We start from the raw sequence: 113808 nt of genomic DNA on the forward strand, positions 1-113808 counted from the left end.
CAGATGGTGGACAACCGCGACAGCGACATCGCCACGATCGCCCGCGACCTTGAAGACGAGCTTGCCCGTCTTGAAGGCGAAGGCGCCAAGGCTGCCGACAAGAAGAAGGCCCGCGACTCTGCTGACCGTCAGATGGCGAACGTCCGCAAGCGTGCCGACGCCGACATCGAGCGCCTTGAGCAGGTTTGGGACCGCTTCAAGAACCTCAAGGTCGCTGACCTTGAAGGCGACGAAGGCCTGTACCGCGAACTTCGCGACCGTTACGGACTGTACTTCGAGGGCTCCATGGGTGCCGAGGCCATCAAGAAGCGCCTCGAGACCTTTGACATGCAGGCTGAAGCTGAGTCATTGCGCGACACCATCCAGAACGGCAAGGGCCAGCGCAAGACGCGTGCCCTGAAGCGCCTGAAGGTTGTCAACGCGTTCCTGACCACCAACAACAGCCCGCTCGGCATGGTTCTCGACGCTGTCCCGGTGATCCCGCCGGAACTGCGCCCGATGGTCCAGCTGGACGGTGGCCGCTTCGCGACCTCCGACCTCAACGACCTCTACCGCCGCGTGATCAACCGCAACAACCGCCTCAAGCGCCTGCTTGACCTCGGTGCTCCGGAGATCATCGTCAACAACGAGAAGCGCATGCTTCAGGAAGCTGTTGACAGCCTCTTCGACAACGGTCGTCGTGGCCGCCCCGTTACGGGTCCGGGCAACCGTCCCCTGAAGTCCCTGAGCGACATGCTCAAGGGCAAGCAGGGTCGTTTCCGCCAGAACCTCCTCGGCAAGCGCGTTGACTACTCCGGTCGTTCGGTTATCGTCGTCGGCCCGCAGCTGAAGCTGCACCAGTGTGGTCTGCCCAAGCAGATGGCCTTGGAGCTCTTCAAGCCGTTCGTGATGAAGCGCCTGGTTGACCTCAACCACGCACAGAACATCAAGTCGGCCAAGCGCATGGTTGAGCGTTACCGTCCGCAGGTTTGGGACGTGCTGGAAGAGATCATCACCGAACACCCGGTGCTGCTCAACCGTGCACCTACCCTGCACCGCCTCGGTATCCAGGCCTTCGAACCCCAGCTTGTGGAAGGCAAGGCAATCCAGCTTCACCCGTTGGTTTGTGGCGCCTTCAACGCTGACTTCGACGGCGACCAGATGGCAGTCCACCTGCCGCTGAGCCCGGAAGCCCAGGCCGAAGCACGCATCCTGATGCTGTCCTCGAACAACATCCTGAAGCCGTCTGATGGCCGTCCGGTGACCCTTCCTTCGCAGGATATGATCATCGGCCTGTACCACCTGACCACCAAGCGCGTCGGCTCCGCCGGCGAAGGCCGTATCTTCTCCTCGGTTTCGGAAGCCATCATGGCGTACGACGCCCGTGATCTGCACCTGAACTCCCAGGTCAAGATCCGTTTGGACGACTTCGTGCCTTACACAGGATGGGAAGCTCCGGAAGGTTGGGAGCCCGGTCAGCCGGCTCTCGTTGAAACCTCCCTGGGCCAGGTCATCTTCAACCAGACGCTGCCTGAGGATTACCCGTGGGTTGAGGCTGTTGCGGACAAGGGCGAACTGTCCCGTATCGTCAACGACCTCGCAGAGCGCTACCCGAAGGTTGTTACCGCGGCAACGCTGGACAACCTGAAGGATGCCGGCTTCTACTGGGCCACCCGTTCGGGTGTCACGGTTGCCATCTCTGACATCGAGGTGCCTACTTCCAAGCCTGCCATCCTGGCCGGTTACGAGAACATGGCCGCCAAGATCCAGGGCCAGTACGACAAGGGCCTGATCGACGACGACGAGCGTCGCCAGGAACTGATCGAAATCTGGAACAAGGCAACCAACGAAATCGCCCAGGCGATGCGTGACAGCCTGTCCCCGATGAACACCATCAACCGCATGGTGTCCTCCGGTGCACGTGGTAACTGGATGCAGGTCCGCCAGATTGCGGGTATCCGTGGTCTTGTGGCCAACCCGAAGGGTGAGATCATTCCTCGCCCGATCAAGTCCTCCTACCGCGAGGGCCTGTCGGTTCTGGAATACTTCATCGCCACGCACGGTGCCCGTAAGGGTCTGGCCGATACCGCTCTCCGTACCGCCAACTCGGGTTACCTGACCCGTCGTCTGGTGGACGTTTCGCAGGATGTCATCGTCCGCGAAGAGGACTGTGGTACCGAACGCGGTCTGGTCACCCCGATCGCCGTGCCGGATTCCAACGGTGAGCTCGTCCTGGACGAGAACGTCGAGAACAGCGCCTACGCACGTACGCTGGCTGTCGACGTCGTCGATGCCCAGGGCAACGTCCTGGCTGCCGGCGGCACCGACTGCGGCGACGTCGTTATCGACCAGCTGCTGGCTGCAGGCATCACCGAGGTCAAGGTCCGCTCCGTACTCACCTGTGAGTCCAAGGTGGGTACCTGTGCACTCTGCTACGGCCGTTCGCTGGCCACTGGCAAGACCGTGGACATCGGCGAGGCCGTGGGCATCATCGCCGCACAGTCCATCGGTGAGCCCGGTACACAGCTGACCATGCGTACGTTCCACACCGGTGGTGCTGTTTCCGCTGGTGGTGGCGACGACATCACCCAGGGTCTGCCCCGTATCCAGGAGCTCTTCGAAGCCCGTACTCCGAAGGGTGTGGCACCGATTGCTGAAGCAGCCGGCCGCATCACCATTGAAGAGTCCGAGCGTCAGATGCGCTTGGTCATCACTCCCGACGATGGTTCCGAAGAGATTGCCTACCCGGTGCTGCGCCGTTCCCGTCTCCTCATCGAGGATGGCGAGCACGTCAGCGTCGGCCAGAAGCTGATCAACGGTCCGGTGGACCCGAAGCAGGTTCTGCGCATCATGGGTCCTCGTGCTGCACAGAAGTTCCTTGTGGACGAAGTACAGGGCGTTTACCGCAGCCAGGGTATTGGTATCCACGACAAGCACGTCGAGGTTATTGTCCGCCAGATGCTGCGTCGCGTTACCGTCATCGAGTCCGGCGACTCCGACTTGCTCCCCGGTGAGCTTGCAGAGCGCGCCCGCTTCGAGGACGAGAACCGCCGCGTCGTGTCCGAGGGCAAGGCACCGGCATCCGGTCGTCCGGAACTCATGGGTATCACCAAGGCTTCCTTGGCTACCGAGTCCTGGCTGTCGGCTGCTTCCTTCCAGGAAACCACCCGCGTCCTGACGCAGGCGGCCATGGAAGGCAAGAGCGATCCTCTGCTCGGCCTCAAGGAAAACGTCATCATCGGTAAGCTCATCCCGGCTGGTACGGGTCTGCCCCGCTACACAGAGGTCACTGTGGAGCCGACGGAAGAAGCAAAGGCAAGCCTGTTCACGGGCCCCAGCGCTTTCACCGACTTCTCCTATGACGCCCTGGGTGGCGACGGTGCTCCCGAGTTCCACGCCATCCCGCTGGATGACTACGATCTCGGCAATGACTTCCGCTAGAAGCGGCAGTTAGCGCTTTGACGGTCAGGCCCCGCACTCGTGAGTGCGGGGCCTGACCCGTTAACGCCGCTTTTCGTGCGGGAAGCCGGGGGAGTGGAGGACGACGGCGGCAGCCGGCTTTCGCCGTCGACCTCCATACACCCGATTAAGGCGCCAGATCAAGCCGTGCTAGACTTTTGGTAATTGTTCTGTGTGGCAGTGGATGAAGGCCGCCGCAGCATCATTTTGGTTTTGTTCTCATGGTGCTGGGTGGAGCCTGTTTCCGGGTTGCGGGCAACATGCGCAACGAATGCCGCACTTTTGCACGCCTACCGGAGTTTCGGCCGGCTGCACGAGCAACGCCAAAGTTCCCACGTTTACACTGGCTGGCGCCTGTGTGTGGGGGCAGAGATCAAACAACGGAGAACACGAAAGTGCCTACGATTAACCAGCTGGTCCGCAAGGGCCGCACGCCGAAGGTCTCCAAGACCAAGGCTCCCGCGCTGAAGGGCAGCCCGATGCGCCGCGGTGTTTGCACCCGCGTTTACACCACCACCCCCAAGAAGCCGAACTCGGCTCTTCGTAAGGTTGCACGTGTGCGCCTCAACGGTGGCGTAGAAGTTACCGCCTACATCCCCGGTGTTGGCCACAACCTCCAGGAGCACTCCATCGTGCTCGTCCGTGGTGGTCGTGTTAAGGACCTTCCGGGTGTCCGCTACAAGATCGTCCGCGGCGCACTCGACACCCAGGGTGTCAAGAACCGCAAGCAGGCTCGCAGCCGTTACGGCGCAAAGATGGAGAAGAAGTAATATGCCTCGCAAGGGTCCGGCCCCGAAGCGGCCGCTAGTTTCCGATCCCGTTTACGGCTCCCCGTTGGTCACGCAGCTGATCAACAAGGTTCTTGTCGACGGCAAGAAGTCCACCGCAGAGCGCATCGTTTACGGTGCACTCGAAGGTGCATGTGCCAAGTCCGGCGGCGACCCCGTTGCCGCTCTCAAGAAGGCCATGGACAACGTCAAGCCTTCCCTCGAGGTGCGTTCACGCCGTGTTGGTGGCGCTACCTACCAGGTTCCGGTTGAGGTCAAGCCGGGTCGCTCCACCGCTCTCGCTCTGCGTTGGCTCGTGGGCTACTCCAAGGCCCGCCGCGAGAAGACCATGACCGAGCGCCTCCAGAACGAAATCCTGGATGCCTCAAATGGTCTTGGTGCCGCTGTGAAGCGTCGCGAAGACACCCACAAGATGGCCGAGTCCAACAAGGCCTTCGCACACTACCGCTGGTAAAAACTTTCCGGACGCCGCCGGCTCACTGAGCCGGCGGCGAACGTGTAGTCCATCCGAAAGGGAGACCCCGTGGCACAGGACGTGCTTACCGACCTTAATAAGGTCCGCAACATCGGCATCATGGCCCACATCGATGCCGGCAAGACCACCACTACCGAGCGCATCCTGTTCTACACGGGTGTGAACCACAAGATCGGCGAGACGCACGACGGCGCTTCGACGACTGACTGGATGGAACAGGAAAAGGAACGCGGCATCACCATCACGTCTGCCGCCGTGACTTGCTTCTGGGACAAGAACCAGATCAACATCATTGACACCCCGGGCCACGTTGACTTCACGGTTGAGGTTGAGCGCTCCTTGCGCGTCCTCGACGGTGCAGTCGCAGTGTTCGACGGCAAGGAAGGCGTGGAGCCGCAGTCCGAGACTGTTTGGCGCCAGGCTGACAAGTACAACGTTCCGCGTATCTGCTTCGTCAACAAGATGGACAAGCTGGGTGCTGACTTCTACTTCACCGTAGATACCATCATCTCCCGCCTTGGTGCCAAGCCGCTGGTTATGCAGCTGCCCATTGGTGCTGAGAACGACTTCATCGGTGTTGTTGACCTCCTCGAAATGCGCGCCCTGGTTTGGCCTGGCGACGCTAAGGGTGACGTCACCATGGGCGCTTCCTACGAAGTGCAGGAAATCCCGGCGGACCTCCAGGCCAAGGCCGAAGAGTACCGTGCACAGCTCGTTGAGACTGTGGCCGAGGCTTCCGAAGAGCTCATGGAGAAGTACCTCGAAGGTGAAGAACTCACCCTCGAAGAGATCAAAGCCGGCATCCGCAAGATGACCATCAACTCTGAGCTCTACCCGGTGTTCTGTGGTTCTGCCTTCAAGAACCGCGGCGTCCAGCCGATGCTTGACGCTGTTGTTGACTTCCTGCCGAACCCGCTCGACGTCCCGCCGATGATCGGTCACGATCCCCGCGACGAAGAGAAGGAACTCACCCGCAAGCCGTCTGCCGACGAGCCGTTCTCGGCCCTCGCCTTCAAGATTGCTGCGCACCCGTTCTTCGGTCAGCTGACCTTCGTCCGCGTGTACTCCGGTCACGTCGAGGCTGGCGCCCAGGTGGTTAACTCCACCAAGGGCAAGAAGGAACGCATCGGCAAGCTGTTCCAGATGCACGCCAACAAGGAAATGCCCGTCGAGGGCGCTACCGCCGGCCACATCTATGCAGCCATCGGTCTGAAGGACACCACCACAGGCGACACCCTGTGCGATGCGAACAACCAGATCGTCCTCGAGTCCATGAGCTTCCCGGAGCCCGTGATCTCGGTTGCGATCGAACCCAACACCAAGGGTGACCAGGAGAAGCTCTCCACGGCCATCCAGAAGCTCTCCGCTGAGGACCCGACCTTCCAGGTCTCCCTCAACGAAGACACGGGCCAGACCATCATCGCCGGCATGGGCGAGCTCCACCTGGACATCCTGGTGGACCGCATGCGCCGCGAGTTCAAGGTCGAGGCAAACGTTGGCAAGCCGCAGGTTGCTTACCGCGAAACCATCAAGCGTGCCGTTGAGCGCCTTGACTACACGCACAAGAAGCAGACCGGTGGTTCGGGTCAGTTCGCAAAGATCCAGATTGCGATCGAGCCCATGGACACCGCTTCCGGCGAGCTGTACGCGTTTGAGAACAAGGTCACTGGTGGCCGCGTTCCGCGCGAATACATCCCGTCCGTTGACGCTGGTATCCAGGATGCACTGAACGACGGCGTCCTGGCCGGTTACCCGGTTGTCGGTATCAAGGCCACGCTGATTGATGGCGCGTCCCACGATGTTGACTCCTCGGAAATGGCGTTCAAGATCGCCGGACGTATGGCTTTCAAGGAAGCTGCACGTAAGGCGAACCCTGTTCTGCTTGAACCGCTGATGGATGTTGAGGTCCGCACACCTGAGGAATACATGGGTGATGTTATTGGTGACCTGAACGCCCGTCGTGGCCAGATGCAGTCCATGGAAGACGCTGCAGGTGTGAAGGTTATCCGTGCACACGTTCCGCTGTCCGGCATGTTCGGCTACATCGGTGACCTCCGGTCCAAGACCCAGGGTCGCGCTGTGTACTCCATGACGTTCAACAGCTACGCGGAGGTCCCCAAGGCAGTAGCCGACGAGATCATCCAGAAAACCCGCGGCGAGTAATCTCCCGGTAACGGATGCAATTCCGGTATCGGGAAGGCATCTGAGCGCTTGAGGCGGGGCTGCGGCGACAGCCGCGGCCCGGCCACTGCGCAAACAGGCTCGAGGAACTACCATTGGTTCCTGAATCTGCAATTTCACCAAAACCAAGCCCCCAAGTAGACTTGCTAAAGTTTCTGCCGCGAAAAGCGCGGCCGAGGAGCACTTCACTTGAAATCGTTCTAGGAGGAACCTGTGGCAAAGGCAAAGTTCGAGCGGACTAAGCCGCACGTCAACATCGGCACCATTGGTCACGTTGACCACGGTAAGACGACGCTGACTGCCGCCATTTCCAAGGTGCTGTACGACCAGTACCCGGATCTCAACGAGCAGCGCGACTTCGCGTCGATCGACTCTGCTCCGGAAGAGCGCCAGCGCGGTATTACCATCAACATCTCCCACGTGGAGTACCAGACCGAGAAGCGCCACTACGCACACGTAGACGCCCCGGGTCACGCTGACTACATCAAGAACATGATCACCGGTGCTGCCCAGATGGACGGCGCAATCCTCGTGGTTGCTGCAACCGATGGTCCGATGGCTCAGACCCGTGAGCACGTTCTGCTCGCCCGCCAGGTTGGTGTTCCCTACCTGCTGGTCGCACTGAACAAGTCCGACATGGTTGATGACGAAGAACTCCTCGACCTCGTCGAAATGGAAGTTCGTGAGCTCCTGAGCTCGCAGGGCTTCGATGGCGATGAGGCTCCGGTTGTTCGCGTTTCCGGCCTCAAGGCTCTGGAAGGCGACCCGGTTTGGGTCAAGTCCGTCCAGGACCTGATGGCAGCTGTCGACGAGTCCGTTCCGGACCCCGTACGTGACCGCGACAAGCCGTTCCTGATGCCGATCGAAGACGTCTTCACGATCACCGGTCGTGGCACCGTTGTTACGGGCCGCGCCGAGCGTGGAACCCTCGCCATCAACTCCGAGGTTGAGATCGTTGGCATCCGCCCGATCCAGAAGACCACGGTTACCGGTATCGAGATGTTCCACAAGCAGCTCGACGAAGCATGGGCCGGCGAGAACTGTGGCCTCCTGCTCCGCGGTCTGAAGCGCGACGATGTCGAGCGTGGCCAGGTTGTCGTCAAGCCGGGTTCCATCACCCCGCACACCGACTTCGAGGCTAACGTCTACATCCTTTCCAAGGACGAAGGCGGACGTCACAACCCGTTCTACTCCAACTACCGCCCGCAGTTCTACTTCCGTACCACGGACGTAACCGGCGTTATCACCCTGCCGGAAGGCACGGAAATGGTTATGCCTGGCGACAACACTGAGATGACCGTTGCGCTCATCCAGCCGATCGCTATGGAAGAGGGCCTCGGCTTCGCTATCCGCGAAGGCGGCCGCACCGTTGGTTCGGGACGTGTCACCAGCATCATCAAGTAGTCTCTACTTGTAGATCGGTGACGCTCCGGCCCAGCCGGTAGTTAGTTAGAAAGAACCCCACCGCTTCGGCGGTGGGGTTCTTTTTGCTATAGTTAATCTATCGAATGGATAAAGGCCGTGCACTTGCCGCGTCCGGCATAACCAAGGAGCTTCCATGACTGCATTCCTCTTACTGCTGCTCATCGTCATCGTGGGCGCGGTTGGCTATGCGCTGGGGGTGGCAATGGGGCGCCGGGGGACTTCAGACGATGCTTCCGTGGCGCCGGACAAGGCCGCCGCTTACCAAGCGGGCTACCTTGCCGGTCACGTGGCTGGCTGGCGGGACGCGGAAGCCAAGGGGCAGGACGTGAACAGGGCAGCCGCCCGGACGGCCCAGCAAGCCCCCATAAGCTCCCCGCCGGCCCCCGTAAGCTCGCCGCCGGCCCCGGTGTACCTCCAGCGGCCCGTACAAGCACCGGCTCCACCCGCGATGCCTCTGCCGGACGTCCGGTCGCCTTTCCGGCCGCCTTCCCCGCAGCCAGCGAGTCAGCAGGCCAGGCCCCCAATGCCTCCGCCGGCCGCCCGGCAGCCTGCGCCATATCAACAAGTTGCTTCCCCGGTTCCGCCCCCGCCGGTAGTACGGGAAACTCCTGAGGCTGCTGCTGCGCGCAAGGAGAAGCGTGACCAGCAAAACATCAACATCACGCTTTACGTTGCCAGCCTCCTCCTCGTCGCAGCGGGGGCGCTCTTCGTGGGCACGAGCCTTCCTGCTCTCTTCCGCTTCGTAGGCATCTGGTTCATCACTGCGCTGTTCTACGTGTCAGGTATGGTCATCCACGCGCGCGTAGCCCGCCTCAGGCCGGCTGCCGTTGCCTTCGTCGGAACAGGCTTGGCGCTCATACCCGTTACCGGGCTGGCCATGTACAACTTCGTGCTACACAACGGTCCTGCGGCTTGGCTGGTCACGTCGTTGTTGGGGACAGCGGTTTATGCCTACACAGCCGTGAGGCTGGACAACAAAGTCCTGGCCTTCTTGTCCCTCAGCTTTGTCGTCTCAACGGCGTGGTCCGGTGTTTCCGTTCTTGGGGGCGCCTTGGTCTGGTATTTCACGGCACTCATCGGAGTGGCCATTCTCCTGACTGTTGTTGCCTTGCTGAATCCCAGGTGGCTTCCTCCGTTGTACGTCCGTCCGCTGATGGTGCTGCACCCCTCGTTGGTTCCTCTGGTGGCCGTGGCCGTGACCCTCACACCGCATCTTTTGTCCAAAGGGGAGTACGCCTGGGTGATGTTGATGTGTGGTGTCTACTTTGCTGTGATGTTCTTCGTCCCGCAGGCACGGTACAGGGTGCAGCATCTTTATGCTGCACGGGCTGCGCTGACACTGGCTTTACTCGGAGTGGTATGGGACGTCACCGCTGATGTGAGTTCGGTGATGTTGGCTGCGGCAGTCTGCCTGGGAGTCCAATCCTTGGGAGTCGCCTACGGTGGTAAGAGGCTGCTGCCGCGCTCCTGGCGGTATGACGCCGTCTCATGCTTGGCGTTGCAGCTAGTCACCTCGGCAGTACTCACGGTGGTGCTGGAGTTTGGAGCGTTCGACCTCCCCAACTACGTTCCTCTGTCCTTGACGATGTTGACTGCCATGGTGGTTGTTTGGAAACTGGGCCAAGGCATGGAGTTCGCCCCCGTCGCAGTGCTGGGGGTGGCTGGTGCGCTGGGCGGCCTGCTGGGTGCATGGACCGTTTCGGCACTCTTGGCGTCCGCCGCACTTTATTGGTTCTTGCGGGCGTTGATCAGGCCGGCTTCTTATCGCCAGTACTTGATTCTTGCGGGGCGGATCGCCATCACCTTGGCTGTACCCGCCGGGGTGGCAGGCATCTTTACGGGAAATCCGGACCGGACTGCGTACTCTCTGATAGCGCTCGTCGCCGGAGCAGCTGTGCAGCAACTGCTCAATGCCGGGCTGGAACGCGGGGGAGTCCGGTTGTTGGCCCCCCAAGCCTCCGTGGCTGGCTTTGGCGGCGCCGCAGTGGCCGGGCTTCTTGCCTTGCCGGCGTTCGATGCCGCATCCGGTCGCCCGGCTGTTGCTGCAGCTGTTCTGGTTGTCTTGTTGGCAGGCTTGGCCTCAGGCCTCCTGGTGTTCCCGCAACCTCATCGGGATCCAGGCACCCGGGATGCGTGGCGCCCTTCGGTGGCTGAAGTAATCGCTCCGGCCACTGCGGCTATTGCCGGCAGCATGGCAGCAGCATTCGTGTCCTGGACGCAGGCAAATGTTGTCCTCCTGGCCCTGCTTGCCTACCTTGTCGTAACAGCCCTGCGCATTTCCCCGACCTTCCACAAACAGTGCTATTGGTGGCTGGCTCGGATAGTCGGCACCGTTTTGGTGGCATCGGCCTACGGGGACGCGATGCGCGATGGCTGGAGTATTCGCCTCGCCGGTGAAATTGCGTCCGTGGGACTTGTGGTTGTAGTGGCAGCTGCGCTCCAGCTGATCCTTCCCCTGCGCGCGGGCAGCCGCCGCCGCTACCCGCGTGCTTCCGTGTTCGACGCCGGTGCTGTGCTTGCCCTCATGGCCGCAGCCACTACTTTCCTTACTGTCACCACGGAGTTGGGAGGGTGGGGCGTCAGGGACAGCTGGCAACCGGGAGTTGCAGCGGTTACAACGGCCCTGGCTGCCGTCATTGTCAGTGCGATTCTGCGAGAGCACGCCGCCGCGTGGATCTTCGCCCCCGCCGCTTTGGTGCTCCTCCTGGCTCTTCGCTTGGGGGATATCCGGGACGTCCAAATTTTGCTTGGCATCTTTGCGGCCTACGGCGGTTTCATGGTGGGTGTGATCCGCCACCGACTGATCCGGGGTGGCTACTTGCTGGCGGTCCGGGTGCTTGGTGGCGCCTTCATTGCTGTGACAGTGGCCGATGTCACGGAGTCGCCGGCAGCGGTGTCCATCAGTCTGGCGCTGGTATTCGTGGCGCAGCATGTGCTGACTTTGGTCCTGCGCAGGCTTGGCGTCGATGTCGCCTTCCAACAGGCAACGGTCCGGGCCACCTTGGGTGCCCAACTCTTGCTGCCGTTCGTCTACTTGCTCGCAGGAGATTACGACGGCGGTGGCCGCTGGGTGGTCATGCTTCAGTTGGCCCTGGTCCCGGCTTCCGCTGCGGTCGTCTGGCGGATCCTCGGTACACGCGGATCCCGATACTTCGGTGTCGCGGCTATAGGGGCGGGCGTCATCGCAGCCGGGCCGGCACTCTTGTTCCCTGCATCAACGTGGCTGCACCAGCCACTGCTGGACAAGTCCCAAGTACCTGTTGTCCTGCTGGCCCTTGCAGTCGCCATGATTGCTGCCAGGGCCGTGTTCGGGCCCGAAAAGGCGGCTGCCGGAGTAGAGGTTGCTGTCACGGAGCGGTGGTTCTGGCTCAACTCAGCCATGGCGTTCACCGTTGCCGGCGGCCTGCTGACCTTGGGCGTTTCCTATTCCCTGGCTGGACTGTCTGTGTTGGTGCTGGCCGGTGTCTTGTTCGCGGTCTCGCACTTTGAACGATTGCCCGCTCTCTACGCGGCAGCTGCTCCGGCAGTGCTGGTAGGGGCGGTTCCCGCCGTCGACGGTTTGCTGCAGGGGCTGCCTACGGGCGTCTGGAGCGACTACGCCGCTTGGATCTTTGGCGGCGTGGGGACCGCGGTGATCCTCTATTCACTGAAGATGTTCGGCGGACCGGCCATCAGCGGGCAACACTGGCGACGGAACTCGCTGTCTGCCGCAGCGGCCTTGGCTGTTGCTTCATCTGCGGCGGTGGGGCTGGGGCATGACGAAACGTCCATGCTCGGCTTCGTCTTGGTGGTCGCAACCGGGGTATTGGCCGTGGTTGAGGTGCCGCACGGCAAGTGGCTGGCAGCTGAGCTGGCGGGGCTGATCTCTGTTGCAGCCCTCCAACGGGCAGTGCTGTTTGTGGACGGTTCCAGGCCTGATTGGTTCTGGGCCGCGCAATGGTATGTGGTAGCTGGAGCCGTTATAGCAGGGCTGCGCTATGTCAAGGGGCAACGGACGGACGGCCTGCCCCGGCTTTGCATTGCCGCCGGTGCGTTGTCCTTGACGTCTTTGGGAACCATCTTCGGCGGAACGTCGTCTCAGCAACTGTACGTACTTGTGGCACATGTTCTGCTTCTGGCCGCAGGCCTGCTTTTGGCAGAACGGTTGCTGGTGTGGTGGGGTGCCATCGCGGTGGCGCTGAGCGTCATGTGGGCGCTGCGTTCCTACGCCTTCGCCATGCTTGCCCTTGTAGCCTTGGCGCTGATCGTGCTGGCTGTATGGCGTTTGAACCGGAAGCCGCCAAGTAGTACCGGTGGCCCGGGCCAAGGCGGAGATCCGAGTGACGTCCCTCCTGCGCGTACCCATGACGGAATCCGATAATGTTGCAGTCTACGGAGAGGAGTGCATCATGGAATTCCTGATTTTCCTGGCAGTCATTGCGGCTATCGGCGGCGGCGTGTTGTGGGGTCGAAAGAACTTCAAGAGCGAGATCGAACGCGCAAAGCGGATTCGGCGCGCCAACAAGAACAAATAGGGCGACGTTCCGAACTGCAAGGGTCAAGTTAACTCAGGCGGGCTAAATATGCCGGTGGTGGTGGCGTGCACGACCCAGCGCCCGGTACCAGTAAAAGGAATCCTTCGGAGTCCTTTCCTGGGTCTCGAAGTCCACGTGGATGAGGCCAAATCGCTGCGAGTAGCCCGCCGCCCACTCAAAATTGTCCAGCAAGGTCCAGACGTAGTACCCGCGAAGATCCACATCCTCGGCGATGCCGCCAGGCCCGGTTGCTGTCAGTGCATGTCCTAAGTGTTCGGCCAGATACGTGATGCGGTTGGTGTCCTGGACAGGTCCATCGACGTGGCCTGGTTCAGGAAAGCTGGCTCCGCCTTCCGTGATGTAGACAGGGGGGAGAGCCTCCCCATACCGGTCTTTCATTTCGCGTAGCAGCAACGCCAGGTATTCCGGTGCAACAGGCCAGCCAAACCCTGTGGTCTCATATTCCTGGTAGGCGGCCAAATGGAAAGGGACCTTGGACATTTCGGGCGACCTTCCGGTGGGGATCTCAGCCGGACCGGGGCCTGCCGCCACCTTCACGGGGTAGTAGTAGTTGAGCCCGTAGAAGTCCAAGGGTTGGCTGATCAGTTCAAGATCACCGTCATGGACTGTACCCAATGAGCGGAACCACGGCTTCATGGGCAAAGGTGGTTTGGGGTATTGGCCAAGCAGTATCGCGTCGGCATAGATGCGGTTGAGGATCAGGTCCAGCGCCTGCGTCATCAGCCTGTCGGCAAGGCTGTTGCTGGCCGGCTCGACGGGGCTGTGCATATTGGACACCCCGATTTGCCCTTTGACTCCTGCGCTCCGGAGAGCCCGCACGGCCATCCCATGTCCCAGCAATTGATGATGCGCGGCAGGCAGTGAGTCGAACAGCAGTTCCCTGCCAGGGGCATGCACCCCCAACGCGTAGCCCTGCACGGTAACGGAAACGGGCTCGTTCATGGTGACCCAGTACTCAACGCGGTCACCGAAGCGCTCAGCGGCGGCTTCACAATAGACTGCGAAGCGTTCCGCGGTGTCCCGGTTCATCCACCCTCCGGCGTGCTCCAACTCCAGAGGGGTATCCCAGTGGTACAACGTGGCCATGGGGGAAATGCCTGCAGCCAGGAGTTTGTCGATCAGGCGATCGTAGAAGTCCAGGCCACGCTGGTTGATTGCACCCTTGCCTCCGGGCTGGATTCGCGGCCAAGAAAGCGAAAAGCGGTAGGAATCAACGCCCAGCTCTTGCATCAAGGCGATGTCTTCATCAGCACGGTTATAGTGATCGCACGCGACGGCGGGGGAGCCGCCGTCGACTATTGCTCCCGGCTTTTCGTAGAACGCATCCCAACCCGACGGGCCACGACCATCAGCGGTCAGGGAACCCTCAATCTGGAAGGCGGCAGCCGCAACACCCAGCGTGAACCCCGGGCGCAGGCGGGCGGCGAGATCTTCCACTGAACCTGAATCCCGGGCGTTCATGCCCCCATCATCCTCACAGGATGGGGGTCGGGCAATGGCTCCTCAGGGTCGATTGGCCTTTACACCATATTTCCGCCATACTGGATGAGTTGTTCAAGCGCTTCTTCGTGTCCCGATCCGGATAATGCCGGGTGTCAGGGTCCAGGCTGAAGCCCAAACATAACCCTGAACCCCATGATTGCGGTCGAGTTTGCGTGGAAATCGCGACACGCCCGACCGCGGGGGTCGGTGCGCCGGCAAGGTGAGGAACCCGGATTACTCCGGATTCAGCTTGTGCGGCGTGTGGTGGTAAATCCTCAAACGCTTCGGCGGCCACATCAACAGGTAAGTAAACAGAGCAGCCCTAACTAGAGCAGCACTAGCTGAAAGAGAGTCAGGCGACATGGCGGGACAAAAAATCCGCATCCGGCTGAAGTCATATGACCACGAGGTCATTGATGTTTCAGCGCGGAAGATCGTTGAGACGGTCACGCGCGCAGGCGCAACGGTAGTCGGCCCGGTGCCGCTGCCGACGGAGAAGAACGTTTACTGCGTTATTCGCTCTCCTCACAAGTACAAGGACAGCCGTGAGCACTTCGAAATGCGTACTCACAAGCGTCTGATCGACATCATCGACCCCACGCCGAAGGCTGTTGACTCGCTTATGCGTCTCGACCTGCCCGCTGACGTGAACATCGAAATCAAGCTCTAGGGAGGTGCTGAGAGACTATGACCGCAACCCGTAACGTTAAGGGCCTGCTGGGCACGAAGCTCGGCATGACCCAGGTCTGGGACGAGAACAACAAGCTCATCCCGGTAACTGTCGTCCAGGCTGACTCCAACGTCATCACCCAGCTGCGCAACGCAGAGGTAGATGGCTACGTCGCCGTCCAGATCGGCTACGGCCAGATCGACCCCCGCAAGGTCACCAAGCCGCTGGCTGGTCACTTTGAAAAGGCTGGCGTAACTCCTCGCCGCCACGTCGTCGAACTGCGTACCGCAGACGCCGCATCCTACGAGCTGGGCCAGGAGCTCTCTGTTGAGATCTTCGAAGCCGGCCAGAAGATCGACGTCGTCGGCACCTCCAAGGGTAAGGGCTTTGCCGGTGTTATGAAGCGTCACGGCTTCCACGGCGTTGGCGCTTCCCACGGTGCCCACAAGAACCACCGTAAGCCTGGCTCCATCGGTGGCGCATCCACCCCGAGCCGCGTCTTCAAGGGCCTGAAAATGGCCGGCCGCATGGGCGCCGAGCGTCACACCACGCTGAACCTCACGGTTCACGCCATTGACGCTGAGAAGTCGCTGCTCCTTATCAAGGGTGCCGTCCCCGGTGCCCGCGGCCAGGTCGTACTCGTACGCACCGCCGTGAAGGGAGCCTAGTTAAATGACTAGCACTGTCAAGGTAGACCTGCCTGCAGAGATCTTCGACGTCCAGACCAACGTGCCCCTGCTGCACCAGGTCGTCGTCGCACAGCTCGCTGCTGCACGCCAGGGTACCCACAAGACGAAGACCCGCGCCGAGGTTTCCGGTGCAGGTCGCAAGCCGTTCAAGCAGAAGGGCACCGGCCGCGCCCGTCAGGGTTCAATCCGTGCTCCTCACATGACCGGCGGTGGCGTTGTCCACGGTCCGACCCCTCGTGACTACAGCCAGCGCACCCCCAAGAAGATGAAGGCTGCTGCACTCCGCGGCGCCCTGTCTGACCGCGCCCGCAACGGCCGCATCCACGTCATCGCTGAACTGGTAGCCGGCACCAAGCCGTCCGCCAAGGAAGCACTGGCTTCGCTGCGTGCAGTCTCCGAGCGCAAGAACCTGCTCGTCGTAATCGAGCGCGCCAACGATGTTGCTGCACTCTCCGTGCGCAACCTCGCAGGTATTCACGTTCTGTACGCAGACCAGTTGAACACCTACGACGTACTCATCTCCGACGACGTGGTCTTCACCAAGGCTGCTTTCGAGGCGTTCGTCGCTGACAAGGCCAAGAACGAGGAGGCCTCCAAGTGAGCGTAACCACCATCAAGGACCCGCGCGACGTCGTGCTTGCACCCGTCGTTTCGGAAAAGAGCTACGGTCTGATCGACGAAGGCAAGTACACCTTCCTGGTGGACCCTCGCTCGAACAAGACCGAGATCAAATTGGCCGTCGAGAAGATCTTCTCGGTCAAGGTTGACTCGATCAACACCATCAACCGTGCCGGTAAGCGCAAGCGCACCAAATTCGGCTGGGGACAGCGCAAGAGCACCAAGCGTGCAATTGTCACCCTCAAAGAAGGCACAATCGACATCTTCGGCGGTCCGCTCGCGTAGCGGAGACCACTTTAACGAGGAAATAAATTATGGGAATCCGTAAATACAAGCCGACTACCCCGGGCCGTCGTGGCTCGAGCGTAGCCGACTTTGCTGAAATCACGCGATCGACTCCGGAAAAGTCGTTGCTGCGTCCGCTGCACAAGACCGGCGGCCGTAACAACTCCGGTAAGATCACCACCCGTCACAAGGGTGGTGGGCACAAGCGCCAGTACCGTCTGATCGACTTCCGTCGTCACGACAAGGACGGCATCAACGCCCGCGTTGCCGAAATCGAGTACGACCCGAACCGTACGGCTCGCATCGCACTCCTGCACTACGTTGATGGCACCAAGCGTTACATCATCGCTCCTAACAAGCTGTCCCAGGGTGACTTCGTCGAGGCTGGTCCTGACGCTGACATCAAGCCGGGCAACAACCTGCCGCTGCGCAACATCCCGGTTGGTACCGTAATCCACGCAGTTGAACTGCGTCCGGGTGGCGGCGCCAAGATGGCACGTTCCGCAGGTGCTTCGGTACAGCTCGTTGCCAAGGAAGGCCGCTTCGCCCAGCTGCGTCTGCCCTCCGGTGAAATCCGCAACGTTGACGTGCGCTGCCGCGCAACCGTCGGCGAGGTCGGCAACGCCGAGCAGTCGAACATCAACTGGGGCAAGGCCGGCCGTATGCGCTGGAAGGGCGTTCGCCCGACCGTCCGTGGTGTAGCCATGAACCCGGTCGACCACCCGCACGGTGGTGGTGAAGGTAAGACTTCCGGTGGACGTCACCCGGTTAACCCGAACGGCAAGCCCGAGGGCCGTACCCGCCGTCCGAACAAAGAGAGCGACAAGCTTATTGTTCGTCGCCGCCGTACTGGCAAGAACAAGCGATAGGAGCCTGGACACATGCCACGCAGCCTGAAAAAAGGTCCTTTCGTTGACCAGCACCTCTTTGTGAAGGTCGCACGGGAAAACGATAAGGGCACCAAGAACGTCATCAAGACCTGGTCCCGCCGTTCGATGATCATCCCCGACATGCTCGGGCACACGATCGCCGTACACGACGGACGCAAGCACATCCCGGTGTTTGTCACTGAGTCGATGGTCGGGCACAAGCTCGGCGAATTCGCTCCCACGCGGACATTCCGCGGCCATGTTAAGGACGACCGTAAGGGCAAGCGCCGCTAGGCGCCTGACCTTACGTCTTAGACGAGAGAAGGAAAGCAATGGAAGCCAAGGCTATTGCGCGTCACATCCGCGTAACGCCTATGAAGGCCCGGCGCGTCGTCAACCTTGTTCGTGGTAAGCAAGCGAATGAGGCTCTGGCAATTCTGAAGTTTGCCCCCCAGGCAGCTTCGGAGCCGGTATTCAAGGTACTTCAGTCGGCAATGGCCAACGCACGTGTCCTCGCGGACCGTGACGGCGTTGCATTCGACGACAGCGACCTCTTCATCACCGAAGCATTTGTTGATGAAGGCCCGACCATGAAGCGGTTCCAGCCGCGTGCCCAGGGCCGCGCCTACCGCATTAGGAAGCGGACCAGCCACATCACGCTGGTTGTCGCAACCCCGGAGAAAGAGGAGGCTCGCTAAGTGGGACAGAAAGTTAACCCGCACGGGTTCCGACTCGGCATCACCACCGACCACGTTTCGCACTGGTTCGCTGACAGCACCAAGCCCGGACAGCGCTACAAGGACTTCGTCCGCGAGGACATCAAGATCCGTCAGCTCATGTCCACCGGCATGGAGCGCGCCGGCATCGCCAAGGTCGAGATCGAGCGCACCCGTGACCGTGTCCGCGTGGATATCCACACGGCACGCCCGGGTATCGTTATCGGCCGCCGCGGCGCTGAAGCAGACCGCATCCGCGGCGAGCTCGAAAAGCTCACCGGCAAGCAGGTTCAGCTGAACATCCTCGAGGTCAAGAACCCCGAGATGGAAGCACAGCTTGTTGCCCAGGGCATCGCTGAGCAGCTCACTTCCCGCGTGGCTTTCCGCCGTGCGATGAAGAAGGCCATGCAGTCCGCACAGCGTGCGGGTGCCAAGGGTATCCGTGTTGCTTGCTCGGGTCGTCTGGGTGGCGCAGAAATGTCCCGCTCGGAGTTCTACCGCGAAGGCCGTGTGCCCCTGCACACCCTCCGCGCGAACATCGACTACGGCTTCTACGAAGCCAAGACCACCTTCGGCCGTATCGGTGTGAAGGTCTGGATCTACAAGGGTGACGTAACTGCCAAGGAACTGGCTCAGCAGGCAGCTGCTGCTCCGTCCCGTGGCCGTGCAGGAGACCGCCCGGGCCGCCCGGGTGGCGACCGCCGTCGTCGTAACGACCGTCCGGCAGCTGAGGCAGCACCCGCTGCCGTTGAAGCACCGGCCGCTGAAGCTGCTGCTCCGGCAGCAGAAGGAGGACAGGCTTAAATGCTTATCCCACGTCGAGTCAAGCACCGTAAGCAGCACCACCCGGGTCGTTCCGGCGCTGCAACGGGCGGCACCAAGGTCAGCTTCGGTGAGTACGGTATCCAGGCTCTCAGCCCGGCATACGTAACCAACCGTCAGATCGAGTCCGCTCGTATCGCGATGACCCGCCACATCAAGCGTGGCGGTAAGGTCTGGATCAACATCTACCCGGACCGTCCGCTGACGAAGAAGCCTGCCGAAACCCGCATGGGTTCCGGTAAGGGTTCTCCGGAATGGTGGGTCGCAAACGTCAAGCCGGGCCGGGTTCTCTTCGAACTCTCCGGTGTCAATGAAGAGGTAGCTCGCGAGGCCCTGCGCCTGGCAATCCACAAGCTCCCGTTGAAGGCACGCATTGTGCGTCGCGAAGGTGGTGAATAGAAATGGCAGTAGGGTCGAAGGATCTCGCACCCGCACAGCTGGACGGTTTCGACAACGAGCGTCTCGTTGAAGAACTCCGCAAGTCCAAGGAAGAGCTGTTCAACCTGCGTTTCCAGTCCGCCACCGGACAGCTGGAGAACCACGGTCGCCTGCGCGCGGTAAAGAAGGACATCGCACGCATCTACACCGTTCTCCGTGAGCGCGAGCTGGGCATTCGTGCCGAGGTTGCCGCACCGGTTGTGGAAGCCAAGGAAGAAAAGAAGTCCAAGAAGGCTGCCAAGGCTGAAAAGGCCGAGGTTGAAGCTGGAGAGGACGCCAAGTGAGCGAGAAGGAAACTGTGACGGAAGCAGCAGCCAGCGCTGAACAGCGCGGTTACCGTAAGACGCGTCGCGGCTACGTTGTCTCTGACAAGATGGAAAAGACCATCGTTGTTCAGGTTGAAGACCGCGTGAAGCACGCTCTGTACGGCAAGGTTATTCGCCGCACCTCGAAGATCAAGGCTCACGACGAAGAGAACACCGCCGGCATCGGCGACCTCGTTCTCATCTCTGAGACCCGCCCGCTCTCCGCTACCAAGCGGTGGCGTCTGGTGGAGATCCTCGAAAAGGCCAAGTAAATCCAACGCCGGGCTCGCCTGGCAGTGATTCACTGGAGAGGCCCGCATTCCCTTGGGAATGCGGGCCTTTCCGCTTCTCCCGCCGTTTCGGTTTTAGGCCGCTGACGTGCTAGGATATTGAGTTTGTATGGCGCCACTTGTGCGTCGTCCACTACCTCGTAAACAATCGTGCCGCTGCATACTGCCCCGCGCAGAGTTTTCTGCAAGGGAAGCTGATGCTTGTGGCACGGGCGTTTAGGCCTGTTCTGGCAAAATCCAGGCAGGTCAAGAGACACCCCGATCAACCGTTCCGCAAGGCTCATTCCGTATGCATGATTTCGGTCTGAGAACCGGCGCGACGCAAGGAGTAAAAATTGATTCAGCAGGAGTCGCGACTCAAGGTCGCCGACAACACGGGTGCTAAGGAAATCCTTACCATTCGCGTTCTCGGTGGATCCGGTCGTCGCTACGCAGGCATCGGCGACGTCATCGTCGCCACCGTCAAGGACGCTATCCCTGGCGGCAACGTAAAGAAGGGTGACGTCGTCAAGGCTGTCATCGTTCGTACCAAGAAGGAACGCCGCCGTGCGGATGGTTCCTACATCAAGTTTGACGAAAACGCAGCTGTGATCCTGAAGAACGACGGTGACCCCCGCGGTACCCGTATCTTCGGCCCGGTTGGTCGTGAACTTCGCGACAAGAAGTTCATGAAGATCGTTTCGCTGGCCCCGGAGGTGCTTTAGTCCATGGCTAAGATCAAGAAGGGTGACCTCGTTCAGGTCATCACTGGCGCCAAGCAGGAACGTGGCGGCGACCGCGGCAAGCAGGGCAAGGTCCTGCGCGTATTCCCGGACACCAACCGCGTGCTGGTAGAGGGAATCAACCGCGTCACCAAGCACTCCAAGGTCGGTCAGTCGCAGCGCGGCACCAAGACCGGTGGCATCGAGGTTGTTGAAGCCCCGATCCACGTTTCCAACGTTGCTTTGGTTGACCCGTCCACCAAGAAGCCGACCCGTGTTGGTTTCCGTCTCGACACCGTTGAGAAGGATGGCGCTACCAAGACCGTCCGTATCCGCGTGTCCAAGGCCACCGGGAAGGACATCTAATGACTGAGACTCTCGAGACTCCGGTAAAGATCGTTCCGCGTCTGAAGACGAAGTACGCAGAGACCATCAAAAAGTCACTGCAGGACGAATTCAGCTACGCGAACGTCAACCAGGTTCCCCGCCTGGTGAAGGTTGTAGTGAACATGGGTGTTGGAGATGCCGCTAAGGACTCCAAGCTGATCGACGGCGCTGTCCGCGACCTCACCCTGATCACCGGCCAGAAGCCGCAGGTAACCAAGGCCCGCAAGTCGATCGCACAGTTCAAGCTGCGCGAAGGCATGCCCATCGGTGCACACGCAACTCTGCGTGGAGACCGCATGTGGGAATTCGTGGACCGTCTTGTTTCGCTGGCACTGCCGCGTATCCGCGACTTCCGCGGCCTCAACGGCAAGCAGTTCGACGGTAACGGCAACTACACCTTCGGTCTGACCGAGCAGGTTATGTTCCACGAAATCGACCAGGACTCCATTGACCGCGTTCGCGGTATGGACATCACGGTTGTTACCACCGCCAAGACCGATGACGAAGGCCGCGCGCTGCTCAAGGCGCTTGGTTTCCCGTTCAAGACCGAAAACTAACTACGTGACAGGTCCGTCCGCGCAGGCTCTTAGGAGCAAGCGCAGCGGAAACCGGTACGAGGAAGGGCTATAGCCCAAATGACTATGACAGATCCTGTCGCAGACATGCTCACGCGTCTGCGCAATGCAAACTCGGCATACCACGACACCGTGTCCATGCCGTACAGCAAACTGAAGGCACGCGTTGCTGACATCCTGAAGGCAGAAGGCTACATTGCCGGCTGGAAGGAAGAAGACGCCGAGGTTGGCAAGAAGCTGACCATCGACCTGAAGTTCGGTCCGAACCGCGAGCGTTCCATCGCTGGCGTCCGCCGCATCTCCAAGCCGGGCCTCCGCGTTTACGCGAAGTCCACCAACCTGCCGCACGTGCTGGGTGGCCTGGGTATCGCAATCCTGTCCACCTCTTCCGGCCTCCTGACTGACAAGCAGGCCGGCAAGAAGGGCGTGGGCGGCGAAGTCCTCGCGTACGTCTGGTAACGGGAAAGGAAGAGAATAATGTCACGTATTGGACGTCTCCCCATCACCGTTCCTGCCGGAGTTGAGGTCAAGCTCGATGGCTCCGTCATCAGCGTCAAAGGTGCCAAAGGCGAGCTGAGCCACACTGTGGCCAGCCCGATCGAGGTTACCCAGGAAGAGAACACTCTCACGGTCACCCGCCCGAACGACGAGCGCAACTCGCGTTCGCTGCACGGCCTGACCCGCACCCTGATCGCCAACATGATCCAGGGCGTTACCGAGGGCTACGAGAAGAAGCTTGAAATCGTTGGTACTGGTTACCGCGTTCAGGCCAAGGGTTCTGACCTGGAGTTCGCTCTGGGCTACAGCCACCCGGTCAACGTCTCTGCACCCGAAGGCATCACCTTCGTAGTAGAGGGTCCGACCAAGCTCTCTGTTGCGGGTATCAACAAGCAGCAGGTCGGCGAGGTTGCTGCCAACATTCGCAAGCTGCGCAAGCCCGACCCCTACAAGGGCAAGGGTGTCCGTTACGCCGGCGAAGTCATCCGCCGCAAGGTCGGAAAGGCTGGTAAGTAAACCATGGCCATCGCAATTAACAAGAAGCGTTCGAACAAGAGCAAGTCTGCTGCACGCAGCCGTCGCCAGCTTCGTATCCGCAAGCGCATCACCGGTACGGCTGTACGTCCTCGTCTGGTCGTCAACCGTTCGGCACGTCACGTATTCGTCCAGGTTGTCGATGACAGCAAGGGTGTAACCGTGGCTTACGCTTCCACCCTGGAAGCTGACCTCCGCGCATTTGACGGAGACAAGACTGCCAAGGCCAAGCGCGTCGGCGAGCTCGTTGCCGAGCGTGCCAAGGCTGCAGGCGTCGAAGCTGTTGTCTTCGACCGTGGCGGTAACAAGTACCACGGCCGTATCGCCGCCGTCGCTGACGGTGCTCGCGAAGGTGGGCTGGCACTGTGACCGTTGAAAATAACGAAAAGGACACCCAGGTGACTGAAGCTGTAGCTGCTGAAGCAACTGAGACCGCACCCGCTACCGATGACCGCCGCGGCGGACGTCGTGGCGAGCGCGGCGACCGTGGCCAGGGCCGCGGCGACCGTGGTGGCCGTGGTGGCCGCGACGGCGGTCGTGAGGCTGAGAAGAGCCAGTTCGTAGAGCGCGTTGTCACCATCAACCGCGTTGCCAAGGTCGTCAAGGGTGGTCGTCGCTTCAGCTTCACCGCTCTCGTCGTCGTCGGTGACGGCAACGGTATGGTCGGCGTCGGCTACGGCAAGGCCAAGGAAGTTCCCGCGGCTATCGCAAAGGGCGTTGAAGAGGCCAAGAAGTCCTTCTTCCGCGTTCCCCGCGTTGGCAGCACCATCCCGCACCGTGTGCAGGGTGAGGCCGCTGCAGGTGTAGTCCTGCTGCGTCCGGCTTCCGCCGGTACCGGTGTTATCGCCGGTGGTCCGGTCCGCGCGGTATTGGAGTGCGTGGGTATCCACGACATCCTCTCCAAGTCGCTCGGTTCCTCAAACGCGATCAACATCGTTCACGCGACTGTTGCCGCTCTGAAGCAGCTCGAAGAGCCCGCTTCCGTGGCTGCCCGCCGTGGCCTGCCGCTGGACGAGGTTGCTCCTGCTGCTCTGGTGCGCGCGCTCCAGAACCAGAAGGCAGGTGTTTAGTCATGGCTAAGAACCTGACTCCCTCCGACGCCAAGTTGGAGATCACCCAGATCAAGGGCGTCATTGGCGCCAAGCAGAACCAGAAGGCCACCCTTCGGTCCCTCGGCCTGAAGCGCATCGGACACACTGTTGTCCGTAACGCTGACGCCGTGACCGTTGGAATGCTGAACACGGTTCCGCACCTCGTGAATGTAGAGGAGGCGAAGTAATGGCAGAGAACAAGACCGCCGAAGAGACTGCTGAGAAGCAGCACGCTCTGAAGGTCCACCACCTGCGCCCCGCCCCGGGTGCCAAGACCGCCAAGACCCGTGTTGGTCGTGGTGAAGGCTCCAAGGGTAAGACCGCTGGTCGCGGTACCAAGGGTACGAAGGCCCGTTACCAGGTAAAGGCTGGCTTTGCCGGCGGCCAGCTGCCGCTGCACATGCGCCTGCCGAAGCTGCGCGGCTTCAAGAACCCGTTCCGGGTTGAGTTCCAGGTTGTTAACCTGGAGAAGCTCAACGAGCTGTTCCCGGAAGGTGGCGTAGTCACCGTCGAGTCCTTGGTTGAGAAGGGTGCCGTTCGCAAGAACCAGCCCGTCAAGGTGCTGGGCACCGGCGACATCACCGTCAAGGTTGACGTCACCGCCCACGCATTCTCTTCCAGCGCTGCGGAAAAGATTGCTGCAGCAGGCGGAAGCACCACTGCTCTCTAAGAGTCAGTGGGGCAAATGCCCGTTGTAAAGGATCCCGGTATGCGGGGCTTCGGCCCTGTATACCGGGATTTTTTGCGTGATTGTGGACTCTCGATTATTCCGACGGCGTCACAAGCGGTTAGACTCGGTTGTTGGGTTTCATTGATCCCATCCACATCCTTGTACTTTCTACTCAGGAGGACGCTTGCTAAGCGCATTCGGCCGGGCGTTTCGGACGCCTGATTTGCGACGCAAGTTGTTGTTCACGCTGGGAATCATCACAATCTTCCGCTTGGGAGCTTTCATCCCCTCGCCTGGTGTGAACTACCAGAATGTCCAGCAATGCTTGAACACCGGTGACACCTCGCAGGGCATCTACCAGCTGGTGAACTTGTTCAGCGGCGGCGCGTTGCTGCAGGTCTCAGTGTTTGCCTTGGGCATCATGCCCTACATCACGGCGAGCATCATCGTGCAGCTGCTCCGGGTAGTCATTCCCCGGTTCCAGCAGCTCTACGAAGAGGGTTCCTCCGGTCAGTCAAAGTTGACGCAGTACACCCGGTACCTCACCATCGCCCTGGGCCTGCTGAACGCCACCACCTTGGTGTCCTTGGCCCGATCCGGCCAGTTGCTGCCGGGCTGTGCGCTGCCCATCATTCCTGATGAGAGCATCATGACCACCATCCTCATCATCATCACGTTGACGGCCGGCACCGGCCTCATCATGTGGATGGGCGAGCTGGTCACCGAAAAGGGTGTGGGCAACGGCATGTCGCTGCTGATCTTCACCTCCATCGCTGCAAGCTTCCCCGGCTCGCTGGGCTCCATCTGGGAGTCAAAGGGTCCGGGCACGTTCTTCACTGTCCTTGCCGTCGGCCTTCTTACGGTGGCCTTGGTGGTCTTCGTGGAGCAGTCACAGCGCCGCGTCCCGGTTCAGTACGCCAAGCGTATGATCGGCCGCCGCACAGTGGGTGGCACCAGCACTTACATCCCCATCAAGGTGAACATGGCCGGCGTCGTGCCTGTCATCTTCGCGTCCTCCATGCTCTACCTGCCCGGGCTGATCTCGCAGTTCAACCAGCCGGCTCCAGGGGAGCAGATGGCCCCGTGGGTTGAGTGGATCAACAACAACCTCACCCGTGGCGACCACCCCATCTACATGGCGCTCTATTTCGCCATGATCGTTTTCTTCACCTACTTCTATGTAGCCATCACCTTCAACCCTGAAGAAGTGTCGGACAACATGAAGAAGTACGGCGGGTTTATTCCGGGCATCCGGGCGGGTAAACCGACCGCGGACTACCTGCAGTACGTGCTTTCCAGGATCACCTTGCCTGGAGCCCTCTACCTGGGCTTCGTCGCGTTGATTCCTTTGGTTGCACTCGTCCTGATCAACGCCAACCAGAACTTCCCGTTCGGTGGCACGTCAATTCTGATCATGGTGGGTGTCGGCCTGGAGACCGTCAAGCAGATTGATGCGCAGCTACAACAACGTCACTACGAAGGGCTTTTGCGATGACGAGAATGCTGATCATTGGACCTCCCGGTTCGGGCAAGGGTACGCAGGCTGAGCGGATTTCCGAGCGCCTCGGCGTAGTCGCCATCTCCACAGGCGACATCTTCCGTGCCAACGTAAAGGGCGAAACCCCTTTGGGCATTGAAGCGAAGAAGTACATGGATGCCGGTGACTTTGTTCCGGACAGCGTCACGAACAACATGGTTCGCGATCGCCTGGGCCAGAGCGACGTCGAGAACGGCTTCCTCCTGGATGGCTACCCGCGCACCACCGCGCAGGTTGACTACCTTGACCAGATTCTCGCCGAGGGTGAGCAGGAGCTCGACGTCGTGCTCCAGCTGACCGCCGACGACGAAGAGCTGGTAACCCGCCTCCTTGGCCGTGCCAAGGAAACGGGCCGTTCGGATGACAACGAAGCCGTCATCCGTCACCGCCTGGATCTCTACCACGAGCAGACCGAGGCGGTTGTGGCCAAATACGCCGAGCGTGGCATCCTCACGCAGGTTGATGGCATCGGCGGTATCGACGAAGTTACCGACCGCGTGCTGACGGCGATCGAGTCGGCCAAGGCCGTTTAGTTCGTTCTCCACATAGCCGGGAGACCAGCTATGCGGAGCAAGGGGTGTGTCCCGTACCGTGAGTGCGGGACACACCCTTCTTCGTTTCCACGATGCATTCCAATTTCGGCCACGCTCCCCGGTGCGGGAAAATGGTCGGAGCAGGGGGCCCGATCGGCCTCTACAGCAAACCTTCCAGAGGAGATCATGGCGTTCGGTCAGCCCCGCATTGAATACAAAACCAACGAGCAGATGCGCACCATGCACCAGGCCGGCCTGGTCCTGAGCCGTGCACTCGACGCTGCCGTTGCGGCGGCCAAACCGGGCGTCACCACCAAGGACCTGGACGACGTCTTTGCTGCAGTCTTGAACGACGCCGGGGCGAAGTCGAACTTCCTCGGCTATCACGGCTTTCCTGCAACCATCTGCACCTCGGTCAATGAGGAAGTGGTCCACGGCATCCCGGGTGGCAGGGTCCTCAACGACGGCGACATCATCTCCATCGATGGCGGCTGCATCGTTGATGGCTGGCATTCCGACTCAGCCAGGACCGTGATCGTAGGCAACGCCGACCCGGAAGACCAGCGTCTTTCCGACGTCACCGAGGCAGCAATGTGGCGGGGCATAGCAGGCCTCGCTAAAGGCAAGTTTGTGGGGGACATCGGAAACGCGATCGATGACTACGTGTCATCCGTCCCCGGAAAGCCTTTGGGCATCCTGGAGGACTACGTGGGCCACGGGATTGGCTCGGAGATGCACATGGCGCCCGACGTCTTGAACTACCGGACCAGCCACCGCGGCCCCAAGATCCGGCCCGGCCTGTGCCTGGCCATTGAACCAATGTTGGTTCGTGGCGGCATCGAGACCGCCACCCTCGACGACGACTGGACCGTGGTCACCACCGACGGCAAGCGATCCTGCCAGTGGGAGCACTCGGTAGCTGTTTACGAAAAGGGCATCTGGGTCTTGTCAGCCCCGGATGGAGGAGCCGAGCAATTGGCGCCGCTCGGCGTCGTGCCTGTCCCTATCCCGTAAGAATTGCAAAAGAAGAGCTGGGCTACTGAAGTAGCCCAGCTCTTCTTATCCCCGGAAAGGCTGTTAGGCCGTCAGCTTGGGCTTTACATCCTTGGTGTAAATGCCCTCGAGGGTCTTCTTCAGCTCGTTCATGGTTGCTTGGACGTCTCCTTGTTGCGTCAGGATCTTGGCCGCTGACTTGGCCATCTCCTGGTCAGCTCCGGGCAGGAACACGCGGGCATTGTCTTGAACCTTGGTGGCGGCGAGCTGGTCCATGGCGGTCTTGATCTGCGGCGTGGCTGCAAGAACGGCCGACATGTCAGCGGAAAGCCTGGTGGGCATGTAGCCGGTGGCTGCCGAGAATGCCGCAGTGTTCTCAGGTTCGGTCATGAACTTGAGGAAGGTCGCCGCGGCCAGCTGCTCTTCCTTGCTGATGCCGCTGGGGATGCCCAGGCCCGCACCGCCTGTGGGGCAAACGCCGCTGGGTGCCTCCGGGCCGCCGGGCAGGAACCCGACGCCCACGTTGAACTTGGCTGCCTTCAGGACGCCAAGCAGTGAGCCAGTGGAGGAAATCGTGGACGAGGTGATCCCCGCGGCAAAGTCGTCCGCTGCCTCCTTGGACGAGACGCCGGCCCAACCATCCTTATAGATGGAGTCCTGCGCCCACTGCAGCGCGGCGACGGACTGAGGAGAATCGCACGTGATATCCCAGTCCTTTGACCAGCTTCCGCCCCAGCCCCACAGGTTGTTCTGCAAGGTCCAGCCCGCGTAGCCAGCCAGGGCCGGGTAGATGTAGGCGTACTGCGCACCCGACGTCGCCTTCAACTTGGGTGCCCACTCGGCAAATTCCTGCCACGTGGCCGGCGCCCGGTCCGGAAGGCCGGCGGCCTTGAAATGGTCCTTGTTGTAATAAAACAGCGGGGTGGAACGGCCGTAGGGGAGCGCCCACTGCTTGTCCTCGTACTTGTAGTCATCCACCAACGACTTCTGGAAGTCGTCGATCTTGATGTCCAGTTGCTTCACCAGGCCATCGATGGGGATGATGCTGCCGTTCGAGTAGTAGCGGAACCACCAGACATCCGAGAGCACCACCAATCCGGGGAGGCCCGTCTTGGCTGCCTGGGACGTCTGGAACTTCTGGGCGATCTCTTCGTAGTTGGCGCCGGCCGTCACCAGGTTCACCTTGATGTCAGGGAACTTGGCATGGAACTTCTCGATGATCGCCTTCTCCACATCCTGGGACTTACCAGGGTGGTTGGTCCAGAAGTCGATGGATGCGGCGGGCTTTACGCCGCTGAAGTCGATAGTTGCGGTGTCGACGGCGTCTGCCGTGCCCGCCGTCGACGGTCCGCCGCAAGCGGCGAGAGCCGCAGCTCCGGCGCCGAGGCCCGCCAGGCCCAGGAAATGTCGGCGGTCAAGGTTGGTGCGCATGGTGTTTCCTCTCAATAACTTACTTCGATGCGAATGGTGCGGTTGGAGAAAATCAGCCGGTGACACTGCCTTGGGTCAGCCCGGCAACGATGTATCGCTGGAGTGCTGCGAACACCAGCAGGATGGGAACGATCACCAGCACAGCGCCCGCCATGAGGATGCCCCACCCGGCGCCGTTCCCCTCAGAGTTCTGCAGCAACGTGAGGCCCACGGGAAGCGTCATGGTTTCAGGGCGGTCAGTGATGATGAGCGGCCAAATGTAGTCGTTCCATTCACTGACCACGGTCACCAGCGCCACCGTCGCGATGGAAGGAACAGACACCGGGACAATGATCTGCCACAGCCGGCGCCAGTGGCCGGCGCCGTCGATTTCAGCTGCTTCAAGAATCGACGGCGGTAACGTGAGGAAGTGCTGGCGCAGCAAGAACGTGCCAAACGCCGTCCCCAGGCCCGGAAGGATGATGCCCCACAGAGTGTTCTTGCCGCCCATGCCCGCGATGAGGATGTAGTTGGGCAGGATGGACACCTGCGCCGGAACCATGAGCGCCACCAGAATCAGCACGAAGATCACGTTCTTGAACGGGAAACGAACGAACACCAACGCGTAAGCCGTCAGGATCGCCAGGATGACCTTGATGGACGAACCCACCACCGTAACGATCAAGCTGTTGGCGAAGAACTGCGCGAACGGAACCGTGGTCATCGCCGTGGCGTAATTCTCCAGGTTCAGGGACTCCGGCAGGATCTTGAGATCCATCGTGACAATCTCGCCCGGTTGCTTGAAGGAACTCAACACCATCCAAAGCAACGGCAGGAACACCACAAGCGTGGCGATGATCAGGGGCACGTAACCGGTTGCCACGGTCCGGATGAGGTTGGCTTTGGATAATGGTCGCGGCGGCTCATGCGGCGCCATCTCCTGCATGGTCTCCTGTGGAGAACCAACGACGACGGCGGGTGGAGGCGTGCTCATGAATAGTGGACCTTTCGCTCAACGAACCGCAGTTGAAGAACAGTGATGATCAACAGGATGGCGAAGAGAATCACCGATATCGCGGCCGAATAGCCAGCCCTGTTGTAAGCCCCGAACGCCTGCAGATAAGCCTCGTAGATCAACGTGCTGGTGCCGTTGCCGAGCGGAGTCATGATGCGGATAAGGTCGAAAGCCTGCAAAGAGCTGAGCATGGTGGTGATCAGCAAGAAGAATGTGGTGGGGGAAAGCAACGGCAAGGAGATATTGAAGAACCTTCGTGCACTGTTGGCCCCATCCAGAGCCGCAGCTTCCATCACATCGCGGGGCAGGGACTGCAAGCCGGCCAGGTACACCACCGCGCAATAGCCCAAGTTCTTCCAGACGTACACGATGATCACCATCACCAAAGAGAGCTGAGGATCATTGATCCACTGCGGGCTCTGTTGGCCAAGGCCGCGCAGGACCCAAGCGAGTACTCCATAGCCGGGGTCAAAAATGAACAGCCACACCAGGCCAACACCCACGCCGGACAACACGTACGGCGCGAACACGGCCGACCGGGCGAACGTGGTGCCGCGGACTTTGGAGTTCAAGGCCAAGGCAACCAACAGGCCAAGGACCATCGAACCGCCAACCGTCACCAGCGTGAAAATCGCAGTAGTCCCAAGGACTTTGGACGCGTCCTCACCTGTGAAGAACGTGACATAGTTCTGCAAGCCCACCACCGTGGCCGAAGCCGAACCGAGCGTCCAATCCAGAGTGGAGTAGTAAATGTTGTTGATCAGCGGCCAATAGGTGAAGGTGCCGATCAACACCAAGTTCGGCAAGGCCATGGCAAGGAACACCAGGAATTCCCGGCGACTGCGGGCGGACCAGCGCTTTCGGTCCGGTCCGGCCTTTGCAGGCGCGGCGGGTGGGGCCGGAGGTTCGATGCCCGGCCTGTCTGCAGGCACGGTGTTGCTGCTGTGAATCTGTCGGGTAGTCATGAGTCACTATCGGTTTTGGGCGAATGTGGAGCGCCGCCTCCCGGAGCGGGGCAGCGAAGACAGGGCTAGCTCACCACACCCACAGAGGCCCTCCGGACCAAAACGGGGAGCTGTAGCGATAGTTGGCTTACACTTCCTAACCCGTTTACTCAGCGTTACTCGCCCGTTCGTATTTGAGGCTCGGCTCCCACTTCGTGGTCGGGTCCGTGCCCTGCTGGCGAACTGGACCCCTCTGCGCGCTCGGTCGTGCCTCCCTTGGATGCGCGCTGCCGGGGTCCAGCCCGCCAGCAGTCCTGTGGGGGCCGAAGGTGGAGAATGGAGCCATGAATTCGATCACCGATGTTGCTGGCATACGGGTTGGGCATGTGCAGAGGGTGGGGGAGGGGTGGTTGTCCGGGGTTACTGTGGTGCTTCCTCCGCCGGGGACCGTGGGGTCTGTCGACGTGCGCGGGGGTGGACCCGGGACGCATGAGACCGATGCGCTGGATCCGACCACATTGGTTTCCACTGTGGATGCCGTGGTGCTAACAGGTGGCAGCGCGTTCGGCTTGGCCTCGGCTACCGGGGCGCAGTTGTGGTGTGAGGAGCAGGGGAGGGGATTCGCTGTTCCCGGGACTGTGGTGCCGATTGTGCCGGCGGCCGCCATCTTCGACGTCGGACGGGGCGGCGACGTGAAGGCCCGACCCGGTGCGGACATGGGCTACCAGGCAGCCGCCGCAGCCTTCGCCTCAGGCGACCACGCCGCCGTCGAACGTGGAAACGTGGGTGCCGGTACGGGGGCCGTTGTTGCGCGTGGCCACTACAAGGGCGGGGTCGGTACGTCGTCCATCACTCTCGATGGCGGGGTGATCGTCGGAGCCATTGCCGTGGTGAACGCGATGGGGGCGCCGGTGTTTGGCCCTGCGGACCTGCAGCCCTCTGCGCGCTCGGTCGTGCCTCCCTTAGACGCGCGCCGCCGGGCCCCAGGCCCGCAGGATCAGCCGGGTGTGCCGTTCGCGACACCGCCGCAGGGGCTCAACACCACGTTGGTGGTGATTGCGACGAATGCCGTACTCGATGTGGCCGAGTGCAAGCGGACTGCATCTGCCGGGCATGCGGGGCTGGCCCGGGCCTTGGATCCGTCCCATACGTTGGCGGACGGAGATACCGTGTTCGCTTTGGCGACTGGCGCCGTCGGGCTTGACCGTAGCACTGAGCAGGCACGGCAGGTGTCGCTGATAACGCTCCAAAGCGCCGCGGCGGAAGCCGTCCGGCTGGCCATCCTGGATGGCATCCTGGCGGCCGAAAGCGTGTCGACGGAGGCCGGTGACTTCCCCGCCTATCGGCAAGCGGGGGAGTGACGGCTGGAGGTACGTGCGCTACCATAGACGGATTTAACTTTCCGGCCACATTGGCGTAGAGTTATTTGTTGGTTGTCTGTGCAGCCACGCCCTTTTTAGTGTCGTGGTTCCAAGAGGGCCAAGCAAACAAAAAACGTCCGCTGGATCTTCGGTGCCTAACTGGAGGACGGCGGCAAACAACAGTTAGCGGAGGATATGGCCAAGAAGGACGGGGTCATTGAGATCGAGGGCGTTGTGACTGAGGCGCTGCCCAATGCGATGTTTCGTGTTGAGCTCACCAATAAGCACGTCGTTCTCGCACACATCTCTGGGAAGATGCGACAGCACTACATTCGAATCCTCCCCGAGGACCGGGTAGTGGTTGAGCTGAGCCCATACGACCTCACACGTGGTCGTATCGTCTACCGCTACAAGTAAATTGCTGGGCGGCAAGGCAATAGTGCCTAAGCCGCTCCAGCAGATCAACTGCAAAACACGCAAAGGAACGCCATGAAGGTCAAGCCGAGCGTCAAGCAGATCTGCGACAAGTGCAAAGTGATCCGCCGTAACGGCCGGGTCATGGTGATCTGCGAGAACCCGCGCCACAAGCAGCGCCAGGGCTAATTCCCCTTCCGGGAATCTGCGTCCGCAAGGACAAACCTGGGCTGCTAGCCCACGCAAGTAAATAAAGGCAGCACAAGCTGTGCCAGGACTGCATTACAGAGCCTGGTCAGCGAACCCCCGGTCGGAGGCTGGGGCCACACTGAACGTGTGGGTGTACTGCCTACGACCTCCGGTTTATTCAAGGAGTACTGCCACTATGGCTCGTCTCGCTGGCGTAGACATTCCCCGCGAAAAGCGGTTGGAAATTGCGCTTACTTACATCTACGGCGTGGGCAAGACCCGTGCACACGAAACCCTGGCTGCCACCGGCATCAGCGCTGACGTTCGCGTCAAGGACCTGACTGACGCCGAGCTGGTCCAGCTGCGTGACTACATTGAAGGCAACTACAAGGTTGAGGGTGACCTTCGCCGCGAGGTAGCCGCTGACATCCGCCGCAAGGTAGAGATCGGCAGCTACGAAGGCCTGCGCCACCGCAAGGGCCTGCCCGTACGCGGACAGCGTACGAAGACCAACGCTCGTACCCGCAAGGGCCCGAAGCGCACCGTCGCCGGCAAGAAGAAGGCCGGACGTTAATCCCTCGGGATTGATCCGGTTTTCCCCCGATAACTTTCTGTAGGAGAAACAATGCCCCCGAAGACTCGTGGAGCGGTTCGTAAGCCGCGTCGCAAGGATAAGAAGAATATTGCGCTTGGCCAGGCGCACATCAAGAGCACCTTTAACAACACCATCGTGTCCATCACGGACCCGAACGGTGCTGTAATCTCATGGGCTTCCGCCGGTGAGGTTGGCTTCAAGGGCTCCCGTAAGTCCACCCCGTTCGCTGCCCAGATGGCTGCCGAAGCTGCTGCAAAGCGCGCTCAGGAGCACGGTCTGCGCAAGGTTGACGTATTCGTCAAGGGCCCGGGATCCGGACGCGAAACCGCAATCCGTTCGCTTCAGGCTGCTGGCCTCGAGGTTGGCTCCATTCAGGACGTCACCCCCAGCGCCCACAACGGTTGCCGCCCGCCGAAGCGCCGCCGCGTCTAATTAGGTCTTCCCCGCCTGACCGGCCGGGCCTGCTATGGATGGTTTCGATCATCCATCAGCATGGCCCGGCTGGTCAGGCTGGAAACCGAAGCCGATTTCCACCACCTGTGTTGCGTCATATAGCGGATGCTCGCCGAAAGGAAACCTAAGTGCTCATTGCACAGCGCCCCACCCTGTCTGAAGAAGTTGTATCCGAGAACCGCTCCCGTTTCATCATTGAACCGCTGGAACCGGGCTTCGGCTACACCCTCGGAAACTCCCTCCGCCGTACCCTGCTCTCCTCCATCCCCGGTGCCGCTGTAACCAGCATCCGGATCGATGGCGTGCTGCACGAGTTCACCACGGTTCCGGGTGTCAAGGAAGATGTCACCGAGATCATCCTGAACATCAAGAACCTTTCGGTTTCCTCAGAGCACGATGAGCCGGTTGTTGCTTACCTGCGCAAGCAGGGCCCCGGAGTCGTCACCGCCGCGGACATCGCTCCGCCGGCCGGCGTCGAATTCCACAACCCGGATCTGCACATTGCCACACTGAACTCGAAGGGCAAGTTCGAACTCGAACTGACCATCGAGCGCGGCCGTGGCTACGTTTCGGCAGCTCAGAACAAGTCCGGCGACTCCGAGATCGGCCGTATTCCGGTTGACTCGATCTACTCGCCGGTCATGAAGGTAACTTTCCGCGTGGAAGCTACCCGTGTTGAGCAGCGCACCGACTTCGACAAGCTCATTGTCGACGTCGAGACCAAGCAGGCCATCGCTCCGCGCGATGCTGTTGCTTCCGCAGGCACCACCTTGGTGGAACTGTTCGGTCTGGCTCGTGAGCTGAACACCGCAGCTGAAGGTATCGAGATTGGCCCGTCGCCGACGGACGCTGCCCTGGCAGCGGACATGGCTCTGCCGATCGAGGATCTGGACCTCACCGTCCGTTCCTACAACTGCCTCAAGCGTGAGGGCATCCACACCGTGGGTGAACTCGTTGCCCGCTCCGAGGCTGACCTGATGGACATTCGTAACTTCGGTGCGAAGTCCATTGACGAGGTCAAGGCAAAGCTCGTGGAACTGGGTCTGTCCCTCAAGGACTCCCCTCCCGGTTTCGATCTCGCAGCCCGCGCCGCAGCCATCGAAGAGGACGACGCCGCGTTCAGCGACGACGAGCTCTAAACAGCAGATCTTGGCCGCCGGGTCCAGTGATGGACCTGACCGGCTTACATAACAGGAGAAATAACTATGCCTACCCCCACTAAGGGTCCGCGCCTCGGAGGCGGCCCGGCTCACGAGCGCCTGATGCTCGCGAACCTGGCAGCTGCTCTCTTTGAGCACAAGCGCATCACCACCACGGTCACCAAGGCCAAGCGCCTGAAGCCGTACGCAGAGCGTCTGGTCACCTTCGCCAAGCGTGGCGACCTCGCTTCCCGCCGCCGCGTTCTCGGCCTGATCAGCGACAAGGGCGTTGTCCACGAGCTGTTCACCGACATCGCCGGCGCCGTTGCTAACCGCGATGGTGGCTACACCCGCATCACCAAGATCGGCAACCGCAAGGGCGATAACGCTCCCATGGCTGTCATCGAGCTCGTTCTCGAGCCGGTTTCCCCGAAGCAGGCCGTTGTTGCTGAAGCAACCGCTGCCGCTGCCAAGGCTGCTCCGGCTGCCGAGGAAGAGGTCGTTGAGACCGAAGAGGCTCCTGCCGTTGAGGCAGAGGCTGCTGAAACCGAAGAGGCTCCTGCCGCTGAGGCAGAAGCTGCTGAAGCTGAAGCTGCTGAAACCGAAGAGGCTCCGGCCGCTGAGGACAAGAAGTAATTCACTGAATTCTTCACAGTAGACTTAAGTCTATGAACGAACGAAAACCCGCTGCCCCCGTTATGGGGGGCGGCGGGTTTTTGCGTGTCCGGCTTGATCTTTCCTACGACGGCGGCCCTTTCAGCGGGTGGGCTCTGCAGCCAGGTCTCCGGACCGTGCAAGGATCCCTTGAGGAAGCTTTGGCGCTCCTCCTGCAGCGACCGGTTCGCGTGACAGTTGCAGGCCGGACGGACGCCGGCGTCCATGCACGCGGTCAAGTGGTTCACCTGGACCTGACGGAAGCCGAGTGGCTGTCACTGCCGCGCGGGCACGAGCTCGATCCCGCCGTCGCGCTTTTACGCCGACTCCGCGGCGCTTTGAGCCGCATTCTCGGCGATCTGACGGGGTCCATTGAAGTGCACGACGCCGGTCTGGCGCCGGAAGGTTTCGACGCCCGCTTCTCAGCGTTGTGGCGCAGGTACAGCTACCGGATTGCCGACGGTCCGGAACGTTGGGACCCTGTGCTGCGGGGAATCACTTTGTGGCATAAAGCGCCTTTGGATGTTGAGCTCATGAATCACGGTGCCCATTCCCTGCTGGGCCTCCAGGATTTCCGTTCTTACTGCAAACCCCGCGAGGGAGCCACCACCATCCGTGAGCTGCAGCAGTTCTCGTTTGCTCGTGGAAGCGACGACGTTATTGTTGCCACCGTGCAGGCCGATGCGTTCTGCCACAATATGGTGCGGTCCTTGGTTGGTTCTGCGCTCCGCGTGGGGGAGGGGTTGGAAACTCCGGGTTGGTTGCACTCACGTCTTCTCGAACGCAAACGCGATGCCAAATCTGTGCTTGCTGCTCCGCATCCCTTGGTGCTGGAGCAAGTCGCCTACCCGTCCGATAGCGAGTTGCTGGCGCGGGCCGAGCTGACGCGGGCCCGGCGAGAGTAGACCATACCGTCGAAGAACTACAGAGGCTGACCGTCCTCACGGCGCGGTCCGTTCTCAGGGCGCGGTCCATTCTCGGGGCGAGGCGGTTCTTGCACCCAAGGCATCTGTGGACCGGCAGGCATAGCGGCTGCGGCGGCCGGCTTGGGCCGTTGGCGCATCGCCCGGGTGAGGAAGATAGCCATGACGGCGAGGGCGAGCACGAGGCCTGCCAGTGTCACGATCATCCACAGCGGAATCTCAGTACCGGTCGACGTGACGGCGGTCGGGTTCTCAACGGCAGCCGCAGGGGCTGCGGACTGTGACGCCGGCTCAGCCAACTTGACTCTATTTGCTGTCAGGAATTCCCGGAGCGTTTCCGTGTCGGTGATGTAGTTAGCTTGTCCAGCCCCTTGGTACACGTAGGCGGAATTGATGCCAATGACTTGTCCCTCCTCGTTGACTGAAGGCCCTCCGGACATCCCCGGGGTGATGTCGGTGTCGATCTCCGTGCGGGGAACACCTTGCGTTGAATAACTGCGTGAGCTCACGGCTCCGGATCGGTACGACGGCTTTTGCCGTTCCACATCCGAGGTTGAGCCAACGAGATCAGGAAAGCCAATAGAGGTGACCTTCTCGCGGACTTTGGGTGCCTCCGGGCCTATCGACAAAGCGGGGGTGTCTTTCATATCGGCAATGCGCAAGAGGGCGTTGTCGCCCTTCTCAAAACCTTGTTTGGCGATCAGCTGCGCTGTAATGGCGGTTTTCCCGCTGAGAACTCCGCCATCGATGCCCGAGGGCTGATCAATCTTGATGGATGGCTCGCCCAGGCTCATGGGCCAGTCAACGTCCTCAGCCCTGACCCCCGTCAAGCCCTGCTCTTCAATGACGTTCGAGTAGACGCTTACACGAAGTCCGTCGTCAGCCTCGACGCAGTGGCCGGCAGTTGCCACGTGCCCTGTGTCGCTGACGAACCATCCCGTGCAGTACGCGTAGACGGTGGTCCGGTACGTTTCGGTGGTTCCGTCCTTGAAGGGCACCTGAACGGAAGCGCTCCACGCAGTGTCCACCCACACAATGGACTTGTCGATGGTGTCCGCGTTGATCTCGGCTGCTGCAGGCGACGCGGCCAGGATCGGTGCTGTTAGCAGTGCCGCCAAGCAAGCCGGTATAGCGAGTTTCTTCTCCGGCTTCTTGACCGTCTCTGACCTTTTCATGATCATTCCCTAGGCTTTGATATGGGCAGACGTTGGGCGGATCCCAGGCTGTACGTGGAGTGTAGAAGAGTGGTTCAGTGCTTGGCACGAGTAGGGCGTACTCGACTTCCGTGAGGAGTGCTACCTGAACCCTCCGGCAGGTACTCGTTTGACCAGAAGTGGCTACTGGCTGAATGGGTCTGTTGGAGGACCCCCTCCCGGCTCTGGGTACCGGAAGGGGGCCGATGTGGCCGCCCGTGGTCTGGGATCCGCGAACGGCCGGTATTTAGGGCAAGAACACCAGAACCCTAAAAAGTGCCGGCCAGATTAGTCATCACATTGAGGACGGCCGGACCCATGATGACGATGAACAGCACTGGCAGGATGCAGAACATCAAAGGGAACAGGACCTTCACAGGCAGCTTCATTGCCTGCTCCTCCGCCCTTTGGCGGCGTTTGATACGCATTTGCTTGGCCTGGGTCCGCAGGACGTTGGCTATGGCGATCCCATAGGTATCGGCCTGCACTATGGCCCCGACGAATGCCCTGAGGTCGTGGACATCCACACGTTCGGCCAAAGCCACGTATGCTTCCTTGCGGCTGCGTCCCGCCTGCATGTCCTGCAGTGTTCGGAGCATTTCCATGGCCAGCGGTCCCGAACCATTCTGCCCGGCCCGGGCCATGGCCCCTTCAAAACCAAGGCCGGCTTCAACGGAGATGAGCATCTGGTCCAGAGTGTTGGGTAGCTCAGTTTGGATTGCCTTTTGCCGTTCGGCAGCGCGGCCGTGGATGATCAGGTCCGGGATGAAGTACACCAGCAACACTGCGGCCAGGTACAGCAGGAAACCCTGGCCCGAAGGGGCTCTCAGGAAGAACAACAGACCCACGAGGCCTGCTGCCAAGGCCAACGCTGGTTTGAGGATCAGGAGGCGTCCCAGGGGCATTCCCGCTGGTCGGCCCAATTTGGCCAGCAACTTGTCCAGCCAGATGGTGTAGCCCTTTGGGGTGAGCTTTGCACCCAGACGATGCAGGTTGAATGCTGACGGCTGTGCCCCCAAGTCAGTGGCCATTCCTGCGCTTCGACTCAAGTTGGTACGGACGGTTGCGAGGCCAGTACGGTCTACTGAAATGAACGCCCATGCCATAAAGGCGATGGGAACTACGATCAAGGCGACGGACGCCCATGCAATAACGTTCATGGTCACTCCCTAGAACTTGATCTTGACGACGCGGCTGAGCCAGAAGGACCCCAACGCAAGAAGGACGACGGCTACCACGAGCATGATCCAACCCACGGGGTGCGTGAAGAGAGGCTGGATGTACGTCCCGTTGGCGAGGCTGAGGTACAGAAACATGCCGGTCGGCAGTGCTATGAGCACATACGCTGACAGTCGACCTTCAGCGCTGAGGGCCCGCACTTGGCCTTTGATTTGTGACCGCTCGCGGATCGTTTCAGCCACGTGGTCCAGTACTTCAGCCAAGTCGCCGCCCACTTCACGGTGAATTTCGATGGCCTGGGTGGCCCAGAGGAAATCCTCGCTGTGTAGACGGTTTGCTGCGTCCAGGAGTGCATCGCGGAGGTCACGTCCCAGACGGACTTCGCCTACGATCCTGGCGAATTCTTCCTTGGTAGGTGACTGTGCCTCCAGAGCCACAGCATCGACTGCCCGCAGCAAGCTATGACCGGCCCGCATGCTGCCGGACAGCATTTGCAGCGTGTCGCCCAGTTGAGCTTCGAACTGCGCCCGGCGTCGGGACGTCATGACGCTCAGAACCATGCGTGCGCCGATGGGCACTAAGATTCCGAAGAGTATTGCCACCAAGAGTCCGCCGAGGATGAAGCCTACGACGGCGCCAGTGAAGGTGGCGCAGATGACCAAGAGTACGTAGTCCGCCGGCCGCATCCTGGAGCCGGCCTGCTCAAGGAGAAGCCTGGTTCCGGAAGCCCTGCTGGCCGAAACTGACCCATCTACCAATGCGACAGCAGAATTTGTCATCCGGGTCAGCACTGAGTCCTGGGTGCCGGCGTTTGGACGCCGCCGGGACAATGCGATTGCCGAGTTTCTCGACCGAGGGATGAGAAAGAGACCGATTGCCAGGGCCGCGATTCCGAGGATTACCCCGCCGATGAGCAGCAGGGGACTGGTTGCGGTGATCATCGCTTTCCACCGCCAGCTGCCATCGTTCCAAAGACCGCTGGTGAAATATGGATGCCCAAGTCCGCAAAGTGGTCTACGAACCGTGGCCGCACACCGGTCGGAACCGGTTTCCCTAGGAATCGCCCGTTTGCGTCCATCCCTGCTGAGTAATCGAAGATGAAGGCATCCTGCAGGGTGACAACATCACCTTCCATGCCTTGGACTTCCGTCACATGAGTGATGCGGCGGGTGCCGTCGCGCAACCGCGAAATTTGGACAACCAGGTTCACGGCGGACGAAATCTGCTCTCGAATTGCGCGGAGAGGTAAGTCCATGCCGGCCATCAGTACCAACGTTTCGAGGCGTGCGATGGCGTCGCGCGGAGAATTCGCGTGGACAGTAGAAATGGAACCATCGTGGCCGGTGTTCATTGCCTGAAGCATGTCCAGTGCCTCACCGCCACGAACTTCGCCCACTACGATCCGGTCGGGGCGCATGCGCAGGGAATTCCGCACGAGATCCCGGATGGCGATCTCACCCTTTCCTTCGATGTTGCTTGGTCGGCTTTCCAACCGGACAACGTGCGATTGCTGGAGCTGCAGTTCCACGGCGTCTTCGATGGTGACGATGCGTTCATCTGAAGGAAGAAACGATGACAGGACGTTCAAGAGCGTTGTCTTTCCTGTTCCTGTACCGCCCGAGACGATGATGTTCAGCCGGGCCTGTACGCACGCGTGAAGCAGTTCGGTGATCTCGGGGCTCATGGTTCCCAATTGGATGAGATTCTGGGCCGTTAGCGGCACGCGGCCAAACTTTCGAATCGTGAGCGACGATCCATTGACAGCGAGCGGAGGAATAATCGCATTGACTCGGGATCCGTCCGAGAGCCTTGCGTCCACCAGTGGAGAGGACTCGTCAATGCGGCGGCCAACCTTGGAGACAATCCGCTCAATGATTCGGCGAAGATGCTCTTCGGAGCTGAAATGAACATTGGTTAAGTGAAGTCTTCCGGCAATCTCCACGTAGACCTTGTCGGCACCGTTCACCATGATCTCTGTGACGTCCTTGTCGTCAAGGAAGCGTTGAAGCGGCCCAAGACCAAGAACGTCGTCAGCGATCTCCTGGACCAGTCGTTGTCTCTCCTGGGATGTCAGCGGAATGTCGTCTTCGTCAATAACGGCACGGAGTTCCTCTTTGACGTAGCGGTGGAGTTCCGCCTCATCCAGTGTGGTGTCTGAAATTCGGGAACCCATACGATCAAACAACGCTGAACTGGTGCGTTCTTTGACTGCTGACAACGCTTGGCTTGAGTCCTCGGTAGTTCCTCCTGCTCCCGTTGAATCGGCGATGTAGTCAGGGGTGTGGGTTGCTGGCCCGGCCCATGGATCTCCCAATGTTGACGTGCCCGGGGTCTCAACTTCCAGCCCCCGAGCGGTCTGAAGGCGCTTTGCGAGGTTCACTTGACTACCGCCCTTCGGTGCAGCTGCTTGTGCGGCCGTTCTTCCCAGCCCGGCTTGAAGCGATCAACGAGCTGACGGAGACCGCGGAGCGTGACATCCTTCGTCCCGTCTTGAAGTACGGGGATGCCCCTATTGGTTGAGTAGGGGAGTGAACGGGACCGCGGCAAAGTGACATCCACCGGGCACCCTATGGTGGCTTCCACATCAATCAAGGTCAGCCCGCTGCGCTTGTCCGCGAAGTTCAGGACAACGTGGCGCTGTTCGGGGACCAGCCCGATCTCGTCAAGTATTTCGAGACCGTTCCGAAGTCCTCTGATGCTCGGGATATCCATTCCACATACCCACACGACGTCGGAGGCACGTTCTAGGGTCGCCAGGACGTGCTCACCAAGACCCGGTGCGGTATCCACAATCACGTAGTCGAATTCCCTGGCCAGTTGTTCAAGGAGATGCCCCACCTGTTCCGCGGAAATCTGCTCGATTTGGGAGGGGTTACGGGGCGCACAGAGGGCATAAATACCGGCGGGATGAACTGAGAGATATGACTTCAGCACCATGCTGTCCTGGACTGCCGCACCGGTAACCGCATCCGCGATTGTCCTATCCGGGTCTATGAGGAGCCCGGATGCGACGTCGCCGAACTGGAGATCCAAATCGGCGATGACAACCCTCATGGGAGAGATTCGCCCCAGCCCAATAGCGAGGTTGGTTGAGATAGTCGTCTTGCCCACGCCGCCCTTGGGCGACATGACGGCGATAATCCGCCCTCCCTGTGGCCCTGCGTCTACTTGTGCACCCAAGCCCCTGCGACGCCCGGCAGCCGCGAGGCTGGCACGCTCCAACAGCGCCCGAATGGTGCCCGGATCCGCGGAAGGCTCCAACAAGTCACGGATGCCTGCGCGCATTGCCGGGAGTGCGACTTCCGCTGCATCCGTCGAAGCGAGCACTACGCTGATCTCCGGATACTGAAGATCGAACAGGCTTGCCAATCGGATTGCGTCGTCAGCCTGTAGCCCGGGCCCCAGGACAAGGACTTCCAGCAGTTGTCCGGACAGCACCCGGAGGACGTCGTCCGGGCCCTGCGGCAAGTAGTCGGCAATGATGGACTGCACATCGCCATGCATGCCGGCCGCGGCTTGGCGGACGCGCTTTTCGAAATCTACATCAGCCGTGATGACTAGAAAGCGGCTCATTGGAGTACCTCTGCCTTCTTGATGGTGACGCGTGCGCTTTCCTGGGCCTCGGCGGGTTCTTTCGTCAGCCAGATATCCCCGTACTTTGCTCCGTAAACGATCTTGGTGGCGTCCACATCGCTGCGGGCGAGTGTCACGATGAATGAACCCTCCGGCAGCTGTGTGTTGGCCTGCTCCGAGCTTGCTTGCGCGGTGTTCGAGTTCCTGGCTGTGGCCCGCTGAACGCTGGTAACGAGCACTTTATGGAAGACGAGCTGGGCTGAAGCGTCAGTGTCGGATTGCCCGTTCTCGCCCACCAGCACCACGACGCCTACGGTGTCGCCGGCGGCCAGTCGCCCGCCTACAACGCGCTGCGCATCAAGTTGTACTGAAACTTCTTGAAGTCCGTCGGGGACAGGGACTGACCCGGGGGCCGCCAGGCTGTTGGGATCCACCAGGCGGTTTCCCAGCAGGGCTTCACCAGGCATGAGTTCTGCCCCCGCGACTTTGCCCTCCATTCCGGAGAGGCTCTTGAGGGCACCATTGGGTACCGAAGCCGCGGGTAGCGAAGCAAGCTTTACAGCAGACTTGATCTGCTGAAGATCGGCTCCCTCGGGAACCTGACTTTGGATAACAAGGACATCAACGGGCTGGAGGTCCTTTTGTGCCCGCGCGTCTGCTGCTTGAACGTATGTGACCAGTAGCAGCGTGCCGACTATTGCCAGCACGACTGCGACTATGCCTCCCAGTAGGCGAGTTTTCACTTTGATTCTCCTTAGTGCAATGGAGTTTTCTCCCAGATTGGTTACTACTCGGTGAGTTGGACGCCCAAGGCGCCGTACGTGGTTGGGCCGCCCAGAGTTGCGGCCTCCGTCAGACTTACTTTCTTGATGAAGGTGCCGTACAAACCTGTGTCGCTGTTCTTGAGACCCAGGGACTTCTGAAGCGCAGAGGCATCGGAGGTCATGTAGCTGGATCCGCCGCCCGTGAGATGCCACCCCCGGAGAGAGATCTGCGCGAAGGCCTCGATCTTGAAGGACTTCTTGTAGGGTGAGGAAGCGCAGGGGTTGGTTCCCTTACCCTTCTTCACTGGGCAGGCTGTTTCGAAAATCGGAATGAGAAGTTCCACAGGCTTGCCGGCTTTGAGCTTGGTCTCCCAGGACGCGAAGGCGGAGCTACACGTGGAATCGAAGTCGTTGCCCTCATTGGCCTCCAACCAGGGATCGTCAATGTCTATGTGCACCGTGCAGGTGGAGCCTGGGTGTTTGAGCCAGCCGAATCCACCGGGAAGCTCGAATCCCGATGAAGACTGGTGCTGGCATGCGTAGTCCGGGTCGTCGGAAAGCGTGGTGCCGTGAACCGGGAAGAACTGCAGGCCTTTGGTGAAGCTCGGGTCCGCCTCGCATTGGGAGAACGTCAGCGGGATGGCATCGGTAGCTGAGAATCCGCCGAATTTAGCTTGGGCCGAGGCCTGGATGTTGGCTGTCTCGACGCCCAAGGCTCGCGCGAACACCAGAGTGAAGTGATTGTCGCCGGAGGTGTTGCGGGATTGGGTCGTGACATCAACGGTCCCGGTGCCCAGATTTACCGAGGCTTGTGGCGCATTACTGACACCGTCGAGTGCATTCAGGCCCGCCAAGGAGGTTGCTGCTGATGTGGGTGCAGCACAGTCGGCTGAAGCGGCGTTCTGTGCACAAGCCTGGGCGATGCCTATTGCTGATGAGTCGGCACCGTTCTGCAACTGAGCGTGCTCGGAGTACATCATGGCAACATCTACGGCGAAAGCAGTCATGCCCAGGAGGGCCACCATCAGCATGGCGGTCATGGGAGCAACAGCGCCGCGCTCGCGATCATCGTGTTTCAGCCGCCGCATCGCATGACTCCTGTCCCGGAGATATCCAGCTCGGCCGGCATCCCAGGCACCAGTCCTGGAAATCCAGTCATCCACGGCGTGCTGTAGGAGATATTGACCTCCACGTTGCACGGGCTTGTGCCCGACGACGTGACGGTGATGTCGCCCGGAGCCAAGTCCACGGTGGGCGCGGCGGCCACACCAGCCGCCTGCGCGTCGCCGACGCTGTAGGTGGAATCTGATTGATGAATAGCTGCGTAGCGGGCTGCTTCGCGAGCGGCCTCCGACAAGGAAATCTGGATGTTGAATGCCCGGCCGAACTCAAAAATCCCCAGTACCAAGACGAGGAATATCGGCAGTACAAGTGCAAATTCAACTGCTACCGCACCAGACTGGCTTTTAGCGGTAGAGGGCTTTCTGTTAAAGAGCGTTTTACTCTTCCTACCTTTGGATCTCATAGCAACTCCCAGAAAACGATTCCGGGCCGGCTGCAGCCGATGAGTGTATCGGAGCAGCCGGCCCGGGTTTCGATATGAAGCCGGCCAGTTCCGAGCTACGGAAGGGTGTTGACGACCGTGGTGAAGCCCTTGAGTACCTCAGTGCCCAGTGTGAGCACGGTGCCAACGATGACAGCAGCGATCAGAGCCACGAGCAGTCCGTATTCAACAGCCGTCGCGCCCTTCTCCTCGTTGGTGAAGCGGTCCTTGACGCCGGCGATGAATGAAATGACGGAAACCATGAGAGATGACATTGGAAAATCCTTCCCAGAATAAAATTGGCAAATGATGAATGACGAACTCCGAATTGAAATTCGTCCGACTTTCGAACTGCCCCCATGTAGCCTTTAGCGGTTCGGAATTCGATGAGATAAGAATTCACCAGGGCAGGCAGAAGCCACAATGCGTAGTCGTACTCGATTTCATGGGCCACTCATTACTTGGTGGCGCACTGCGGAGGCCGTGAGTACTCAGTTTCGACGGCCATAACAGGCGGAAACTACTTGGTTTGCGAAGCAGTCTTATTAATTGCGGTGCACAGTGGTGCCTGAGTAAGGGCGTACTTACCTTTGGTTAGTTCATGAGCAGGGCCACGCCCAGGGCAGCGACTACCATTGCAGGGCCGTGAGCCGTCTCCACGGGTTTTTCGGCTGATCGCAGGCGCAACATCAGGACCGTGAGCACCCCGCCCACCACGAATCCCAGAAGCCCCCCGAAGAGTACTTGGCCCCAACCCAAGTACCCCAAGTACAGCCCTAGGGGCGCTGCGAGCTTCACATCGCCCATTCCGAGGCTTCCCGGCGAAATAAGTCCCAGAATTAAGTAGCCGGCGAACAGGATCGCTCCTCCGGCGAGAGCTCGAATCAAGTCCGCCCATCCTGGCGTGAGGGCAGCGGAGGCAAGGAGCAGGACCAATCCGCCCCCAAACAAAAGTAAAACCAGGGCGTTCGGCAGCAAGTGGACGGTGAAATCAATCCGCGAAAGCTGAACGCCAAGCAATGCCAATAAAAGAAATGCCGGCAACTCCGGAGAAAACCCAAAACGCCACGCCAGTAAGCCAAAAAGCAGCGCGGTGACCCCCGCCGTCGTGATCCGGACCTTGAGGGCAGGCGCGCCGCCGAGTCGCGGCAGCGTGCGGGCGATCACTAGCTCGGCAGTAGGGCTGAGCAGCAACCCGAGGAGCGCAATGAGGAGCGGGACGCCGGGGCCATCGTTCATGTTTCTCCCTTAGTAAAAGTGCGCTACCACTGGGGGCGGTTACCCCATTTTGACCCGGACGCCCTAGTGACGGTATTGTTTAGAGTCGTTGTGCGTGTCCTATCTCGATGACACATGCCTTCCGGGGGATCCAGTTGCAGGATCGCTAACTCCTGAGGCATTTCGAGATCTTGGGATAACTGGTACATAGAGCCCTCACCTCTGCTCCGGTAGCGCATACATAGTAGGTGCACGCCTTATTGCGTGCCGCCTAAAACATGAACGCCAGAACAAGAACGAGGCAAAACCGTGCGTACGTACACCCCGAAGCCCGGCGATATCAACCGCCAGTGGCACGTCATTGACGCCACCGACGTTGTCCTTGGTCGTCTTGCCAGCCAGACCGCAACACTGCTGCGCGGAAAGCACAAGCCGACCTTTGCGTCCCACATGGACATGGGCGACTTCGTCATCATCATCAACGCTGAAAAGGTTGCCCTCACCGGCGCCAAGCTGGAGCAGAAGCGCGCATACCGCCACTCCGGTTACCCGGGCGGCCTGACCTCCGTCAACTACGCCGAGCTGTTGGAATCCAACCCGGTTCGCGCTGTTGAGAAGGCCATCAAGGGCATGCTCCCCAAGAACTCCCTCGCCGCTCAGCAGCTGGGCAAGCTCAAGGTCTACGCAGGCCCGGAGCACCCCCACGCTGCACAGCAGCCGAAGACTTTCGAAATCACCCAGGTCGCCCAGTAGTCCTGGCCACCAACCAACTTTTCATTACAAGGAGAACCGTGGCTCAGAACGAAGAACTGACCGCCGAAGCCGTCGAGGCTGAGGAAACCCTCACCAGCTACACCTCTGAAAGCACATCTGCTGAAGATGCGCCCAAGAAGGAGCGCCCGGCACTGACCGTTGCCGGTGCAGCTGTTGGCCGCCGCAAGGAAGCCGTTGCACGCGTTCGCGTTGTGCCGGGTTCCGGCAAGTGGACCATCAACGGCCGCACGCTGGACAACTACTTCCCGAACAAGCTGCACCAGCAGGACGTCAACGAGCCCTTCAAGATCCTTGATCTCGAAGGCGCTTACGACGTCATCGCCCGTATCCACGGCGGTGGCATCTCCGGCCAGGCCGGTGCACTGCGTCTCGGTGTTGCTCGCTCGCTGAACGAGATCGACGTCGACAACAACCGCGCCACCCTCAAGAAGGCCGGTTACTTGAGCCGTGACGCCCGCGTCATCGAGCGCAAGAAGGCTGGTCTCAAGAAGGCACGTAAGGCTCAGCAGTACTCCAAGCGCTAAACACGCTTACAAGCGCTTTCAGCGCTTACTCGAAAGCCCGTTCCGCCGTTTCGGCGGGGCGGGCTTTCGTCGTTTAACAACCCAGGCAGGGAGTCAGGAAACGCACCGCAAGTGACCTGTTGAACCGGTGGTGTCCTGTCGTCGTCTAAACTTGACCCGATGTCTAGATTATTTGGAACAGATGGCGTCCGCGGTCTCGCGAACGGATTGCTCACCGCTGAACTGGCTATGCAGCTCGCGCAGGCGGCCGCCGTCGTACTCGGCCATGACCGCACAACTGATGGCAAGCGGCCGCGCGCCGTCGTCGCAAGGGATCCCAGAGCCAGCGGTGAGTTCCTTGCTGCGGCCGTGGAGGCTGGGCTTTCCAGCTCCGGCATCGACGTCTACGACGCCGGTGTGCTCCCCACCCCTGCCGCGGCTTACCTCGTGGCGGATCTCGACGCCGATTTCGGCGTCATGTTGTCGGCCTCCCACAACCCGGCGCCGGACAACGGTATTAAGTTCTTTGCACGGGGCGGTCAGAAGCTCCCGGACGATGTTGAGGACGCCATCGAGGCGCAGTTGGGTAAAGAGCCGCAGCGCCCGGTAGGCGCCGACGTCGGACGCATCCAACGGTTCTCAGACGCCGAGGACAGGTACATCGTGCACCTGCTCGGCACGCTGCCCAAGCGCTTGGAAGGCTTGAAGGTGGTCCTCGACTGCGCCCATGGTGCAGCGAGCGGCTGTTCACCCCAGGTGTTCAAGGACGCCGGGGCTGAGGTCGTAGTTATCGGAGCAGAGCCCGACGGCCTCAACATCAACGACGGTGTAGGTTCCACCCACTTGGGTCCGCTGAAAGAAGCTGTGGTTAAACACGGCGCGGACCTTGGCGTAGCCCATGACGGCGATGCCGACCGCTGCCTGGCAGTTGACCATGAAGGCAACGAAGTGGACGGCGACCAGATCATGGCGATCCTGGCGCTGGCACTGAAGGAAGCCGGAAAGCTCAAGGACAACATTCTCGTGGCCACGGTCATGAGTAACCTCGGCCTCAAGATCGCCCTTCGCGATGCCGGCATCACTATCCGGGAGACCGGTGTTGGTGACCGTTACGTCTTGGAGGAAATGCGTGACGGCGGGTACAACCTTGGCGGCGAACAGTCCGGCCATGTGATCTTCTCGGACTTCGCAACTACAGGTGATGGTGTCCTGACCGGGCTTCAGCTCGCCGCGCAGGTCGCCCTGACGGGCCGCAGCCTCAAGGACCTGTCCAGCGCCATGACAAAGCTTCCGCAGCTCATGATCAACGTCAAAGACGTTGACAAGGCCCGGGCCGCCACCGATGAAGGCGTTGCCGAGGCCGTTGCCGCAGCGGAGCTCGAACTCGGTGAGACGGGCCGTGTGCTGCTCCGCCCTTCAGGCACTGAGGCACTGGTACGTGTCATGGTGGAAGCCGCTGACATGGAGACGGCCGAGCGCATCTGCAAGGGCCTTGCTGCCGTGGTCAAGGAGCGTTTGGGCGCTCCCAGCGAATTGGCAGTCTAGGAAAGCTCACTTTTTTGGCCCGCTGTCCTGCTTGAGTAGAAGCAGGACAGCGGGCCTCAGTGTTTAAGGTTCTAGAGGTAGTCCGGCGCTGCTTCGAGCCCGAAGTACTCTTCCAGGGTCGCGATGCCCCGCGTGGCCATGTCGGTTGCCGCCTCCACGCCGATGTAGCGCAGGTGCCAGGACTCGTAGAAGTACCCGGTAGTGTCGTGGAACATCCACGGATAGCGGACCACAAAGCCGAACTTGTGGGCATTGGCTTTCGCCCACACTGCGGCGGGTTGTTCGGCGAAGCATGGTTGGAAGCTGCACGCTCCGCCACCATCGCCAATGTCGAAGGACCACCCCGTCTGATGCTCGGAGTGCCCTGGGCGGGCGGAGGCGCGGTCCGCTGCCGCCTGCCCGGTGCTCGCTACGTACCCGTTGTACGTGGCCACTTGGGTGGAATAGGAACGGTAGCCGGAGGCCAACGTCATGATGATGCCCTCCGAGGCTGCTGCCCCGAACATCTTCTCTGCCGCGGCCGCCGTCGTGCTGTTAAGCAAAGCCGCTTCGCCGCTGACGGCGAGCTGTATGTTCGGCTGGACCAAATCTGCCGGAACGAAGTCCTGGGGAGCCAAGGGCCGGTGCTTGTTGACCACAACCCAGGGACTCGTGGGGTCCGTCAGCGAGTGCTGCGGGGCAACGGAACTCGACGGGGCGGTGCTGGACGGTTCAGCGCTGGGCGCGGGTTCGACGGGTGCAGGCTCGGTGGCTGTGGCACCGGGGGTGGCGGCGGAAGGCGTTTCGGAGGCCGAGGGAACCCCGCTGGCGGCGTTGGCCGCAACAGGGGAGGGTGCAGTGTTGTCCGGTGCGCAGGCGGCGAGGGCCGCCATTCCTGCACCTGCGGTCAGCAGGCTCGCGAAAGCGCGACGGCTCGGCATCGGCTGAGGATTGTTGGCCACGCTAGACCTTCCTCAGGAGCATGCGGCGGATGGAGTGGTCTGCGTCCTTGGTGAGTACCAACTGCGCACGTCCGCGGGTCGGCAGAACATTCTCCTCAAGGTTCGGCTCGTTGATGCGCTTCCAAATGCCGCGTGCCGTGGACTCAGCGTCGTCGTCCGACAGTGTGGCGTAGCGGTGGAAGTAGGACTCGGGCTGGGCGAAGGCTGTGGTTCTCAGCTTCCGGAAGCGGTCCACGTACCATTCCTCAATGTAGGAGGTTTTGGCGTCGACGTAGATGGAGAAATCGAAGAAGTCGCTGACTGCGAGCCCCTGTTTGCCATCCATTCGCGGACGGGCGGGGGCCAGGACGTTGAGGCCTTCAACGATCAGCACATCGGGGCGCCGGACCACAACTTCCTTCCCGGGCACGATGTCGTACGTAACGTGGGAGTACCACGGGGCGCGGACTTCCTCGGCGCCGCCTTTGACTTCCGAGACGAAGCGGAGAAGGCCTCGGCGGTCGTAGGACTCCGGAAATCCCTTTCGCTCCAGCAGGTGCCGACGCTTAAGCTCCGCCAAGGGGTACAGAAAGCCATCAGTGGTGATGAGCTCCACGTTGGGAGTCCCTGGCCAGCGCCTGAGCATTTCCCGGAGCACACGGGCGATGGTGGACTTGCCAACAGCAACCGAACCGGCCACACCGATCACGAACGGCGTGCGCTGGGTTTGTTCGCCCAGGAACGTGGTGGTGGCTGCGTGGAGCTGATGCGACGCCTCGACGTACAGATGCAGGAGGCGTGACAGGGGGAGGTAGACCTCCCGGACTTCCTTCATGTCCAAAGGGTCGCCGAGGCCGCGGAGGCGGAAAATGTCCTCTTCGTTGAGGGGCTGCTCCATCTGCGCTGCAAGCCGGGACCACGTTTGACGGTCCAGCTCTACAAACGGGGAAGCGCCGTCGCCATTAGCTTCGGTGCGTTGCAAAGTCACGCTCATGATTCTGCCCTCCGCGGGGCTGATCAGGAAATGCGCGACGACCGGCAGGTGAATTGTGAGTGATGGAATGCGCTGGGGCGGTCAAGGAGCTGGGATGTCCCACATCAGTTGTTTGCACTAGCCGCTAGGCTTGTACCCATGTGTGGAATCGTAGGCTATGTTGGCAATTCGTCTCGCAAGGCAGCTGGATACAGCGCTCTTGACGTTGTGGTGGAAGGGCTGCGCCGTCTGGAATACCGCGGCTATGACTCCGCCGGCGTCGCAGTAGTGGCTGATGGGACCATCTCGTCCCGTAAAAAGTCCGGCAAGCTGAGCAACCTGATCGCAGAACTGGAAGCAAGTCCCGTTCCCGAGTCCATGACCGGCATTGGCCACACGCGGTGGGCTACCCACGGCGGACCCACCGACCGTAACGCGCACCCGCACCTCTCCGACGGTGGCAAGCTCGCGGTCATTCACAACGGCATCATTGAAAACTTCGCTGAGCTCAAGCAGGAACTGCTGGGCAAAGGCGTCACCTTCGAATCGGAAACCGACACCGAAGTTGCTGCCGCCCTCATCGGTGACATCTTCCGCAACCAGCTCAATGGCGACGGCGGCAACCTGACCGAGGCGATGCGCCTGGCCTGCCAGCGACTCGAAGGCGCTTTCACCCTTCTCGCAGTCCACGCAGACCAGCCCGACGTCGTCGTGGCTGCCCGCCGCAACTCCCCGCTCGTTGTGGGCCTTGGCGATGGCGAGAACTTCCTCGGCTCCGACGTTTCCGGCTTCATCGACTACACCCGCCGCGCAGTGGAACTGGGCCAGGACCAGATTGTCACCATCACCGCGGACTCCGTGGAGATCACCGACTTCTTCGGCGCTCCCGCCGAGGGCAAGGAATACCACGTTGACTGGGACCCTGCTTCTGCCGAAAAGGGTGGATTCAGCTCCTTCATGGAGAAGGAAATCCACGACCAGCCGGACGCCGTAGCGCAGACCCTCCTGGGCCGCTCGGACCTCAACGGCAAACTCACTCTTGACGAAGTCCGCATCGATCCGGAGCTCCTCAAGCAGGTGGACAAGATCATCGTGCTGGCTTGCGGTACCGCAGCCTACGCCGGCCTCGTGGCCAAGTACGCAATCGAGAATTGGTGCCGGATCCCCACCGAGGTGGAGCTCGCCCACGAGTTCCGCTACCGCGACCCCATCGTTGATTCCAACACGCTGGTGGTTTCCATCAGCCAGTCGGGCGAAACCATGGACACGCTGATGGCTGTCCGTTACGCCCGCGAGCAGGGCGCCAAGACCATCTCCATCTGCAACACCAACGGTTCGACCATCCCGCGCGAATCCGACGCCGTGCTTTACACACACGCAGGCCCGGAAATCGCCGTTGCGTCCACCAAGGCATTCCTGGCGCAGATCACTGCTGCCTACCTGCTGGGCCTCTATCTGGCCCAGTTGCGCGGCAACATCTTCTCCGGACAGATCAAGGATGTCCTGGCGGACCTCAACAAGATCCCGGCCAAGATCCAGAAAATCCTGGACAACGCAGGGCCCTTGCGCGAACTCGCGCGGAGCATGAAGGACGAGAAGTCCGTCCTGTTCCTGGGTCGCCACGTTGGCTACCCGGTTGCCCTAGAGGGTGCCTTGAAGCTCAAGGAAATCGCCTACATCCACGCTGAAGGTTTCGCTGCCGGCGAGCTCAAGCACGGTCCGATCGCCCTGATCGACGACGGCCAGCCGGTGTTCGTTGTGGTGCCGTCTCCGCGTGGCCGGGACTCCCTGCACTCCAAGGTAGTCAGCAACATCCAGGAAGTCCGCGCACGTGGTGCCCGTACCTTGGTCATCGCTGAAGAAGGTGACGAGTCCGTCAAGGATTACGCAGAGCACGTCTTCTACGTACCGGAGACTCCCACCCTGCTGATGCCGCTGCTCACCACCGTTCCGCTGCAGATCTTTGCTGCTGAATTGGCTGGCGCCAAGGGTTACGACGTCGATCAGCCGCGTAACCTCGCCAAGAGCGTGACCGTAGAATAACGCCATGATTGTTGGCATTGGCGTAGACGTCGTAGACATCGAGCGGTTCGGCCGGCAGTTGGAACGGACACCCGGACTCCGGGACCGTCTGTTTGTTCCTGCCGAGCGGGAACTCAACACCCGGTCCTTGGCAGCACGCTTTGCTGCCAAGGAAGCGGTGGCCAAGGTTCTGGGCGCTCCGGCGGGCATGAACTGGCAGGATTGCTGGATCGGCCTCGACGAGAACGGACCTACCGTCCAGGTCAAGGGAACGGTGCTCGCCGTGGCCGAGGCCAAGGGCGTCAAGCGCTGGCACCTGTCCATGAGCCACGACGGGGGAATCGCCACGGCGACTGTCCTCGCCGAGGGCTAAACGGACTTATAAGCAATGATCAGCGCCTTCACCGGACAACAGATCAGGGATGCGGAACAACCGCTCCTGGCCTCCGGTGAGGGCGCTGTTCTTATGCAGCGGGCGGCTTACGGGTTGGCCCATGCGGTGGCTCGTGAGGTCAAAAAGAGGCGAAAGCTTGCGGGTGCGAGCGTCACGGTGCTGGTCGGCAAGGGCAACAACGGCGGCGATGGCCTCTTCGCTGCGGCTTTGCTGGCCCGACGCGGAATGCGCACGACGGCGGTCCTCGCCGCGGCTGAAGTCCACGCGGAGGCGCTGGCTGCTTTTGTTGCGGCCGGAGGGCGTGGTGTGCGGCTGGAGGCCGCGAACGCGGAAGAGCTCGCAGTCCTGTGCGCCGGGGATGACGTCATTATTGATGCCCTGCTCGGGACCGGCGCGCGCGGTGGGCTGCGGGACGCCTCTGCCGAACTGGTGGCCTCGCTTCAAGAGCTGCGTCCTCGCTTGGTAGTGGCTTGCGACCTCCCCAGCGGACTGGACGCAAACACCGGCGAAGTGCATTGGCCGGTGCTGGATGCGGATGTCACCGTGACATTCGGCGGCATCAAGGCCGGGCTCATGGCAGATCCGGGTGAAGGCTGTGCCGGACGCGTGGAGCGGGTTCCGATCGGTATCGAGAAACAGCTGGAACACAACAGCCCCGAGCTTCGGAGGCTCACTGCCTCGGACATCGGCGCTTTGCTGCCCAACCCCGGCCGGCGCGCCCACAAATACTCCCGGGGCGTCCTTGGTGTAGTAGCGGGTTCGGCGCGTTTTGCCGGAGCGGCTGTCTTGAGCGTGCACGCGGCTGCCCTCGCCGGCTCGGGCATGGTGCGCTACCTCGGACCCCAAGCAGCAGCTCAACTGGTTCTGGCCCGAACCCCGGAAGCCCTCTGGGAAACGGATGATCCCGGCCGCGTCCAAGCATGGTTACTAGGTTCCGGTGTCGCCGGCGAGGAACAGCTGGAGCGGGCGAGGGATGCCGGATCGTCGGCCCTCGCCGACGGGTTGCCGGTGATTGTGGATGCGGGAGCTTTGAGCCTCCTGCCGGATCGTTGCCCGCCTCATTGGATTTTGACTCCCCACGCCGGTGAGCTGGCCACGTTGCTGGGTTCGCTTCCTTCTACGGGCGAGGTAAAAGTCACCCGCGACGACGTCGAATCCCGGCCCCTGCACTTTGTGCGTCAGGCCGCCGAACAAACCGGAGCCACCGTGCTCCTGAAGGGTGCCACCACTCTGGTGTCCTCGCCGTCGGGCGTTGTCTTCAGTCAATCGGATGGCACCGCTTGGATGGCGACAGCAGGCAGCGGCGATGTCCTGGCCGGCGTTCTGGGCGCGTTGCTGGCACAGGCGGCTGAATCGATCAATGATGACGACGGCGCGTATGCCCGCTTGGGCTTGAAGCTCGAGGACCGCTGGGCCGCCCTCGCCGCGGTGGCGGCGAGCGTCCACGGCCGGGCAGGAGCCCTGGCGTCCGCAAATTTTGACGGAGGACCCCTTACCGCGTCGGCGATCATGGCAGCTGTACCACGCGTCATTGGTTCGCTCAACGCGGAATACGACCGAACAAGACCGTAAGGTTGCTGTCGGTGTCTGGGGGCATGAGTAGGCTTGCAACAGTTGTTCGCATCATCAAGAGGAGAACGCATGGAAGTCTGGCCTGGATCGGCTTATCCGCTGGGTGCCACCTTTGACGGCACCGGAACCAACTTCGCGCTGTTTAGCGAGAAGGCCGAAAAAGTAGAGCTTTGCCTCTTCGACGACGACGGCGCGGAGGTTCGCGTCGCTGTTACCGAGGTAGACGGTTATGTGTGGCACTGTTACCTGCCGCAGGTTCAGCCCGGGCAGAAGTACGGCTACCGTGTGCACGGGCCTTACGACCCCGACGCGGGCCAGCGCTTCAACCCCAACAAGCTGCTGCTGGATCCTTACGCCAAGGCCATCCACCGGCAGATCGACTGGGACCCTTCCCTGTTCTCGTACAACATGGGGGACCCGGATTCCCGCAATGACGAGGACTCCGCGCCGCACATGATGCTGGGCGTGGTCATCAACCCGTTCTTCGACTGGGACGGCGACAAGCTCTTGCGGATTCCGTACCACAAGTCCGTGATCTACGAGGCACATGTCAAGGGCCTCACCCAGATGCATCCGGAAGTGCCCGAGGAGCAACGCGGCACGTATGCCGGCGTCGCCCACCCGGCTGTTATTTCCCATCTGCAGAAGCTGGGGATCACGGCCATCGAACTCATGCCGGTGCACCAGTTCGTCAACGACGGCATCCTGCAGGACAAGGGCCTGAACAACTACTGGGGCTACAACACCATCGGTTTCTTCGCGCCCCACAACAGTTACAGCTCCAAGGGTGATACCGGCCAGCAGGTCCAGGACTTCAAGGCCATGGTGCGGGCGCTGCACACCGCTGGTATCGAGGTCATCCTCGACGTCGTGTACAACCACACCGCCGAGGGAAACCACCTTGGACCCACCCTGTCTTTCAAGGGCATTGACAACTCCGCGTACTACCGCCTGGTGGAAGACGACCAGAAGTACTACATGGATTACACCGGCACGGGCAACTCGCTCAACGTCCGCAGCCCGCACTCGCTCCAGCTGCTCATGGATTCGCTGCGTTACTGGGTCACCGAGATGCACGTTGACGGATTCCGTTTCGACCTCGCCTCCACGCTGGCCCGTGAGTTCTACGATGTGGACAAGCTGTCCACCTTCTTCGAACTCATCCAGCAGGACCCGGTAGTGTCCCAAGTCAAGCTCATTGCTGAGCCGTGGGACGTTGGACCTGGTGGGTATCAGGTGGGTAACTTCCCTCCGCAATGGACGGAGTGGAACGGCCAATACCGCGACACCGTCCGCGACTTCTGGCGCGGGGAACCTTCCACCTTGGGCGAGTTCGCTTCCCGGCTCACCGGCTCGGCGGACCTCTACGAACATTCCGGGCGTCGCCCTGTGGCGTCGATTAACTTCGTCACCGCGCACGATGGCTTTACCCTGGCCGACCTCGTCTCCTACAACGAGAAGCACAACGAGGCCAACGGTGAAGACAACAATGACGGCGAATCCCACAACCGTTCCTGGAACTGCGGTGCGGAAGGGCCCACGGATGATCCCACGGTCCTTGGCCTGAGGGCACGTCAGCAGCGCAACTTCATAGCCTCGCTGTTCCTCTCCCAGGGCGTTCCCATGCTTCTGCACGGAGACGAACTCGGCAGGACCCAAAACGGCAACAACAACGGTTACTGCCAGGACTCAGAGTTGACGTGGATCAACTGGGACAACGTTGACCAACCCCTGATCGAGTTCACGGCGGCGGTTAGCGCACTCCGGGCCAAACACCCCAGCCTGCGTCGCAGCCGATTCTTCGATGGGCGCCCGGTGCTCCGTGGAGAAGGCGAGCGTCTGCCGGACATCGTATGGCTGGACGCTGACGCGAGCACTATGACGCCGTCCGATTGGGACGAAGCTTTGGGACGCTCCGTGGGCGTGTTCCTCAATGGAGACGGTATCCATGGCCGGGATACACAGGGTCGACGCATCACCGACGTCAATTTCCTGTTGTACTTCAACGCCGACCAGGACGAAGTAGGCTTCCGGATTCCTTCCGATGAGTATGCGCCTGCTTGGGATGTCATGATCGATACCGCTGGAGAAGGTGCTGAAGCCGGCGTCATCAAGCCCGATCAGATCCTCATGGTAGGCGGCAAGTCCTTGGTGGTACTTCGCGCCCACAGCACTCCTGAGATTGAACCCGATCACTCGGTGGCAGCCTCCCTTGCAGCTCTTACGCAGACAAGCACTCCGGAAACGGCATCGATCACCGCCCCTGCAGTGACGTCCTTGCCGTTCGACTACAAGGCGGACGCGCCGGCTGAGTCCAAGGACGCCGGCGACCCGAAGAAGGCGGACTCGTGAAAACCCCCGTTTCGACGTACCGGCTCCAAATTCGCCCGAGCTTCACGTTGCAGGATGCGGCTGAGCTCACCGGATACTTGCGCACCCTGGGAATCGATTGGGTCTACGTCTCACCGATCCTCACCGCGGAGAAGGGTTCGGATCACGGCTATGACGTCACCGATCCCTCCACTGTGGATCCCTCAAGGGGAGGGCCCGAGGGGCTTTCCGCACTGTCCGCGGCAGCGAAGGACAAGGGCCTGGGCATCCTCGCCGACATCGTGCCCAACCACATGGGTGTTGCTTCGCCCAAGCAGAATGCGTGGTGGTGGCAGCTGCTGAAGGAAGGCCGCGGTTCAAAATACGCCGAGGCTTTCGACATCGACTGGGACTTCGGCGGCGGGAAGATCCGCATCCCTGTCCTGGGCAGTGACGACGACCTTGACGAGCTGAAGGTGGTGGACGACGAACTGCGGTACTACGATCACAGTTTCCCGCTGGCCGAAGGAACGTACGCGTCCGGGGATAGCCCGCGCGAGGTCCATGAGCGGCAGCACTATGAGTTGGTCGGCTGGCGCCGGGCCGACGCTGACCTGAACTACCGCCGGTTCTTTGCTGTTAACACCTTGGCCGGAGTGCGCGTTGAGGTTCCCTGGGTCTTTGACGAGTCCCATAAAGAGATCGTTCGCTGGTTCCGTGAAGGCCTGGTGGACGGGCTGAGGATCGACCACCCGGATGGGCTTGCCGACCCCGAGGGATACCTCGCAAGGCTGCGCGAAGCGACGGCGGGCGCATACCTTTTGGTGGAAAAGATCCTGGAACCGGGGGAGCAGTTGCCGGAGACCTTCGACTGCGAAGGCACCACCGGGTATGACGCCTTGGCCGACGTTGACCGTCTTTTTGTGGACCCAGCGGCTGAAGAGTACCTGAACTCCCTTGATGCCCGTCTGCGGAACGCGGACGCCCCAGCGGATTACCACGCCATGATTCATGCGACCAAGCGTCGGATCGCGGATGGCATCTTGCGCTCGGAGATCCTGCGTCTTGCCCGCCTTGTGCCTGAATCCTTGGAACTGCCGTTCGCCAAGGTGGCCGACGCCCTGGCTGAAGTCATCTGCTGCTTCCCTATCTACAGGACGTATCTGCCCTATGGCGGGAAGACCCTCGTAGAGTCCGTGGAAAACGCTGCCAGGGAGCGCCCCGACCTGGCAACTGTCCTCAGCCAGCTTCAGCCTCTCCTGTTGGATGAATCCAGCCTGCTGGCCCAGCGTTTCCAGCAGACATCCGGCATGGTGATGGCCAAGGGCGTGGAGGACACCGCGTTCTTCCGCTACACGCGGCTTGGATCACTGACGGAAGTGGGCGCTGATCCCACGGAATTCTCCATCCCCAGCGGAGTCTTCCATGAGCGCATGGCCCGAAGGCAGCAGCTCTTGCCGCTCTCCATGACCACCCTGAGCACGCACGACACCAAGCGGAGCGAGGATGCACGCGCCAGGATCTCGGTCATCTCCGAGGCAGTACCGGAATGGGAGCTGTTCCTTGGCACCGTTCAGGAGCTCGCCCCCATCCCGGACGGACCCCTCTCCGCCTTGGTCTGGCAGTCAATCGTCGGCGCGTGGCCTGCAGATCGCCAACGACTGCAGTCCTACGCCTTGAAAGCGGCCCGCGAAGCCGGGAACTCCACCAACTGGACCGACCCCAACCAGGAGTTCGAGCGTAAGTTGGCTACCGCCGTCGACGCCGTTTTCGACGTCCCTGAGGTTGCCGCCGCGCTGACGAACTTCGTGGAAGAACTCGAACCCTACGGAACGTCCAACTCGCTGTCCGCCAAACTGATCCAGCTGACCATGCCCGGCGTCCCGGACGTCTACCAAGGGACGGAATTCAGGGACGGTTCGCTGACGGACCCCGACAACCGGCGGCCGGTGGACTTCCAAGCCCGCATCGCTGCCTTGGCGGAGCTGGATGATGGCGCCAAGCCCGCGTTCACGGATGAATCCGCCAAACTCCTGGTGGTTTCCCGCGCACTAAGGCTGCGCCGTGACAGGCCTGAGCTGTTCGCCGGTTACCTACCGGTCGCGGCCCAAGGCGCTGCAGCGGGACACGTGGTGGCTTTCGACCGCGGGGCGGACCGTCGCGGAGCCCTCACCGTTGCCACACGCCTGCCCAAGCGGCTCGCAAGCGAAGGCGGCTGGCGGGACACGACCATTGAATTGACTGTGAACTGCCGGGATGAACTCACGGGAGCTACATACGGGGCCGGTGCTGTTCCGGTGGCCACCTTGCTGGAGCATTACCCGGTGGCCCTGTTGGTGCCCACGGCCTGATCGCTGGACTGGCCTGATCGCTGGACTGGCCTGATCGCTGGACTGGCCTGATCGCTGGACTGGCAACATCGTCACTGCAAAGCACGCTTAAACACGTACAGGGGAGCTTGATGCTGGAGCACGCTGCTGGAAAAAACCGTTACGACGTCTGGGCACCGAACGCTGGTTCTGTTCGGCTGCTCGCCGACGACCGGGAATACGCCATGGAAAAGCATCACGACGGCGCCGCCTCCGGATGGTGGCGCGCGCCGGCTGATGTGGTGGCAGAGGAAACCGACGGGGTTCGGTACGGCTACGTACTGGACGGGGAGGGTCCGTTCCCCGATCCGCGCTCACGGAGGCAGCCGGACGGGGTTCATCAGCTGTCCGCGACCTTCGATCCCTCCGTCCATGAATGGAAGGACAGCGAGTGGAAAGGGCGGAACCTCAAGGGTTCCGTGATCTACGAACTACATCTGGGCACCTTCACTCCTGAAGGCACGCTGGATGCCGCCGCCGGGAAACTGGACTACCTGGTGGACCTCGGGGTCGATTTCATTGAACTGCTGCCGGTCAACGGGTTCAACGGGGTTCACAACTGGGGCTACGACGGCGTCCTTTGGTATGCCGTTCACGAGCCTTACGGCGGTCCGGCCGCGTACCAGCGCTTTGTGGACGCGGCACATGCAGCGGGCCTTGGTGTCATCCAGGACGTTGTTTACAACCACCTCGGGCCGAGCGGCAACTATCTGCCCAAGTTCGGCCCGTACCTGAAATCCGGAGAGGGCAACACCTGGGGTGATTCCGTAAACCTTGACGGCCCCGGCTCGGACGACGTTCGCCGCTACATTCTGGACAATGCAGCGATGTGGCTCCGGGACTACCATGTGGACGGACTCCGACTCGACGCTGTGCATGCTTTTCGGGACGAGCGCGCCGTGCACATCCTCGAAGAGTTCGGGGCGCTGGGAGACCAGATTGAGGCCGAAACAGGTATACCCAGGACCTTGATCGCTGAATCCGATCTGAACAACCCTCGGCTCATCTACCCGAGCCAGGACAACGGCTACGGTTTGGAAGGCCAATGGAGCGATGACTTCCACCACGCCGTCCACGTCAATCTCAGCGGGGAGACCACCGGCTACTACTCGGACTTCGACTCTCTGGCAGTGCTGGCAAAAGTCCTTGAACACGGATTCCTCCACGACGGAAGCTACTCCAGTTTCAGAGAACGACACCATGGAAGGCCCATTCGGCGTGACTTGGCCCACCCGTCAGCACTGGTGGTCTGCCTCCAGAACCACGACCAAATCGGCAACCGCGCCATCGGTGACAGGCTCACGGCTACGTTGTCCTACGGACAGTTGGCCATCGGCGCTGTGCTGACCATGACATCCCCCTTCACGCCCATGTTGTTCATGGGTGAGGAGTTTGGGGCCTCCACCCCGTGGCAGTTTTTCACGTCCCACCCGGAACCAGAGCTGGGTAAGGCAACAGCCGAGGGACGGATCAAGGAGTTTGAACGCATGGGATGGGATCCGGCAGTTGTTCCTGATCCGCAGGACCCGGAGACGTTCCAGCGTTCCAAGCTCAAGTGGGATGAAATCGGCGATGGGGACCACGCACGCTTGCTGCAGCTCTACAAGGATTTGGCACAGCTGCGCCGTAACACCCCGGAATTGGTGGAGGGCGGCTTCGGTGAGACTTCCGTTGAGTTCGACGACGACGAACACTGGCTGCAGTTCACCCGCGGCACCGTCCGGGTGGTATGCAACTTCGGGGACGACGCATTCGAAACGCCACTGAGCGGCTCCGTGCTGCTGGCCACCGACGGCGAAGCAGCCCTGGAAGCCGGGACGCTGACGCTTCCCGGCGCTAGCGCCGCCGTCGTGCGCGTCCAGTAAGTCCATGGATCGAGGGTGACGGCGCCCACAATGCGGACAGCGCCGTCACCCCGGTTTATGCAGTGGCAGGATGGTACGTATGACTTATTCGGCTGCGGAAAACCGCTACGAAACCATGCCCTACCGCCGCGTCGGACGCAGCGGACTCAAGCTACCCGCTATCTCGCTGGGCCTTTGGCACAACTTCGGCGACGACAAACGATTCGACGAACAGCGCGCCATCCTCCGCCGTGCATTCGACCTCGGCGTAAACCACTTCGACCTCGCCAACAACTACGGACCGCCGGACGGATCGGCCGAGACCAACTTCGGGCGTCACCTGAAAGACGACTTCAAGCCGTACCGTGACGAACTGGTCATCTCCACCAAAGCCGGTTACTACATGTGGCCCGGCCCTTACGGCGAGTGGGGATCCCGCAAATACCTGATCTCCAGCCTGGACCAGTCGCTGGAGCGCATGGGCCTGGACTATGTGGACATCTTCTACAGCCACCGTCCCGACCCCGAGACGCCGCTGGAAGAGACCATGGGCGCCTTGGACTACGCAGTCCGGTCCGGCAAAGCACTTTACGCGGGCATCTCCTCCTACACCCCGGAGCAGACCCTCGAAGCCGCACGGATCCTGAAGGAGCTTGGCACCCCGCTGCTGATCCACCAGCCCAGCTACTCCATGCTGAACCGGTGGACCGAGAACGGCTCACCCAACCTCTACGAGGCACTGGACCAGGTGGGCGCAGGATCCATCGCCTTCTCACCGCTCGCGCAAGGCATGCTCACCAACCGGTACCTCAACGGCGTTCCGGCGGACTCCCGCGCAGCTAAGGAACGCTTCCTGTCCGAGTCCGCGCTGACGGAAGACAAGCTGGACCGCGTGCGCGGCCTGAACGCCATTGCCGAGGGTCGGGGGCAGACCCTCGCGCAGATGGCCATTGCGTGGATCCTTCGCGATCAGCCCAAGGGTTCGCCGGTGACATCCGCGCTTGTTGGTGCCTCCAGCGTGGCCCAGCTTGAGGACACTCTCAGCGCGATCAACAACCTGAAGTTCACTACAGATGAGCTGACTGCGATTGACGAGTTCGCCGTCGAGTCGGACATCAATCTGTGGGCTCAGAAGTAACCTTCAAGAACTGACATAAACAGCGGAAGCCGGTAGGGAACAAAACCGGCTTCCGCTGTGTTGGTTACAATGCAAGTGTGCGCCGAATGGCGCCGTGCCAATTAGCCGTGCCCTGGACTCAGTCAGGGATGCGCCTGGCACCTGAGGTTATTTCTCAAAAGGAGTTCCGTGTCTTCACATCCGATTCGTGTTGCCATTGTCGGTGTAGGTAACTGCGCCGCATCGCTGGTCCAAGGTGTTCAGTACTATCGCGACGCTGACCCCAAGGCCACGATCCCGGGTCTGATGCACGTCGAGTTCGGCCAGTACCACGTCAACGACGTCCACTTCGTTGCTGCTTTCGACGTCGATAGCAAAAAGGTTGGGCTGGACCTCGCAGACGCCATCGGCGCCAGCGAAAACAACACCATCAAGATTGCCGACGTTCCCGCAACCGGTGTGACTGTTCAGCGCGGCCACACCCTTGACGGTCTCGGCAAGTACTACCGCGAAACGATCGTCGAGGCTCCGGATGAAGCCGTTGACATCGTCGCTGCGCTCCGCGAAGCCAAAGCCGACGTCATGGTCTGCTACCTGCCCGTCGGTTCGGACCAGGCAGCCAAGTTCTACGCCCAGTGCGCCATCGACGCCGGAGTTGCTTTCGTCAACGCCCTCCCGGTCTTCATCGCCGGCACCAAGGAGTGGGCTGACAAGTTCACCGAAGCCGGCGTCCCGATCGTTGGCGACGACATCAAGAGCCAGATCGGTGCCACCATCACGCACCGCGTCATGGCAAAGCTCTTCGAAGACCGCGGCGTCACGCTGGACCGCACATACCAGCTGAACGTCGGCGGCAACATGGACTTCAAGAACATGCTGGAGCGCGACCGCCTCGAGTCCAAGAAGATCTCCAAGACCCAGGCCGTGACCTCGAACGTAGAAGCCGAGCTGCACGCCGACGACGTCCACATCGGACCGTCCGACTACGTTGCCTGGCTCGATGACCGCAAGTGGGCCTTCGTCCGCCTTGAGGGCCGCAACTTCGGTGACGCTCCGGTTTCCCTCGAGTACAAACTCGAAGTGTGGGACTCCCCGAACTCTGCCGGCGTGATCATCGACGCCATCCGCGCTGCGAAGATCGGCTTGGATCGCGGCATCGGCGGTCCGCTGCTTTCCGCCTCGAGCTACTTCATGAAGTCGCCTCCGGAGCAGTTCAACGACGACCTCGCCCGCGACAAGGTTGAAGCCTTCATCCGCGGCGACATCGAGCGCTAAACCACCACGGTTTGAACAGACGCCCTTCCACTGATGTGGGAGGGCGTCTGTCGTTCCCGGACGCTCTCTCACATCCCTCGGGTTTGAGCCGAACGCTCTCTCACATCCCTCGGGTTTGAGCCGAACGCTCTCTCACATCCCTCGGGTTTGAGCGTGACACTCTATCACTTTCCTAGAAAGAGTGAGAGAGGGTTGGCCGGAAGGGGGTGGGATGTGAGAGAGGGTTGGCCGGAAGGGGGTGGGATGTGAGAGAGGGTTGGCCGGAAGGGGTGGGATGTGGGAGAGGGTTGGCCGGAAGGGGTGGGATGTGGGAGAGGGTTGGCCGGAAGGGGGTGGGATGTGAGAGAGGGTTAGAAAAGGCCCGTAGGGTTGCCGTCCGCGTCGACGTCCATGCGCATCGCGGCCGGTTCCTTGGGGAGGCCGGGCATGGTCATCACCGCGCCGGTCAACGCAACGATGAAGCCGGCACCCGTCTTGGGAATCAGTTCGCGGACGTGCACGCGGAATCCCTTGGGCGCGCCAAGCCTCGAGGCATCGTCAGTAAACGAGTACTGTGTCTTGGCCATGCACACCGGGAGTCCTGACCAGCCGTTCTTCTCGATCTCGGCGAGACGCTTGAGCGCGGGGACTGAAAACTCCACTCCGTCGGCTCCGTAGATCTCCTGCACAATCGTGCGGATCTTGTCCTCAACACCGAGTTCCAGCGGGTACAGGTGGTGGAAGTTGGACGGGGCTTCCAAAGCTGCTGCGACTTTGGCCGCCAGCTCGTCACCGCCATCGCCTCCGCCCCCTCGGCCCCAGACATCAGCGACGGCTGCTTCCACGCCTTCTGCAGCGCACCAAGCGAGGAGCCACTCAAGTTCCTCGGGAGTGTCTGATCCAAACTTGTTGATGGAAACAACGGGGGAGATACCGAACTTCGCCACGTTTCCCACGTGCCTTTTCAAATTTTCGACGCCGGCGGCGACAGCCTCGACGTTTGGTTCGTTGAGTTTCTCCTTGGGAACGCCGCCCTGCATCTTGAGGGCGCGGATTGTGGCAACCACCACGACGGCGGATGGTGCCACCTCGGCGATGCGCGCTTTGATGTCCATGTACTTCTCGGCACCGAGGTCTGCGCCGAAGCCGGCCTCAGTAACCACGATGTCGGCAAGCTGCATGGCGGTGCTGGTGGCGATCAACGAATTGCAGCCGTGCGCAATGTTCGCGAAGGGACCGCCGTGGACCAAGGCGGGGGTGCCTGCGATGGTTTGGACGAGATTCGGCTTGATGGCGTCCTTCAAAAGCATGGTCAAGGCCCCCTCCACGCCGAGGTCCGAAACGGTGACCGGGGTGCGATCGTAGGTGTACCCGAAGGTGATGCGTCCCAGCCGTTCCCGGAGGTCGTCGAGGTCTGTGGCGAGGCAGAAGACCGCCATGATTTCCGAAGCCACCGTGATATCGAAGCCGTCTTGCCGGGGCACTCCCTGCATGGGCCCGCCGAGACCGATGACGACTTCCCGCAATGCACGGTCGTTCATGTCCAGCACGCGCTTGAACGTCATGCGGCGTGGATCGATTCCGAGTTGGTTGCCCTGGAAGATGTGGTTATCCACGAGTGCCATGAGGGCGTTGTTTGCGGACGTGATGGCGTGGAAGTCGCCGGTGAAGTGCAGGTTGATGTCATCCATGGGCAACACCTGGGAATAGCCCCCGCCCGTAGCCCCGCCCTTCATGCCGAGGATGGGGCCCAGGGAGGGCTCGCGCAGGGCAATCATCACTTTGTGGCCAGCGCGGGCCAGGGAGTCCGCGAGTCCCACAGTGGTGGTGGACTTGCCCTCGCCTGCCGGGGTGGGGGACATGGCAGAGACCAGCACCACCTTGCCGGGCGCCTTTCCCCGGGGGAGCACCAGCTTGGCCGTATTGATCTTGGCCTTGTACGGCCCATACAGCTCAAGGGCATCCACATTGATGCCCGCGCGTTCGGCGATTGCTTCAACGGGAAGCATGGTGGCGTTGTGGGCAATTTCAAGATCGCTCAGGACCTTGTTTTCAGACATCGTTGTCCTTCGGCTCTGCCCGCAGCGGGGATGCTGCTGCTGGGGTTCTTACGCTGTGCGCGACAATCTATCAGCCCTGGAGCGGATCCTGGCGAAGACTCAGCGCCTGGGAACCAGCAGGCCGCTGACGGCCTCCCGGTAGCTTTCCAAGGTGATGGCGGCTGTGCGCTGCCACCCAAAGGACTCGGCGTGGGTGGCAGCGAGGCGGCCCATGTCCTCCCGGGTTTGGACGTCGTCGTAGAGGTCTTCCAGGGCGTCCGCCCAGTCGGAGGGGTGGTGCCCGTCCACCAGTATGCCCGTTCGTCCGTCTGAGATGGCGCGGGAAAGACCACCAACGTTGGTAGCCACAACGGGGGTACCGCACGCCTGTGCTTCCAACGCCACCAAACCGAAGGATTCGCTGAAGGACGGCATTACCACCACGTCTGCGGACCGGAACCAACTGGCCAGCTCCGGTGCCACAACAGGCGGCCGGTGAGTGACGACGTCGGCCAGTCCGGCGTCTTCAATAAAGTGTTGGAGGTTGAAGTCCTTGGCGCCGCTGAGCGAACCCAGGATTGTCATTTCCAGATCGATGTCCGGACGGCGTTTTCGAAGGATACCGGCTGCCTTCACAAAAACCTGCGGGCCTTTGAGCCGCTGGATCCTGCCGGCAAAGAGGATATGGAAGCTGTCCGGCCTGACACCTCGCAAGGAACGGGACTTCCGCCGAAACGACGGCGTGAACACCTTCAGGTCCACCCCGGGCGGGGCAACGTCAATCCGGTCAAGGTCTGCCCCGTAGTGGGAAACCAGTTCGTCGGCCTCCGCGGGGGTGTTGGCCACCAACCGGGCAGCGCCGTCCACAATCCGTTGTTCGCCTTCTTCCCGGCGCCGTGGCTCAGGCCTTTCCCCGGACTCCAGGACGAGGTTTTTGACCTTTGCCATGGTGTGCATGGTGTGGACCAGCGGAACGCCCCATAACTCTGACAGTTCAAGCCCTGCGACGCCGGAAACCCAGTAGTGGGAATGGATGGCGTCGTAACGGCCGTGGAGCTGTTGGAGGCGGATTCTGTCGATTTCCTCCACCATGTGGTGCAGGAGCTCCGGCAGTTCTTCCTTGGGCAGTTTGCGGCGCGGACCTGCCATGACGTTATGGACGCAAACGCCCGGTCCGGGGTGTTCGACGGCGAGCTGGCCGGCTTTGGTGGAACGGGTGAAGATCTCTACCTCCACGCCGGACTCGGCAAGCGCCATGGCCAGCGCCCGTACGTAGACGTTCATGCCCCCGGCATCACCCGCGCCGGGCTGCTCCATGGGGGAGGTGTGCAACGACAGGAACGCCACACGACGGATCAACGGCACCCGGTCCTCCTCACGATCACAACAAAAATCAGCTTTGCCCTGCAGAAAACACTACTCCTGCCCCCGAGTTCCCATCCCGGCAAACTCCGCTATGTGGACAAGGCTGCTAGCGTGGCGGCTGTGAGCCAAGAACAAACCTTCCACATCCGCAAAGCAACGCCTGACGACTGGGCAGGCATCTGGTCCATCCTGGAGCCCGTGATCCGTGAGGGCGAGACCTTTACCTGGGACCGCGATACCAGCGAAGCAACAGCCAGGACCAAATGGATCAAGGACGCTCCCGGCCAGACCTTCGTGGCGGTGCACCAGGCCACAGGCGAGATCCTGGGAACAGGGGAGTTCCACGCCAACCAAGCGGGCGGCGGAAGCCACGTTGCCAACGCCGGGTACATGGTGGGGGCCAACAACTCGGGCCAGGGAATTGCCAGGGCATTGTGTGCCTACTCGCTGAACGAAGCCAAGGCCGCAGGGTTCCATTCCATGCAGTACAACGCCGTGGTGGAGAGCAATGTAAGAGCGGTGTGGCTATGGCAATCCATGGGGTTCAAGATCCTGGCCACGGTTCCTGAAGCCTTCGACCACCCGGAGATCGGCTACGTGGGCCTGCACGTCATGTACAGAAAGCTCTAGGTCCACAACTGGCTTAACTCAGGAAAAGCGGCCTCGTACCCCTCCAGCAGTTGCCGTCCCAAGGGGACTGAACCCACCAGCGGGTGCGCGGCAAATGCTTGAACGGCAGCCTCGCGATCGCCGGCAACAACCGCACGGATGGTTAGCCGTTCCACCTCCTTGACGTGCTGCATCAGGGTGAGGAACGGCCCGTCCGGCCGTTCCTGCGGAAGCGGCAACGCGCCGTCGGGCGTTACCTGGCAAGGAACCTCGACGACGGCGTCCGCCGGCAATCCGGGAACGGCCACCTCCGCCGCTGGCCCAGGAGCAGACACCGGTGAGTTGGGCACGTTGAGAATCAGCTGGGCGGTCCCGCCGCCGGACAGCGCCCGCATGACGGACAGGGCAACGCGTTCGTAGCCGCCGCCTGCGAGATCAGACTCGTCGCGTTGCTCCCCGTGGGTCCGGGCTTCGGCCAGGTAGCCTTCCTCGCGGGAGCGTCGGGCGGCATCCCACAGCCGGTACGGATGCGGATCCTGAAGAAGGCTTGGGTATAGCGAATTTTGCTGTTGGTGGATAGACGTTCCACGGGTTTCGCTTTGCTGTCCGATGGCTTCGGTGGCCTGTGCCGTTTGGTAGTAGTAGTAAAGGTATTCGTTGGGCAGGCAGCCGAGTTTTTCCAGAGTGTGCTGCCCGAACAACCGCCCTTCCTCCATGGTCTCCAGGGCAACGCGGTCGGACAGCAGACCCGGCAACAGGTCACGTCCAGCAGGTGCCAACCGATAAAGCCACCCGAGGTGGTTCAGGCCGTAGTAGCCCACGCCGTCGAGGGTTCCTTCGTTGAGGGGCGCACCGGCAGCGCGGGCAGCGCGCTGGACCAAGCCACCGGCCGAGTCGCAGATGCCGATCACCCGGCGCCCCAGGATGGGAACCAGCGCTTCGGTGACCATGCCAGCCGGATTGGTGAAGTTGATGAGCCACGCATCGGGGCAGTGGCGACGCATCGCCGCAGCGAGTTCCAACATGTGGGGAATGGAGCGGAGAGCGTACGAGATGCCTCCTGCGCCTGTCGTCTCCTGACCCAGCAACCCCAATCCCAAGGGAATCTGTTCGTCAGTGATCCGCCCGGCGGTGCCGCCCGGACGGATCGCGGCGAACACCATGTCCGTCCCGGTGAGTGCCTGCCCGAGGTCCGTGGAAACCACGACGGCGGGAGCGGAACCTTCGTCGGCGGGCATGTCGCGGAGTACCGCCTCCATGGCAGCGAGCCGTGAGCCGTCCACGTCAAAGAGGACGAGTTCATCTACCAACCCGGCAAAGGGACCCGCACACAAGGCGCGGTACACAAGGGGAACCCGGAATCCGCCGCCGCCGGCGATCATGAGCCGCATGATCCGAGTCTATGCAGCCCAGCACGTGCAGCGTAGTCTGCCGTGCATGGACGCTATGCCCCAGCGACGATTCGACCCCTTGGCTGCCGTGCGGTCGGACGGGGACCACCAGTGCGATCTCCTCCTGACAGGAACGGTTTTCCAGGACATCATTTTTACCGGACTTCCGCACGCTCCCGAACCTGGCACGGAGGTGTGGAGCGAAGGCATGGGCAGTTGCCCCGGGGGTGTAGCCAACCAGGCCATTGCCGCTTCCCGGCTGGGCTTGCGGACCAACCTCGCGGCGACCTTCGGGGACGACGGCTACGGCGATTACAACTGGCAGATCCTGGAAAGCCAGGAACACGTTGACCTCTCGCTCTCGCAAAGAGTTCCCGGCTGGCACTCACCAGTGACGGTATCCATGTGCGTCAACCAGGACAGGTCCATGGTCACGCACGGCCACCCCGCCCCGATCAGTTCCTCGGAACTGATTGGGAAGCCACCCAAGGCGCTCGCCGCCGTCGCCGATTTAGGCGAGGAGATGGAACCGTGGATGCTCGCAGCGAAGGATGCAGGCACCAAACTCTTTGGCGTGGTGGGCTGGGACCCCACCGGGCAGTGGTCGGAGCGGCGGCTGGACCAGCTGGCCAACTTCCATGCCTTCCTGCCCAATGCTCCCGAAGCGATGGCGTTCACCGGAAAAGCTGACCCGTGGGCGGCGTTGTATTCGCTGGCTGACCGCGTCCCGGTGGCCGTGGTAACTCTTGGCCCTCAAGGCGCGGTGGCAGTGGACTCGGAAACCGGGGAAGAGGAATGGGTGCCGTCACTGCCCGTATCGGCTTCCGATCCCACCGGTGCGGGGGACTGTTTCGGGGCGGCCTTCATTGTGGGATGCCTGGCAGGGTGGAGATTGGGGGACAGGCTACGGTTCGCGAACCTTTGCGCCTCCTTGGCGGTCCAGGAAGTGGGTGGCTCACTGGCAGCACCGGGTTGGGGCGACATCGCCGACTGGTGGCAGCGGGCGAACGCACGAAAGGAACGTCAGTCGAGTCAATGGTTGCGGCGCTTCGCCTTTTTGGAACCGATCGTGAAGGACATCCCGGCGGAGGCCCAACGACGAGCCCGGGCCACCATCGCGCATTTGTCGGACGCACAGTAGGGGCGCGGGGTGCCCGCAGTTAACCCGAGTTCACTGACAGCACTAGAATCTCTAGGGTGACTTACGAAGCAGCTGCAGATATCGGTATCGGGTCGAAGGCCTCCATAGCAAAGTCAGCGGTGCTGGAACGCTCCGCCGTGATCGACCTCGACGCCGTGCGGCACAACGTTCGTCAGTTCGTCGGTATTGCCTCCCCGGCCGCTGTTATGGCCGTGGTGAAGGCAGACGCTTACGGCCACGGTGCTGTACAGGTTGCCCGGGCAGCCCTCGACGCCGGAGCTGCCTGGCTGGGCGTCGCCCACATTTCCGAAGCGCTCGCCTTGCGCGCCGCCGGTGTCGAAGCCCCGCTGCTCGCCTGGTTGCACACCCGCGAAAGCAACTTCCAAGCGGCAGTCGCCGCCGGCATCGACGTCGGAATTTCCGGCTGGGAGCTGGAAGCCGTGGTGGCTGCAGCCCGGGAACAGGAGCGCCCGGCGCGTGTGCACCTCAAAGTGGACACAGGTCTGGGCCGCAACGGGTGCACCATCGCCGATTGGGACCAGTTGTTGGGCCAGGCCATGGAATACCAGGACCAAGGCCTCCTGCGCGTGGTGGGCGTTTTCTCGCACCTCGCAGTTGCTGACGAGCCGGAACGCCCGGAAACCGATGAGCAACTGGCCGTTTTCCGCGAAGCCCTTGCCATGGCCGAGGACGCCGGCGTGGATACCGAGGTCCGGCACATTGCCAACACGCCCGCAGCACTGTCCCGCCCGGACTCCCACTTCGACCTGGTCCGCGTGGGCCTGGGCATTTACGGATTGTCGCCCTTTGACGGTGCAACGTCTGCTGAACTTGGCCTGCATCCCGCCATGACCGTCCGGACACTACTGTCCAACTGCAAGAAGGTGCCCGAAGGCCAGGGTGTTTCCTACGGACTCAACTACCGGACCAGGGAGGAAAGCACGCTGGGCCTGGTGCCGCTGGGCTATGCTGACGGCGTCCCCAGGATTGCCACCGGGGGCCCCGTGCGGGTGAACGGCATCAACTACCCGGTAGTCGGCAGGATTGCCATGGACCAGATGGTCATCGACTTGGGACCGCTGTCCCCTGAAGCGGCGGCAGGCCTCAAGGGCGCGGAGGCCGTGATGTTCGGCAACGGTGCCGACGGCGGCCCCACCGCGGATGATTGGGCGGCCGCCGCCGGAACCAACAACTACGAAATCGTGACGCGCATCAGCCCCCGGGTCCCTCGCAGCTACGTCAACGAAATTCCGGCACAGCCGCACGCACCGGCGGTCGTCAGCGGCCAAGCCGAAACGGCAGCGCTGTGAGCAATCCACAGTGGGAGCGCACGCTGAAGGTCACGACGGCGGAACAGACGCACGCGCTCGCAGCAGCTCTAGGTGAGGTGCTGGAGGCCGGGGATCTTCTGGTCCTGACCGGCGAACTGGGTGCGGGCAAGACGACGTTCACCCAGGGACTCGGCGAGGGTCTGGGCGTCCGTGCCGGCATCATTTCGCCCACGTTCGTGCTGGTCAGGATCCACCCCAATCTTGCCGATGGCCCCAGGCCGGGTGGTCCGGACCTGGTCCATGTTGACGCGTACCGGTTGGACTCGGCAGCGGAGATCGATGACATCGATCTTGAGAACACCATGGACACAGCGGTCACCGTTGTGGAGTGGGGCCGGGACCGTGTGGAGCACCTCTCGGACAGCCGTTTGGAGGTTGACCTGCTCAGAGCTGTCGGTGGGGAAAGCACGGCAGCGGCAACGGACGGCGACGTGTTGGACTTCGATACCGATGACGACGACGAGCCCCGCACTATCGTTTTCCGGGGATTCGGTCCCCGTTGGGCCGTAACGCCGCAACTCCTTGAAACTACTGCCCTGGTGGAAGGCAATTGATGCTGATCCTGGCTATTGATACTTCAGCGGTTGCCAGCGCGGCCCTGATTTCGGACGATGCCATGGAAAGCGTGGTGGAATCCTTTGCCACGGAGGACACCCGCAGCCACGCCGAAGTGCTCGCTCCCGGGATCCAGAAGCTTCTGGCTGGCGCGGGGGTCACGGGCGCGGACATCGACGCGATCGTCACCGGCGTGGGACCTGGCCCTTTCACCGGACTCCGCTCCGGCATTGCGACCGCCCGCACCCTCGCTTTCGTGTGGAACAAGCCCTTGTACGGGCTGATGAGCCTGGATGCCATCGCGTTGGAAGTTGCGGAGTCCACGGCGGCCACCCCCGAATTCCTTGTTGCTACGGATGCCCGGCGCAAAGAGGTGTACTGGGCCCGTTATACATTGGACGACGGCCAGCTTCCGGAACTTGTGGACGGCCCCCATGTTGGTTTCGCCTCCGAGCTTCCGGACTTGCCGGTGTTCGGCGCAGGCGCAGGCTTGTATTCCGATGTCTTGAAAGCGGATGAAGATTTCGCCACCACGCAGCCGGATGCGGCGTCGCTGGGCCAGTTCGCTTTGGCCAAGCTCACGGCCGGACAGGCGTTGTTGGACTCCACTCCGCTGTACTTGCGCGAATCGGACGCCCAGGTGCCCGGACCCAGGAAGCGTGCGTTGTGATGGGAGGGGCACTGTGAAACTGTCACCCAAGCTGGAACTCGCCGGGGTTTCCTTGCGCGACATGACGGAGGCCGACATCCCGGCGGTGGAGGCCTTGGAGCGCCGGTTGTTCCCCGTGGACGCGTGGCCCCTGCAGATGTTCTTCGATGAGTTGGCCCAGCCCGAGACCCGGCGCTATGTGGTGGCCGAGGTTGCAGGGGAGATCGTGGCCTACGCCGGATTGATGTGCATCGAGCCGATCGCGGACGTCCAGACGATCGCCGTCGTGCCTGAATTCGAAGGCAAGGGAATCGGCTCGGCCATCCTGACGGAACTGATTGATGAAGCGCGGCGCCGCCGTGCGGCAGACGTCCTGCTGGAAGTCCGGGCGGATAACCCCCGCGCCCAGCAACTGTACTTGCGCTTCGGCTTCGAGCAGATCCACGTGCGTCCCCGCTATTACCGGGACGGTACTGATGCCCTGATCATGCGTCTTGAACTGAACAAACATGAGTCCCAAGAAGGAGCCACAGCGTGAGCCGGCCATTTCCGGAACAGCAGAAGCAGCCGCTGGTGCTTGGCATCGAGTCATCCTGCGATGAGACCGGTGTTGGAATCGTGCGGGGTACCACCCTGTTGACCAACACCGTGTCCTCGTCAATGGATGAGCATGTCCGCTTTGGCGGGGTCATCCCGGAGATCGCTTCGCGCGCGCACTTGGACGCCTTTGTGCCCACCTTGCAGGAGTCACTGCAAGAGGCCGGTGTCACCTTGGAGGACATCGACGCCATAGCCGTCACGTCCGGCCCGGGCCTGGCCGGTGCGCTCATGGTGGGTGTTTGTGCCGCGAAGGCCCTGGCCGTTGCCACCGGCAAGCCGCTGTACGCGATCAACCATTTGGTGGCACACGTTGGGGTGGGACTGCTGGACGGCAACCGGGTTTCGGAAGGAAAGCACGACGCCGTTGCTGCCGCCGGCTTGGGTGCAGGCAAGCTCCCGGAGAACCTCGGGGCATTGCTGGTATCGGGTGGGCACACGGAAATCCTGCGCATCCGGAGCATCACGGATGACGTGGAACTCCTGGGGTCAACCATCGACGACGCCGCCGGTGAAGCCTATGACAAAGTGGCCCGCATCCTTGGTCTCGGCTACCCGGGTGGGCCTGCAATCGACAAGCTGGCGCGCCAAGGAAACCCCAAGTCCATCCGTTTCCCGCGCGGACTCACTCAGCCCAAGTACATGGGTACGGCGGAGGAGAAGGGGCCGCACCGCTACGACTGGTCTTTCAGCGGCCTGAAAACAGCGGTGGCCCGGTGTGTTGAGCAGTTCGAAGCCCGTGGCGAGGAAGTCCCCGTGGCAGACATTGCCGCAGCGTTCCAGGAAGCCGTGGTGGACGTCATCAGTTCGAAGGCAGTCCTGGCTTGCAAAGAGCACGGCATCACGGACGTCCTGCTCGGTGGGGGTGTGGCAGCGAACTCGAGGCTCCGCGAGTTGACTGGGCAGCGTTGTGCCTCCGCCGGGATCACGCTGCATGTTCCGCCGCTGGGCCTGTGCACGGATAACGGGGCTATGGTTGCTGCGCTTGGTGCCCAGCTGATCATGGCCGGCATCAGTCCCAGTGGAGTTTCCTTCGCGCCGGATTCCTCCATGCCGGTGACTACGGTGTCAGTGCCCGCCTGAGCTTCTCCATCAGGGCAGGCGCCATGGCCGAAACTAGTCGTCGGGACCGACCCCTCGAGCTCGCAGCCGGATACTCGATCGGCTCTGCGGACCGTGCCGCTGCGGCTGGTGAGTGGGGGAATGTCCTACTGCACAGTCCGAGCCTGCCACTGCTTGAAGGTGTTGAACTTGCGCTTGACGACGTTGCGGCCTTTGCAGTCCTCTTTGTCGCAACCCGAAGGTCTGCCACCAGTGGATCAGCGTCGTTTCCGATGGCCCACTTCCGGCATCTTCGCCAGGATCAGCAAAAAGCTCTTCGGAGCATAGTACGAACGACACCAGTCATGGGTGGACGGCTAAGTTCAGCTAACACTTACGCCGGAGTCAGAGGTGCCTGGTCCGTGGAGCTGAACAAGCCCATGCCCAACGTCACCTACAACGTCGTTGTCCAGGTCGACGGTGGTCTGCAGAACACGTTCACTATCAAGATGGACAGTGACGGGCACCCCGTATCGGCCAAGGGCCATGTCGTCTCAACCCTCGTCGGCGACGCGAACCGTAACGGCTATCAGCAGCGCAAAGCCGGTTGGCTCGGCGGCCCCGGCTACGACGGCGGGCATGCAGCACCGTCCGCTCTGGGGTTCATCGGTGAAGGCGCAGGTGTTTTCCCTCAGCACGAATGGCAGAACCGCAAAGCGGGGACACCCAACGAAATCGACCAGGCGAAACAACTTCATCAGCAAGAAGCTCTTCGGCGCCTAGGACGAAACGAGACCCGTCGAAGGCGTCCTGCAAAGTGCAGTCCCCGTAAGTCTCGTCAATCGCGTCACCTGCCTCTGTGGCAATTCGCCTAAGCGTCAGGCCCCTTGCGCATCTGTTGCACGAGGTCCATCACCACTGCTTGCAGGTCTCCGTTGTGTTCTGCGGCGACGCGGCGCTGGCGCTGGTAGCTTGCTCCGCGCTGGATGATCTTCAAGACGTCGGCCAGTTCTTCCGAGCAGCCGAGCTTGGCTGCCACGGGTTCCAGCCGCGAGACGGTTTCCGCGAGGTGCTCCGTGACCAACTGCTCGTTGCCCTCGGCGTCGAGGATGATGATCGCTTCCATGCCGTAGCGTGCGGCACGCCATTTGTTCTCCTGCACATGCCATGGGGGCATGGTGGGGATGCTGCCGCCGGCGTCGAGGATGGAGGAGAACTCGTCCACCAGGCATTGCGTCAGCGCAGCGATGGCGCCTACTTCTTCAAGGGTGGCCAAGCCGTCGCAGATGCGCATTTCAATAGTGCCCAGGTTCGCCACCGGCCGGATATCCCAACGGATTTCCGACGTCGCATCAATGACACCTGTGGTGAACATGTCCTGGACGTAGGACTCGTAGGCTTCCCATGTTTCGAACTGGAAGGGAAGCCCGGCAGTGGGAAGCTGCTGGAACATGAGTGCGCGCTGTGACGCGTAGCCGGTTTCTTCTCCAGCCCAGTAAGGGCTGGAGGCGGACAGGGCTTGGAAGTGCGGGAAGTAGTTGACCAAGCCGTCCAGAATGGGAAGGACCTTGTCCCGGTGGTCGATGCCCACGTGGACGTGAACGCCGTAGATCACCATTTGGCGTCCCCACCATTGGGTCCGCTCGATCAGTTTGGCGTAGCGCTCCTTGTCCGTTACGGGCTGGAGCAGGGGAGGGCTGAACGGGTGGCTGCCTGCGCAGAATACTTCCACGCCCATGGGATCGGTGACTTCACGGACGGCGGCGAGGGATCGGCTGAGGTCCTCTTTGGCGTCCTTGACGGTCTCGCAAATGCCGGTGACCAGTTCCACCGTGTTGAGGAGCAGCTCGCGCTTGATATGGGGGTGTTCGTCGTCCTCGTTGAGGTCGGGGTGGTTCGCTGCGACGCCCTTCAGGACGTCGTTGGCCACTGATACCAATTCCCCGGTGCGTGCATTGACGAGCGCCAACTCCCATTCCACACCCAGTGTCGATTGCCTGGATGGCGCAAAATCAATCTGCACGTAGTCCCCTCATTGTCTTGTCTCTGCCGGGCACGGTTCCCCGCTGTGGGGCCGCCAGCGGTCGGATCAAGTCTAATGCAGCGGGAACACAGGTTGCTGCTGGGGCCTTACGGGAGAGGGCCGGTCATTTGCTATTGAGAATGCTTCTCAATAGAATAAACGCATGCATCTCACAGTCGTCAGTTCACTGGACAGTCAATGCCGGGAGTCAGCCGCTGCCAGGCTCGGCCAAACCCACACCAACTCCGTGGTGGTGCTTCACGATCTGCTGGATGGCTCCTTGGTCCTGCGTCGCGTCTACCGGGACGGTCAGCTGTTCGAGCGCGAAACCACACAGCTGGAGCATGGTTGCCTCAGCTGCACTGTCAGGTTGGACGTAGTCCCGACGGCGGAACGTCTCGCCTCATGCGGTTTCGACCACGTAGTGCTGGGCCTCCCGCCCGGCGTTGCGGCCGGGATGGCCGTTACCGAGCTGCGGCGTGGCCTGAGTCGCCCGGCTGTGATCGACAACGCCGTGCTGGCCCTGGACCCGGTAGACCTGGACGACCATATATGGGACCGTCACACGCTGTTCGAATCCGGTTTCACCTCCATGCCCACTGATGAGCGCACCAGCGGAGAATTTCTGATCGGCGAGTTCGGGCAGGTGGACACCGTCATGGTGCACCCTGGATTGGGGGCTGTGCTCACCGGTGATCCTCGCGAAGGTTCCGCGCAGTGGCTGCTCGGTGTCGAACTACTCGGCCAGCTGGCGTCCCATGCCGGCGTTGTTGGCGCCGCTGACGAATACCGGCCGGGCTGCTTCGACGACGCCGAGGCAGCGGCCCGTAACCGGCCCGGCGTGGTGCGGGTGCCCGTCATTGAGGCGGAGGGTTCCTTCCGCACGGTGCTGCACAGGGCGGGCCGTCCGCTGCATCCGGGACGTTTCCGTGAAGCACTGCCCCAATTGGCGGCTGGAACGCACTGGCTGCGTGGCCGTCTTTGGATCGCATCCGCGCCGAAAACGCGGATCGCCGTCCAAGGTATTGGGCCGCGGGTCTGGCTCGAAAGTACCGGGAAATGGCTGGCGGACTCGGCCGAACCTGGCCAGGCACACGCCGGAAAGACGGGTGCCGACGTCGACTCTGTCCTGGACTGGCACCCCAGCCATGGCGACCGTGGAACTGTGCTGGCGATCACCGGCCGTTCGGAGGACATCGACGCCCGGGAATTTCGCGACCTCCTGGACAGTTGCCAACTCACCCAGGCTGAAATGAAGCAGGACTTCGGCGTCTGGGACGACCCCCTGGAACTCAGCGACGCCCTCTAAACCAAACACCCAACCAAAGGAGAAACACCATGAAGGTCAGGAATTCGCTGCGTGCCCTCAAGAAGATCCCCGGTGCGCAAATTGTCCGCAGGCGTGGACGCACGTTCGTCATCAACAAGAACAACCCGCGGATGAAGGCGCGGCAGGGCTAACCGCACGTCGGTGATAAATGGGCGTGTTTAATGGGGGAATGCCAATCCTGAACAAAGACATGTCCCTGTGCATTTCGCTTGCGGCCCGGCCCAGCAATATCGGGACCAGGTTCCACAATTATTTGTACGATCTGCTCGGCCTGAACTTTGTCTACAAGGCATTCGCCCCGGCGGACATCACCCTTGCAGTGGCTGGCATCCGCGGCCTCCCGATCCGGGGCGCCGCGGTGTCCATGCCGTACAAGGAAGCCGTCATCCCGCTGGTTGACGTCATGGACCCGTCGGCCAAGGCCATCGATTCGGTGAACACCATCGTCAACGACAATGGCGTGCTGACTGCCTACAACACGGACTACATCGCCATTGCCCGGCTGCTGAAGGACCATCAGGTTCCCAACAGCCACAGCGTGCTCCTCCGCGGTGCAGGCGGCATGGCGAAGGCCGTAGCCGCAGCACTTCGGGACGCCGGGTTCACCGCCGTCACCATCGTGGCCCGCAACGAGGACACCGGCCGCGCGCTGGCAGATCTCTACGGCTTCGCTTGGCAGGATGACGTCAACGGCTCCACAGCCGATCTCATCATTAACGTCACGCCGCTGGGAATGGCTGGTGCGGATGAAACCGCCCAGTCCTTCGACGACGCCACGATCGCCGCTGCACAGGTGGTGTTCGACGTCGTCGCCTTGCCTTCGGAGACGCCCCTTATCTCCGCCGCACGCTCCGCCGGTAAGCCTGTGATCACGGGTGCCGAGGTCATCGCCATCCAGGCTGAGGAGCAGTTTGTCCTCTACACGGGTGTGCGACCTAGCGCCGAGCAGGTCCGGGAAGCCTCGGAGTTCTCGCGCCGCTGACGCTCTAGGCCGTCACCGGCTCCACGACAACAGCCACTCTTTCCTCGCCGATCCTGGTGAGGACCAGGGTGGCTGTTTTCGCATCCTTGCCTTTGACGGGCTTGGCAGGCAGCAATTGCTTCCGAAGTTCTTCCGGCGTCACGGCAGTGCCGCGCTTCTTGATGTCCAGCACAGTGATGCCCTGGTTTTTCACCCAGGCCTTCAGGGCCTTGACGTTGTACGGCATCACCTCAAGCACCTTGAAGGCGCGGGCGAAAGGGGTGTCGTGAAGCTCGGGGGCGCAGATGTAGGCGATGTGCTCGTCCACGAGGTGCCCGCCCAGCCTTTCGGCGACGTCGGCCACCAGTCCTGCGCGGATCACCGCACCATCCGGTTCGTAGAGGAAGCCCTCAACGGGCCCGACGACGGCTACCGGACCGCCGTCGAAATCCGCGCCGCTGGTGATTTCAGCGGCGCCCTGGTTGCCGATCACCAGCGCGGCCCGACGCACGCCGGGGCGCGCCACAGCGTTGAACCAGAGGGTCACTTCGGTGACGTCTCCGCCCACTGAGACCCACTGGGCTTCACAGCCTGGGGGCACGGAGTCGTGGGGAATGCCGGGACCCATCTTGACGCCGATAGCGCGGCCGGTCGCCGCCAGACGTTCTACGAAGGACAGCGGGGGAGAGAAGGCTTCAGGATCCCAAATCCGCTTGGTTCCGGACGTGGACGTGGTTCGGCGGGCAGGATCCAGCCATACCCCGTCCATCCCGTCCAACTCTACGGAGGTTGCATCCGCATGCACCACGGTGGCATGCGGGAAGGGCATGAGATTGATGGTGGCGCAGGCGGCAGTGGTTTCATCCATCTCAACGGCGGTCACGGAAATGTCCATTGACGCCATCGCCATGGAATCGGCGCCAAGGCCGCAGCCGAGGTCTGCAACGTGCGAGATGCCGGCCTTCGCAAAGCGCTCCGCGTGCCGGGCTGCGACGTTCAATCGCGTGGCCTGTTCCAAACCGGCTTGGGTGAACAGCATCTGCCGGGCAAACTCGCCGAACTTTGCCTCTGCGCGTGTCCGCAGCCGGGATTGCGTGAGCACCGCGGCCACGAGTTCGGGGGAGTGACCGGCCTTCCGAAGGTGCGCGTTGACGCTGAACGAATCGGCCTCCCGGTAGGGCCCCAGGGAGGCAAGAAGTTCCCATCCTTCAGTGGTCAGCAAGGGGGCGATCTGTTCCTGCGGTGCGTGAGGCATGGGATCAAGCCTAACGGCGCGGCACTTGACAGCGTGACCGGCTAATCAGCCCGATAAGGTTGTTTTCATGGAAGACAACGCAGCCCCGCACCCCTCAACCATGGCAAAATTCGCGCGCCCCGCCCTCATAGCAGGGGGAGTGATCGCGGTGGTGTGCATCGGCCTGCTCGTCATTATCTTCGCGTTGGATTCCTTCAATGCCGCCACCTACTCCGTCGCTGGCAAAAGCGTCAATGACGCCACGGATGAAGCGCGAGGCATCCGCGAACTTTACAGCGGAGCCAGGACCGGTGGAATCATCACGCTGGTGATCTCCGGCGTCATGGCCGTTGCCGCCGCCGTGGTGCTGTATCTGAACCGTGGCAACGCTCCGCTGGACGAAGACGATGACGGCGAAGACTACGATCTGGACGACCTCACCGGCAGGTGACGAACGTTCACCCATGACGAAATGCTGGCACTCACCTTGACCGAGTGCTAACGCTTACATAGAGTCTTGTTAGCACTCTCCCCCGGAGGGTGCTAATCACGCCAAGCGTCTTCCGGCACCGCGACGACGGTTGTACGCTCCGGCACCCTAGTTCTTAGTCCATGAATCAGCTCATGAAAAGGAGAGTCCGAGTGTCGGTCTCGATTAAGCCTCTTGAGGATCGTATTGTTGTTCGCCCGCTCGAAGCAGAGCAGACCACGGCTTCCGGCCTGGTAATTCCGGACTCCGCACAGGAGAAGCCGCAGGAAGGCGAAGTTGTTGCAATCGGCCCCGGCCGCTTCGATGACAACGGCAACCGCGTACCGGTTGACGTAGCTGTTGGCGACGTCGTCATCTACTCCAAGTACGGTGGAACCGAAGTCAAGACCGGCGGCAACGAGTACCTCGTTCTGTCCGCCCGCGACGTCCTTGCGATCGTCGTAAAGTAACTTCCCGGAGCCCCGCACCGCCGCCGCGTTGGAATCATTCCAACCCGTCAGCGGTGCGGGTTTTCTGTCTTGAAAGGACACAACCATGGCAAAGCAGCTTGCTTTTAACGATGCTGCCCGCCGGTCTCTTGAGGCCGGTATCGACAAGCTCGCCAACACTGTCAAGGTGACGCTTGGCCCGCGCGGCCGCAACGTCGTGCTGGACAAGAAGTGGGGCGCTCCCACGATCACCAACGACGGCGTGACCATCGCCCGCGAAGTTGAGCTTGACGACCCCTACGAGAACCTTGGCGCACAGCTGGCCAAGGAAGTAGCCACCAAGACCAACGACGTCGCCGGTGACGGCACCACCACGGCTACCGTGCTGGCACAGGCGCTGGTCAAGGAAGGCCTCCGCAACGTTGCTGCCGGCGCAGCTCCGGGCGAGATCAAGCGCGGCATCGAGGTTTCCGTCGAAGCCGTCGCCGCCCGCCTCCTGGAGAACGCCCGCGAAGTTGAAGGCACCCAGGTTGCCAGCGTTGCAGCCATCTCCGCGCAGAGCGACGAGGTTGGCGAACTGCTGGCTGAAGCATTCGGCAAGGTTGGCAAGGATGGTGTGATCACCATTGAAGAGTCCTCCACCACCCAGACCGAACTGGTCCTCACCGAGGGCATGCAGTTCGACAAGGGCTACCTTTCCCCGTACTTCGTCACCGACGCTGAGCGCCAGGAAGCCGTCCTTGAGGACGCCCTCATCCTGATCAACCAGGGCAAGATCTCCTCGCTGCAGGACTTCCTGCCGCTGCTGGAGAAGGCCCTGCAGGCAAACAAGCCGCTCTTCATCATCGCTGAAGACATCGAAGGCGAAGCCCTTTCCACGCTGATCGTCAACCGCATCCGCGGCACGCTCAACGTTGTTGCCGTCAAGGCTCCGGGCTTCGGCGACCGCCGCAAGGCCATGCTCCAGGACATCGCCACGCTCACGGGCGCCCAGGTTGTTTCCCCGGACCTCGGCCTGACCCTGGACACCGTTGGCCTGGAGGTGCTTGGTACCGCGCGCCGCATCACGGTGACCAAGGACAACACCACCATCGTTGACGGCGCCGGCACGGCCCAGGACGTTGCCGACCGCGTTGCACAGCTGCGTGCTGAGCTCACCCGGACGGACTCCGACTGGGACAAGGAAAAGCTGCAGGAACGCCTGGCCAAGCTGGCCGGCGGCATCGGCGTGATCAAGGTTGGCGCAGCCACCGAGGTTGAGCTGAAGGAAAAGAAGCACCGCATCGAGGACGCAGTTTCCTCCACGCGTGCAGCCCTCGAAGAAGGCATCGTTTCCGGTGGCGGTTCCGCTCTCATCCACGCCCTCAAGGCACTGGACGAGTCCCCGGCCGTGAAGGCGCTCGAAGGCGACGCAGCAGCTGCTGTGGGCATCGTCCGCCGCGCCCTGGTTCAGCCGCTGCGCTGGATCGCCCAGAACGCAGGCTTCGACGGCTTTGTTGTTGTTGCCAAGGTTTCCGAGCTCGAAGCCAACCACGGCTTCAACGCCAAGTCCGGCGAGTACGAGGACCTGATCGCCGCTGGCGTGATCGACCCCGTCAAGGTCACCCGTTCGGCTCTCCGCAACGCCGCTTCCATCGCTGCCCTGGTTCTCACCACCGAGACCCTGGTTGCCGAGAAGCCGGCTGAGGAAGAAGACGCACACGCAGGCCACCAGCACTAACGGCCTGTTTTACAAAGGCCCCGGTCACGTTGACCGGGGCTTTTGTTGTCTGCGGCTTTGCGCGGGGCGGCTATTGTGAGCGTACGACGGCGGCGGTAACCTGACGCTAATACGGCGGCTTGGGTGCGTCACCGGGGTGCATCGTCGCCGCAAGGTGAGCCATGACGATGCCTGCCACAGCCTTGGACCTGGGACGCTCGGCGTTCTCCGAGCATCGCTGGAGCGATGCTCTGGATTGCCTCGCCCGCGCGGATGCCGAGGGTGGTCTGCCTCCCCAAGACATTGAGCTGGTGGCATCCGTGGCGATGCTCCTGGGTAAGGAATCGGAGGGCGTCGCCTACCTGACGAGAGCCCATGACGAGTACGTGACCGTGGGGGATATGGCAGGGGCGGCCCGCTGTGCAGCGTGGCTGGTCCTCTACCTCATGAACCTCGGGGAACAAGCGCGGGGTTCCGGCTGGTTGTCCCGTGCCAAGCACATGCTGGACGGAATGGTAGACCCCACGGAAGCCGAGGGCTACGTCCTGATCCCGACAGCACTGGGAGCACTGTATGGAGGGAATCCGGAGACCAGCAACGAGCTCTTCAGCCGCGCTTTGGCCTTGGGGCAGCGGTTCCACGACCGTGACCTGACGGCGTTGGGGCAGTTGGGCGTTGGGACTGCCCGGATCAACTTGGGATTCCCCGATGAAGGCCTCGGTTTCCTGGACGAAGCGATGGTCGCCGTAAGCGCCGGGGAAGTCTCGCCCATCCCCTCGGGCATCATCTACTGCGCTGTGATCGGAAGCTGCCGCCTGACCTTGGACGTGCAGCGCGCGCACGAGTGGACGGCTGCGCTGGCACGCTGGTGCGGGCAGCAGCCTGACATGGTCATGTTCAGCGGGCAATGCCAAACGCACAGGGCCGAGTTGTTCATCCTCCATGGAGCTTGGGAGGAAGCCATGGCGGCACTCAAGATCGCCCAAGACCGTTCTCGACACGGCGACCCCGAAGCGACTTGGGGCGCCTGGTACTTTCAAGGCGAGCTCTTTCGCCTCACCGGCCTTGATGAAGAAGCGGCCTCGGCCTATGCCAAAGCCGCCGAGACCGGCTTCGAAGCACTGCCGGGGTTGGCCCTCATGCTCGTCAGGCAGCACAAGGCAGCACAAGCCCAATCCATGGTGCGCCGAGCGATGTCCGGCGCGGATCCTGCCAACCGCCGTCGACTGCTCCCTGCGGTGGTGGACATCGAGCTTGCCGCCGGCGATCTTGAAGCGGCACGCGCAGCGGCCGACGAATTCGCGGCACCGGTCAGGGACGCGCGCAGGCCCTTGGAACAGGCTATCGCTGCCCAGGCTGAAGCCAACGTGCTGCTCGCCGAAGGAAATCCCCATGCGGCCCTGGCCGCGGCGAGGAAAGCTTGGCGTCTTTGGTACAGCCTAGAGGCCCCCTTTGGCGCCGCCAGCTGCAGGGTGCTGGCGGGCCGTGCCTGCAACTTGCTGGGTGACCAGGACTCTGCTGCGATGGAGTTTGAAGCCGCAAAAGCAGACTTCGCCGATCTCGGGGCAACTCCGGCAGCAGCAGATGTTTTGGAATTGACTGGCGAAACGAGCGTGGACGCATCTCCGTTGACCAGCAGGGAACTGGAAGTCCTGCGCCTGATCGCGGGCGGCAATGCCAACCGGACCATCGCCCGCGAGCTTTACCTCAGCGAAAAGACGGTAGCCCGGCACGTCAGCAACATTCTTTCCAAACTCGCGGTGCCCTCCAGGGCGGCCGCGACCGGCTACGCCTTTGAGCACGGCCTGATCCACTGACCCTCAGTCATCTCCTGCGCAGAAATACCCATGCAGCGTGTACTGAAATGCGTCATTCTGCCGACGCGGCGTAAGGGGCTGGACTCATAGCTTGGCGTTATGAACATTCCACTGCTTGCCGGCACCGTATCCACAGTGCTTTTTGCAGCCAGCATGCTGCCCATGCTTCTCAAAGCTGTGCGCACCAAGGACCTTGAGTCCTACAGCGTCGGCAACATCGCCACCACCAACGTGGCCAATGCAGTGCATTCGTTCTATGTCTTTGACCTCCCGGCGGGCCCCGTTTGGCTGCTGCACTCCTTCTACATTGTTGCTTCCGCCCTCATGCTCTTGTGGTGCCTGCGCTACCGGAAGGTCCCTGACGACGCTCTCAATGAACCAATCGGAGAACCAGTAACTGAAGGGACAGAACAATGAACGCCAACCTGGAATCGACAGTGGACACGATCATCGCGGGAGGTGGGCAGGCAGGGCTCGCGCTGGGATACTTCTTGGCCCAGGAAGGCAGGACCTTCCTGATACTGGATCAGAACGGGAGGCCGGGGGAAGCCTGGCGCCAACGCTGGGACTCGCTGCGGCTCTTTACGCCCGCCAAGTATGACGGCCTCCCAGGAGCGCCTTTCCCCGGTGACCACCTTGCGTTCCCCACAAAGGATCAACTGGCTGACTATCTGGAGGACTATGTGCGCCGCTTTGACCTCCCCTTCGTCCCAAACGTCCTCGTGGACCAGATCAATCGTGTCGGAGACGTGTTTACCGTGGCAGCGGGAGATCGCAGCTGGCGCTGCAACAACGTGGTGATTGCTACAGGAGGACACCATCTGCCCAAGAAGCCGCAGTTCGCAGGAGATTTGGATTCGGAGATACTGCAACTGCATTCAGAGGACTACAGGAATCCCGGGCAGTTGAAGGATGGCCCCGTCCTGGTGGTGGGGCTGGGCAATTCAGGAGCTGAAATAGCCCTTGAAGTTGGCAAATCCCATGCCACTCAACTGGCGGGACGCCCCAGCGGTGAGATGCCTATGCGGCATGGCCGGACGGCTGCACGCTTCGCCCTTCCCGTGGTGCGGTTCCTCGGTTTGCATGTCCTGAATCTCAACACACCCATCGGTCGCAAGGCGGCTCCCGGATTCAAGTCGATGGCGGCACCACTGATCCGGACCAAGACCAAGGACCTGGTTGCTGCGGGGGTGCACCTGGTACCGAGGCTGGCCGGGGTTTCGGAGGGCCGGCCGGTCCTGGACGATGGGAGTCGTGTGGAAGCTTCGAATGTCATTTGGTGCACCGGTTACCACGAGGACTACTCGTGGGTGAAACTCCCGGTCTTCGATGCCCTCGGTGAGCCCCAACAGACACGGGGAGTGGCACACGACGTTCCGGGCGTCTATTTCATCGGTCAGGAGTTCCTTTTCGCGGCAGCCTCGGCAACGCTTCCCGGAGTCACCAGGGATGCCCGCTACCTTGCCAGCCGGCTCGCTGAACGGAATCCAGGCCGTGCAACGGAACCAGTATTGAAGCAAAACGCAGCGGGCCAGGCAGCCTCATAAAACGTGTAATGGGTCACGTTGGAGGGGGCGCGCCGAACGGCAACGCTAACGAGGCAAAGAAGTATCAGCACAGGTCACGCTCAGGTTGGGCTGGCAGAATGTATGGCTGGACCTGTGCTGATGGGGCTTCGTATGGCGGCCAGGGACACCCTCCACCATGGGTTGCGCGGCTAAATCCGCGTAATATTGATGCTTTGTGCCACAAGCTTTGAGGAACTGCCTAACGTGACGACGCCAACGATTCCAGCCCCTGCCCACCACGGTAAGCGGGCTGCCGGACCCGTTGCGAAGTCTAAGTTCCGCCCCGAAATCCAAGGCCTTCGATCCCTCGCAGTCCTCATGGTGGTCAGTTACCACATCTGGATCGGCAGGGTCTCCGGAGGCGTTGATGTCTTCCTCCTGATCTCAGCGTTCCTCATGACCCTCCAGTTCACGGGACGTTACAAACAGGGCCGCCCCATGGACCTCCTGCGGCACTGGCTGCACCTGTTCAGGCGGCTCCTGCCCGCCGTCGTCGTAGTTCTGGTGGGCACGCTCGCAGCAACCTTCGCGTTCCTGCCGGCCACGCGCTGGGTTGAAATCGTCCAGCAAACCTGGGCTTCGCTGTTTTACTTTGAGAACAGGCTGTTGCAGGAGTTGGCAGTTGATTACTACGCCACCGACCACAGCATGGCGAGCCCTGTGCAGCACTTCTGGTCCTTGTCCATCCAGGGCCAGGTGTTCATTTTGTGGCCCATCATCTTTGCAACGGTCGCGCTGGTGTGCCGCCGCTTTGCCCTCCGCTACCGCGCCACGCTGGTGTACGTCTTCGCGATCATTTTCCTGGTCTCGTTCATTTACTCCATCATCTTCACTGCCAACAACCAGGCAGTAGCGTACTTCGATACCTTTGCCCGTTTGTGGGAGTTTGCTTTGGGCACGTTGGTGGCCTTGATCCTGCCGGCCCTGAACTTCTCCAAACCTGTCCGTGTGGCCTTGGGCTGGATTGGGGTGGCAGCGATGCTCACCTGCGGCATCCTTCTGCAGGTGCAGACTGCGTTCCCTGGATTCGTGGCCTTGTGGCCCACGCTGGCTGCCGTCGCGGTTATCGCAGCCGGTCAGACGGGGAGCCGTTTCGGCGTGGACAGGATCCTGAGTTCCAAATTCCTGGTCCGGCTCGGTGACAACTCCTACGCCCTCTACCTCTGGCACTGGCCCATTCTGGTGATTGCCTTGGCTTGGAGCGGCAAGGATCACGCCGGCTGGCTTTCGGGCACGGCCATTATTGCGCTGTCACTTGTCTTGGCTTTCCTGACCACCAAGTACATAGAGAAGCCCTTCCGTGAGTGGAAGTGGCCGGAGATGAAGCGCCGCCGCTCGGTCATCGCGATCGTGGCCTGCCTGGCAGTGGTGTCCGCGCCCCTCCTCGCTTTCCAGTACAGGTTGGACGTGGACCAGCAAGCTGCGGAGGCGCGGATGGTCTTCGATAACCCCGGTGCAAAAGCCCTCCTTCCCACATATGTGAATGAAGTGGCTCCGAATGCGCTCACCCAGCCCACCGCGGAAAGGATTGGGAGTGACTGGGCCAACCTGTCCGACGGATGTTCGGGCGACATTAAGCCGGAATCGCAGCTGCTTCAGGACAACTGCCAGCAGAACGGCGTCGGGGCCGACGCCACCAAGACAGTCCTGGTAGTTGGCAGCTCCCACTCCCAGCAGTGGCTTGCCGCCCTGGAAGTGTTGGCGGAGCAGCATCATTGGCGCGTCTACTCGTTGCTCGCCGGAGCCTGTCCCTTCATGACAGAAGACCCCGAGTCCGAGCCGGGCTGCAACGAGTTCAACAGTGAAGTGCGCAGCCACATCCGGGACCATGCGCCGGATGCCATCTTCATGGTGGGCACGGCGGCTGTGTCATCCTTGCCCGACGAGCGACTGACCCACGGTTTCGAGGACCTCATTCCTGAGGTCACGGGGCTGGGCATCCAGGTGGTGGCGGTGCGGGATAACCCACGGTTTACTTACAGCCTCACGGACTGCACGCTCGCCAAAGGCGTGGACAGCCCTGATTGCCGCCCGCTGAAGTCAGACGTCCTGGCCGAACCCAGCCCCTTTGACGCCGTGAGGGGTAAGTACCAGAACCTGTTCCTCTTGGACATGACGGACCTGATCTGCCTGGGAATCTACTGTCCGCCCATCATCGGTAATACGTTCGTCTACCTGGACGACAACCACCTGACCAAAACCTACGTCAAGAGCATGGCGGGCATGCTCGATGAAAGGTGGTTTGCCGCGACAGGGTGGCAACAATGATGGATACACGCGCAAGCGCCACGTCCCCGGCGGCGGGCAAGGAAGGCACGACGGCGAAACCCGGCTTCCGTCCGGAGGTCCAGGGCTTGCGTGCACTGGCAGTGCTCATGGTTGCGGCATACCATATCTGGCTCGGCAAAGTTTCGGGCGGCGTGGACGTCTTCCTGCTCATCTCGGCTTTCCTGCTGACGTTGTCCTTCACGCGCAAGCTTGAAAGTCATAAGCCACTCAGACTCTTGCGGCACTGGCTCCACGTGTTCAAGCGGCTGCTGCCCGCCGTCGTCGTCGTCCTGCTGGCGGTCTTGGCCGGCACCTGGGCGCTGATCCCGCAGAGCCGGTGGCCTGATGTGCTCACGGAGGCGTGGGCATCCCTCATGTACCGGCAAAACTGGCAGCTTGCCGCGTTCGCCGTGGATTACTACGCCCAGCAGCACGTGGACGCCAGCCCCCTGCAACATTTTTGGTCGCTGTCCGTGCAGGGCCAGGTGTTTATTCTGTGGCCGCTGATCTTCGCCGGAGTCGCCCTTCTGCAGCCGCAGCTGGCCAGGCTGTTCCCGCAGCGGAAGGCCGTAGCCCACCGACAAATGCTGTTCATCGCCTTCGGTGCCGTCTTCGTGGCTTCGCTCGTGTTCTCCATCGAGCAGACCGCCACCAACCAGGCGTACGCCTACTTTGATACCCGTGCCCGTCTGTGGGAGTTCGCCTTGGGCTCACTGCTGGCCCTGGCCATCCCGTATCTGAAACCAAAACGGAGGCTCCGCGTTTTTCTGGGATGGGCCGGTATTGCAGCGATGCTCGCCTGTGGGCTCATGCTCACCGTGGACCGCTCGTTCCCGGGGTTCGTAGCCCTTTGGCCCACCCTCGCAGCCGCCGCCGTGATCGTCGCCGGGCAAAGCGGGAGCCGGTTCGGTGCCGACCGTCTCCTGAGCTCGCGTCCGCTGGTCATGCTGGGAGACAACTCGTACGCCCTGTACCTGTGGCACTGGCCAATGCTGGTGTTCTTCCTCCTGGCCTCCGGCACCAAGCAGCCGAGCCTCCTCCAAGGTCTGGGAATCATGGCGGGTTCCCTGCTGCTCGCGGTTGCCACCACAAGGTATGTGGAAGTACCCCTGCGCAGCTGGAAGTGGCCAGACGTGCGGTCCTGGCGGGCCGCCGTCGTGATTGTCTCCTGCGGTGCGCTGCTGGCGCTGCCGGTCACGGCTTGGCAAAGCGCCATCACCGCGGAAGCTGCAGCGATTGCTGGTCAGCCCCAGGAATTGACGCCGGGTGCTGCCGCGTTGTCCCCGGACTACTCCGGTCGGCCGAGCGAAGAGGCCCTGATCATCCCGGCGCCTGCAGCCATGAAGGATGAGTGGGCGAACGTCGATGGGCCGTGCACCGGGGACAACGTGCCCGGCGATCCTCTGCTGGAGGGCTGCCTGCAGAATGAGGAACCCGATGTGGTCACCAAGAGAATTGTGGTGCTCGGTGATTCGCACTCCCAGCAGTACACGGCTGCCCTTGGTCCGATCGCCAAGGAACACGGTTGGGAAGTGGTGACGTTGCTCAAGGGTGGCTGCCGTTTCGGTGCCCAATCTCCGGAGAGGCCCGATTTTTGCAACGAGTTCAACAAGGCTAGTGCCGCTTACGTCATGGAGCACAAGCCTGATGCCGTGTTCACCGTAGCTTCGCTGACGCACGTCGAGGCCCCGTTCGAGACCGAAGTGCCCGGGTACCTCGAAGGCATCAAGCCGTTCACAGACGCAGGAATCGATGTAGTGGGCGTCCGGGACAACCCGCGTTTCGGCTTCAACATGCCTGAATGCGTCCAGAAGAAGGGCAAAGATTCGCCCGACTGCAATGTGCCGCTTGAAGAGTCCCTGGCGGCGTCGTCACCGTTGGACGATTACGTCGGCAAGGTGGAGCGGCTCTACCTGATGGACATGAGCGACTTCATCTGCGAGCAAGGGACGTGTCCGGCTGTGGTTGGGAACATCTATGTCTACAAGGACGACAACCACCTCACCAAGACCTACGTGCAAACCATGATCCCGATGTTTGAAGAACGGCTGCTGGCCGCCACCGGTTGGCCAGCCAGCTAGGTTCCCGCTCTCCGGCGGTTTCAAACGCACGACGCCGGCCTGCCGCCAGTGGGATTGCTCACAGTCAGGCGTCGCGGAATATGGCGATAGGCGCGGAGGTTCTAGTATTTATCCAATACCTTCTGCACAGGTAACTTCTGCACAGGTACCTCATGCACAGGCCAGTCCCGTAATGACGGGCTGGTCATCAGTTGCAACCCCTACCAGTTAAGCCCCCGGAACCCAGGTAAGAGGCGCACACTCATGACCCAGCCCGAACACGATCCCTTTGGCTTTGTCGGCCTGACCTACGACGACGTCCTGTTGCTCCCCGGCCACACGGATGTCATCCCGTCCGACGCGGACACCTCATCACGCATTTCCAAGCGCATCTCGGTACAGACTCCGTTGCTGTCCGCAGCCATGGACACCGTCACCGAGTCCCGCATGGCCATCGCCATGGCCCGCCAAGGTGGTTTGGGCGTGGTTCACCGCAACCTGTCCATCGACGACCAAGCCGAGCACGTTGACCGCGTCAAGCGCAGCGAATCAGGCATGATCACCAACCCGCTGACCATTGGTCCGCAGGCAACGCTGCAGGAACTGGACGAGCTGTGTTCCCGCTACCGCGTTTCAGGCCTTCCCGTAGTGGACACCGATGGACGCCTGTTGGGTATCGTCACCAACCGCGACACCCGCTTCATCCCGGAATCGGAATTCCCGCTGCGCAGCGTCAGCGACGCCATGACCAAGATGCCGCTCATCACCGGTCATGTGGGCATCAGCCGCGAGGAAGCCTCGCACAAGCTGGCCACCAACAAGATCGAGAAGCTCCCGCTGGTTGATGAGCAAGGCCGCCTGATGGGCCTCATCACCACCAAGGACTTCACCAAGGCAGAGCAGTACCCATTGGCCACCAAGGACGACGAAGGCCGCCTCCGCGTGGGTGCCGCCATCGGTTTCTTCGGTGACGGCTGGGAGCGCGCCATGAAGCTCATCGACGCCGGCGTTGACGCACTGTTCGTCGATACCGCCAACGGCCACTCCCAGGGCGTGCTGGACATGATCCGCCGCCTGAAGTCGGATCCCATCGCTGCGCACGTTGACATCATCGGCGGCCAGGCTGCCACCCGTGAAGGCGCCCAGGCGCTGATCGACGCCGGCGCCGACGGCATCAAAGTGGGCGTGGGTCCGGGATCCATTTGCACCACCCGCGTGGTTGCCGGCGTGGGCGTGCCGCAGATCACCGCCATTTACGAGTCCGCGAAGGCAGCAATCCCTGCCGGCGTTCCGTTGATTGCCGACGGCGGCCTCCAGTACTCGGGCGACATTGGCAAGGCACTGGTTGCCGGAGCCGACACCGTGATGCTGGGCTCCCTCCTCGCAGGCTGTGAGGAGTCCCCGGGCGAGCTCATCTTCGTCAACGGCAAGCAGTTCAAGAGCTACCGCGGCATGGGCTCCCTGGGCGCCATGCAGTCCCGTGGCAAGAACACCTCCTACTCCAAGGACCGCTACTTCCAGGCGGACGTTTCCGGCGACGACAAGCTCATCCCGGAAGGTATCGAAGGCCGCGTTGCCTTCCGCGGCCCGCTGGCTTCGGTGGCTTACCAGCTGGTTGGCGGCCTCCGCCAGACCATGTTCTACACCGGCGCTCCCACCATTCCGGAGCTGAAGGCGCGCGGCAAGTTCGTCCGGATCACGCCTGCGGGACTCAAGGAGTCCCACCCGCATGACATCCAGATGACTGTCGAGGCACCCAACTACGGTTCCCGCTGATCAATTACCTTGGCTGTTCCCCGTGGAAGTTTCCACGGGGAACAGTTGTTTAACAGGACGCCGCATCATTGTCGGTCCCTAAGAATAGGCTGGGCACATGTCAGAAAAGCCCGCGCAACCGCGGCACCCGGAATCGATCCGGCTGAATTCAAGCCAACCGGGCAAGGCGCCGCCCCGCAAGCTGGCTCTGCGGCCGTACGCACGCGCCGTCGGACAGGTCCTGAAAGTGAGCTTCAAAGCCTCACCTGGGGCGGTCATCATGAAGGTGGCCGGATCGCTGATTTCGGCCACGCTGCCGCTGGTCACCACCTATTTCGCTGCGCTGACCACCACAGCGCTGGCCGCCGGTTACGCGGGAGACTCCGACGCCGGCCCCCGGGCCATCCTGTACGTCATCATCACTGCGGCGCTGGGCTTGTTCTGGGGGGCCTTCAGCAGCGTTGACCGCTACATCCAGCAGCTGATGAGCTTCAAAGTGGGTGCCATCGTTGGCGACATGATGTACCAGCGGTTTCTGGCGCTGGAGTTCTGGCGCTACGACGACAAGGAAACGGTGGATCTTTACGACCGCGCCAAGCGGTTCTCCGATTCGTATGCGCGCGTTCTGGACCGGATAGCGGCCATCTTCACGCAGTTCGTCTCCGTGGTCCTGGCCATCGGTGCCCTGCTGGTGGTCAGTTGGTGGATCGCAGTCATTGTGCTGGTGGCTATCGTGCCCAGTGTCTACCTCCAGTTCAAGCTGTCCCGGGAACAGATCGCGCACTGGAACACACAGGTTGATTCGCGGCGGCAACGCCGGATGATCGAGCAAAACCTGCTTCGGCCCCAGCACATTGCGGAGATGCGCCTTTACGGGATCGTGGGGTACCTCATGGACCTCAGGTCGAGGCTGCGGGATGCTGATGAACGCAGGCGCCTGGACTTCCAAAAGCGGTACATTCCCAAGCAGCTGGCCGCAGACTCCCTGCAGTACGGAGCCGAAGTTGTGTCCCTGATCTGGGTGGTTGGCCAGATCATCGCCAGGGCACAGCCGGTGGGCCAGTTCCTCTATGTCCAACAGATTGTGAGCCGCGCGCTGTCCACCGCCAACAGCCTTGTCTCGTCGCTGAGTTCAATCGATGAGGACCTCGCAAACCTCAAGGACTACGAGCTTTTCATGGCCCTTCCTGTGCCCAGCGGGAAAGAAAAGCCTCTGCCCGCGTCGCCCAACACCGTGGAGCTGCGGGACATCCGGTTCAGCTACACGGGGAGCGACATTGAGGTCATCAAAGGCATTTCCATGACCATCAGGGCAGGTCAGCACATCGCGATTGTGGGGGAGAACGGCGCCGGCAAATCCACGCTGATCCGAATTTTGGCGGGACTGTACCGGCCCGATTCAGGCCAGGTTCTGCTCGACGGCGTTGACCTCACCACGATTGACGTCACCAGCTGGCACCGGCACCTCGCAGTGCTGAGCCAGGAGTTCCTGAAATATGAGTTCGCCACCGCGGCGGAGAACATCTACCTCGGCGATGTGGACCAGCCCCGGGACGATGACCGCATCCGGCGTGCGGCCTCGGACGCTGAAGCGATGGAGTTCATCAACAAGCTGCCAAACGGCCTGGAGAACCATGTCAGCAACTGGATGGAGGACCCCCGAGGACGCAAGGGAAGCGGGCTGTCAGGCGGCCAATGGCAACGGCTCGCAATGGCACGTAACTTCTACCGTGATGCCTCGTTCATGGTCATGGATGAGCCCACATCGGCCATCGACGCTTTGGCGGAGCACCGCATCTTCACCCGGCTCTTCGCGGACCGTAGCAGCACCATCATCGCCATCAGCCATCGCCTGGCCACCATCGAGAAGGCGGACATCGTGTACATGCTGGAGGACGGGCGCATTGCGGAGCAAGGAACACACAAGGAACTCGTGGCATTGAGGGGCCGGTACTTCCGGATGTTCGAATCCCAGCTTTCGGTGGATGAGACCAGCCAGAACAGTCCCTGAGCGCCCATCTGCGCTGTGTAGGCGTCCGCTGTGCCCGCGTCCGCTGTGCCGGTGCGCGGTGGGGCAAAACCGGGGCCTTGGTTGAGGTGGGATAAACTCGAGCAGTGACTTATGAGATTGAGATTGGCCGTGGCAAGCGTGGGCGTCGTGCCTACTCCCTGGATGACATCGCGATCGTCCCGAACCGCCGGACGCGTGACCCGAAGGACGTCTCTGTCTCGTGGCAGATCGACGCCTACAAGTTCGACACCCCCGTAATTGCTGCTCCCATGGACTCAGTGATGTCCCCGGATACAGCCATCGCTTTTGGTCGCCTCGGCGGCCTGGGAGTCCTTGACCTCGAAGGTCTCTGGACACGTTACGAGGATCCCCAGAAGATACTCGACGAGATCGCAGACCTGGCCGATGAAACCAACAGCCCCGCCGTCACGCGGCGCATGCAGGACCTGTACCAGGCACCCATCCAACCTGAACTCATCAGCTCCCGCTTGGCCGAGATCCGCGCCGCCGGAGTGACCGTAGCCGGGTCCTTGACCCCGCAGCGCACGCAAGAGCACTACAAGACCGTAGTGGCTGCCGGCGTCGACATCTTTGTCATCCGTGGAACCACGGTTTCAGCCGAACACGTCTCCAAGAATCACGAACCCCTGAACCTGAAGCAGTTCATCTACGAACTCGATGTTCCCGTGATTGTTGGCGGAGCAGCCGGCTACACCCCTGCCCTTCACCTCATGCGCACGGGCGCTGCCGGCGTCCTGGTGGGCTTCGGCGGCGGTGCAACCACCACTACGCGCCGCGCCCTGGGTATCCACTCGCCCATGGCTTCGGCTATCTCCGATGTGGCTGCAGCACGCCGCGATTACATGGATGAGTCCGGCGGACGCTATGTCCACGTCATTGCCGACGGCGGCATGGGCAGCTCCGGCGACATCGTCAAGGCGATCGCCATGGGCGCCGACGCCGTCATGCTTGGCAGTGCACTGGCGCGTGCCGAAGAGGCGCCGGGCCGGGGCTGGCACTGGGGTCCTGAAGCACACCACCTTGAATCGCCCCGCGGCGATCGCGTCAACGTTGGAACGGTTGGCCCGCTGGAAGAGGTCCTCTTCGGGCCCGGCCACCACACCAACGGAACGTCCAACCTGATTGGCGCCTTGCGCCGTTCCATGGCGACCACCGGCTACTCGGACCTCAAAGAGTTCCAGCGTGTGGACGTCGTAGTTTCGCCCTACGCAGGCAACTGATACCAGGCGCTGAAAGCCCCTGTTGACTACCGATTCCCGTCGGAGCCAACGGGGGCTTTCTTCATCGGGGCAGTTCTCCCCATCGCGGCTCCCTTCATTGCCCCGTAGTCTGACGCCGAAGAAGTTTTTGCTGGCAGAAAGTGGGGGAGAGAATGGCGCCGGGCATTTATGGGGCAGACGTTGCCCAGCTAAGGTCACTGTCCAAAGTGATGGGGGCATCGGGTAACACCCTGTCCAACCTTGAGCTGAACATCAATGGCGTCGTCGCCTCCACTGCCTGGCGGGGCGCCGACGGTGAGCGCTTCCGGTCCGAATGGTCCGGAAAGATGCGGCCAATGCTCCATGGGGCCAGCGAGTCACTCCGGACGCAGGCCAAGGCACTCCTTGCCCAAGCTGATGAGCAGGAGCAGGCAAGCCACGGATCCACAGGCTCATCTGCCTCTGGTTCAGGTTCAGGTTCGGGCTCGGGGCCAGGTCAAACGTCCACTCCGTTTTCGCCCGTTGTGGATGCCAACGGCAACACTGTCTACCAAGCGCTGAACTTCACAGCCTCCGGGGCGGGATTCGTCAGTGACCTGCTCTTGAACAAGATGAGCAAGGCGAACCTCCTGGTGCGTCAGCCGTGGAGCCTGTTGGGCGCACAGTTCGGACAGATGCCGGGTGTCGGTTATCTGAAGGGCACCCAGCTCCTCAACGGCCTATCCATGGTGGGACGCGCGGCCGGCGTCTTAAGCGTCATCGGGGGAGTGGCACAGTTCGCTGACGGCTACATGCGCGGCGACGGCTATGCCATGGCTGATGGCGGCATCACAACCGTACTGGCGGCCGGAAGCTTTATACCCGTAGTTGGCCCGTTCTTTGCCGGTGCCAGCCTTGCCTGGGCAGGCATGGGCTTCCTGGCCAAGGGTCTCGGCTACGATTCCACCTCGGAAATGGTGGTAGACGGCGCCAAAGCCGTTGCCGGGGCCGTGGAAGACGGCGCCAAGGCGGTAGCGGATGGTGCAAAGAAGGTCTGGGGTTGGCTCGGCGGTTGACCGGGCTTCCTAAGATAGCGTGGAATCAGACAACCAACATGAGGACGGCATGACAGAGACGGCGAACCTGGAAACCCTGCGGCTGACGGACCACGAGCTTTTGGCGTTGCTGGCCATGCGCCCCACCCGGGGCGCGGAGAAAACACGCGAGCTGTTCCGTCTCTCGGGGGTGGCGGACAAAGACGTGCTGGAACAGGCCGGGATCACCACTCTGTTGGTGCGGGGGCTGGCTGAAGTGGACGGCGATGACATCGTGCCCGTTGACCGTGGTGCCATCGTGGCGGCAGTAGTCTCCAGTGCTGATGAATGGTTGGAAATGGCTTTGGTGACCCCCAGCACGGATCACGTGTTGTTCACGGCGGGCTCAGACCAAGGCTCCGTTCTCCTGAACCTCAGCCGCTATGGCGTACACGAGGTCCAGCCCATCGATTCGCGCTCGGGAATGCTCCCGCTGGGGATCGAGATTGCCCGGCACTACTTGGTGGATGGCCCGGATGGTTTGCCGGCCGCGGCCATGATCAAGCACCACCGCGCCGATGGTAAGCCTGTTACTGCGCACCTGAAAGCGGGTGTGGACGGCAGCTGGACCCTTGCCACAGGCGACGAGGAAAACCCTCCTCACCGTCCTGTGCCCGCAGACCAAGCCTTCGACGAATTCGCGGCGGCCTTGACCTTCGCATGAGCCAGCAGTTCCCGTATCCAGAACAAACACCCCACCACGTCCCTTTGGACTATTGGATCGCCTCCGGTCCTGCCCTGATGGCGCCCAACTCTGCTCCGTCGGTCCTGAGGGACATGGCATGGAACAGGGGTCAGTACCTTGGGCTTGCCGTTGCCTGCCTCGGCGCTGCAGGCAGCATGCTGGGGGCCGCCCTCCTGGTGCTGCTGCTCGCAGGGAACATCGGCGTTGTTATCGCTTTCGCTTGCGTGGGCCTTCTACTGGTATGCATCGCCGCGGGACTTCGAAGCACGCTGAACAAGGTGCCCCGGATCCGTCCCGTGTTGGGCTCGCGGGCCCCCGGTAAGTTCTCCTCCGGCCTTTGGTTTGCAGCCTTCCTGTCGCTGATCTTTGGAATTGGGCTTTTCCCCGTTGTGAGTCCGTTGCTTGAAAGAGGGCCCGGCCACGTGCTTGGTTTCATTGCGGCTTATGCCCTCTTGCTGCTGGCGACCGTGAGCCTGTTCGCCGCGCCGGCTTATTTCTCCCAACACGCCCGGGAACACTTCCGGGCGAGGATCGGGGCCGACCCGGAGCTCCGGCGATCCCTTGAAGCGATGTCCCTGACGTGGCGCGATCCTGCGGGCAACAGGCCGTTCGGGCCACTCTGATCCCAGACCCCGCTCTGGCCATGGAGCTCCGGACATAGCGCTCTGCCCAAAGCGCTCTGCCCGAAGTGCTCTGCCCAAAGTGCTCTGCCCAAGGCGGCAAGCAACAAGTAGGGTAAGGAACTACCAGCTGGTTGCGTTTGAGGAGGGGTCCGATGAGCAATGTCGCAGGCGGTCCGCAGGTGAATTCTCCGGGAGCACTGAGCCCGGAATCCCGTGCCGCATCGATCGAAGTCCTGAAAGCCACTGCCCAGGCGGGCAAAGAGCTCGACATCCTGATTGTCGGGGGAGGCGTAGTGGGAGCCGGCGCAGCCCTGGATGCCGTGACGCGTGGCCTCACAGTGGGCATCGTCGAGGCCCGGGACTGGGCGTCGGGCACCTCGTCCCGATCGTCCAAGCTCATCCACGGTGGACTGCGGTACTTGGAGATGCTTGATTTTGGCCTCGTCCAGGAAGCACTACAAGAGCGGGGGTTGCTGATCCAACAGATCGCACCGCACCTGGTGCGCCCGGTCCCCTTCCTGTATCCGCTGACGCGCCGTATTTGGGAGCGTCCGTATGTGGGCGCAGGCATCATGCTCTACGACACCTTGGGTCTGACCTCCGGCCACAGCCGGGGCGTCCCCATGCATAAGCACCTGTTCCGGCGAGGAACCCTGCGCGCAGCTCCTAGCCTCAAAGAAGATGCCTTCGTTGGGTCCATCCGTTACTACGATGCCCAGGTGGATGATGCCCGCCTGGTGGTCAACCTCGTAAGGACTGCGGCGCACTACGGTGCCCACGCAGCGAACCGTGTCCGCGTGGTGGATTTCCTCCGCGAAGGAGAACGCGTCGTCGGGGCAAAGGTTGAAAACCAGGAAGACGGCAGCGTCTTCGAAATCAGGGCCAAGCAAGTGGTCAACGCTACCGGCGTATGGACCGACGAAACGCAGGCAATGGTGACGGACCGTGGTCAGCTGAAGGTCCGCGCATCCAAAGGAATCCACCTGGTGGTGCCGCGGGACCGCTTCCAGTCCACGGTGGGATTGATTCTGCGCACCGAAAAGTCAGTGCTCTTTGTGATCCCCTGGGGCCGGCACTGGATCATCGGCACTACAGATACCGACTGGACGCTGGATAAGGCACACCCGGCAGCTTCCAGCAAGGACATTGATTATGTGCTTGAGCATGTCAACAAGGTCCTCAAGCGTCCGCTGACCCGTGAGGACGTGGAAGGCGTGTACGCAGGCCTACGCCCGCTGCTGGCCGGTGACAACGACTCCACTGCCAAGCTGTCCCGCGAGCATGTTGTGGCGCACCCGGTGCCGGGACTCGTCGTCGTGGCCGGCGGGAAGTACACCACCTACCGCGTCATGGCCAAAGACGCCGTGGACGAGGCAACCCGGGCCATGGACGAGCGTGTTCCGTCCAGCTGCACTGAAACCATTCCGCTCCTGGGAGCGGAGGGATTCAAGGCGGCGTGGAACCGACGCGGGAGGTCGGCCGAACAGGCTGGCGTGCACGTTGCACGCGTGGAGCACCTGCTCAACCGCTTCGGATCCATGACACCGGAAGTCCTGGATATCATTGCCGGCCGGCCGGAACTGGGGGAGCCCCTTCCCGGAGCGGATGACTACCTGGCCGCAGAAGTCGTCTACGCAACCACCCACGAGGGCGCACGTCACGTTGACGACGTTCTGACCCGCCGCACCCGGATCTCCATCGAAGCATGGGACCGGGGTGTGTCTGCCGCGCCCGTAGTAGCTAAGCTGATGGGAGAAATCCTTGGCTGGAGCGAGACTCAGCGCGAGAGCGAAATCAAGCACTACCTGGCGCGTGTGGAAGCTGAACGACTCAGTCAGCAGCAACCCGATGACGAATCGGCTGATGCCGCGCGCATGGGAGTGGATGACATCGTTCCCCTGCGCTGACCAGCTCAAGGAATTGAGGCCGGGAGGCCACATGGAGGGAACACAACTTGGCTGAACCACTTGACCGGTACGACGCGGAACTAACCACCCCGGATACGGTCATCCTTGAACTTGTTGCCCAGGACAAGATCGATGCCGCAGCACAACTGGCTGAAAGGCTCCACGCGGCAGGCAGGATTTCCAATCTTGAGGGCTTTCTGGAGCAAGTGCATTCACGGGAGCACCAGCTTGCCACCGGCCTTCCGGGAGGCATCGGACTACCGCATGCACGCAGCGAATTCGTGGACAGGATCTCCATTGCGGTTGGCGTGACCAAGTTTGGCCACGCCTTGGACTTCGGCGCCACCGACGGACCGGCCACCCTGGTGCTCCTTATCGCGACACCGGCCAGTTCCTTCTCCGACCACCTCGAGGTTCTTGCCACCCTGGCGCGTTCCCTTTCCAAGGAGTCGTTCCGGGAATCCCTGCGCCGGGCACACGATCCGGAGGTCATCTCCGAGCTCATCAACTCCAGCCTGGTGTTTTTCGACCACTAGAGATTGGGGCAGGCCCTTTCGTGTCGACTCCGTCGCCACGTAGGGACCCTGCTGCCCCACTCTAGGGCGGGCCCTTTCGTGTCGACTCCGTCGCCACGTAGGGACCCTGCTGCCCCACTCTAGGGCAGGCCCTTTCGTGTCGACTCCGTCGCCACGTAGGGACCCTGCTGCCCCACTCTAGGGCAGGCCCTACACGTCGTTTCGTTGTTCTACAGGCGGACGAAGTACGGTTAAGGGGTGTTGAAAACCGCGTTGAAACCCCGCTGGATCGCAGGACTGGTCTTTGCGCTTCTGTTGTCCGGGGTGTTTGTGCTGCTCAGTCAATGGCAGCTCAGCCGGTCCGCCCAGCACGAGCCCCCTGCGCCGTCCAGCATCGAAGAAGTGAAGCCGCTGGTGGACGTCCTCCGGCCAGGCCAGTTCTTCCCCGGTTCGGTCTCGGACCAGATGGTCACCGCCACAGGAACCTACGATCCCGGCAAGCAGGTCCTCGTCGAAGGCCGCCTCTACAACAACCAAAAGGGCTTCTGGATCGTCTCCGCCTTTGCCGTCAACAACGCTCCCACCCTCAAGGGTGTCGGTGCCTCGCCGCAGACGTGGATCCCGGTCGCCCGCGGCTGGGTGGCTGACGCCGCCCAAGCCGGCCCGCCGCCGTCGGGAACCATCACCGTGACGGGTCGCCTCATCCCGTCCGAAGCGCCGCTTCCAAACGTCGACGCCGGCCCGGACCGCGCGTCCGCAGTCTCAACGGCGGAACTCATTAATAAGTGGGAAGTTTCCAGTTACCAAGGTTTTATCGCAGCGACTTCGGAAGTCTCCGGAGGCGTGCAAATTCCTCTCGGTGATGACGTCAAGGCACTCAACATCCCGCCCCAGCCCCCTGCAGAGCAGGTCAACTGGCTGAACCTCTTCTATGCGGTGGAATGGGTTGTCTTTGCCGGGTTCTCGATCTTCATCTGGTGGCGCCTGGTGAAGGACGACTACCGGCGCGACTTGGAAGAGGACGAGTTTGACGACGACTTCGACGATGACGACTTGGACCGGGCAGACCACCCCGAGGCAACCACAGAACCTACAAACCCAGAGCCAGAACAAAAGGTGCAGCAATGATTGAGCCAAAACCGGCTATCCAGCCCGAACAGTCCGGACCCAAGCCCAAGAAGCGGCGCTTCGGCGGGACGGAAGCGCAAATTCGTTCGGCGTTGAAGTTCTACAAAGTCATGGCGTACCTCACGGGTGCCATGCTTCTCCTGCTGTGCGCTGAATTGATCGCCCGCTACGGCTTTGGCGTCTCGCTCTTCGCCGGCGGCACGAACGCAGTTACGGGCCAGCCGTTTGGCTTCGGCTTTGCTGAGTCCGAACCCAAGGGCGTCATTGGCGGCTTCAACATCTCTACCTCGATTCTGATTGTGCACGGTTGGATGTACGTGGTTTACCTGGTCTCCAACTTCCGCTTGTGGTCGCTCATGCGCTGGCCGTTCTCCAAAATGATCCTTTTGGCCCTGGGCGGAGTCATCCCGTTGCTGTCCTTCATCGTGGAGAAGAAATTCCACGCGCAGGTGGAAGCGGAACTCGCAGCCAATCCGCAGGCGTCCAAGCGTTACTAGCCGTCACGGCGTCCCGGTGTGAGATGCCTAACGGCGGGGCCGTTTTGCCCCTCTGACGCCTCTGCCAACGTGCACCGGGGCGGCTCGGCAAAGTAGTCTTGTCTGGTGACTACTCCCACCGCACCCCAAACTTCCCAGAAGCCGGTGCTGGTTGTTGACTACGGTGCCCAGTACGCGCAGCTGATTGCCCGCCGCGTCCGCGAAGCGAATGTGTATTCGGAAATCGTTCCGCATACCTTCACCACCGAGCAGCTTCTGGCCAAGAACCCGGCAGCCATCATTCTCTCCGGAGGGCCCTCCAGCGTCTACGCCGAGGGCGCTCCGAGCGTCGGCGCAGATCTTTTCGAAGCCGGGGTGCCCGTTTTCGGCATCTGCTACGGCTTCCAGGCCATGGCAAATGCCTTGGGTGGCAAGGTGGCCCAGACGGGTCTCCGGGAGTACGGCGCAACCGAAGCACTGGTTGTAGGCGACGCCCGCTCCATTCTGGATGGCGTTCCCTCTTCCCAGAACACCTGGATGAGCCATGGCGACTCCGTTCACGAAGCCCCTGAGGGCTTCGAGGTGCTTGCCTCCACAGCTGGTGCACCGGTGGCTGCTTTCGCCAATGACGAGAAGCGCCTCTACGGTGTGCAGTGGCACCCCGAGGTCAAGCACTCCGTACACGGCCAACACGTCCTGGAGAACTTCCTGTTCAAGGGTGCGGGCCTGAGCCCCAACTGGACCACCGGCAACATCCTCGAAGAGCAGGTGGACCGTATCCGCCAGCAGATCGGCGACTCCAAGGTCATCTGCGGTCTCTCCGGTGGTGTCGACTCCGCAGTGGCCGCCGCTCTCGTCCAGCGCGCCGTCGGCGACCAGTTGACCTGTGTCTTCGTGGACCACGGCCTCCTGCGTGAAGGCGAAGCCGAGCAGGTTGAGCGCGACTTTGTGGCAGCCACGGGTGTCAACCTGTACGTTGCCAACGAGCAGGAACGTTTCCAGTCCGCATTGGCCGGTGTCAGCGATCCCGAGACCAAGCGCAAGATCATTGGCCGGGAATTCATTCGCGCCTTCGAAGAAGCGGAACGGGCCATCATCGCCCAGGCCGCTGCCGAGGGTGAAAAGATCAAGTTCCTTGTCCAAGGCACGCTGTACCCGGACGTCGTCGAGTCCGGCGGCGGCGAGGGCGCTGCAAACATCAAGAGCCACCACAATGTGGGCGGGCTCCCGGAAGACCTGCAGTTCGAGCTCGTTGAGCCGCTGAGGGCACTGTTCAAGGACGAAGTTCGTGCTGTTGGTGCCCAACTCGGCCTCCCGCAGGAAATCGTTGGCCGCCAGCCATTCCCCGGCCCCGGCTTGGGAATCCGCATTGTGGGTGAAGTGACCAAGGAGCGCCTGGACCTGCTGCGCAAGGCCGATGCCATCGCCCGCGCCGAGCTGACAGCTGCCGGTCTGGACAATGACGTATGGCAGATGCCGGTAGTCCTTCTGGCTGATGTCCGCAGCGTAGGTGTTCAGGGCGACGGTCGGACCTATGGTCACCCGATCGTGCTGCGTCCGGTCTCCTCCGAGGACGCCATGACAGCAGACTGGTCGCGGTTGCCGTATGACCTGCTTGCCCGGATCTCCAACAGGATCACCAATGAGGTGGACGGAGTTAACCGCGTGGTACTGGACGTCACCAGCAAGCCCCCGGGAACCATCGAGTGGGAATAGCATTTTGAGTGGCCGGCTTCCTTCGGGAGGCCGGCCACTGTGTTTGAACCTGGGATACTTCTTTGGACGCAACTGCGGCCACCTGTGAAATGACGGCGAATTTCGCGTTGGAACAGCGTTGCGGAGCAGCCTGACCGAGGATTCCCGCTACCCTCGAAAGTATGCCGGTATGGTCCAAGGCGTCTAAAGCTAGTACAGAAAAGAAGGCAGAAGTCGTGTCAGTAGGTCAAGGCCAGGAAGAGGGCTCCGAAGAGCTCCGCAAATGGCTGTCTGGTCTCAAACCGGTCACCGGGGCAGACACGATGCTGCGCTTCGTCAAGACGCCTGAAGGCGCCATCGATCTCAGCAACGCTCACCCTTCCGGGCTGGCACAGTTGCTGGCAGGGCGCCGAACACGCCTGTCCACGCTCATCAGGGACCGCCAACAGTACTTGGTGGCCGCCAGGGCTGCCCGCAACATCCGTTCCAAAATCTTTGAGCTCAGCAACGACCGCGGCATCGAGGCCGGGTACCTGTCCGCCGGAACTGTGGTGTGGACCTCGGCCGTGGGAGGCAAGCCGCAGCGCGTCTCCGCTCCTGTGATGCTCACGTCCATCGTCCTCACGGTCAGGCCGGGCGAAGACGACTTTGAACTGCAGCTGACAGAGCAGGCACGCATGAACCCCGCTCTGGTGCGCCATCTGAAGACAGTTCATGGCATCGTCTTTGACGTCAACGCTGTGGCTCGCATGGCGTACAACACCGCCCGGCTTGATCCCCAGCCGGTTCTGGACCGTTTGTCCACGCTGATTCAGCCGATTCATGGTGCAGAGGTGGAGTTCAACCTGCTGGTCACTACGCTGGCTGACCTTTCAGGCAACCTTGATGATCCGTGGATCAATATGAACAACCCCACGGTCGCGGCCCTCTCCACTGCTGCCAACGGCGGCGACATTGAGCCGGAGCCCATCAAGGCCGGCAGGTTCCCCAGCCTGGACCTTCGCGATCCGGCGGATGAACTTCTTTTGCTCGATGCCGATACGGACCAGCAGTACGTGGTGGACGCCGTTCGCGCCGGGGATTCACTGGTTGTCAGCACTCCGCCCGGGAGCGGGCAGACGCAGACCGCCATCAATGCCATCGGCGCGTTGGTCAGTGAAGGCAAGTCCGTGCTGGTGGTGGGGGACAGGCAATCCAGTCTCGCGGGTCTTTCCGCCCACCTCGAATCGCTTGGCCTCGAGTCGATGCTCTTCAAGCCTGGTAACGGCACCACTCCCCAGCAACTCAAGGGTCAGCTGGTCAGGGCCATCATGCGCAATGAGAAGGCGCTTGAACCGCAGCTTGGCAACCTTCACCAGACATTGACCGGACACCGTCATGCCCTGATGGACCATGTGGCCTCGCTGCACAATGTCCGTGAACGCTGGGGCTGCTCGCCCTACCAGGCAATGCAATCGCTCGCTGAGCTGACATCCATCCACCCGGCGCCCTCCACGACGGTGCGCTTGAAGCGAAGCGTCCTGGACAACATCAAGGACCGTGAAGAGCTCGCGGGCCGCCTGCGCCGCGCTGCCGAGCTTGGCAGCTTCAGCCGGGCCTCCACCTCCAGCCCTTGGTATGGCGCCCGCCTGGTCACCCGCAAGGAGACCGAGGAAGCGCAGCAGCTGGCCCGCTCGGCCGAGGAGAAACTCCCGGTCCTGCGGGATCGAATGAAGCAGGTTTCCGACCACGCCGAGATTCGATTGGGCGAAACCTTCACCGAGTGGGGTGCCCAGCTTGAACTGCTGATCGCCGTGCGCGGAAGCTTGGACAAGTTCACTCCGGACATCTTCGACCGGCCGGTGCATGACCTCATCTCCGCCACGGCCAGCTCTGCTTGGCGCCGTGAGCGGAACCTTGAGATGCCTTCCATGCAGCGCTCCCGACTGCGGCGTGTGGCCAAGGAGTACGTCCGGCCCGGTGTCCACATCGCGGACCTCCACAGTTCCTTGGTCCTGGTCCAGGAGCAGCGGGCTCTGTGGGCAGGCTACGCAACAACCCAGCGACACCCGGCGGTGCCCTCCGGCCTTGCCGACCTCGGTGCGCTCTACCGGGAGCTTGATGGCGAGCTCCGCCGCCTTGGCGATGCGCTCAAGCACACCTCCGATGCCGGTTCGTTGCACGAGACACCGTATCTGCAACTCATGGAACGGCTCGAGCGGCTCGTCGCAGATACTGCCACACTGGAAACCCTTCCCGAGCGGACGCTCTTGGTTGAGGAAATGCGCGAGCACGGACTCGGCGAGTTGCTGGCCGACCTTGCTGCCAGGGAAGTCCCGGCGTCGTCCGTAGCCGCTGAACTGGACCTGGCCTGGTGGCAGTCGGCCTTGGAGGCCATGATCAGCGGTGATGACTACCTCGCCATGTCTGACGGTGATTCGTTGCGCCGCCTCGAAGCGGAATACCGCCTTGCCGATCAGGCACACATTGCCAGCGGCGCCGCCCGCCTTCGTTGGCAGCTGGCCGAAAAATGGCGTCAAGGGCTTCTTGAGCACCCAAGGCAGGCGGAGTTGCTCCGTGCCCTGTTGAAGGACGGACGTGTGACCTTGCCGGCCCTGAGCGCCCAAGCGCCGGATCTCGTGCCCTTGTTGGTCCCTGTTTGGTCCGTCAGCCCGTACCTGCTCACCGGCGTTCTTCCGGCCGAGCAGAAATTCGACGCTGTGGTGGTTATCGACGCCGAATCCACTTCTCTGCAAGCTGTTCTCCCTGCGATTGCCCGAGCACAGCAGGTGATTGCCTTCGGTGATGCGAAAATTGCCAATGCGCGCACTTTCAGCGTCGCCGTGGAACCGCCGGTTGCCGGGGTGGCCAGCCACGAGAACGTGGACAGTGCGTTCAAAGCCTTGGCCAGGGTCCTTCCCACTTGGCAGCTGAATTGGGTTTATCGCGCGGTGGACGAGGATTTGATCCTCCAGTTGAGCAAGAACTACTACGACGGCGGTCTGCGGCGACTGCCCGACGGCAACTCGGTCACCGGCCTGGACCGTTCGATCCACGTCGAGTACATACCGGATGGTACGGGGCTTCCCGGGGCGGATCACGAGGGAGTCGAGTCGGTCACCGCCGAGGTTAACCGCGTAGTGGACCTTGTGTTCGAACATGCCAGGCTCCGGCCCCGTACTTCCTTGGCCGTAGTGACCGCAAGCTTGCGCCATGCTGCCAGGATTGGCGAGGCCATCAGGCTCCAGCTGCCCAACCACCCTCTGTTGTCCACCTTCTTCGGAGCCGGACCCGAGTCCTTCCGCGTGGTGGACCTTGAGCGCGCCCAGGGCTTGGTGCGTGACCACGTGATCTTCTCGCTGGGTTATGGACGCACTCCGCACGGCCGTGCGCTTCATTCCTTCGGCCCGCTGTCCACCGATGGGGGGCGGAACCGCTTTGCCCTGGCGATGACCAGGGCCCGGCGCTCCATGCACGTCCTGACGTGCTTCCGGCCCGAGGATCTCGACCTTGATCGCTTGGCCCATGGTGCAGTGGACTTCTATGAACTCCTGGACCGGGAGCTCTCCGGGAACAGCAACCTCGGAACACCCGCCTCCCGCGCTGTAGCCAGTGAGCAGGCGCTTGGTGAGGATCCGTTGGTGGCCGACCTTGGAGAACGCCTGCGTGCCCGCGGAGCCCGAGTCTGGCATCTCTACGACGGCGTGCTGGATATAGCAGCGGCGGCCGACCCCGTCCATACCATTGGCCGGGAGGGTGCTGAAATCCCCACCCCCGTTGCCATCGAATCCGATGGTACTGAACGCTACCGGCGGATGAGCGTCCGTGAACGGAGCCGGTTGCGGCCGCAACTGCTGGAGCGCATGGGCTGGCGCTACATGTCGCTCTGGACGATTGAGGTCTTCACGGATCCTTCGTCTTGCGCGGACAGGATTGGTTCGTACCTGGGGCTGGAGAACCACATCGCCCAGTCGGCCTCCGCCCAGCATGGTTTCCTGCACTCCGATGGTGAACAATTGAATGCGGGCGATGCACAGCTGCCGTTTCCTTCCGGTTCGGTGGACCGTGCAGACGGCGAATTTCAGGCCGATGTCCGTGAGGCAAATGACGTTGCCGAGATAAACAGCTCTGCAGAAGATGTGAAAGAAGCACCACTGATGGATCAAGACACAGGCACAGAAGACCGTGCTTCGCAGGAATCCGGTGAGCCGGGCAATACTGAAGCCGAAGAGGCTGCGGATCCAAAGACCACGGCAGCCAAGACGGGCTCCAGCGGCATTCTTCCTACAAAGGCCGCTGAGGATGATCCTCGGCGATGGGGTGACGATTCCGGCTACGACCATGAGCAGTGGCTGAAGGAACAGAAACCGCCACACTGGGGCTGAACAGCTGGCCATGACTGAGCAGCTCATGAGGGGCTGACCAAAACAAAGAAGAGCTTGCCTTGCGTTGATGCGCCGGCGAGCTTTTCTGCTTGTTGGGGATCGGCCGCCACCACTACCAGGCCATCGGTGTCACCTGTCCCCAGCCATTCGCCCGGCTTGCCGCCCTGTGCCGATGTCCAGAGGACGGGCACCGGGCCTGCGAGGACTTGGCTTTGCCTGGACTCGTCGTAGGAGCCCGCTGCGGTGAGGACCACCGTGACCAACTGGCCGGGAGAGAGGAGCTGGATGGACGAGGGGTCGGCCATCCGGAGTGGGACCGCTGCCGTGCCCACAGGAGCTCCCGTCAGGAGGCCCGGACCCAGCAGGCTCGACTCCGTAGGTATCTGCCCCTTGCCGAGAGGGGAGGCTAGCTGGCGGCCGACAAGAGTGCCGATGCTATTCAAAGCACCGCTAAGTGCGAGGTCAGGTGGCACCCCAACGCTGGTGAGATCGGATTCAGTGAGGCTGGTACCCGTTGGGAGGTCGCGAGCTGCGACTACGACGCTCACACGCTGCTCCGATGCGGGAGTGAGCTGCTGGACTGCGATGCCGGCAGCCACGCACAGCAGAAGCGCTACTGCCAAACGGCGGTTTCGTGTGATCCAGGAGCCAAATCCGGCCCGCTGGCCCCGTTGACCAGCACGACCTCCGGGACGATTGCGGCTGAAGCGCGCAGTATTCCCGGCACGGGCCCGGGACAGGCGGTTGGGCGAACGGTTCAGTGGTGGCCAATTGCCGGCTGCTGCTGAACGCTCGGCGCGGGAGAGAAGAGCGCTGCGTGACGTAGATGGCATGCCGCCACGTTAGCCAGCTTCCCGGACCCGCAAACAGTGGTCCGGTGCGCTATGTGGAAAAGCGCCTAGCTGGCTGCGGCTGCGGTTGCCGGTGCTGCTGCGGTGGCAGCCGGGGCGGCTGGTGCGGCCGAAACCGTACTGCCCTTGGCGTCGCGCGAGTCTGTCCGGTAGAACCCGGAGCCCTTGAAAACGACGCCGACGCTATTGAACTTCTTACGAAGCGCACCATTGCATTCGGGGCACTCCGTCAAGGAGCTGTCAGAAAAGGACTGGACGATGTCAAAGGCATGGTCACAGTCTTTGCAGGCGTATGCGTATGTGGGCACTGAGTTCCTCCTTTAGGACAAAGTTCAGGTCCTGTGCAGCATCAGCGGAGAAGATCCTCTTTAGCAGTCGCAGGGCCTGAGTGCCAATTCTATCATCGGTCCAGGCGGCATGTACCAGCGGATGTGCCAAGGTTCACATGGCGGGCCGGAGCGTCAGCCGGGCTTCGCGGCGTCGTGGAGTTGGACGATGCCCGACGGGGTCAACACCTGCCGCACGGGGCGATCAAACGCCTCGGCGGGAATGGATCCCGAAGGTAACAAATCGTCGTCGTAAAGTACCGCAATGGTGGGAGGCCGCCCGCCGGAAGCGTCGAGGCCTTGAAGAAGCCGGTCGTAATAACCGCCGCCTTGGCCAATCCGGTTGCCGTCCCGGTCCACGGCCGTGGCGGGCATGAAGATTCCCGCGGCTCCGGCTATCACTGAACTTTCAAGGCGTTCACCCTCGGGCTCGTCTATGGGCGCATAAGAGGACCTGACAAATGCCGTGGAAGGTGTCCAGTAAACCCAACTCAATTGCCGGCCGGGCTCGCAAACGGGCAACAAAACCCTGTGCCCTGCCTCGTGCAGCGATCGGATGAGGGGGAGGGTGGGTGGCTCGAAAGCTACACCCAGATACACGGCGAAGGTCGCGGCAGTGCCCGGGGAGACCCTTGCTGCCCAGGTTATCCCGTGCCGCGCAAGGGACTCACCTGCACTTGCTATGTGCTCCGGAGTGAGGGTTCGCCTGTGCAGCCGCCGGCTGCTCCGGATGTCTTCCTTGGAGGGCATCTGTGTCCATTCGTAAGGTCTTTGCATAACAGCTAATCAGCGGAGGCTGTCCATTCCGGAAATCAAAAGTGCTATCAGCGCGGCGAGGGGTTTAGCGGTTGATGTGTTCCGTCCGTTACATTAGTCCGGTGACTCTAGAAAACAACGCTGTCCGTAAGGCCGTCATTCCCGCAGCGGGCCTTGGCACCCGGTTCCTTCCCGCCACGAAGGCGATGCCGAAGGAAATGCTGCCCGTAGTGGACAAGCCTGCCATCCAGTATGTCGTCGAAGAAGCGGTCAAGGTAGGCCTGCATGACGTCCTGATGATCACAGGACGCAGCAAGCGAGCACTGGAAGACCACTTTGACCGTGTCCCGGCTCTTGAGGCCACCTTGGCGGAAAAGGGCGATACCGCCAAGCTTGAAGCCATTCAGTCCGCCACCAACCTCGGTGACATTCACTATGTCCGGCAAGGCGACCCGAATGGTCTTGGCCACGCTGTCCTTCGTGCGAAGCAGCACGTAGGTTACGAGCCCTTTGCCGTCCTGCTTGGCGATGACCTGATCGACGCCCGCGAAGACCTGCTGAGCGAAATGATCGCCGTTCAACAGAAGACCGGCGGTTCCGTGGTTGCCCTCATCGAGGTGGAGCCCTCCAAGATCAGCGCTTATGGTTGCGCCGATGTTGAGGACAACGGCGAGGACGGCTACGTCCGCATCAAGCAGCTCGTTGAGAAGCCTTCCCCCGAAGAAGCACCGTCAAACCTTGCCGTGATTGGACGCTACGTCCTGCACCCGGCCGTGTTCGAAGTCTTGGAGAAGACCGCCCCCGGTCGCGGTGGAGAGATCCAGCTGACGGACGCCCTTGAGGTGCTTGCCGCCGGGGAAGGCGAAGGCTATGGCGTCTACGGCGTTGTCTTCCGCGGCCGCCGCTACGACACCGGTGACAAGCTCAGCTACCTCAAGGCCTGCATCGAGCTTGCCTGCGAACGTGAAGACCTCGGTCCTGAACTTCGTGAGTGGCTGCCCAACTTCACCGCCGCACTTCCCAAATAACCCACGATGTACGGCTCTGCGATCTGGCCGGTGACGCTGGAAAGCGGAGACCTGCTGCTTCGGCCTATCCGTTACCGCGACAAGCGGGAGTGGTCCGAGGTCCGTTCGCGGAACAGTGAATGGCTTGCGCCGTGGGAGGCGTCCAACCCGGCTCCGGGTGGGCGCCTCCCCAGCTACCGCCAAATGGTGGGTTCCCTGAATGAACAGGCCCGTCAGTCATCCGCACTGCCCTTTCTCATTGTTGAGCGGACCGAGGGCTTTCGGGAACCAAGGATCGTCGGGCAACTTACGGTGTCCTCCATCGTCTGGGGATCGGCCATGATGGCCACCCTGGGTTATTGGGTCGACAAGGACCGCGCCGGGCACGGCATTGCTCCAACTGCGGTTGCGATGGCAACGGACCATTGCTTCAGGGTGCTGGGATTGCATCGAATGGAAATCAACATCCGTCCGGAGAACTCACCGAGTTTGAGGGTGGTGGAGAAGCTTGGATTCCGCGACGAAGGCTACCGGGAGCGCTACTTGCACATCAACGGCGAATGGGCTGATCACCGCTCCTTTGCACTGACCGCCGATGAAGTTCCAGAGGGACTCCTGCGCAGGTGGCTCCGAGGATAAACCGGCAGGTCATCGGCCTTTTTGCACGTATCTCCAGTCATTTGCGGACTCGCCGACGACACACCGGCCGCAATGCCGCTGCACCCGGCGATTTGCTTCTACGGTTTTGAATGTGGACTTCCCTCTCAGCAGCTCGGTGATACTAGTGGTCACTGTCGCGCTGTGGATGGTCTGGGTGGCGCCCTACGTTTTGCGGAACAGGCGGCAACAAGTCCAAACGGTCGCTGTTCCAGCAGAGGCATTTGATGACGAACCAGACGAAACGCAGGCAGGGGTGGTACTGACTTTGGCACCTCAGCAGGAGAAACCGATGGAGACCATGCACAGCAAAGCACCGGCGTCGCCCCAGGAATCCCGTGCGGCCGAGCCTTCCTTGGCGAATGCGCCAACGACTCCCTTTACTATCCGTTACGCCCGGGTCACGCTGGCATTGGCAGGCCTTGCGTTGTTGATCACTGCAGCGGTTTCCGGCGTTCTCAGAATTGTTGGGATCGGTTCAGTCTGGTTGCCGCTGGTGTCCATCATTGGTGCGGTACTCGCCGTCGTGACTTTGCGGAAGCTTGCCCTGAGGGATCTTCGTGAACGGCGGGCGCGTCGTGCTGCGCAAGCCTCGCCCATCCCGACTCCTGCGCGGTACTTGCCGAAGGAACCTGCCGTGGAATCGAAGGAAACTACGGTTTTCGACGCCGAAGCCACCAGCCGTGAGGCTGCTCGCTTGTCCGCGGTGGAACTACGGCAAGCAGCGCTGGCCGTTGCCGTTGCCGCGGGAGACAAATCCGCTGAAGCTGCCAAGGATTCGAAGGGTGCCAGTTGGCAACCCGTCGAGGTCCCGAAACCCACGTACGTCGCTGCAGCCAAAGCGCCCCGTCCAGCTCCTGAGCCCCTGGATCTGCCCGAGGCACCAAAGCCGGTGGGCAAACCTGTCTTGAAGCAAAACGTTGACCAGGCGGAGACTTCAACTGCTGTGGTGGCATCCGCAAAGGGCCACAGTGCCCTGAGCAACTTGGACGATGTCCTCCAGCGTCGCCGCGCCTAACAACCCATGACTGCGCTATGCGTAGCAGGTGGCACGGGCCAGGTAGGCCGTGAGGTTGTCCGGCTTGCCTTAGCTGCAGGGCACCCGGTTTCGGTCCTTAGCCGTCATGTGCCGCCTGTCGGCTCCGCGAAGCATAACGACGGCGTCACTTACTTTGCGGGCGACGTCACCACGGGAGACGGTTTGGCTGCCGCGGTGGCGGGTGCCGACGTCGTCATTGATTGCCTTGAGGGGCAGCTCGGTAAAGCCCGGAAGCAATTCGCTGGTGGTGGCGCCAGGCTCCTTGCTGCAGCCCATCTCGCTGGTGTTCGTAAGGCTGTGGCGCTGTCCATCATCAACTGTGACCTGAGCTCCTCTGCCTACTACGCCTCCAAAGCTGGCAAGGAACGGAAATACGACGAGTCGTCATTGCAAACCGTGGTGGTCCGGGCGACGCAGTTCCATAGCCTGGTGGCGATGATCTTCGCGGCCGGTGCAAAGGTGCGGCTGGTCCCCACTTTCAACGGGGCCAGATTTCAGTCGATCTCGCCTGTAGATGTTGCAGCGGCGTTACTTGAGGCAGCCGCGGGTGATGGGCACGCCGAGCAGCATCGCGTGGTGACAATAGCGGGTCCGGAAGCCCTCACCATGCGGCAGATGGCGGAGTCCTGGAAGATGGTAACGGGCGAGCGGGGCATGATCGTTGAGCTGCCCTTGCCCGGGCCGATGGGTGATTTCCTTCGCGCCGGCCTCAACCTGACTTCAGAGCCGCCGTACGGCAAGGAGACGTTCGTGTCGTGGTTGGAAAAGCGCAGGGAAAGTTTGTAGCCTAGGGACACTGGTCGGGCAGTTGAGGCTCGGTTCAGGGGCTATAGCTCAGTTGGTAGAGCGCTTCGTTCGCATCGAAGAGGTCAGGAGTTCGAATCTCCTTAGCTCCACACTTTTGGGCCCTAGAATCCGCGGAAGTATCCACCATGTCGGCTGAGCGAAACATGCGCTGCGCGGATGAGGTTGGACCGTGATGCCAAACACCGGTCGGTTGTCTGTTGCAGGGCAGGGAGCGCTTGGGTGGCGTCGTCGAAGTGGTCTTCCCGGATCATTGATTCGATGGCACGGCATTGGTGCTCTGTTTCCAGGGCGCCGACCATGGCGGAGCTGATCTTCAGGCTGAGAAGCGCCGTTGTGGTCTCTGCCGCGTCTCGATCGTCCAGTGCGTGCACGATCCGTTCCACCCGTTGCGGGAGCATCGAAAGGTACTTCGCCAAGAACCGCAGTGCAGGTTGCGGGTTTCCTAGCTCGTCGGCGAGGGACTGGATTCTGCTCAAGTCCCATTCGCTGGGGGCGAGCTTACGCGGTGGCTTCATCCCTGGCCCCTAACGTGCTTTCCGGCTCTGACTTGCTGGGGTCTTTGGTCCAGATGGAGGCGAGCATTCCGATGACCAGGATGGTGGGTGCGC

109 protein-coding genes and 1 tRNA gene (1 of these 110 running past the window's edge) are annotated in these 113808 nt (G+C 61.7%); 85 read left to right on the forward strand and 25 right to left on the reverse strand.

From position 1 onward, the window contains the following. From AC1RJY_RS15305 to AC1RJY_RS15335, 7 genes are all read left to right on the forward strand, one after another. Positions 1–3420, forward strand: partial view of a DNA-directed RNA polymerase subunit beta' gene (locus AC1RJY_RS15305; protein WP_498602657.1) — the 3' portion only. The gene continues 480 nt to the left of window position 1, outside the view; 3420 of the gene's 3900 nt are visible here — the last part of the coding sequence; its start codon lies off the left edge, out of view; it ends in the stop codon at positions 3418–3420. A 413-nt stretch (positions 3421–3833) separates the two neighbouring features. Beyond that, a complete protein-coding gene (rpsL, locus tag AC1RJY_RS15310) occupies positions 3834–4208 on the forward strand; it encodes a 30S ribosomal protein S12 (RefSeq protein ID WP_009358312.1) in 375 nt (124 codons plus the stop codon). Position 4209: 1 nt separating this feature from the next. Then, positions 4210–4680: a 30S ribosomal protein S7 gene (gene rpsG, locus AC1RJY_RS15315; RefSeq protein ID WP_498602658.1), complete on the forward strand. Its 471-nt coding sequence runs from the start codon at positions 4210–4212 to the stop codon at positions 4678–4680. A 69-nt stretch (positions 4681–4749) separates the two neighbouring features. Further along, positions 4750–6864 carry an elongation factor G gene (fusA, locus tag AC1RJY_RS15320; protein ID WP_011775599.1) on the forward strand — a complete coding sequence of 705 codons (2115 nt, stop codon included), beginning with the start codon at positions 4750–4752 and terminating at the stop codon, positions 6862–6864. A 231-nt stretch (positions 6865–7095) separates the two neighbouring features. Continuing rightward, a complete protein-coding gene (gene tuf / locus AC1RJY_RS15325; RefSeq protein ID WP_011775598.1) occupies positions 7096–8286 on the forward strand; it encodes an elongation factor Tu in 1191 nt (396 codons plus the stop codon). A gap of 154 nt (positions 8287–8440) precedes the next feature. Beyond that, positions 8441–12667, forward strand: a complete 4227-nt coding sequence (locus AC1RJY_RS15330; RefSeq protein ID WP_498602659.1) for a hypothetical protein — start codon at positions 8441–8443, stop codon at positions 12665–12667. A 28-nt stretch (positions 12668–12695) separates the two neighbouring features. Beyond that, positions 12696–12821, forward strand: a complete 126-nt coding sequence (locus tag AC1RJY_RS15335) for a hypothetical protein (RefSeq protein WP_272941655.1) — start codon at positions 12696–12698, stop codon at positions 12819–12821. Between the two features lie 42 nt (positions 12822–12863). On the opposite strand, the gene AC1RJY_RS15340 is transcribed toward AC1RJY_RS15335, so the two are convergent. Then, on the reverse strand, positions 12864–14303 hold the full coding sequence (locus AC1RJY_RS15340; RefSeq protein WP_498602660.1) for a GH1 family beta-glucosidase: 1440 nt from the start codon (positions 14301–14303) through the stop codon (positions 12864–12866). 382 nt (positions 14304–14685) lie between these two features. Between AC1RJY_RS15340 and rpsJ the strand changes: the two genes are divergently transcribed. The 23 genes from rpsJ to map all read left to right on the forward strand — a co-directional run bounded on the left by rpsJ (position 14686) and on the right by map (position 27566). Beyond that, a complete protein-coding gene (gene rpsJ, locus AC1RJY_RS15345; RefSeq protein WP_003803825.1) occupies positions 14686–14994 on the forward strand; it encodes a 30S ribosomal protein S10 in 309 nt (102 codons plus the stop codon). Positions 14995–15011: 17 nt separating this feature from the next. Beyond that, the gene (gene rplC, locus AC1RJY_RS15350) at positions 15012–15662 is read left to right on the forward strand and encodes a 50S ribosomal protein L3 (protein ID WP_011775595.1); all 651 of its coding nucleotides are present in this window, start codon (positions 15012–15014) and stop codon (positions 15660–15662) included. A 4-nt stretch (positions 15663–15666) separates the two neighbouring features. Then, entirely contained in the window at positions 15667–16284 is a 618-nt protein-coding gene (gene rplD, locus AC1RJY_RS15355; RefSeq protein WP_011775594.1) for a 50S ribosomal protein L4, read from the forward strand. Continuing rightward, positions 16281–16586 (forward strand): 50S ribosomal protein L23, encoded by a 306-nt coding sequence (rplW, locus tag AC1RJY_RS15360; protein ID WP_011775593.1) that lies wholly within the window; start codon positions 16281–16283, stop codon positions 16584–16586. Before rplD ends, rplW begins: the two co-directional genes overlap by 4 nt. A 29-nt stretch (positions 16587–16615) precedes the next feature. After that, entirely contained in the window at positions 16616–17455 is an 840-nt protein-coding gene (gene rplB / locus AC1RJY_RS15365) for a 50S ribosomal protein L2 (RefSeq protein WP_011775592.1), read from the forward strand. A 12-nt stretch (positions 17456–17467) separates the two neighbouring features. Continuing rightward, the gene (gene rpsS / locus AC1RJY_RS15370; protein ID WP_011775591.1) at positions 17468–17749 is read left to right on the forward strand and encodes a 30S ribosomal protein S19; all 282 of its coding nucleotides are present in this window, start codon (positions 17468–17470) and stop codon (positions 17747–17749) included. A gap of 38 nt (positions 17750–17787) precedes the next feature. After that, complete coding sequence (rplV, locus tag AC1RJY_RS15375; RefSeq protein WP_011775590.1) at positions 17788–18153, forward strand: 50S ribosomal protein L22; 366 nt, start codon at positions 17788–17790, stop codon at positions 18151–18153. Beyond that, positions 18154–18975, forward strand: a complete 822-nt coding sequence (rpsC, locus tag AC1RJY_RS15380) for a 30S ribosomal protein S3 (protein WP_011775589.1) — start codon at positions 18154–18156, stop codon at positions 18973–18975. It abuts the gene before it with no gap. After that, positions 18976–19392: a 50S ribosomal protein L16 gene (gene rplP, locus AC1RJY_RS15385; RefSeq protein ID WP_003803795.1), complete on the forward strand. Its 417-nt coding sequence runs from the start codon at positions 18976–18978 to the stop codon at positions 19390–19392. Positions 19393–19394: 2 nt separating this feature from the next. Then, complete coding sequence (gene rpmC / locus AC1RJY_RS15390) at positions 19395–19715, forward strand: 50S ribosomal protein L29 (RefSeq protein WP_014922387.1); 321 nt, start codon at positions 19395–19397, stop codon at positions 19713–19715. Beyond that, complete coding sequence (rpsQ, locus tag AC1RJY_RS15395; RefSeq protein ID WP_011775587.1) at positions 19712–20008, forward strand: 30S ribosomal protein S17; 297 nt, start codon at positions 19712–19714, stop codon at positions 20006–20008. The genes rpmC and rpsQ overlap by 4 nt, the downstream gene beginning before the upstream one ends. A 353-nt stretch (positions 20009–20361) precedes the next feature. After that, the gene (gene rplN / locus AC1RJY_RS15400) at positions 20362–20730 is read left to right on the forward strand and encodes a 50S ribosomal protein L14 (RefSeq protein ID WP_003803789.1); all 369 of its coding nucleotides are present in this window, start codon (positions 20362–20364) and stop codon (positions 20728–20730) included. Positions 20731–20733: 3 nt separating this feature from the next. Further along, entirely contained in the window at positions 20734–21093 is a 360-nt protein-coding gene (gene rplX, locus AC1RJY_RS15405) for a 50S ribosomal protein L24 (RefSeq protein ID WP_011775586.1), read from the forward strand. Further along, positions 21093–21671 carry a 50S ribosomal protein L5 gene (gene rplE / locus AC1RJY_RS15410; RefSeq protein ID WP_011775585.1) on the forward strand — a complete coding sequence of 193 codons (579 nt, stop codon included), beginning with the start codon at positions 21093–21095 and terminating at the stop codon, positions 21669–21671. Before rplX ends, rplE begins: the two co-directional genes overlap by 1 nt. Positions 21672–21749: 78 nt before the next feature. Further along, a complete protein-coding gene (gene rpsH / locus AC1RJY_RS15415) occupies positions 21750–22148 on the forward strand; it encodes a 30S ribosomal protein S8 (RefSeq protein WP_011775584.1) in 399 nt (132 codons plus the stop codon). 18 nt (positions 22149–22166) lie between these two features. Continuing rightward, entirely contained in the window at positions 22167–22703 is a 537-nt protein-coding gene (gene rplF / locus AC1RJY_RS15420) for a 50S ribosomal protein L6 (protein ID WP_011775583.1), read from the forward strand. Positions 22704–22706: 3 nt separating this feature from the next. After that, the gene (gene rplR / locus AC1RJY_RS15425; RefSeq protein WP_011775582.1) at positions 22707–23090 is read left to right on the forward strand and encodes a 50S ribosomal protein L18; all 384 of its coding nucleotides are present in this window, start codon (positions 22707–22709) and stop codon (positions 23088–23090) included. A 29-nt stretch (positions 23091–23119) separates the two neighbouring features. After that, a complete protein-coding gene (rpsE, locus tag AC1RJY_RS15430; protein WP_011775581.1) occupies positions 23120–23791 on the forward strand; it encodes a 30S ribosomal protein S5 in 672 nt (223 codons plus the stop codon). Positions 23792–23793: 2 nt separating this feature from the next. Continuing rightward, entirely contained in the window at positions 23794–24000 is a 207-nt protein-coding gene (gene rpmD, locus AC1RJY_RS15435) for a 50S ribosomal protein L30 (protein WP_011775580.1), read from the forward strand. Next, positions 24000–24482: a 50S ribosomal protein L15 gene (rplO, locus tag AC1RJY_RS15440; RefSeq protein ID WP_011775579.1), complete on the forward strand. Its 483-nt coding sequence runs from the start codon at positions 24000–24002 to the stop codon at positions 24480–24482. The genes rpmD and rplO overlap by 1 nt, the downstream gene beginning before the upstream one ends. 184 nt (positions 24483–24666) lie before the next feature. Continuing rightward, a complete protein-coding gene (gene secY, locus AC1RJY_RS15445) occupies positions 24667–25977 on the forward strand; it encodes a preprotein translocase subunit SecY (RefSeq protein ID WP_011775578.1) in 1311 nt (436 codons plus the stop codon). Between the two features lie 5 nt (positions 25978–25982). Next, positions 25983–26552, forward strand: coding sequence for an adenylate kinase (locus AC1RJY_RS15450; RefSeq protein WP_014922385.1), 570 nt, complete (start codon positions 25983–25985; stop codon positions 26550–26552). Positions 26553–26738: 186 nt separating this feature from the next. Next, a complete protein-coding gene (gene map / locus AC1RJY_RS15455; protein ID WP_498602661.1) occupies positions 26739–27566 on the forward strand; it encodes a type I methionyl aminopeptidase in 828 nt (275 codons plus the stop codon). Between the two features lie 63 nt (positions 27567–27629). On the opposite strand, the gene AC1RJY_RS15460 is transcribed toward map, so the two are convergent. Genes AC1RJY_RS15460 through AC1RJY_RS15470 form a run of 3 tightly spaced genes read right to left on the reverse strand, consistent with a single transcriptional unit; the run spans position 27630 to position 30935 of the window. Continuing rightward, a complete protein-coding gene (locus tag AC1RJY_RS15460; RefSeq protein ID WP_498602662.1) occupies positions 27630–28976 on the reverse strand; it encodes an ABC transporter substrate-binding protein in 1347 nt (448 codons plus the stop codon). 52 nt (positions 28977–29028) lie between these two features. Next, the gene (locus AC1RJY_RS15465; RefSeq protein ID WP_014922383.1) at positions 29029–29949 is read right to left on the reverse strand and encodes a carbohydrate ABC transporter permease; all 921 of its coding nucleotides are present in this window, start codon (positions 29947–29949) and stop codon (positions 29029–29031) included. After that, on the reverse strand, positions 29946–30935 hold the full coding sequence (locus AC1RJY_RS15470) for a carbohydrate ABC transporter permease (RefSeq protein WP_014922382.1): 990 nt from the start codon (positions 30933–30935) through the stop codon (positions 29946–29948). Before AC1RJY_RS15470 ends, AC1RJY_RS15465 begins: the two co-directional genes overlap by 4 nt. A gap of 323 nt (positions 30936–31258) precedes the next feature. On the opposite strand from AC1RJY_RS15470, the gene AC1RJY_RS15475 reads away from it, so the two are divergent. The 8 genes from AC1RJY_RS15475 (at position 31259) to truA (ending at position 36624) form a co-directional block, all read left to right on the forward strand. Next, entirely contained in the window at positions 31259–32275 is a 1017-nt protein-coding gene (locus AC1RJY_RS15475) for a P1 family peptidase (RefSeq protein WP_498602663.1), read from the forward strand. A 195-nt stretch (positions 32276–32470) separates the two neighbouring features. Continuing rightward, the gene (infA, locus tag AC1RJY_RS15480) at positions 32471–32692 is read left to right on the forward strand and encodes a translation initiation factor IF-1 (RefSeq protein ID WP_011775571.1); all 222 of its coding nucleotides are present in this window, start codon (positions 32471–32473) and stop codon (positions 32690–32692) included. Positions 32693–32764: 72 nt separating this feature from the next. Further along, positions 32765–32878 carry a 50S ribosomal protein L36 gene (gene rpmJ / locus AC1RJY_RS15485; protein WP_011775570.1) on the forward strand — a complete coding sequence of 38 codons (114 nt, stop codon included), beginning with the start codon at positions 32765–32767 and terminating at the stop codon, positions 32876–32878. Positions 32879–33074: 196 nt separating this feature from the next. Continuing rightward, positions 33075–33452 carry a 30S ribosomal protein S13 gene (gene rpsM, locus AC1RJY_RS15490; protein ID WP_011775569.1) on the forward strand — a complete coding sequence of 126 codons (378 nt, stop codon included), beginning with the start codon at positions 33075–33077 and terminating at the stop codon, positions 33450–33452. Between the two features lie 51 nt (positions 33453–33503). Next, positions 33504–33905, forward strand: a complete 402-nt coding sequence (rpsK, locus tag AC1RJY_RS15495) for a 30S ribosomal protein S11 (RefSeq protein ID WP_014922380.1) — start codon at positions 33504–33506, stop codon at positions 33903–33905. A gap of 149 nt (positions 33906–34054) precedes the next feature. Next, positions 34055–35065, forward strand: coding sequence for a DNA-directed RNA polymerase subunit alpha (locus AC1RJY_RS15500; RefSeq protein WP_011775567.1), 1011 nt, complete (start codon positions 34055–34057; stop codon positions 35063–35065). Between the two features lie 66 nt (positions 35066–35131). After that, a complete protein-coding gene (gene rplQ / locus AC1RJY_RS15505; RefSeq protein ID WP_043470498.1) occupies positions 35132–35701 on the forward strand; it encodes a 50S ribosomal protein L17 in 570 nt (189 codons plus the stop codon). A 32-nt stretch (positions 35702–35733) separates the two neighbouring features. Then, the gene (gene truA / locus AC1RJY_RS15510; protein WP_498602664.1) at positions 35734–36624 is read left to right on the forward strand and encodes a tRNA pseudouridine(38-40) synthase TruA; all 891 of its coding nucleotides are present in this window, start codon (positions 35734–35736) and stop codon (positions 36622–36624) included. A gap of 17 nt (positions 36625–36641) precedes the next feature. Here truA and AC1RJY_RS15515 read toward each other — a convergent pair whose 3' ends face one another. The 10 genes from AC1RJY_RS15515 to AC1RJY_RS15560 all read right to left on the reverse strand — a co-directional run bounded on the left by AC1RJY_RS15515 (position 36642) and on the right by AC1RJY_RS15560 (position 46133). After that, entirely contained in the window at positions 36642–37817 is a 1176-nt protein-coding gene (locus tag AC1RJY_RS15515; RefSeq protein WP_498602665.1) for a S1 family peptidase, read from the reverse strand. Positions 37818–38104: 287 nt separating this feature from the next. Further along, a complete protein-coding gene (locus AC1RJY_RS15520) occupies positions 38105–38995 on the reverse strand; it encodes a type II secretion system F family protein (RefSeq protein ID WP_011775563.1) in 891 nt (296 codons plus the stop codon). A 9-nt stretch (positions 38996–39004) separates the two neighbouring features. After that, positions 39005–39955 carry a type II secretion system F family protein gene (locus AC1RJY_RS15525; RefSeq protein ID WP_011775562.1) on the reverse strand — a complete coding sequence of 317 codons (951 nt, stop codon included), beginning with the start codon at positions 39953–39955 and terminating at the stop codon, positions 39005–39007. Continuing rightward, positions 39952–41394, reverse strand: coding sequence for a TadA family conjugal transfer-associated ATPase (locus AC1RJY_RS15530; protein WP_011775561.1), 1443 nt, complete (start codon positions 41392–41394; stop codon positions 39952–39954). Before AC1RJY_RS15530 ends, AC1RJY_RS15525 begins: the two co-directional genes overlap by 4 nt. Continuing rightward, the gene (locus tag AC1RJY_RS15535; protein WP_011775560.1) at positions 41391–42587 is read right to left on the reverse strand and encodes a CpaE/TadZ family protein; all 1197 of its coding nucleotides are present in this window, start codon (positions 42585–42587) and stop codon (positions 41391–41393) included. Before AC1RJY_RS15535 ends, AC1RJY_RS15530 begins: the two co-directional genes overlap by 4 nt. Further along, positions 42584–43330, reverse strand: a complete 747-nt coding sequence (gene cpaB, locus AC1RJY_RS15540) for a Flp pilus assembly protein CpaB (protein ID WP_011775559.1) — start codon at positions 43328–43330, stop codon at positions 42584–42586. Before cpaB (AC1RJY_RS15540) ends, AC1RJY_RS15535 begins: the two co-directional genes overlap by 4 nt. A 44-nt stretch (positions 43331–43374) precedes the next feature. Further along, a complete protein-coding gene (locus AC1RJY_RS15545) occupies positions 43375–44439 on the reverse strand; it encodes a pilus assembly protein TadG-related protein (protein WP_011775558.1) in 1065 nt (354 codons plus the stop codon). Further along, complete coding sequence (locus AC1RJY_RS15550; RefSeq protein ID WP_011775557.1) at positions 44427–44876, reverse strand: TadE family protein; 450 nt, start codon at positions 44874–44876, stop codon at positions 44427–44429. Before AC1RJY_RS15550 ends, AC1RJY_RS15545 begins: the two co-directional genes overlap by 13 nt. A gap of 95 nt (positions 44877–44971) precedes the next feature. Continuing rightward, positions 44972–45169 (reverse strand): Flp family type IVb pilin, encoded by a 198-nt coding sequence (locus AC1RJY_RS15555; RefSeq protein WP_210063550.1) that lies wholly within the window; start codon positions 45167–45169, stop codon positions 44972–44974. A gap of 319 nt (positions 45170–45488) precedes the next feature. Then, on the reverse strand, positions 45489–46133 hold the full coding sequence (locus AC1RJY_RS15560) for a prepilin peptidase (protein ID WP_498602666.1): 645 nt from the start codon (positions 46131–46133) through the stop codon (positions 45489–45491). Between the two features lie 288 nt (positions 46134–46421). Here AC1RJY_RS15560 and rplM point away from each other — a divergent pair, with 288 nt between their 5' ends. The 3 genes from rplM (at position 46422) to glmM (ending at position 48934) form a co-directional block, all read left to right on the forward strand. Continuing rightward, positions 46422–46865 carry a 50S ribosomal protein L13 gene (gene rplM, locus AC1RJY_RS15565; RefSeq protein WP_011775554.1) on the forward strand — a complete coding sequence of 148 codons (444 nt, stop codon included), beginning with the start codon at positions 46422–46424 and terminating at the stop codon, positions 46863–46865. 38 nt (positions 46866–46903) lie between these two features. After that, a complete protein-coding gene (gene rpsI / locus AC1RJY_RS15570) occupies positions 46904–47410 on the forward strand; it encodes a 30S ribosomal protein S9 (RefSeq protein ID WP_011775553.1) in 507 nt (168 codons plus the stop codon). 159 nt (positions 47411–47569) lie between these two features. Then, positions 47570–48934: a phosphoglucosamine mutase gene (gene glmM / locus AC1RJY_RS15575; RefSeq protein ID WP_011775552.1), complete on the forward strand. Its 1365-nt coding sequence runs from the start codon at positions 47570–47572 to the stop codon at positions 48932–48934. Positions 48935–49005: 71 nt separating this feature from the next. On the opposite strand, the gene AC1RJY_RS15580 is transcribed toward glmM, so the two are convergent. Continuing rightward, positions 49006–49875, reverse strand: a complete 870-nt coding sequence (locus AC1RJY_RS15580) for a M15 family metallopeptidase (protein ID WP_014922372.1) — start codon at positions 49873–49875, stop codon at positions 49006–49008. Between the two features lies 1 nt (position 49876). Beyond that, on the reverse strand, positions 49877–50848 hold the full coding sequence (gene coaA / locus AC1RJY_RS15585; RefSeq protein WP_011775550.1) for a type I pantothenate kinase: 972 nt from the start codon (positions 50846–50848) through the stop codon (positions 49877–49879). Positions 50849–50986: 138 nt separating this feature from the next. Between coaA and glmS the strand changes: the two genes are divergently transcribed. From glmS to AC1RJY_RS15625, 8 genes are all read left to right on the forward strand, one after another. After that, positions 50987–52870 carry a glutamine--fructose-6-phosphate transaminase (isomerizing) gene (glmS, locus tag AC1RJY_RS15590; RefSeq protein ID WP_043806225.1) on the forward strand — a complete coding sequence of 628 codons (1884 nt, stop codon included), beginning with the start codon at positions 50987–50989 and terminating at the stop codon, positions 52868–52870. Between the two features lie 4 nt (positions 52871–52874). Beyond that, complete coding sequence (locus tag AC1RJY_RS15595; RefSeq protein WP_011775548.1) at positions 52875–53222, forward strand: holo-ACP synthase; 348 nt, start codon at positions 52875–52877, stop codon at positions 53220–53222. Positions 53223–53237: 15 nt separating this feature from the next. Next, positions 53238–54815 (forward strand): NAD(P)H-hydrate epimerase, encoded by a 1578-nt coding sequence (locus tag AC1RJY_RS15600; protein ID WP_498602667.1) that lies wholly within the window; start codon positions 53238–53240, stop codon positions 54813–54815. A gap of 69 nt (positions 54816–54884) precedes the next feature. Continuing rightward, positions 54885–57167 (forward strand): glycogen debranching protein GlgX, encoded by a 2283-nt coding sequence (gene glgX, locus AC1RJY_RS15605; RefSeq protein WP_011775546.1) that lies wholly within the window; start codon positions 54885–54887, stop codon positions 57165–57167. Continuing rightward, positions 57164–59476, forward strand: coding sequence for a malto-oligosyltrehalose synthase (treY, locus tag AC1RJY_RS15610; RefSeq protein ID WP_498602668.1), 2313 nt, complete (start codon positions 57164–57166; stop codon positions 59474–59476). The genes glgX and treY overlap by 4 nt, the downstream gene beginning before the upstream one ends. Positions 59477–59586: 110 nt before the next feature. Further along, entirely contained in the window at positions 59587–61359 is a 1773-nt protein-coding gene (gene treZ, locus AC1RJY_RS15615) for a malto-oligosyltrehalose trehalohydrolase (protein ID WP_498602669.1), read from the forward strand. A gap of 79 nt (positions 61360–61438) precedes the next feature. Further along, positions 61439–62476 (forward strand): L-glyceraldehyde 3-phosphate reductase, encoded by a 1038-nt coding sequence (gene mgrA, locus AC1RJY_RS15620; RefSeq protein WP_014922368.1) that lies wholly within the window; start codon positions 61439–61441, stop codon positions 62474–62476. A gap of 168 nt (positions 62477–62644) precedes the next feature. Next, the gene (locus AC1RJY_RS15625; protein WP_011775542.1) at positions 62645–63730 is read left to right on the forward strand and encodes an inositol-3-phosphate synthase; all 1086 of its coding nucleotides are present in this window, start codon (positions 62645–62647) and stop codon (positions 63728–63730) included. A gap of 350 nt (positions 63731–64080) precedes the next feature. Here the strand turns inward: AC1RJY_RS15625 and AC1RJY_RS15630 are convergent, their stop codons facing one another. Then, positions 64081–65769, reverse strand: coding sequence for a formate--tetrahydrofolate ligase (locus AC1RJY_RS15630; RefSeq protein ID WP_011775541.1), 1689 nt, complete (start codon positions 65767–65769; stop codon positions 64081–64083). Positions 65770–65868: 99 nt separating this feature from the next. Further along, entirely contained in the window at positions 65869–67113 is a 1245-nt protein-coding gene (gene mshA, locus AC1RJY_RS15635; RefSeq protein ID WP_498602670.1) for a D-inositol-3-phosphate glycosyltransferase, read from the reverse strand. Positions 67114–67224: 111 nt separating this feature from the next. On the opposite strand from mshA, the gene AC1RJY_RS15640 reads away from it, so the two are divergent. Next, positions 67225–67743: a GNAT family N-acetyltransferase gene (locus AC1RJY_RS15640; protein WP_498602682.1), complete on the forward strand. Its 519-nt coding sequence runs from the start codon at positions 67225–67227 to the stop codon at positions 67741–67743. Here the strand turns inward: AC1RJY_RS15640 and AC1RJY_RS15645 are convergent. Beyond that, positions 67740–69113 (reverse strand): 6-phospho-beta-glucosidase, encoded by a 1374-nt coding sequence (locus AC1RJY_RS15645; RefSeq protein WP_498602671.1) that lies wholly within the window; start codon positions 69111–69113, stop codon positions 67740–67742. The two genes, AC1RJY_RS15640 and AC1RJY_RS15645, sit on opposite strands and share 4 nt — an antisense overlap. A gap of 46 nt (positions 69114–69159) precedes the next feature. Between AC1RJY_RS15645 and AC1RJY_RS15650 the strand changes: the two genes are divergently transcribed. From AC1RJY_RS15650 to AC1RJY_RS15680, 7 genes are read left to right on the forward strand one after another with little or no spacing between them, the layout of a single operon-like run. Continuing rightward, on the forward strand, positions 69160–70254 hold the full coding sequence (locus AC1RJY_RS15650) for a carbohydrate kinase family protein (protein WP_238324342.1): 1095 nt from the start codon (positions 69160–69162) through the stop codon (positions 70252–70254). Between the two features lie 56 nt (positions 70255–70310). Further along, positions 70311–71564 (forward strand): alanine racemase, encoded by a 1254-nt coding sequence (alr, locus tag AC1RJY_RS15655; RefSeq protein ID WP_498602672.1) that lies wholly within the window; start codon positions 70311–70313, stop codon positions 71562–71564. Continuing rightward, positions 71561–72139 (forward strand): tRNA (adenosine(37)-N6)-threonylcarbamoyltransferase complex ATPase subunit type 1 TsaE, encoded by a 579-nt coding sequence (tsaE, locus tag AC1RJY_RS15660; protein WP_498602673.1) that lies wholly within the window; start codon positions 71561–71563, stop codon positions 72137–72139. Before alr ends, tsaE begins: the two co-directional genes overlap by 4 nt. After that, a complete protein-coding gene (gene tsaB, locus AC1RJY_RS15665) occupies positions 72139–72810 on the forward strand; it encodes a tRNA (adenosine(37)-N6)-threonylcarbamoyltransferase complex dimerization subunit type 1 TsaB (protein WP_011775534.1) in 672 nt (223 codons plus the stop codon). The genes tsaE and tsaB overlap by 1 nt, the downstream gene beginning before the upstream one ends. A 13-nt stretch (positions 72811–72823) precedes the next feature. Continuing rightward, the gene (rimI, locus tag AC1RJY_RS15670; RefSeq protein WP_014922361.1) at positions 72824–73327 is read left to right on the forward strand and encodes a ribosomal protein S18-alanine N-acetyltransferase; all 504 of its coding nucleotides are present in this window, start codon (positions 72824–72826) and stop codon (positions 73325–73327) included. After that, entirely contained in the window at positions 73324–74469 is a 1146-nt protein-coding gene (tsaD, locus tag AC1RJY_RS15675) for a tRNA (adenosine(37)-N6)-threonylcarbamoyltransferase complex transferase subunit TsaD (RefSeq protein WP_014922360.1), read from the forward strand. The genes rimI and tsaD overlap by 4 nt, the downstream gene beginning before the upstream one ends. A 23-nt stretch (positions 74470–74492) precedes the next feature. Further along, complete coding sequence (locus AC1RJY_RS15680; protein ID WP_498602674.1) at positions 74493–75302, forward strand: DNA/RNA non-specific endonuclease; 810 nt, start codon at positions 74493–74495, stop codon at positions 75300–75302. On the opposite strand, the gene AC1RJY_RS15685 is transcribed toward AC1RJY_RS15680, so the two are convergent. Further along, positions 75299–76450 (reverse strand): glutamate--cysteine ligase, encoded by a 1152-nt coding sequence (locus AC1RJY_RS15685; RefSeq protein ID WP_011775530.1) that lies wholly within the window; start codon positions 76448–76450, stop codon positions 75299–75301. The genes AC1RJY_RS15680 and AC1RJY_RS15685 overlap by 4 nt on opposite strands. A 163-nt stretch (positions 76451–76613) precedes the next feature. Here AC1RJY_RS15685 and AC1RJY_RS15690 point away from each other — a divergent pair, with 163 nt between their 5' ends. From AC1RJY_RS15690 to AC1RJY_RS15700, 3 genes are read left to right on the forward strand one after another with little or no spacing between them, the layout of a single operon-like run. Continuing rightward, complete coding sequence (locus AC1RJY_RS15690; RefSeq protein ID WP_014922358.1) at positions 76614–77759, forward strand: GTP-binding protein; 1146 nt, start codon at positions 76614–76616, stop codon at positions 77757–77759. Between the two features lie 29 nt (positions 77760–77788). Next, the gene (gene ykgO / locus AC1RJY_RS15695) at positions 77789–77911 is read left to right on the forward strand and encodes a type B 50S ribosomal protein L36 (protein WP_011775528.1); all 123 of its coding nucleotides are present in this window, start codon (positions 77789–77791) and stop codon (positions 77909–77911) included. Positions 77912–77949: 38 nt separating this feature from the next. Then, on the forward strand, positions 77950–78762 hold the full coding sequence (locus AC1RJY_RS15700) for a shikimate 5-dehydrogenase (RefSeq protein WP_014922357.1): 813 nt from the start codon (positions 77950–77952) through the stop codon (positions 78760–78762). A gap of 4 nt (positions 78763–78766) precedes the next feature. Here the strand turns inward: AC1RJY_RS15700 and AC1RJY_RS15705 are convergent, their stop codons facing one another. Continuing rightward, positions 78767–79996 carry a THUMP-like domain-containing protein gene (locus AC1RJY_RS15705; RefSeq protein WP_014922356.1) on the reverse strand — a complete coding sequence of 410 codons (1230 nt, stop codon included), beginning with the start codon at positions 79994–79996 and terminating at the stop codon, positions 78767–78769. 67 nt (positions 79997–80063) lie between these two features. Between AC1RJY_RS15705 and AC1RJY_RS15710 the strand changes: the two genes are divergently transcribed. The 20 genes from AC1RJY_RS15710 to AC1RJY_RS15805 all read left to right on the forward strand — a co-directional run bounded on the left by AC1RJY_RS15710 (position 80064) and on the right by AC1RJY_RS15805 (position 107757). Continuing rightward, entirely contained in the window at positions 80064–80426 is a 363-nt protein-coding gene (locus AC1RJY_RS15710; protein WP_014922355.1) for a hypothetical protein, read from the forward strand. Positions 80427–80617: 191 nt separating this feature from the next. Then, positions 80618–80914: a co-chaperone GroES gene (groES, locus tag AC1RJY_RS15715; protein WP_011775524.1), complete on the forward strand. Its 297-nt coding sequence runs from the start codon at positions 80618–80620 to the stop codon at positions 80912–80914. Positions 80915–80999: 85 nt separating this feature from the next. After that, positions 81000–82613: a chaperonin GroEL gene (groL, locus tag AC1RJY_RS15720; RefSeq protein WP_011775523.1), complete on the forward strand. Its 1614-nt coding sequence runs from the start codon at positions 81000–81002 to the stop codon at positions 82611–82613. A gap of 161 nt (positions 82614–82774) precedes the next feature. Next, entirely contained in the window at positions 82775–84409 is a 1635-nt protein-coding gene (locus AC1RJY_RS15725) for a helix-turn-helix transcriptional regulator (RefSeq protein WP_498602675.1), read from the forward strand. Positions 84410–84508: 99 nt separating this feature from the next. Continuing rightward, positions 84509–84826, forward strand: coding sequence for a hypothetical protein (locus AC1RJY_RS15730; RefSeq protein WP_011775520.1), 318 nt, complete (start codon positions 84509–84511; stop codon positions 84824–84826). Next, complete coding sequence (locus AC1RJY_RS15735; RefSeq protein ID WP_498602676.1) at positions 84823–85956, forward strand: flavin-containing monooxygenase; 1134 nt, start codon at positions 84823–84825, stop codon at positions 85954–85956. The genes AC1RJY_RS15730 and AC1RJY_RS15735 overlap by 4 nt, the downstream gene beginning before the upstream one ends. Positions 85957–86145: 189 nt before the next feature. Then, the gene (locus AC1RJY_RS15740; protein ID WP_498602677.1) at positions 86146–88245 is read left to right on the forward strand and encodes an acyltransferase family protein; all 2100 of its coding nucleotides are present in this window, start codon (positions 86146–86148) and stop codon (positions 88243–88245) included. Beyond that, positions 88242–90326 carry an acyltransferase family protein gene (locus tag AC1RJY_RS15745; RefSeq protein ID WP_498602678.1) on the forward strand — a complete coding sequence of 695 codons (2085 nt, stop codon included), beginning with the start codon at positions 88242–88244 and terminating at the stop codon, positions 90324–90326. Before AC1RJY_RS15740 ends, AC1RJY_RS15745 begins: the two co-directional genes overlap by 4 nt. A gap of 243 nt (positions 90327–90569) precedes the next feature. Next, complete coding sequence (guaB, locus tag AC1RJY_RS15750; RefSeq protein WP_011775516.1) at positions 90570–92081, forward strand: IMP dehydrogenase; 1512 nt, start codon at positions 90570–90572, stop codon at positions 92079–92081. Positions 92082–92178: 97 nt separating this feature from the next. After that, positions 92179–94071: an ABC transporter ATP-binding protein gene (locus AC1RJY_RS15755; protein WP_498602679.1), complete on the forward strand. Its 1893-nt coding sequence runs from the start codon at positions 92179–92181 to the stop codon at positions 94069–94071. 104 nt (positions 94072–94175) lie between these two features. Beyond that, complete coding sequence (locus AC1RJY_RS15760; protein ID WP_011775514.1) at positions 94176–95312, forward strand: GuaB3 family IMP dehydrogenase-related protein; 1137 nt, start codon at positions 94176–94178, stop codon at positions 95310–95312. Between the two features lie 152 nt (positions 95313–95464). Then, a complete protein-coding gene (locus AC1RJY_RS15765; protein WP_014922350.1) occupies positions 95465–96346 on the forward strand; it encodes a WXG100 family type VII secretion target in 882 nt (293 codons plus the stop codon). Between the two features lie 49 nt (positions 96347–96395). Beyond that, positions 96396–97028: a hypothetical protein gene (locus AC1RJY_RS15770; RefSeq protein ID WP_011775512.1), complete on the forward strand. Its 633-nt coding sequence runs from the start codon at positions 96396–96398 to the stop codon at positions 97026–97028. Beyond that, entirely contained in the window at positions 97025–97672 is a 648-nt protein-coding gene (locus AC1RJY_RS15775; protein ID WP_011775511.1) for a hypothetical protein, read from the forward strand. The genes AC1RJY_RS15770 and AC1RJY_RS15775 overlap by 4 nt, the downstream gene beginning before the upstream one ends. Positions 97673–97824: 152 nt before the next feature. After that, positions 97825–99579 (forward strand): glycerol-3-phosphate dehydrogenase/oxidase, encoded by a 1755-nt coding sequence (locus tag AC1RJY_RS15780; RefSeq protein ID WP_011775510.1) that lies wholly within the window; start codon positions 97825–97827, stop codon positions 99577–99579. A gap of 47 nt (positions 99580–99626) precedes the next feature. Next, positions 99627–100115 carry a PTS sugar transporter subunit IIA gene (locus AC1RJY_RS15785; protein ID WP_014922347.1) on the forward strand — a complete coding sequence of 163 codons (489 nt, stop codon included), beginning with the start codon at positions 99627–99629 and terminating at the stop codon, positions 100113–100115. Between the two features lie 237 nt (positions 100116–100352). After that, positions 100353–101222 carry an SURF1 family protein gene (locus AC1RJY_RS15790; RefSeq protein WP_498602680.1) on the forward strand — a complete coding sequence of 290 codons (870 nt, stop codon included), beginning with the start codon at positions 100353–100355 and terminating at the stop codon, positions 101220–101222. Beyond that, a complete protein-coding gene (locus AC1RJY_RS15795; RefSeq protein ID WP_011775507.1) occupies positions 101219–101719 on the forward strand; it encodes a DUF3817 domain-containing protein in 501 nt (166 codons plus the stop codon). Before AC1RJY_RS15790 ends, AC1RJY_RS15795 begins: the two co-directional genes overlap by 4 nt. A 105-nt stretch (positions 101720–101824) precedes the next feature. Beyond that, positions 101825–103414: a glutamine-hydrolyzing GMP synthase gene (gene guaA / locus AC1RJY_RS15800; RefSeq protein WP_011775506.1), complete on the forward strand. Its 1590-nt coding sequence runs from the start codon at positions 101825–101827 to the stop codon at positions 103412–103414. Between the two features lie 161 nt (positions 103415–103575). Next, positions 103576–107757 carry a DUF4011 domain-containing protein gene (locus tag AC1RJY_RS15805; RefSeq protein ID WP_011775505.1) on the forward strand — a complete coding sequence of 1394 codons (4182 nt, stop codon included), beginning with the start codon at positions 103576–103578 and terminating at the stop codon, positions 107755–107757. Positions 107758–107780: 23 nt separating this feature from the next. Here AC1RJY_RS15805 and cpaB (AC1RJY_RS15810) read toward each other — a convergent pair whose 3' ends face one another. The 3 genes from cpaB (AC1RJY_RS15810) to AC1RJY_RS15820 all read right to left on the reverse strand — a co-directional run bounded on the left by cpaB (AC1RJY_RS15810) (position 107781) and on the right by AC1RJY_RS15820 (position 109684). Next, on the reverse strand, positions 107781–108590 hold the full coding sequence (cpaB, locus tag AC1RJY_RS15810; protein ID WP_498602681.1) for a Flp pilus assembly protein CpaB: 810 nt from the start codon (positions 108588–108590) through the stop codon (positions 107781–107783). A 65-nt stretch (positions 108591–108655) separates the two neighbouring features. After that, positions 108656–108916, reverse strand: coding sequence for an FmdB family zinc ribbon protein (locus tag AC1RJY_RS15815; protein ID WP_011775503.1), 261 nt, complete (start codon positions 108914–108916; stop codon positions 108656–108658). A gap of 153 nt (positions 108917–109069) precedes the next feature. Next, positions 109070–109684: a 5-formyltetrahydrofolate cyclo-ligase gene (locus AC1RJY_RS15820; protein ID WP_286176139.1), complete on the reverse strand. Its 615-nt coding sequence runs from the start codon at positions 109682–109684 to the stop codon at positions 109070–109072. Between the two features lie 101 nt (positions 109685–109785). Between AC1RJY_RS15820 and galU the strand changes: the two genes are divergently transcribed. From galU to AC1RJY_RS15845, 5 genes are all read left to right on the forward strand, one after another. Next, entirely contained in the window at positions 109786–110718 is a 933-nt protein-coding gene (galU, locus tag AC1RJY_RS15825) for a UTP--glucose-1-phosphate uridylyltransferase GalU (protein WP_011775501.1), read from the forward strand. 6 nt (positions 110719–110724) lie between these two features. Continuing rightward, entirely contained in the window at positions 110725–111336 is a 612-nt protein-coding gene (locus tag AC1RJY_RS15830) for a GNAT family N-acetyltransferase (protein ID WP_011775500.1), read from the forward strand. A gap of 145 nt (positions 111337–111481) precedes the next feature. Beyond that, a complete protein-coding gene (locus tag AC1RJY_RS15835; RefSeq protein WP_498602683.1) occupies positions 111482–112372 on the forward strand; it encodes a hypothetical protein in 891 nt (296 codons plus the stop codon). A gap of 6 nt (positions 112373–112378) precedes the next feature. Continuing rightward, the gene (locus tag AC1RJY_RS15840; protein ID WP_011775498.1) at positions 112379–113179 is read left to right on the forward strand and encodes an SDR family oxidoreductase; all 801 of its coding nucleotides are present in this window, start codon (positions 112379–112381) and stop codon (positions 113177–113179) included. Between the two features lie 37 nt (positions 113180–113216). Next, positions 113217–113289: transfer RNA gene (locus AC1RJY_RS15845), tRNA-Ala, on the forward strand. A gap of 12 nt (positions 113290–113301) precedes the next feature. On the opposite strand, the gene AC1RJY_RS15850 is transcribed toward AC1RJY_RS15845, so the two are convergent. After that, positions 113302–113715: an Hpt domain-containing protein gene (locus AC1RJY_RS15850; RefSeq protein ID WP_051024995.1), complete on the reverse strand. Its 414-nt coding sequence runs from the start codon at positions 113713–113715 to the stop codon at positions 113302–113304. Between the last annotated feature and the right edge of the window lie 93 nt (positions 113716–113808).

Source organism: Arthrobacter sp. GW822-FHT05G07, assembly GCF_058799755.1.

Excerpts from the sequence above, each read along its gene's own strand:
- glmS (WP_043806225.1), top strand. The coding sequence starts at position 50,987 with ATGTGTGGAATCGTAGGCTATGTTGGCAATTCGTCTCGCAAGGCAGCT.
- rplP (WP_003803795.1), top strand. The coding sequence starts at position 18,976 with ATGCTTATCCCACGTCGAGTCAAGCACCGTAAGCAGCACCACCCGGGT.
- guaB (WP_011775516.1), top strand. The coding sequence starts at position 90,570 with ATGACCCAGCCCGAACACGATCCCTTTGGCTTTGTCGGCCTGACCTAC.
- AC1RJY_RS15470 (WP_014922382.1), bottom strand. The coding sequence starts at position 30,935 with ATGACTACCCGACAGATTCACAGCAGCAACACCGTGCCTGCAGACAGG.
- rpmJ (WP_011775570.1), top strand. The coding sequence starts at position 32,765 with ATGAAGGTCAAGCCGAGCGTCAAGCAGATCTGCGACAAGTGCAAAGTG.
- rplQ (WP_043470498.1), top strand. The coding sequence starts at position 35,132 with ATGCCTACCCCCACTAAGGGTCCGCGCCTCGGAGGCGGCCCGGCTCAC.
- AC1RJY_RS15600 (WP_498602667.1), top strand. The coding sequence starts at position 53,238 with ATGATCAGCGCCTTCACCGGACAACAGATCAGGGATGCGGAACAACCG.
- rplC (WP_011775595.1), top strand. The coding sequence starts at position 15,012 with ATGACCGCAACCCGTAACGTTAAGGGCCTGCTGGGCACGAAGCTCGGC.
- cpaB (WP_498602681.1), bottom strand. The coding sequence starts at position 108,590 with ATGCCATCTACGTCACGCAGCGCTCTTCTCTCCCGCGCCGAGCGTTCA.
- galU (WP_011775501.1), top strand. The coding sequence starts at position 109,786 with ATGTGTTCCGTCCGTTACATTAGTCCGGTGACTCTAGAAAACAACGCT.
- AC1RJY_RS15725 (WP_498602675.1), top strand. The coding sequence starts at position 82,775 with ATGACGATGCCTGCCACAGCCTTGGACCTGGGACGCTCGGCGTTCTCC.
- AC1RJY_RS15705 (WP_014922356.1), bottom strand. The coding sequence starts at position 79,996 with ATGCCTCACGCACCGCAGGAACAGATCGCCCCCTTGCTGACCACTGAA.
- AC1RJY_RS15630 (WP_011775541.1), bottom strand. The coding sequence starts at position 65,769 with ATGTCTGAAAACAAGGTCCTGAGCGATCTTGAAATTGCCCACAACGCC.
- coaA (WP_011775550.1), bottom strand. The coding sequence starts at position 50,848 with ATGAGCGTGACTTTGCAACGCACCGAAGCTAATGGCGACGGCGCTTCC.
- AC1RJY_RS15475 (WP_498602663.1), top strand. The coding sequence starts at position 31,259 with ATGAATTCGATCACCGATGTTGCTGGCATACGGGTTGGGCATGTGCAG.
- tsaB (WP_011775534.1), top strand. The coding sequence starts at position 72,139 with ATGCTGATCCTGGCTATTGATACTTCAGCGGTTGCCAGCGCGGCCCTG.
- AC1RJY_RS15745 (WP_498602678.1), top strand. The coding sequence starts at position 88,242 with ATGATGGATACACGCGCAAGCGCCACGTCCCCGGCGGCGGGCAAGGAA.
- AC1RJY_RS15820 (WP_286176139.1), bottom strand. The coding sequence starts at position 109,684 with ATGCCCTCCAAGGAAGACATCCGGAGCAGCCGGCGGCTGCACAGGCGA.
- AC1RJY_RS15645 (WP_498602671.1), bottom strand. The coding sequence starts at position 69,113 with ATGCGGCTCATGATCGCCGGCGGCGGCGGATTCCGGGTTCCCCTTGTG.
- AC1RJY_RS15550 (WP_011775557.1), bottom strand. The coding sequence starts at position 44,876 with ATGAGATCCAAAGGTAGGAAGAGTAAAACGCTCTTTAACAGAAAGCCC.
- AC1RJY_RS15770 (WP_011775512.1), top strand. The coding sequence starts at position 96,396 with ATGACAGAGACGGCGAACCTGGAAACCCTGCGGCTGACGGACCACGAG.
- rplE (WP_011775585.1), top strand. The coding sequence starts at position 21,093 with ATGACTGAGACTCTCGAGACTCCGGTAAAGATCGTTCCGCGTCTGAAG.
- AC1RJY_RS15650 (WP_238324342.1), top strand. The coding sequence starts at position 69,160 with ATGGACGCTATGCCCCAGCGACGATTCGACCCCTTGGCTGCCGTGCGG.
- AC1RJY_RS15735 (WP_498602676.1), top strand. The coding sequence starts at position 84,823 with ATGAACGCCAACCTGGAATCGACAGTGGACACGATCATCGCGGGAGGT.
- rpsG (WP_498602658.1), top strand. The coding sequence starts at position 4,210 with ATGCCTCGCAAGGGTCCGGCCCCGAAGCGGCCGCTAGTTTCCGATCCC.
- glmM (WP_011775552.1), top strand. The coding sequence starts at position 47,570 with ATGTCTAGATTATTTGGAACAGATGGCGTCCGCGGTCTCGCGAACGGA.
- rpsK (WP_014922380.1), top strand. The coding sequence starts at position 33,504 with ATGCCCCCGAAGACTCGTGGAGCGGTTCGTAAGCCGCGTCGCAAGGAT.
- AC1RJY_RS15535 (WP_011775560.1), bottom strand. The coding sequence starts at position 42,587 with ATGAGCCGCTTTCTAGTCATCACGGCTGATGTAGATTTCGAAAAGCGC.
- AC1RJY_RS15680 (WP_498602674.1), top strand. The coding sequence starts at position 74,493 with ATGGCCGAAACTAGTCGTCGGGACCGACCCCTCGAGCTCGCAGCCGGA.
- AC1RJY_RS15460 (WP_498602662.1), bottom strand. The coding sequence starts at position 28,976 with ATGCGCACCAACCTTGACCGCCGACATTTCCTGGGCCTGGCGGGCCTC.
- rpsH (WP_011775584.1), top strand. The coding sequence starts at position 21,750 with ATGACTATGACAGATCCTGTCGCAGACATGCTCACGCGTCTGCGCAAT.
- rplD (WP_011775594.1), top strand. The coding sequence starts at position 15,667 with ATGACTAGCACTGTCAAGGTAGACCTGCCTGCAGAGATCTTCGACGTC.
- AC1RJY_RS15830 (WP_011775500.1), top strand. The coding sequence starts at position 110,725 with ATGTACGGCTCTGCGATCTGGCCGGTGACGCTGGAAAGCGGAGACCTG.
- mgrA (WP_014922368.1), top strand. The coding sequence starts at position 61,439 with ATGACTTATTCGGCTGCGGAAAACCGCTACGAAACCATGCCCTACCGC.
- glgX (WP_011775546.1), top strand. The coding sequence starts at position 54,885 with ATGGAAGTCTGGCCTGGATCGGCTTATCCGCTGGGTGCCACCTTTGAC.
- AC1RJY_RS15730 (WP_011775520.1), top strand. The coding sequence starts at position 84,509 with ATGAACATTCCACTGCTTGCCGGCACCGTATCCACAGTGCTTTTTGCA.
- rplV (WP_011775590.1), top strand. The coding sequence starts at position 17,788 with ATGGAAGCCAAGGCTATTGCGCGTCACATCCGCGTAACGCCTATGAAG.
- truA (WP_498602664.1), top strand. The coding sequence starts at position 35,734 with ATGAACGAACGAAAACCCGCTGCCCCCGTTATGGGGGGCGGCGGGTTT.
- AC1RJY_RS15515 (WP_498602665.1), bottom strand. The coding sequence starts at position 37,817 with ATGAAAAGGTCAGAGACGGTCAAGAAGCCGGAGAAGAAACTCGCTATA.
- map (WP_498602661.1), top strand. The coding sequence starts at position 26,739 with ATGGCGTTCGGTCAGCCCCGCATTGAATACAAAACCAACGAGCAGATG.
- AC1RJY_RS15555 (WP_210063550.1), bottom strand. The coding sequence starts at position 45,169 with ATGTCATCTCTCATGGTTTCCGTCATTTCATTCATCGCCGGCGTCAAG.
- groL (WP_011775523.1), top strand. The coding sequence starts at position 81,000 with ATGGCAAAGCAGCTTGCTTTTAACGATGCTGCCCGCCGGTCTCTTGAG.
- rpmC (WP_014922387.1), top strand. The coding sequence starts at position 19,395 with ATGGCAGTAGGGTCGAAGGATCTCGCACCCGCACAGCTGGACGGTTTC.
- AC1RJY_RS15545 (WP_011775558.1), bottom strand. The coding sequence starts at position 44,439 with ATGCGGCGGCTGAAACACGATGATCGCGAGCGCGGCGCTGTTGCTCCC.
- AC1RJY_RS15520 (WP_011775563.1), bottom strand. The coding sequence starts at position 38,995 with ATGAACGTTATTGCATGGGCGTCCGTCGCCTTGATCGTAGTTCCCATC.
- AC1RJY_RS15805 (WP_011775505.1), top strand. The coding sequence starts at position 103,576 with ATGCCGGTATGGTCCAAGGCGTCTAAAGCTAGTACAGAAAAGAAGGCA.
- AC1RJY_RS15775 (WP_011775511.1), top strand. The coding sequence starts at position 97,025 with ATGAGCCAGCAGTTCCCGTATCCAGAACAAACACCCCACCACGTCCCT.
- rplR (WP_011775582.1), top strand. The coding sequence starts at position 22,707 with ATGGCCATCGCAATTAACAAGAAGCGTTCGAACAAGAGCAAGTCTGCT.
- AC1RJY_RS15335 (WP_272941655.1), top strand. The coding sequence starts at position 12,696 with ATGGAATTCCTGATTTTCCTGGCAGTCATTGCGGCTATCGGCGGCGGC.
- AC1RJY_RS15595 (WP_011775548.1), top strand. The coding sequence starts at position 52,875 with ATGATTGTTGGCATTGGCGTAGACGTCGTAGACATCGAGCGGTTCGGC.
- AC1RJY_RS15465 (WP_014922383.1), bottom strand. The coding sequence starts at position 29,949 with ATGAGCACGCCTCCACCCGCCGTCGTCGTTGGTTCTCCACAGGAGACC.
- AC1RJY_RS15795 (WP_011775507.1), top strand. The coding sequence starts at position 101,219 with ATGATTGAGCCAAAACCGGCTATCCAGCCCGAACAGTCCGGACCCAAG.
- AC1RJY_RS15710 (WP_014922355.1), top strand. The coding sequence starts at position 80,064 with ATGGAAGACAACGCAGCCCCGCACCCCTCAACCATGGCAAAATTCGCG.
- AC1RJY_RS15690 (WP_014922358.1), top strand. The coding sequence starts at position 76,614 with ATGCATCTCACAGTCGTCAGTTCACTGGACAGTCAATGCCGGGAGTCA.
- AC1RJY_RS15450 (WP_014922385.1), top strand. The coding sequence starts at position 25,983 with ATGCTGATCATTGGACCTCCCGGTTCGGGCAAGGGTACGCAGGCTGAG.
- AC1RJY_RS15330 (WP_498602659.1), top strand. The coding sequence starts at position 8,441 with ATGACTGCATTCCTCTTACTGCTGCTCATCGTCATCGTGGGCGCGGTT.
- rpsM (WP_011775569.1), top strand. The coding sequence starts at position 33,075 with ATGGCTCGTCTCGCTGGCGTAGACATTCCCCGCGAAAAGCGGTTGGAA.
- rpsJ (WP_003803825.1), top strand. The coding sequence starts at position 14,686 with ATGGCGGGACAAAAAATCCGCATCCGGCTGAAGTCATATGACCACGAG.
- rpsS (WP_011775591.1), top strand. The coding sequence starts at position 17,468 with ATGCCACGCAGCCTGAAAAAAGGTCCTTTCGTTGACCAGCACCTCTTT.
- AC1RJY_RS15850 (WP_051024995.1), bottom strand. The coding sequence starts at position 113,715 with ATGAAGCCACCGCGTAAGCTCGCCCCCAGCGAATGGGACTTGAGCAGA.
- AC1RJY_RS15780 (WP_011775510.1), top strand. The coding sequence starts at position 97,825 with ATGAGCAATGTCGCAGGCGGTCCGCAGGTGAATTCTCCGGGAGCACTG.
- AC1RJY_RS15840 (WP_011775498.1), top strand. The coding sequence starts at position 112,379 with ATGACTGCGCTATGCGTAGCAGGTGGCACGGGCCAGGTAGGCCGTGAG.
- rplX (WP_011775586.1), top strand. The coding sequence starts at position 20,734 with ATGGCTAAGATCAAGAAGGGTGACCTCGTTCAGGTCATCACTGGCGCC.
- infA (WP_011775571.1), top strand. The coding sequence starts at position 32,471 with ATGGCCAAGAAGGACGGGGTCATTGAGATCGAGGGCGTTGTGACTGAG.
- rplO (WP_011775579.1), top strand. The coding sequence starts at position 24,000 with ATGGCAGAGAACAAGACCGCCGAAGAGACTGCTGAGAAGCAGCACGCT.
- AC1RJY_RS15525 (WP_011775562.1), bottom strand. The coding sequence starts at position 39,955 with ATGATCACCGCAACCAGTCCCCTGCTGCTCATCGGCGGGGTAATCCTC.
- AC1RJY_RS15755 (WP_498602679.1), top strand. The coding sequence starts at position 92,179 with ATGTCAGAAAAGCCCGCGCAACCGCGGCACCCGGAATCGATCCGGCTG.
- AC1RJY_RS15340 (WP_498602660.1), bottom strand. The coding sequence starts at position 14,303 with ATGAACGCCCGGGATTCAGGTTCAGTGGAAGATCTCGCCGCCCGCCTG.
- rpmD (WP_011775580.1), top strand. The coding sequence starts at position 23,794 with ATGGCTAAGAACCTGACTCCCTCCGACGCCAAGTTGGAGATCACCCAG.
- rplF (WP_011775583.1), top strand. The coding sequence starts at position 22,167 with ATGTCACGTATTGGACGTCTCCCCATCACCGTTCCTGCCGGAGTTGAG.
- AC1RJY_RS15700 (WP_014922357.1), top strand. The coding sequence starts at position 77,950 with ATGCCAATCCTGAACAAAGACATGTCCCTGTGCATTTCGCTTGCGGCC.
- treZ (WP_498602669.1), top strand. The coding sequence starts at position 59,587 with ATGCTGGAGCACGCTGCTGGAAAAAACCGTTACGACGTCTGGGCACCG.
- AC1RJY_RS15560 (WP_498602666.1), bottom strand. The coding sequence starts at position 46,133 with ATGAACGATGGCCCCGGCGTCCCGCTCCTCATTGCGCTCCTCGGGTTG.
- AC1RJY_RS15765 (WP_014922350.1), top strand. The coding sequence starts at position 95,465 with ATGGCGCCGGGCATTTATGGGGCAGACGTTGCCCAGCTAAGGTCACTG.
- ykgO (WP_011775528.1), top strand. The coding sequence starts at position 77,789 with ATGAAGGTCAGGAATTCGCTGCGTGCCCTCAAGAAGATCCCCGGTGCG.
- rplB (WP_011775592.1), top strand. The coding sequence starts at position 16,616 with ATGGGAATCCGTAAATACAAGCCGACTACCCCGGGCCGTCGTGGCTCG.
- AC1RJY_RS15740 (WP_498602677.1), top strand. The coding sequence starts at position 86,146 with ATGCTTTGTGCCACAAGCTTTGAGGAACTGCCTAACGTGACGACGCCA.